Source organism: Magnetovibrio blakemorei (assembly GCF_001746755.1).
Taxonomy (GTDB): Bacteria; Pseudomonadota; Alphaproteobacteria; order Rhodospirillales; family Magnetovibrionaceae; genus Magnetovibrio; species Magnetovibrio blakemorei.
In genome coordinates this window covers 1-115,343 of the sequence record NZ_MCGG01000009.1, presented here as the reverse complement: position 1 = coordinate 115,343, position 115,343 = coordinate 1, and the positions used below count along the sequence as shown (strand labels likewise).

At 54.8% G+C, this 115,343-nt stretch carries 81 protein-coding genes and 3 tRNA genes (1 of these 84 running past the window's edge); 47 read left to right on the top strand and 37 right to left on the bottom strand.

Going from position 1 to position 115,343, the window contains the following annotated elements; all coding sequences use genetic code 11:
- On the top strand, window positions 1-922 hold the 3' portion of the coding sequence (locus BEN30_RS03295; protein WP_069956911.1) for a zinc metalloprotease HtpX. The gene continues 26 nt to the left of window position 1, outside the view; only the last 922 of its 948 coding nucleotides appear in the window; the start codon falls outside the window, past its left edge; its stop codon occupies window positions 920-922.
- A gap of 35 nt (window positions 923-957) precedes the next feature.
- Here the strand turns inward: BEN30_RS03295 and BEN30_RS03290 are convergent, their stop codons facing one another.
- Together BEN30_RS03290 and BEN30_RS03285 are read right to left on the bottom strand one after the other, a co-directional pair.
- Window positions 958-1,353 (bottom strand): bacteriohemerythrin, encoded by a 396-nt coding sequence (locus tag BEN30_RS03290; RefSeq protein ID WP_069956910.1) that lies wholly within the window; start codon window positions 1,351-1,353, stop codon window positions 958-960.
- Between the two features lie 133 nt (window positions 1,354-1,486).
- Complete coding sequence (locus BEN30_RS03285; protein ID WP_245648972.1) at window positions 1,487-2,125, bottom strand: UbiX family flavin prenyltransferase; 639 nt, start codon at window positions 2,123-2,125, stop codon at window positions 1,487-1,489.
- 33 nt (window positions 2,126-2,158) lie between these two features.
- Here BEN30_RS03285 and BEN30_RS03280 point away from each other — a divergent pair, with 33 nt between their 5' ends.
- The 4 genes from BEN30_RS03280 to BEN30_RS03265 all read left to right on the top strand — a co-directional run bounded on the left by BEN30_RS03280 (window position 2,159) and on the right by BEN30_RS03265 (window position 5,814).
- A complete protein-coding gene (locus BEN30_RS03280; RefSeq protein ID WP_069956909.1) occupies window positions 2,159-3,004 on the top strand; it encodes an alpha/beta hydrolase in 846 nt (281 codons plus the stop codon).
- A gap of 388 nt (window positions 3,005-3,392) precedes the next feature.
- Window positions 3,393-3,824 carry a hypothetical protein gene (locus BEN30_RS03275; protein WP_170826943.1) on the top strand — a complete coding sequence of 144 codons (432 nt, stop codon included), beginning with the start codon at window positions 3,393-3,395 and terminating at the stop codon, window positions 3,822-3,824.
- Between the two features lie 106 nt (window positions 3,825-3,930).
- Window positions 3,931-5,169 carry a flagellar hook-basal body complex protein gene (locus BEN30_RS03270; protein WP_069956907.1) on the top strand — a complete coding sequence of 413 codons (1,239 nt, stop codon included), beginning with the start codon at window positions 3,931-3,933 and terminating at the stop codon, window positions 5,167-5,169.
- 99 nt (window positions 5,170-5,268) lie between these two features.
- Entirely contained in the window at window positions 5,269-5,814 is a 546-nt protein-coding gene (locus BEN30_RS03265; protein WP_069956906.1) for a Panacea domain-containing protein, read from the top strand.
- A gap of 21 nt (window positions 5,815-5,835) precedes the next feature.
- Here the strand turns inward: BEN30_RS03265 and BEN30_RS03260 are convergent, their stop codons facing one another.
- Genes BEN30_RS03260 through BEN30_RS03215 form a run of 10 tightly spaced genes read right to left on the bottom strand, consistent with a single transcriptional unit; the run spans window position 5,836 to window position 13,694 of the window.
- The gene (locus tag BEN30_RS03260) at window positions 5,836-7,545 is read right to left on the bottom strand and encodes a Na(+)/H(+) antiporter subunit D (protein WP_069956905.1); all 1,710 of its coding nucleotides are present in this window, start codon (window positions 7,543-7,545) and stop codon (window positions 5,836-5,838) included.
- A complete protein-coding gene (locus BEN30_RS03255) occupies window positions 7,535-7,912 on the bottom strand; it encodes a hypothetical protein (protein WP_069956904.1) in 378 nt (125 codons plus the stop codon). Before BEN30_RS03255 ends, BEN30_RS03260 begins: the two co-directional genes overlap by 11 nt.
- A gap of 2 nt (window positions 7,913-7,914) precedes the next feature.
- Entirely contained in the window at window positions 7,915-9,414 is a 1,500-nt protein-coding gene (locus tag BEN30_RS03250) for a monovalent cation/H+ antiporter subunit D family protein (RefSeq protein ID WP_069956903.1), read from the bottom strand.
- Window positions 9,415-10,908, bottom strand: coding sequence for a monovalent cation/H+ antiporter subunit D family protein (locus BEN30_RS03245; protein WP_069956902.1), 1,494 nt, complete (start codon window positions 10,906-10,908; stop codon window positions 9,415-9,417).
- On the bottom strand, window positions 10,905-11,291 hold the full coding sequence (locus BEN30_RS03240; protein ID WP_069956938.1) for a cation:proton antiporter subunit C: 387 nt from the start codon (window positions 11,289-11,291) through the stop codon (window positions 10,905-10,907). The genes BEN30_RS03245 and BEN30_RS03240 overlap by 4 nt, the downstream gene beginning before the upstream one ends.
- A 1-nt stretch (window position 11,292) precedes the next feature.
- Window positions 11,293-11,775, bottom strand: a complete 483-nt coding sequence (locus BEN30_RS03235; RefSeq protein WP_069956901.1) for a Na(+)/H(+) antiporter subunit B — start codon at window positions 11,773-11,775, stop codon at window positions 11,293-11,295.
- On the bottom strand, window positions 11,772-12,368 hold the full coding sequence (locus BEN30_RS03230; protein WP_069956900.1) for a DUF4040 domain-containing protein: 597 nt from the start codon (window positions 12,366-12,368) through the stop codon (window positions 11,772-11,774). The genes BEN30_RS03235 and BEN30_RS03230 overlap by 4 nt, the downstream gene beginning before the upstream one ends.
- 23 nt (window positions 12,369-12,391) lie before the next feature.
- Window positions 12,392-12,835, bottom strand: a complete 444-nt coding sequence (gene mnhG / locus BEN30_RS03225) for a monovalent cation/H(+) antiporter subunit G (RefSeq protein WP_211563268.1) — start codon at window positions 12,833-12,835, stop codon at window positions 12,392-12,394.
- The gene (locus tag BEN30_RS03220) at window positions 12,832-13,131 is read right to left on the bottom strand and encodes a monovalent cation/H+ antiporter complex subunit F (RefSeq protein ID WP_245648971.1); all 300 of its coding nucleotides are present in this window, start codon (window positions 13,129-13,131) and stop codon (window positions 12,832-12,834) included. The genes mnhG and BEN30_RS03220 overlap by 4 nt, the downstream gene beginning before the upstream one ends.
- A complete protein-coding gene (locus BEN30_RS03215) occupies window positions 13,128-13,694 on the bottom strand; it encodes a Na+/H+ antiporter subunit E (RefSeq protein WP_139134819.1) in 567 nt (188 codons plus the stop codon). Before BEN30_RS03215 ends, BEN30_RS03220 begins: the two co-directional genes overlap by 4 nt.
- A gap of 161 nt (window positions 13,695-13,855) precedes the next feature.
- Here BEN30_RS03215 and BEN30_RS03210 point away from each other — a divergent pair, with 161 nt between their 5' ends.
- From BEN30_RS03210 to BEN30_RS03200, 3 genes are all read left to right on the top strand, one after another.
- Complete coding sequence (locus BEN30_RS03210) at window positions 13,856-14,371, top strand: DUF192 domain-containing protein (protein ID WP_069956898.1); 516 nt, start codon at window positions 13,856-13,858, stop codon at window positions 14,369-14,371.
- An 84-nt stretch (window positions 14,372-14,455) separates the two neighbouring features.
- Window positions 14,456-14,532: transfer RNA gene (locus BEN30_RS03205), tRNA-Pro, on the top strand.
- A 112-nt stretch (window positions 14,533-14,644) separates the two neighbouring features.
- The gene (locus BEN30_RS03200; protein WP_069956897.1) at window positions 14,645-14,848 is read left to right on the top strand and encodes a hypothetical protein; all 204 of its coding nucleotides are present in this window, start codon (window positions 14,645-14,647) and stop codon (window positions 14,846-14,848) included.
- On the opposite strand, the gene BEN30_RS03195 is transcribed toward BEN30_RS03200, so the two are convergent.
- Window positions 14,845-15,030: a hypothetical protein gene (locus tag BEN30_RS03195; RefSeq protein WP_069956896.1), complete on the bottom strand. Its 186-nt coding sequence runs from the start codon at window positions 15,028-15,030 to the stop codon at window positions 14,845-14,847. The genes BEN30_RS03200 and BEN30_RS03195 overlap by 4 nt on opposite strands.
- A gap of 195 nt (window positions 15,031-15,225) precedes the next feature.
- On the opposite strand from BEN30_RS03195, the gene BEN30_RS03190 reads away from it, so the two are divergent.
- Window positions 15,226-15,729 carry a hypothetical protein gene (locus BEN30_RS03190; protein ID WP_069956895.1) on the top strand — a complete coding sequence of 168 codons (504 nt, stop codon included), beginning with the start codon at window positions 15,226-15,228 and terminating at the stop codon, window positions 15,727-15,729.
- Window positions 15,730-16,224: 495 nt separating this feature from the next.
- Here the strand turns inward: BEN30_RS03190 and BEN30_RS03185 are convergent, their stop codons facing one another.
- Window positions 16,225-18,012, bottom strand: a complete 1,788-nt coding sequence (locus BEN30_RS03185; protein WP_069956894.1) for a PAS domain-containing sensor histidine kinase — start codon at window positions 18,010-18,012, stop codon at window positions 16,225-16,227.
- Between the two features lie 174 nt (window positions 18,013-18,186).
- On the opposite strand from BEN30_RS03185, the gene BEN30_RS03180 reads away from it, so the two are divergent.
- The 6 genes from BEN30_RS03180 (at window position 18,187) to BEN30_RS03150 (ending at window position 21,686) form a co-directional block, all read left to right on the top strand.
- Window positions 18,187-18,483, top strand: a complete 297-nt coding sequence (locus BEN30_RS03180) for an ETC complex I subunit (RefSeq protein ID WP_069956893.1) — start codon at window positions 18,187-18,189, stop codon at window positions 18,481-18,483.
- A 31-nt stretch (window positions 18,484-18,514) separates the two neighbouring features.
- Window positions 18,515-18,591, top strand: a tRNA-Arg gene (locus tag BEN30_RS03175).
- 324 nt (window positions 18,592-18,915) lie between these two features.
- Window positions 18,916-19,965 (top strand): ribosome small subunit-dependent GTPase A, encoded by a 1,050-nt coding sequence (gene rsgA, locus BEN30_RS03170; RefSeq protein ID WP_211563266.1) that lies wholly within the window; start codon window positions 18,916-18,918, stop codon window positions 19,963-19,965.
- Window positions 19,966-20,319: 354 nt separating this feature from the next.
- On the top strand, window positions 20,320-20,706 hold the full coding sequence (locus BEN30_RS03160; RefSeq protein WP_139134818.1) for a hypothetical protein: 387 nt from the start codon (window positions 20,320-20,322) through the stop codon (window positions 20,704-20,706).
- Window positions 20,707-20,805: 99 nt separating this feature from the next.
- Window positions 20,806-20,997 (top strand): hypothetical protein, encoded by a 192-nt coding sequence (locus BEN30_RS03155; RefSeq protein ID WP_069956889.1) that lies wholly within the window; start codon window positions 20,806-20,808, stop codon window positions 20,995-20,997.
- Window positions 20,998-21,281: 284 nt separating this feature from the next.
- Complete coding sequence (locus BEN30_RS03150; protein ID WP_069956935.1) at window positions 21,282-21,686, top strand: response regulator; 405 nt, start codon at window positions 21,282-21,284, stop codon at window positions 21,684-21,686.
- A 109-nt stretch (window positions 21,687-21,795) separates the two neighbouring features.
- Here BEN30_RS03150 and BEN30_RS03145 read toward each other — a convergent pair whose 3' ends face one another.
- Window positions 21,796-23,118, bottom strand: coding sequence for a S8 family serine peptidase (locus BEN30_RS03145; protein ID WP_170826942.1), 1,323 nt, complete (start codon window positions 23,116-23,118; stop codon window positions 21,796-21,798).
- Between the two features lie 451 nt (window positions 23,119-23,569).
- On the opposite strand from BEN30_RS03145, the gene BEN30_RS03140 reads away from it, so the two are divergent.
- A complete protein-coding gene (locus BEN30_RS03140; protein WP_069956887.1) occupies window positions 23,570-23,926 on the top strand; it encodes a hypothetical protein in 357 nt (118 codons plus the stop codon).
- Here BEN30_RS03140 and BEN30_RS03135 read toward each other — a convergent pair.
- The 3 genes from BEN30_RS03135 to BEN30_RS03125 are packed head-to-tail and all read right to left on the bottom strand — an operon-like array spanning window position 23,918 to window position 26,368.
- The gene (locus BEN30_RS03135) at window positions 23,918-24,961 is read right to left on the bottom strand and encodes a CobW family GTP-binding protein (protein WP_069956886.1); all 1,044 of its coding nucleotides are present in this window, start codon (window positions 24,959-24,961) and stop codon (window positions 23,918-23,920) included. The two genes, BEN30_RS03140 and BEN30_RS03135, sit on opposite strands and share 9 nt — an antisense overlap.
- Window positions 24,954-25,379, bottom strand: a complete 426-nt coding sequence (hisI, locus tag BEN30_RS03130) for a phosphoribosyl-AMP cyclohydrolase (protein ID WP_069956934.1) — start codon at window positions 25,377-25,379, stop codon at window positions 24,954-24,956. Before hisI ends, BEN30_RS03135 begins: the two co-directional genes overlap by 8 nt.
- 11 nt (window positions 25,380-25,390) lie before the next feature.
- Window positions 25,391-26,368 (bottom strand): zinc ABC transporter substrate-binding protein, encoded by a 978-nt coding sequence (locus BEN30_RS03125; RefSeq protein WP_069956885.1) that lies wholly within the window; start codon window positions 26,366-26,368, stop codon window positions 25,391-25,393.
- Between the two features lie 113 nt (window positions 26,369-26,481).
- Here BEN30_RS03125 and BEN30_RS03120 point away from each other — a divergent pair, with 113 nt between their 5' ends.
- The 3 genes from BEN30_RS03120 to BEN30_RS03110 are packed head-to-tail and all read left to right on the top strand — an operon-like array spanning window position 26,482 to window position 28,610.
- Window positions 26,482-27,006: a transcriptional repressor gene (locus BEN30_RS03120; protein WP_069956884.1), complete on the top strand. Its 525-nt coding sequence runs from the start codon at window positions 26,482-26,484 to the stop codon at window positions 27,004-27,006.
- Entirely contained in the window at window positions 26,999-27,805 is an 807-nt protein-coding gene (gene znuC, locus BEN30_RS03115) for a zinc ABC transporter ATP-binding protein ZnuC (protein WP_069956883.1), read from the top strand. The genes BEN30_RS03120 and znuC overlap by 8 nt, the downstream gene beginning before the upstream one ends.
- Window positions 27,756-28,610, top strand: a complete 855-nt coding sequence (locus tag BEN30_RS03110; RefSeq protein ID WP_322091065.1) for a metal ABC transporter permease — start codon at window positions 27,756-27,758, stop codon at window positions 28,608-28,610. The genes znuC and BEN30_RS03110 overlap by 50 nt, the downstream gene beginning before the upstream one ends.
- Before the next feature lie 5 nt (window positions 28,611-28,615).
- Here the strand turns inward: BEN30_RS03110 and BEN30_RS03105 are convergent, their stop codons facing one another.
- Together BEN30_RS03105 and metC are read right to left on the bottom strand one after the other, a co-directional pair.
- Window positions 28,616-28,939: a hypothetical protein gene (locus BEN30_RS03105; RefSeq protein WP_069956882.1), complete on the bottom strand. Its 324-nt coding sequence runs from the start codon at window positions 28,937-28,939 to the stop codon at window positions 28,616-28,618.
- Window positions 28,940-29,017: 78 nt separating this feature from the next.
- Window positions 29,018-30,232 (bottom strand): cystathionine beta-lyase, encoded by a 1,215-nt coding sequence (metC, locus tag BEN30_RS03100; RefSeq protein WP_069956881.1) that lies wholly within the window; start codon window positions 30,230-30,232, stop codon window positions 29,018-29,020.
- A gap of 405 nt (window positions 30,233-30,637) precedes the next feature.
- On the opposite strand from metC, the gene BEN30_RS03095 reads away from it, so the two are divergent.
- The 5 genes from BEN30_RS03095 to BEN30_RS03075 all read left to right on the top strand — a co-directional run bounded on the left by BEN30_RS03095 (window position 30,638) and on the right by BEN30_RS03075 (window position 35,116).
- Window positions 30,638-31,621 (top strand): amino acid ABC transporter substrate-binding protein, encoded by a 984-nt coding sequence (locus BEN30_RS03095; RefSeq protein WP_069956932.1) that lies wholly within the window; start codon window positions 30,638-30,640, stop codon window positions 31,619-31,621.
- 109 nt (window positions 31,622-31,730) lie between these two features.
- On the top strand, window positions 31,731-32,927 hold the full coding sequence (locus tag BEN30_RS03090) for an amino acid ABC transporter permease (RefSeq protein ID WP_069956880.1): 1,197 nt from the start codon (window positions 31,731-31,733) through the stop codon (window positions 32,925-32,927).
- A gap of 13 nt (window positions 32,928-32,940) precedes the next feature.
- Window positions 32,941-34,041: an amino acid ABC transporter permease gene (locus BEN30_RS03085; RefSeq protein WP_069956879.1), complete on the top strand. Its 1,101-nt coding sequence runs from the start codon at window positions 32,941-32,943 to the stop codon at window positions 34,039-34,041.
- 26 nt (window positions 34,042-34,067) lie between these two features.
- Window positions 34,068-34,823 (top strand): amino acid ABC transporter ATP-binding protein, encoded by a 756-nt coding sequence (locus tag BEN30_RS03080; protein ID WP_211563264.1) that lies wholly within the window; start codon window positions 34,068-34,070, stop codon window positions 34,821-34,823.
- A 17-nt stretch (window positions 34,824-34,840) separates the two neighbouring features.
- Window positions 34,841-35,116 (top strand): hypothetical protein, encoded by a 276-nt coding sequence (locus BEN30_RS03075; protein WP_069956877.1) that lies wholly within the window; start codon window positions 34,841-34,843, stop codon window positions 35,114-35,116.
- Window positions 35,117-35,172: 56 nt separating this feature from the next.
- Here the strand turns inward: BEN30_RS03075 and BEN30_RS03070 are convergent, their stop codons facing one another.
- Window positions 35,173-36,165 carry a PDC sensor domain-containing protein gene (locus tag BEN30_RS03070; protein WP_211563262.1) on the bottom strand — a complete coding sequence of 331 codons (993 nt, stop codon included), beginning with the start codon at window positions 36,163-36,165 and terminating at the stop codon, window positions 35,173-35,175.
- Window positions 36,166-36,381: 216 nt separating this feature from the next.
- Here BEN30_RS03070 and BEN30_RS03065 point away from each other — a divergent pair, with 216 nt between their 5' ends.
- Window positions 36,382-38,607 carry an ATP-binding protein gene (locus BEN30_RS03065; protein WP_069956876.1) on the top strand — a complete coding sequence of 742 codons (2,226 nt, stop codon included), beginning with the start codon at window positions 36,382-36,384 and terminating at the stop codon, window positions 38,605-38,607.
- Between the two features lie 75 nt (window positions 38,608-38,682).
- Here the strand turns inward: BEN30_RS03065 and BEN30_RS03060 are convergent, their stop codons facing one another.
- Entirely contained in the window at window positions 38,683-39,915 is a 1,233-nt protein-coding gene (locus tag BEN30_RS03060) for a 6-phosphofructokinase (protein ID WP_069956875.1), read from the bottom strand.
- Between the two features lie 211 nt (window positions 39,916-40,126).
- Between BEN30_RS03060 and BEN30_RS03055 the strand changes: the two genes are divergently transcribed.
- The 6 genes from BEN30_RS03055 to asnB all read left to right on the top strand — a co-directional run bounded on the left by BEN30_RS03055 (window position 40,127) and on the right by asnB (window position 45,072).
- Window positions 40,127-40,202: transfer RNA gene (locus BEN30_RS03055), tRNA-Glu, on the top strand.
- 164 nt (window positions 40,203-40,366) lie between these two features.
- Window positions 40,367-40,804 carry a cupin domain-containing protein gene (locus tag BEN30_RS03050; RefSeq protein WP_069956874.1) on the top strand — a complete coding sequence of 146 codons (438 nt, stop codon included), beginning with the start codon at window positions 40,367-40,369 and terminating at the stop codon, window positions 40,802-40,804.
- Between the two features lie 31 nt (window positions 40,805-40,835).
- Complete coding sequence (locus BEN30_RS03045; RefSeq protein WP_084004944.1) at window positions 40,836-41,648, top strand: FkbM family methyltransferase; 813 nt, start codon at window positions 40,836-40,838, stop codon at window positions 41,646-41,648.
- Window positions 41,632-42,699 carry an acyltransferase domain-containing protein gene (locus tag BEN30_RS03040; RefSeq protein ID WP_069956872.1) on the top strand — a complete coding sequence of 356 codons (1,068 nt, stop codon included), beginning with the start codon at window positions 41,632-41,634 and terminating at the stop codon, window positions 42,697-42,699. Before BEN30_RS03045 ends, BEN30_RS03040 begins: the two co-directional genes overlap by 17 nt.
- Before the next feature lie 145 nt (window positions 42,700-42,844).
- Window positions 42,845-43,069 carry an acyl carrier protein gene (locus tag BEN30_RS03035; protein ID WP_245648970.1) on the top strand — a complete coding sequence of 75 codons (225 nt, stop codon included), beginning with the start codon at window positions 42,845-42,847 and terminating at the stop codon, window positions 43,067-43,069.
- 20 nt (window positions 43,070-43,089) lie between these two features.
- The gene (asnB, locus tag BEN30_RS03030; RefSeq protein ID WP_069956870.1) at window positions 43,090-45,072 is read left to right on the top strand and encodes an asparagine synthase (glutamine-hydrolyzing); all 1,983 of its coding nucleotides are present in this window, start codon (window positions 43,090-43,092) and stop codon (window positions 45,070-45,072) included.
- Window positions 45,073-45,098: 26 nt separating this feature from the next.
- On the opposite strand, the gene BEN30_RS03025 is transcribed toward asnB, so the two are convergent.
- The 6 genes from BEN30_RS03025 to BEN30_RS03000 form a co-directional block, all read right to left on the bottom strand.
- Window positions 45,099-45,860, bottom strand: coding sequence for an enoyl-CoA hydratase/isomerase (locus BEN30_RS03025; RefSeq protein ID WP_069956869.1), 762 nt, complete (start codon window positions 45,858-45,860; stop codon window positions 45,099-45,101).
- Window positions 45,857-47,101 carry a beta-ketoacyl synthase N-terminal-like domain-containing protein gene (locus BEN30_RS03020; protein WP_069956868.1) on the bottom strand — a complete coding sequence of 415 codons (1,245 nt, stop codon included), beginning with the start codon at window positions 47,099-47,101 and terminating at the stop codon, window positions 45,857-45,859. Before BEN30_RS03020 ends, BEN30_RS03025 begins: the two co-directional genes overlap by 4 nt.
- On the bottom strand, window positions 47,082-47,327 hold the full coding sequence (locus BEN30_RS03015) for an acyl carrier protein (protein ID WP_069956930.1): 246 nt from the start codon (window positions 47,325-47,327) through the stop codon (window positions 47,082-47,084). Before BEN30_RS03015 ends, BEN30_RS03020 begins: the two co-directional genes overlap by 20 nt.
- A gap of 48 nt (window positions 47,328-47,375) precedes the next feature.
- Window positions 47,376-48,635 carry a hydroxymethylglutaryl-CoA synthase family protein gene (locus BEN30_RS03010; RefSeq protein ID WP_069956867.1) on the bottom strand — a complete coding sequence of 420 codons (1,260 nt, stop codon included), beginning with the start codon at window positions 48,633-48,635 and terminating at the stop codon, window positions 47,376-47,378.
- Between the two features lie 2 nt (window positions 48,636-48,637).
- Window positions 48,638-49,885, bottom strand: coding sequence for a cytochrome P450 (locus BEN30_RS03005; protein WP_069956866.1), 1,248 nt, complete (start codon window positions 49,883-49,885; stop codon window positions 48,638-48,640).
- Between the two features lie 67 nt (window positions 49,886-49,952).
- Window positions 49,953-51,044: a linear amide C-N hydrolase gene (locus BEN30_RS03000; RefSeq protein WP_170826940.1), complete on the bottom strand. Its 1,092-nt coding sequence runs from the start codon at window positions 51,042-51,044 to the stop codon at window positions 49,953-49,955.
- A gap of 166 nt (window positions 51,045-51,210) precedes the next feature.
- On the opposite strand from BEN30_RS03000, the gene BEN30_RS02995 reads away from it, so the two are divergent.
- On the top strand, window positions 51,211-52,035 hold the full coding sequence (locus BEN30_RS02995) for a metallophosphoesterase family protein (RefSeq protein ID WP_069956865.1): 825 nt from the start codon (window positions 51,211-51,213) through the stop codon (window positions 52,033-52,035).
- 24 nt (window positions 52,036-52,059) lie between these two features.
- Here the strand turns inward: BEN30_RS02995 and BEN30_RS02990 are convergent, their stop codons facing one another.
- Window positions 52,060-52,836, bottom strand: a complete 777-nt coding sequence (locus BEN30_RS02990; RefSeq protein ID WP_069956864.1) for a 4'-phosphopantetheinyl transferase family protein — start codon at window positions 52,834-52,836, stop codon at window positions 52,060-52,062.
- Window positions 52,837-53,046: 210 nt separating this feature from the next.
- Here BEN30_RS02990 and fabD point away from each other — a divergent pair, with 210 nt between their 5' ends.
- The 7 genes from fabD to BEN30_RS02960 all read left to right on the top strand — a co-directional run bounded on the left by fabD (window position 53,047) and on the right by BEN30_RS02960 (window position 98,994).
- Window positions 53,047-55,356 (top strand): ACP S-malonyltransferase, encoded by a 2,310-nt coding sequence (fabD, locus tag BEN30_RS02985; RefSeq protein ID WP_069956928.1) that lies wholly within the window; start codon window positions 53,047-53,049, stop codon window positions 55,354-55,356.
- Window positions 55,356-76,085, top strand: coding sequence for an SDR family NAD(P)-dependent oxidoreductase (locus BEN30_RS19075; RefSeq protein WP_069956863.1), 20,730 nt, complete (start codon window positions 55,356-55,358; stop codon window positions 76,083-76,085). The genes fabD and BEN30_RS19075 overlap by 1 nt, the downstream gene beginning before the upstream one ends.
- Entirely contained in the window at window positions 76,085-77,413 is a 1,329-nt protein-coding gene (locus BEN30_RS02975; RefSeq protein ID WP_069956862.1) for a flavin-containing monooxygenase, read from the top strand. The genes BEN30_RS19075 and BEN30_RS02975 overlap by 1 nt, the downstream gene beginning before the upstream one ends.
- Entirely contained in the window at window positions 77,410-97,152 is a 19,743-nt protein-coding gene (locus BEN30_RS18235) for a non-ribosomal peptide synthetase (protein WP_139134817.1), read from the top strand. Before BEN30_RS02975 ends, BEN30_RS18235 begins: the two co-directional genes overlap by 4 nt.
- A gap of 105 nt (window positions 97,153-97,257) precedes the next feature.
- Window positions 97,258-97,788: a YcjF family protein gene (locus tag BEN30_RS02965; RefSeq protein ID WP_069956927.1), complete on the top strand. Its 531-nt coding sequence runs from the start codon at window positions 97,258-97,260 to the stop codon at window positions 97,786-97,788.
- Between the two features lie 66 nt (window positions 97,789-97,854).
- On the top strand, window positions 97,855-98,028 hold the full coding sequence (locus tag BEN30_RS18535; RefSeq protein ID WP_170826939.1) for a hypothetical protein: 174 nt from the start codon (window positions 97,855-97,857) through the stop codon (window positions 98,026-98,028).
- 90 nt (window positions 98,029-98,118) lie between these two features.
- The gene (locus BEN30_RS02960) at window positions 98,119-98,994 is read left to right on the top strand and encodes a prohibitin family protein (RefSeq protein ID WP_069956860.1); all 876 of its coding nucleotides are present in this window, start codon (window positions 98,119-98,121) and stop codon (window positions 98,992-98,994) included.
- A 38-nt stretch (window positions 98,995-99,032) separates the two neighbouring features.
- Here the strand turns inward: BEN30_RS02960 and BEN30_RS02955 are convergent, their stop codons facing one another.
- Both BEN30_RS02955 and BEN30_RS02950 read right to left on the bottom strand, forming a co-directional pair.
- Window positions 99,033-100,685 (bottom strand): cyclic peptide export ABC transporter, encoded by a 1,653-nt coding sequence (locus BEN30_RS02955; RefSeq protein ID WP_069956859.1) that lies wholly within the window; start codon window positions 100,683-100,685, stop codon window positions 99,033-99,035.
- Window positions 100,686-100,689: 4 nt separating this feature from the next.
- Complete coding sequence (locus BEN30_RS02950; RefSeq protein ID WP_084004940.1) at window positions 100,690-102,342, bottom strand: cyclic peptide export ABC transporter; 1,653 nt, start codon at window positions 102,340-102,342, stop codon at window positions 100,690-100,692.
- A 520-nt stretch (window positions 102,343-102,862) separates the two neighbouring features.
- Between BEN30_RS02950 and BEN30_RS02940 the strand changes: the two genes are divergently transcribed.
- Window positions 102,863-103,495, top strand: a complete 633-nt coding sequence (locus BEN30_RS02940; RefSeq protein WP_069956856.1) for an SHOCT domain-containing protein — start codon at window positions 102,863-102,865, stop codon at window positions 103,493-103,495.
- A gap of 27 nt (window positions 103,496-103,522) precedes the next feature.
- Here BEN30_RS02940 and BEN30_RS02935 read toward each other — a convergent pair whose 3' ends face one another.
- Window positions 103,523-104,095: a hypothetical protein gene (locus tag BEN30_RS02935; protein WP_139134816.1), complete on the bottom strand. Its 573-nt coding sequence runs from the start codon at window positions 104,093-104,095 to the stop codon at window positions 103,523-103,525.
- Between the two features lie 91 nt (window positions 104,096-104,186).
- Here BEN30_RS02935 and BEN30_RS02930 point away from each other — a divergent pair, with 91 nt between their 5' ends.
- A complete protein-coding gene (locus tag BEN30_RS02930; protein WP_069956854.1) occupies window positions 104,187-104,471 on the top strand; it encodes a hypothetical protein in 285 nt (94 codons plus the stop codon).
- A 99-nt stretch (window positions 104,472-104,570) separates the two neighbouring features.
- Window positions 104,571-104,870 (top strand): hypothetical protein, encoded by a 300-nt coding sequence (locus BEN30_RS02925; RefSeq protein ID WP_139134815.1) that lies wholly within the window; start codon window positions 104,571-104,573, stop codon window positions 104,868-104,870.
- A gap of 6 nt (window positions 104,871-104,876) precedes the next feature.
- Here BEN30_RS02925 and BEN30_RS02920 read toward each other — a convergent pair whose 3' ends face one another.
- From BEN30_RS02920 to BEN30_RS02910, 3 genes are all read right to left on the bottom strand, one after another.
- Window positions 104,877-106,277: a tetratricopeptide repeat protein gene (locus BEN30_RS02920; protein WP_069956852.1), complete on the bottom strand. Its 1,401-nt coding sequence runs from the start codon at window positions 106,275-106,277 to the stop codon at window positions 104,877-104,879.
- Window positions 106,278-106,279: 2 nt separating this feature from the next.
- The gene (locus BEN30_RS02915; RefSeq protein WP_139134814.1) at window positions 106,280-108,133 is read right to left on the bottom strand and encodes an ExeA family protein; all 1,854 of its coding nucleotides are present in this window, start codon (window positions 108,131-108,133) and stop codon (window positions 106,280-106,282) included.
- 112 nt (window positions 108,134-108,245) lie between these two features.
- Window positions 108,246-108,680: a YbjQ family protein gene (locus tag BEN30_RS02910; protein WP_084004939.1), complete on the bottom strand. Its 435-nt coding sequence runs from the start codon at window positions 108,678-108,680 to the stop codon at window positions 108,246-108,248.
- Window positions 108,681-108,899: 219 nt separating this feature from the next.
- Here BEN30_RS02910 and BEN30_RS02905 point away from each other — a divergent pair, with 219 nt between their 5' ends.
- Together BEN30_RS02905 and BEN30_RS02900 are read left to right on the top strand one after the other, a co-directional pair.
- Window positions 108,900-109,979: an HD domain-containing phosphohydrolase gene (locus BEN30_RS02905; protein ID WP_069956850.1), complete on the top strand. Its 1,080-nt coding sequence runs from the start codon at window positions 108,900-108,902 to the stop codon at window positions 109,977-109,979.
- 93 nt (window positions 109,980-110,072) lie between these two features.
- Window positions 110,073-111,239 carry an MFS transporter gene (locus BEN30_RS02900; protein ID WP_170826938.1) on the top strand — a complete coding sequence of 389 codons (1,167 nt, stop codon included), beginning with the start codon at window positions 110,073-110,075 and terminating at the stop codon, window positions 111,237-111,239.
- A 30-nt stretch (window positions 111,240-111,269) separates the two neighbouring features.
- On the opposite strand, the gene BEN30_RS02895 is transcribed toward BEN30_RS02900, so the two are convergent.
- Together BEN30_RS02895 and BEN30_RS02890 are read right to left on the bottom strand one after the other, a co-directional pair.
- Window positions 111,270-111,713: a CoA-binding protein gene (locus BEN30_RS02895; RefSeq protein ID WP_069956848.1), complete on the bottom strand. Its 444-nt coding sequence runs from the start codon at window positions 111,711-111,713 to the stop codon at window positions 111,270-111,272.
- The gene (locus tag BEN30_RS02890) at window positions 111,710-112,531 is read right to left on the bottom strand and encodes an enoyl-CoA hydratase (RefSeq protein ID WP_069956847.1); all 822 of its coding nucleotides are present in this window, start codon (window positions 112,529-112,531) and stop codon (window positions 111,710-111,712) included. Before BEN30_RS02890 ends, BEN30_RS02895 begins: the two co-directional genes overlap by 4 nt.
- A gap of 338 nt (window positions 112,532-112,869) precedes the next feature.
- Here BEN30_RS02890 and rplM point away from each other — a divergent pair, with 338 nt between their 5' ends.
- The 3 genes from rplM to BEN30_RS18780 all read left to right on the top strand — a co-directional run.
- Complete coding sequence (gene rplM / locus BEN30_RS02885) at window positions 112,870-113,334, top strand: 50S ribosomal protein L13 (RefSeq protein WP_069956846.1); 465 nt, start codon at window positions 112,870-112,872, stop codon at window positions 113,332-113,334.
- Window positions 113,335-113,337: 3 nt separating this feature from the next.
- On the top strand, window positions 113,338-113,832 hold the full coding sequence (rpsI, locus tag BEN30_RS02880) for a 30S ribosomal protein S9 (RefSeq protein ID WP_069956845.1): 495 nt from the start codon (window positions 113,338-113,340) through the stop codon (window positions 113,830-113,832).
- A 149-nt stretch (window positions 113,833-113,981) separates the two neighbouring features.
- On the top strand, window positions 113,982-115,343 hold a 1,362-nt coding region (locus BEN30_RS18780), incomplete at its 3' end, for a histidine kinase dimerization/phospho-acceptor domain-containing protein (RefSeq protein ID WP_139134813.1).

The following is a 115,343-nucleotide window of genomic DNA, read 5'->3' as shown; positions in this document are numbered from 1 at the left end:
GGCCTTGATGCTGGGGGCCATGACCGCGCTGTTGGCGTTGATCGGTTACATCTTGGCCGGACGCGAAGGCTTGTTCATTACGGCTATTTTCATCTTTGCCTTTATGAGCTTTGGGCGCGGGGCGTCGAAGACGTGGATGTTGCGGGCCATCCATGCGGTTAAGTTGGAGGCTGGCGACGCGCCCGTTATCCACGCGATGACCGAAGAACTGGCGCGTCGCGCAGAGCTGCCCCGTTCACCGGATATTTATGTGTTGGAAGCCAACTCCATGCTGGGGTTTTCCGTGGGTAACGGTGAAGAAGATAGCGCCATCGTGCTCAGCGGAGCGTTGTTGCAAGGCCTTGCCCCCCGTGAAATCGCGAGCGTTTTGGCGCACGAAATCAGCCACATTGCGGCGGGCGATCTGACCGTCATGGGCTTGGCGGATCTCATCACACGACTGACCCGAACCTTGTCGATGCTGGGGCTGGTGTTGGTGATCTTTAACATTCCCATCGCCGCAACGGGGGGGGCGTATTTGCCCTGGGGGGCGCTGGTGTTGTTGGTTCTGGCCCCATTGTTGAGCTTATTGTTGCAGATGGGATTGTCACGGGTGCGAGAATTTGAAGCCGATGCTGCGGCTGTTGATATCAGCGGTGACCCGGAAGCTTTGGCGTTGGCGTTGGCAAAACTTGAAGTGCGCCAAAACGACGTTCTCCGTCATGTGTATCTGCCCCATGCGCCTGGGACCGTGCCGTCGTTGCTGCGCTCACACCCCATCACCCAGCAGCGGGTGATGCGGATTTTGCAGCAAGTGCCCAAAATGGCCCCGTTGCCCGCTCACTTGACTGACGAACACCATGGCTATCCGTCCGACGATGTGGTTGCCGGAGAATGGCCGCTGGGCATTCCCGTGAAGTGGCTGCTGCGTTGGTGGCGCTAATAGAGGGGCGGACTTAGCTTTCGCCATGCTGGGCTTTATTTTTCGCCGTGCTGACGGGCAAACATGGCCGTCGCGGTGTCCATGGATTCCAAGTGGTTAACAAACCAATCCGGCACGATTTCTTCAACGTACGTGCGCACCGTCTGGATATCACCCGCGTCCAATTTGTCTTTGTATGCCTGCATTTCCGTCAAAACGCGCGCGTGTTCGCCCTTGTGCACGGATGCGGCAAAAAATCCGATGCGATCCATCAGTTCATCTTCACGCGCCAGATGCGCCTTGGTGTGGGCGTGAAGCTCGTCAAATAGCTTCGGCAGTTCAGCATCTGAGCAAGTTTGTAATGCATTCATGACGACAACGGCCTGTTCGTGGTCATCGTCTTGAAAACCAATGCCGCGTTTAAGGGCGTCCGTCCATGTGATGAGGGGCATCAAGGTGTGTCCTTTTATTGATTATTGATGTTTTTTAGGACAATTGACCAAAATCAAGTCGGGTGCCTTGACCGCCGTCAGGTCTCGGATAAAAGACGATGAATTGCGGAGACATACAGGGCGGCTTTTCGCCTTAACCCTGCCAGCGATCAACCCGGTCGTGCTCGATGCTCATGAGATCCAAGGCGCGACCAACGATGTGCCGCACCATGTCGTCGATGCTTTGCGGTTTGGTGTAAAAGGCGGGCATGGGCGGCATGATGTGGCAGCCCAGATCGGCGGCGCGGCTCATCAGGCTTAAGTGACCTTTGTGCAGAGGTGTTTCGCGCACCATCAAGACCACCGGGCGGCGTTCTTTGAGGCACACGTCGGCGGCACGGATCATCAGGTTGTGGGAAAAGGAACCGGCAATTCCGGAAAGCGTTTTGATCGAGCACGGCGCGATGATCATGCCCCGCGCCTTAAACGAACCGCTGGCCACGGCGGCACCAACGTCTTTGTTGGGATAGGTCTGGGCGGCTAAGGCCTTGACGTCGTCAAAGCCCAAATCGGTTTCCAAGGTCAGTGCGCGCAGCCCGGTTTCGGTGATGACCAAGTGGGCGGGCACGCCCAAATCACGGCACGCGCGCAGGGTTTCGACACCCAATGCGGCGCCCGTTGCGCCGGTGATGCCGACGATCAAGGGATCAGAGTTGCTCATGGCGCGGATCATGGCCTTTTCAGCCTTGAGTGTCCAGAGGGCGCGAAAAACATCACCAGATGAAGGCTTCATGTATGGTATAGGCTGGGGAGCAGGAGTGTTTACATGGGTAAGGGTTTTCGGTTCGTCATGATCAGTGTTCTTGTCGGCGTCGTGTTCTTTTATGTGGTGATTGCGGCGTCCATGTACGTGTTTCAGCGCAACTTGCTCTATTTCACATCGGCCCCAAAGCCGACCCGGGAGCAGAGCGGCGTCGCCGATATGAGCGAGCTGACCTTCACCACCGAAGATGGTCTTGAACTGTTTGCCTGGTTTAAGCCCCCAAGCGATCCGGTAAAGCCCGTTGTGGTGATTTTTCACGGCAATGCGGGAACCTTGGGCGGGCGGGGCTTCAAAGCCCGGCTGTTTATGGATCAAGGGTATGGTGCGCTGTTGGTGGAATATCGTGCGTATGCAAACAATCCAGGATCCCCCACCGAACAGGGGCTTTACGCCGACGCCCGCGCCGCCTTGGCCCAGGTGAAAGCGCTGGGGTATAGCGGGCAAAATTTGGTTTTTTACGGCGAATCTTTGGGCACCGGGGTCGCCACCCAGATGGCGTCTGAGGTCCATGAGTATGGCGAATCCGTGGCCGCCGTCATTTTGGAAGCGCCCTTTACGTCCATCACCGACGTTGCGGCGGGGCGGTATCCGTTTTTACCGGTCAATCTGTTGGCCCGCGACCGATTTGAGTCTCTCGCGCGCATCAAAGTCATTGGTGCACCGTTGCTGATCGTTCACGGTGAACGAGACCGCACCGTGCCCATTAAATTGGGCAAACGTCTGTTTGATGCTGCGACTGCCCCCAAAGAACACCTGTGGATGGCAGAGGCCGGACACAACGATTTGTTCGACTTTGGGGTGGGGGAGGCTGTGCTGGCATTTCTGGGTCGGGTGAGGAAACAACCTTAAGCTTATAGCTTAAGTGATATTCAATGACCCTAGATGTCGTTGTCACATTTTTGACTCGCACAACTTGCTGATTTTTTAGTACAATTCTAACCATAAGCCAGCGGTCCTCCGCAGAAGCGGTCGCTCGTCGTTGGTCCAAGAAATGAAAGTTCCCGGTCTTGACCCCAGAAAGGGTAGGCTAGACCGAGGGTTTTTTGCGTCTAGGTCTCTGATTTTTCAGGGCTTTGCTGTGTTTGTCGCGGAGTTTGCGCTCTATTTTTCGGAGTTTTCTGAGCGGCAAAAAACCAGGAACTGAGAACGCGTCGTGCGTGCTTTGAGGCGTATCCGTCCCTGAGGGGTGGAGGCAAATCAAGCATAAAGCGGCGCAGGGATTGAACGAGGAACGGTCATGGCATTATCCGCCAGACCCATTGGAGTGCCCACGGGGCCGAATGTATCTTCCGCGCACATGCCGGCGGGAGGTCGCAATGTTGCGTCTATGGCGTTCTCTCCCATTGAAGAACTTGGCGCCAAGGCCGAAGTCTTTGCCGATCCCAATTTCAGTTTTGACGGGTTTACGTCTTGGTCCAATAACCAAGAGCAAAGGGGGCAGCGTTCGCCTTCTAACCCGACCAGCAATTTTGATATTTCCTCGACAACCTTTGTGCACCTTCTCAATCAAAATCAGCGGGACAGTGACCTGCAAGCTCCGGGTGCGGTCAAAGACGGGCCGGGCTATCACAAGTTTGTGACCAAAGCCATTCGCGCCTACGAAGGCATCGCCGATGTGATTGGCAATGCGCCAAAAACACGGGGCACGTCGCTTTCGGTTTCCATGTAACTTGACCCTGTCGTTTGGAACAGTGATTTTCATCACTTCCCCCAGTGCCGCGTTGTGAGATGATCACTGTCGGGCGCATACTGTTTTGCTGCGTTAGGAGGTTGTTTTGGTCGCAGGTATTCTCAATTCTGCCGTTTCTGGGCTGAGCCTTAACGCTCAGCGCATTGCGGCGGCTGCGGACAATATCGCCAACACTTCGACCCGGGGCTACAAGCGTACCGACGTTCAGGCCTCTACCCTCGCCACCCGACAAAGCACGACGGCATATGCCGCGGGCGGTGTTCAGGCGGTTTCTCGACCCTTGAACGGCGTTCAGGGGCTGCTGGCATCCAGCGGCTCCAGCACCGATTTGGCTTTGTCCGGGGCGGGCTATTTTGCGGTGACGGGTCCGTCTGGCGGTCAAACCTTGTTTACCCGCAACGGATCGTTCGCCCCCAATGCCAATGGTGACTTGGTCAACAGTGACGGATTTGCTTTGTTGGCCGAAAGTGCCAGCGCCAGTTCCAGCGGGGATGGCGGCTTATCGAAAGTGAACATCAATTCCATCAGCGGCACGGCGGATGCCTCAACAAAGGTTTCCATCGACGCCAATCTTCCTGCTCAAGCCAGCGTGGGGCAGACCTTCACCATCACCGCCCAGACCACGGATTCTTTGGGTGGCGGCGTCGACATAGCGTTGAATTTTACGGCCCAAGCGGGCGGCACCTATGATGTCACGGTGGGGGCCATCACAGAATCCGCCACAGGGGCGACAACCGCCATCGCCCGCGAAGGCGACAGTTCTGGTCCGGCTTATGACGTGAACGTCAGCTTTGGGGGCAATGGGTTGGTTTCGAGCTTCGACGGCAATCCAACCCCGGCCCGTTTGAGCATTTCAAACCTGTCCAGTGGCGCGGCGGATTTGTCACTGGAACTTGATTTGGGAGGACTGACGCGCTTTGGTTCCGATTTTGCGCTGGGTGGCGTCAGTGCGGATGGTGCGGGCTACGGTCAAGTGTCCGCCGTTGACGTCAGCACGGGTGGCCGCATTACCGCGCGCTTTGACAATGGCGAACAGCGCCTAATTGCCGACATTCAGGTCGCGACCTTCACCGATCCATCCGGCTTAAGTATGCAAGCAGGCGGTGTTTACGCCGCCACTGATGCGTCCGGAGCGCCCATTTATCAAACGCCCGGGCAGGGCGGCGCAGGCAGTGTGCAAAGCGGCGCGCTTGAGCTGTCCACCACTGACTTGGCTACGGAAATCACCAATCTCATGATCGCCGAGACCTCCTATCGCGCCAGCCTTCAGGTGGTGAAGGCGGCCGATCAGTTGTCTCAAAGCTTGTTGGATGAAATCGCTTAAAGTGCTTTACGCCGTCGCGTTAATGATTTGCAGGGAGGTTTGTGTTAACTTTGAGCTTCTCGCAACGACGAATCCGGCCGCAGGGTTGGGCTTTTTGATATGACATTTGCCGTAAACTCCACATTCGATGTCGCCATCTGGTATGCCGATCAGGCCCTGAATGAAAATGAATACCTGCAGCCGCTGAAAATGCATCGGCTGCTGTATTTGTCGCAGGCCTTTTACGCGATTGCTTACAACGGGCGTAAATTGATGCCTGCGGTGTTTGTCGCCGATGAGCAAGGCCCCATTGAGCCCACCGTCTATCACGCCTTTTCCCGCGGTCGTCCCGATGTGGATGTGGAGCTGTTTTTGCCCACCGAAGTGGAAGTGTTTTTGACCAGCATCTGGCGGCGCTTCGGCCATTTAAAACCCACGCAATTGACCAAGTTGATCACCTCAAACACGGCTTATGCGGTGGCTTTGCGCAAAGGCAATCGCACCGAAATCCCCTTGGAAACCATGGTCCTGGCCTTTAAGGCGGAAGCTGAGAAAAAAGAAACCAGTGTTGCCAAGCAGTTTCGCGGCCTCGATGGGCAGCGCGTCATGCTCACCCAATCGGGTGCTCCGGTGAAAGTCAAATCGTGGATGCCGGGAAGCAAATAAACCCGGCTCTCGATTTCGACCCTAAATAAACAAATACATCACCAGATACGCGAACAGCAAGATCACCACCCAAAAGACCATGACGCCCGCAGGTGTGGTGCGGGCCAAAACGCCGCGCGGGTTGTGGTGGTGAGAGGCCAAATCGATTAAGGCATTGACCAATTTGTCTTGCACCCAGGCGCAGCCGCCCAAGAACTTGGACGTGGTCAGCGTCAGGCTGCGCGCCATTTCAACCGCCAGCTTTCGGTAAAACCAGTCAAAGTCCAGCGCGATGGTGAGCTTGCGCTTGAGCATCGGCAGCAACACAAAAAAGGCCAAACCCGCATACAACAGCAGTTGCAGCATCTCATACACATGGGCGCTGGTGTAGGGCTGGTAATCGGTCGGATAGGGCAGCAAGGCGTATAAGGGGCCGGGTTGCACGCCGATCCAGATACACAGTACGGAAAACAGAATCATCGCCGCGCGCATGTTCCAGGGCGGGTCCTTGGGGCGCAAGCCACTGTCTTTTTGGAAAAACACAAACCACGGAAATTTGATGCCTGCGTGCAAAAACACGCCCGCGCTGGCCGCCAACAAACAAAGCCACACCACCATCATGCCGCCGTCATAGGCGGCTTGGTTGGTCATGGATTTGGACACGAAGCCGCTGGTCCACGGGAACGAGCTGATGGCCAGTGCGCCAACGATTCCGGCGATGGTGGTGAGCGGCATGGACTGGAACAAACCGCCCAAATCGGTGCATTTGCGTTTACCACCCGTCATGTACATGACCGACCCGGCGCTCATCAACAGCAAGGCTTTATAGATGATGTGGGTGAAGGCATGGGCGGCGGCACCATTAATGGCCATCTCCGTGCCGATGCCGGCGCCGACCACCATGAATCCAACCTGGTTGATGATGGAATACGACAAAATGCGGCGCATATCGTTTTCAAGCAGCGCATAGATGATGCCGTAAAAAATCATATAGGTGCCGATCCAAATCAGGATCTGTTCGCCTGCAAAACCAACCAGCAAAACGTAAACCGCCGTCTTGGTGGTGAACGCCGACAAAAACACCGTGCCCGACCAACTGGCCTCGGGGTAGGCATCGGGCAACCACGCACTTAAGGGCGGGGCACCTGTGTTGATGAGGAAGCCGATGAGAATGGCCCAGGTGGCGAAGCTGTTGGCCCCCATGGCGACAAAGTCGATGGAGCCGGTTTCTTGGATGTAGGCGATGACGCCGATCATCAGCACCACACCGCCCAACAGGTGAATAAGTGCATAGCGCATCGCCGCCCGACCGGAGGCTTCCGTGCGTCCCGACCACACAACGATGGTCGAACCGACCGCCATCAGCTCCCAATACATAAACACCGTAATCAAATCGCCCGCCAAGGCCACGCCGATGGCGCTGCCCGCATAGGCAAATGCGGCGGACAGTTCCATCACCCGGGTTTGATTGAGCGCAAACAGACCGCCCGCAAAGGCCATGATGGCAAATATCGTAGCGAACAGGCGCGACAGGTTTGAGCCGTCCACCAATTCCAATTGGTAATCCAGGAAGTTCGCGGTGAGCTGCACACCGTCGCCCACTTGCCAGATGGCCCCCAAGGTCAGCAGGGGCAAGCCCAACAGCAATACGCTGCGCGCCCAGCCGCCGACAACGGGCAACAAAAACGCGCCGAAAATCAAAATGAAGGATGGCGAAACGACGAACGAGGTGTTGAGAAGGTCACTGGTCATAATAGGTGTCCTTCTTGTTCAACATAAATCCCAACAGCTTGGCGAACACCACCATGCCAACACAGGTGGCAAAGCCGTACCACGAATAAAATCCAAGGGTGCCTTCGATGCCAAACTTTTCATGAGGGTGCACAGTCGTGCCCAACCATGTGACGAACGCCAGCAAGACGATGCCGCCCAGCCACAGCATCTTGATGGTGGTCGGACGCACCAACCAGTGCAGGGGGTGGCCGTTCACGTCCAGCAAGGGGGGCTTTGGGGCTTGGGCCATGTCTTGAGGCGCTTGCGACTTTTCAGGTTTAGGGGCCTTTGGCGTTTGAGGGGCCTGTTTGGCGAGGGCCTTTTTCGATTTTTTGCTTTTGCTCATGATCAGCCTCCCACCAAAGCGCGGCCCAGGGCCAAGGGCACATCGGGATAGAAGAACAGCGCGATGGTGCCCAGCGCGGTGAAGCAGAGCGCCAAGACGACGGCAATCGGCGCTTCGCCGTGATTGTCGTATTTGGCGTAAGGATCGCTTTCGGGGCGCGGTTGTTGGTCTTTGAAAAAGGCCCTATAGACGATGGGCAAGAAGTAGCCCGCGTTCAACAGCGTCGAGGCGACGATCACCAAAATGGCGAAGGCCTCACCCGTTTCCAGCGCACCGGTCAGAATGTACCACTTGGATATGAACCCGGCCGTAGGCGGAATGCCGATCATCGACAACGCCCCGATGCCGAACGCCACCATGGTGAAGGGCATGCGTTTGCCGATGCCGTCCAACTGGCTGACCTCGGTCTTGTGCGCGGCGGTGTAGATGGAGCCTGCGGCAAAAAACAGGGTGATTTTGCCAAACGCGTGGGCTGCGATGTGCATCACCGCACCCGCCACTGAAATGGGCGCCAAAATGGCGGTGGCCAAAATAACGTAGCTGAGTTGGCTCACCGTCGAATACGCAAGACGGCGTTTGAGATTGTCTTGGCGAAGCGCAATGATGCTGGCGGCAATGATGGTGAACCCGGCAATGAACAAAAGCCAGTCGACGCTATGGGCTTGGTTCAAGAAGTCCAAACCAAAGATATAAACGATGACTTTCACCACCGAAAACACACCCGCTTTGACCACGGCCACGGCATGCAGCAATGCCGAAACCGGCGTGGGGGCGACCATGGCGGCGGGCAGCCAGCGGTGCACCGGCATCAAGGCCGCCTTGCCGATGCCGAACATGTACAAGAACATCAGCACGGCCAGCTCTGGGCCCTGGATTTGACCCGCCAAGATGCCGCCTTCGACAAAATCCAATGTCCCGGTGATGTTGTAGGTCCACAGCATGGCCAAAAACAGCAAACCGATTGAGGTGCTCATCAAGATGCCCAAATAGACCCGGCCACCGCGAATGGCCAAGGGCGTGCCCGCGTGGGTCACCAAGGGATACGTGGAAATTGTGAGCACTTCATAAAACAAGAACAAGGTTAGCAGGTTGCCCGCATAGGCAATGCCGATCGCGGCCGAAATGGCGATGGTGAAGCACACGTAAAAGCGTGTTTGGTTGCCTTCTTTGTTGGCCCGCATGTAGCCGATGGAATAGACCGTGTTGACGATCCACAGGCCGCTGGCGATCAACGCGAACAGTTGTCCCAAGGGTTCTACGGTTAAGGTGACGGACAGCCCCGGCAACATGGTGAACAGATCGACGGACGGTCTGGCACCGCCCAAAACTTCGCCGGTCAGCGAAGCCACCAAGGCAAAGGTCAGCACGGCGGTGAGCAGCGACGCGGCTTCGCGCAGGTTGCGATTGCGCTCCCCCATCCACATCACCAGCAAGCCGCCGATTAAGGGTAGGAGAACCGCAAGTTTAATGGCTTGAGCTTCGCTTAAAAAGGCAAACAACATTTACAGCCCCCCCATCAATTGAAGGGCTGCGGTGTGCGCCAAATTCAACGTGAAGGTCGCGTTGGAACCGAAATACAACGCTGCCAACACCATTACCCAGATGGGCAACAACATGCTCAGCGGAACCTCTTGAGCGGCGGGCGCTCCCTCCGGGGCGGGGCGCAGGTAGGCCACTTCAAACACCCGCCACACATAAATAACAGCCAGCAAACTGGACAGCAAAATCAGCGCCGCCAAGGGCCACATGTTCAATTCCATCGCCGCGGTGACCAATTGCCACTTGCTGATGAAACCGGGGGTGAGCGGCACGCCGATCAGGCCCAAGCCGGCAATGACAAACGCCGCCATGGTGTAGGGCATGCGCTTGCCGATGCCTTCCATTTGCGTCAGCGTGACGGCGCCCGTCGAGAACACAACCGCGCCGATGGCCATGAACGCCGAGCCCTTGATCAGGGCATGATTGAACATGTGTATAATACCGCCCGTCAATCCGGTTTCCGTCGCCATGGCGATGCCCAGCACGATGTAGCCGATCTGCGCAATGGACGAATACGCCATCATACGCTTGACGTTTTCTTGCCAGATGGCGCTGAGGCTGGCGAGAAACATCGCCGCCAACGCCATGGTGATGAGGATCGGTTGCAGTGGGAAACTGGCGAACAAATCAACGTCGCCAAACAGGGTGAAAATAATCCGCAGTAAGATATAAGCCGACACCTTGGTTGCGGTTGACGCCAAGAATGCGGTGACCGCGCCCGGCGCAAACGTATAGGCGTTGGGCAGCCACATGTGCAGCGGAAACAAGGCCAGCTTTAAGCTGATGCCGACGGTGAGAAACGCCAACGCCGCATGCACCGTGCGGGTGTCGATGACCGCAGGCATGATGGTCTTTAAATCGGCAATGTTGAGCGTTCCGGTGGTTTGGTACAGAAGTCCCACGCCGATGATGTAAAAGGTGGCCCCGAGGGTGCCCATGATCAAATAGCGAAACGCCGCCGTCAGTGCGCGTCGGTCCGTGCCCAACGAAATCAGCACGTAGCTCGACAAACTGGAAATTTCCAAAAACACAAACAAGTTAAAGGCATCGCCCGTCACGGTGATGCCGAGCAAGCCCGTCAGGCACAACAACAGCATGGCGTAAAACAGATAGATACGGTCTTTGCGGATTTCTTTTTCAACGCTGCGTTTGGCGTACGGCAGAATGACGGCCGCAATGGCGGAAACAATCAAGACCACAAACACGCCCACGGAATCGAGTCTGTATTCAATCCCCCAAGGCGCGTCCCAACCGCCGATGCGGTAGCGGACGACACCTTGATCCATGACGGTGTCCAAGAGTTTTAAGGAGATGGCAAATACGGACCAAGCCACCGCCGTCGCCACTGACCACGCGCCAGTGGCGCTGCGCAACAAAACGCATACAGGCGCTGCCAGCAACGGCACGATGACCAACAAGATCAGCCAAGGATCGGACGTCATTTCGGCTCCGCTCATGCGATGTCCTCCTCATCGTGTTCGATGGTTTGGATTTCATCTTCTTCAATGGTGCCGAAGCTGTGATTGATGCGCACCACCAATGCCAATGCCAGCGCCGTGGTCGCAACGCCGACCACAATGGCGGTCAGGATCAGCACATGGGGCAGGGGGTTGGAATACAGTTCGATGCCGTCTTTCAAAATGGGGGCAGAACCGCCCGACACCTTGCCCATGGAGATGTAGAACACAAACACGGCAACTTGAAAGATGTTCAGGCCTACGACTTTTTTAATCAGGTTGTGCTGGGCGATGACGGTGTAAAAGCCCGCCATCATCAACACAATGGCGACCCAATAATTGAGCAGGCCCAAAAGGCTCGATGCGTCGTTCCAATCAAACATGTTAATGCCCATCCCCTTTTTTGCTCGGGGTGACAACGTGGTTGTGCTTGCGGAACGGCAGATTGTCGTTCACGTGGCCGGAAAAGGTGTAAAAAATCGTAATCATCGCGCCCGCAACGGTCGTGCCGACACCGAACTCAACCAAGAAAACACCCAAATGCTGACCGCCGTGCACGGTGGCGGCCAGCACGTTGTAGTCGAGGAATTCTCCGCCCATCAACATCGTGACAACCCCGGTGCCGCCATAAATCAGTACGCCAAATGCCAGCATGCTCCGCGTCGCTGACGCGGGGATGGCTTGACGGGCGACCCGCACACCGTAAATCAGGGAATACAAAATAAACGCCACCGCAAAGATGACGCCCGCTTGAAAACCGCCGCCGGGACCAAAGTCGCCGTGAAATTGTACGTAGAGCGCAAACAGCAAGATCAACGGAATCAGCAGTTTGGCGACAACGCGCAGAAGGGGCTTTTCGGTCATCATGATGAAGAAGCCTCTTCATTTTTGCGTGCCCCATCTTCGGGCTTCACAGGTTCGTCAAGCTCATCTTCCCGACGCCGTCGCGCACGGGTGGAACCGGGCATGTTCTTGTTTTGCGTGCGACCAATGATCACCAAAACGCCCACCGCGGCCGTGAACACAACCGCCGTTTCACCCAAAGTGTCATAGCCGCGGTAGCTGGCCAAAACCGATGTGACGACGTTCGGTGGACCGACTTCATGAGCGGACTTTTCCAAATAGCGGTTTGCCACGTGTTGGTTGATGGGGGCGTTGATGTCGCCGTAACGCGGCATGTCCATGGTGCCGTAGATCAGCACGCCACCGGTGGCCAAGACCAAAATCAGGGCAAAGGGCGACACCTTTTTGTGAACCTTTTCTTGGTCCGTTGTCATCGACAAAGTGCCGAGCATCAACACGGTGGAAATGCCAGCCCCCACGGCGGCTTCGGTAAACGCCACGTCGACGGCGTCCATAACCAGATAAAGGGCGGCGGCAAACAGCGAATAGATTCCCGAAAGCATGATCACGGCAAACAAGTTGCGCAGGCGCACCAGCCAAAAGGCCGTTGCCGTCATAAACAAGAGCAAAGAGATGGCGATTACGTGTTCGATGGTTTCGCCTCCTGTTTCACTTTTGGATCAAACGTCGGCTCAATTTTTGTGTCCAGCTGAGGGTCTTCGATCACTTTGGCCTCGACCAATTCTTCAACCGTCGGTCCAGGATTGACCCCGCCGTGAATGGCGGCTCGCGCCAAGGCGAATGTCGTGGTCGGTGAGGTGAAAAAGATAAACACCAAGATCAAGGCCAGTTTGACGACAACGATCCAGGTATCGGCCTGAAACATCAACCCCGTTAAAATCATCATGATGCCCATTGTGTCGACCATGCCGGCACCGTGCATGCGCGAAAAGATATCCGGCAAACGCACGATGCCAAGCGCACCGACAATGGCAAAAAACGAACCGGTGACAATGAACAGCCAACTGAGCCAATCGGCTAATGGCAGCGGGCCAAGCGGGGTGTGCAACAGGTCAAACATCATACGTCACCCTCGTCCGGGCCTTCCATGGGGTGGCCTAAATCTTGGAACTTGACGTATTTGGTCACTGCAATGGTGCCGATGAAGTTGATCAGGGCATACAACAAACCGATGTCGAGAAAGTCGGGACGTCCATCCAAAAAGCCGTAAACCGAAATCAGCACCACGGTTAAGGTGCCCGACACGTTCACGGCCAGGATGCGGTCAAACACGGTCGGTCCGACAAACGCACGGATCATGCTCAGTGCCATGGAAATCAGCACCGCCAGTGCGGCCACGCCGTACATGGTGATCGTCATGATGCGGGTCCTGACGAGGTTGGGCCTGAAGTTGTGGGGCCAGACGATGTAGGGCCAGGTGTTTTATCCGACTTGTCGTCTGTCTTGCTCATACCTTCCATGGCGGTGCAGCGGCGATCCATATCAAGGGTTTCGATCCCTTCGCGCGCGCCATAGGTCAGGGCGTGAACTTCGAAGATTCCGTCGTCGTCCATGGTGATGGTGACGGTGCCGGGTGTCAACGTGATGGAATTGGCATAAGTGGTTAGGCCCACATCGCTTTTTTGCGACGCCTTGGTTTTAAAAATGTGAGGATGAATGTCCATCTTCGGGCTCAAGATGATTTTGGCCACATCCCAATTGGCTTTGATGATTTCAACAATCAGCCAGGGAAAATAGACCAAAGCGCGGGGGCCTAGGTGGATGGGGTGACCTTCATGATCGACGACATCCATACGGTGCGCGATCCAAACCGTCAGCACCACAGACGCCACTCCAAGCCCCATCAGCAAAGGCTCAGGCATGCCCGACAGCAAACCCCAAACGACCATTAAGGCTGCGCCAAGTGAAAAGGCATGCAACACGTATATGTGCTCCCTCGTTTCATTGTCCCTATGGTGGAGAATAAGAGCCGAACCCAAGCGAAGCAAGCCTCAACACAGGGAATTTTTTGCTTTTGCGAAGAACGGGATAAACTGTACGCTGTCGGGTCACGAAACACGCAACAGACATAAAGAATTTCACCATGTTTGGCTTTGCTCAAAGATCCTTTTTCCTTTTCGCCGCTGTCTTTGCCGTGACTTTTGCGGCGATGGGGTTCGCCCTGCCTGGGGTAAGTTTGGCTTTTGAAGATGAAACTTATGGGGAGAGCGGTGAAAAACAGCTCATGTTTCCCACCATTGCGCTGAACATCGTCAGTCAAAACGGTAAAACCAGCGCGTTTGAGGTGGAACTGGCGATGACCCCCGCCCAGCAGCGCCGGGGGCTGATGTTTCGCGACAGCTTGGCTCCCGATCGGGGGATGCTGTTCGACTACACGCCGCCTCGGCACATCACCATGTGGATGAAAAACACGTTGGTGTCGCTCGATATGCTGTTTTTCGATGCGGATGCTAAGCTGGTGTACATTGCGCCGCGCACAAAACCGTTGTCTCTGGACCTGATCCGGTGCCCGGTTCCGGTGCGCTACGTCTTGGAAGTGCCCGCCGGAACCGCACAAAGACTGGCTTTGCGCCCAGGCGATCGGCTTGAGTTGCCCTGAGAAGCAAATTGGGCCACTTAAGTTCCCTTTTTGATCTTTTAAGGGCTTGCTTAAATCGATCGGAAGCCCTAGAAACGCCGCAGTCGGGGAGTGGCGCAGCCTGGTAGCGCATCTGGTTTGGGACCAGAGGGTCGCAGGTTCGAATCCTGTCTCCCCGACCATTCACTTTAGCCTTATGTTTTTAAACATTTTTTTCGAAGTGTGCGGGTGAGTGTGCGTAAGGTAAACTTACACGCAGAGTGCCATTGAGCGAACAAACCAGAAAGACTGCAGATGACCAATCCCCAAAGCATCGAAAAGACGGCCAAGGCCCTTGTTGCTCATCACGGTGAAGACGGCGCCCAAGGGTATTGCAAGGAACGCATTCAATACCACGACCAAGCGAAAGAGTCCGAGGCGGCGAACCTTTGGCGGGCGATTGGCAAAGCTGTGGGGCAAATTGTTGACGGCGCGCCTGAGGATAAAACGGACGTTTAGTCCGTTATCGTGAACGTCAGTTTATCCGCTTCGTCTTTACTGACCAGTCCATCATCTACGACGTTGCGTTTGGCTTCTTCAAACAGGTCCTCATCGGTGACCAAGGTACCGTATCCAGCCGCGTACATTTCGTAGGTGTGCAACACCTTCCCATCGGCGTCTCTCACTTCAATATTGGCCATCGTACTTCCCTTTGGTTGGTCGTTGAAGCGTATATAAGGTGCCCAGACCTCTCTATACAGCTAATAATTTGGTTTTTGATTGGCCTTGTAACATCCTGTTACAAAATCAGCTGATTTGGGCATATTCGGGTTACATTTCTCACTTATTGTGTCCTCGTTTAGTGGAGCACTTTATTTCAACTCGGGAATTTTCAGATGCAACACCTGCTCAAAACCTACGGCACGACCTTCACCGTCGGGCTTTTTATTGTGTCCACCGTTTCGGGCGTATTTTTGTTTTTTCACATTGCGGCTCCGGCCTTTCACGGTATGCATGAATGGTTGTCGATGGTGCTGATCGTTCCGGTCGCTATCCATATTTGGAAAAACTGGACGGGGTTATTGGGGTACTTTAAGCGCAAGACGATTTATATGCCCCTGGTGGCATCCATCTTCGCCGGTTTTGCGTTTGCCTATCCATCCTTAAGCTCATCGTCTTCTGGCGGTAACCCGTTGCGGGCGACGGTTCATGCGGTTCAGGGCGGAACCATCAACCAGGTTGCGCCGCTGTATAAACTGAGCCCTGAAGCCTTAAAAGCGCGCCTCCAGGCCAAAGGCTATACGGTCGCCTCATTCGACCAACCCATCGTCGACATTGCAAAGGCATCCGGAAAGGACGAAGGCCCCGACTTGATGGCCGCGATCGCGTTTCCCGAGTGAGTGGGGCCGCAAAATGGCAGATGGTAAATAACGCATTCCATTAATGCTGTTCTCACGCACACGGTTTCTTAACGGCACGCACATTAGGATGTGTTAATATACTAAGTGAAGGACGGACCCAGAATGGGAACGAACTCCGTCAGAATGAGGAGAAATGATTATGTTTGAACTCTTTTGGATTATGGTTGTTGTCTTGGTCGGGTTCTTTGGTTTCACGCTTTATGAATCTGCGGAATAACCCGGTGCGATAGCAGACCTTGAGCTGGCGGTTGAAGCGACTTTCAGTTTGATCATCCGATAAAAAGGCCACACAAAACAGGGGGGACGCATATGCTCCCCCTCTTTGTATGTGGAATTGGGGTGACGTTTTGATTTGCCCCGGCTGCGGGCTCACCCGTCATGATCCAGATGCCGTGCATTGCAAGCATTGCGGCATCGTTCTGCGCATCGAAACGGATGGCGAATAAGCGGTCTCTGCAGAGTCGCTCTTAAAGCTCAGGTTTTGGAAAGAACCCGTTTGGCGGGCAGCGTAACGGTCGCCTTGGTGCCTTTGCCCAGTGCACTTTTGATGGTGAAGATTCCCTGATGCATTTCCACCAGCCCCTTGGTCAGCGAGAGCCCAAGACCGGTGCCGTCGTGCTTGCGCGCCAGGGAACTGTCGACTTGGCCAAATTGTTCCATAGCTTTAGCCAGACCTTTTGCGTCCATACCAATGCCGGTGTCGGTCACGGAAATCACCATGGCACCGTTTGCGTCGACAAAGGCATCACAGGACACTTCCCCGTGTTCCGGCGTAAACTTCACCGCATTGCTGAGCAGATTGAGAAAGATTTGTTTTAACCGTCGGGAGTCGGCAAACACATTGGGCAAATCTTTTTGCGTTATTTCCGTTAAGGCGACGCCCCCTAAATCGGCCTTCGGTGCGACCAGGCGGAGCATGCTGTTCATGGCGTCGGCAACGTCTACGTTTTCCTCGTGAAGAACCAGTTTGCCCGCTTCAATGGCGGAGGCATCCAAAATGTCATTGATGATGTCGAGAAGGTGCGTGCCGGACCATTTGATGTCACCGGCATATTCGAGATACTTTTCGTTGCCCAGGGGGCCCAAAAGTTGGCCTTGCATGGCGGATGAAAAGCCAATGATTGCGTTAAGCGGAGTGCGCAGTTCGTGGCTCATATTGGCCATGATTTCAGATTTGGCGCGGTTGGCGATCTCGGCCTGTTCATAGGCTTCTTGGGTGCGTAACTTCTCAAGTTTATGCTCGGTGATGTCTTCGTGAATGGTGACAAAGTGTTTGATTTCGCCATTTTCATCCATCACCGGAGCAGCAACCATGGATGCCCAAAAAACCTCGCCATCTTTGCGCCTGTCTTTGATTTCACCTCGCCACTCACGACCGGCGGTAAGATTTTCCCACATGCTTGCATAAAAATCAGGTGGGGTATCCCCTGATTTGAGCAGGCGCGGTGTTTGGCCAATGGCTTCTTCTGGGGTGTAGCCGGTCATTTTTGTAAAGCAGGGGTTGATGTATTCGATGGTGCCTTTGGTGTCGGTGATGAACATCATGTTTGGACTTTGCTCAAAGACATGCGTGAGAATGCGCAATTCCACCATCGCCGCATCCCGTTCGGCCAAAGGTTTGCTGATGCGTAAAAACACCAATGTGCCGATAATGGTCATTAAAGCGACGCCAATTAAACTGATCAAAGCGGCGCGAATGAACGGTTTGCGGATTTCTTGCAGATCGATTTTAGCGACAATTCCGGCTTTGAGCATGGGCAGGGGTTCATGGGCGGCCAAGACCATTTCGCCGCGGTAATCATAGCCCAATATCGTTCCGCTTATGCCGTTTAGCGCCCGGCGCATGGGCTCGCCCAATTTGGATTCCCATGGGATAGGTATCATTTCGGCAAAATCAAAATGGCGGTGGCTGAGCACGAAAACGATGTTGTCTCCTTTACGAGTGCCCAAGGTGAACTCACCCGTTTCGCCAAACCCCGGATAGTTATTGTGCGCGGCTTTGAGCAGGAAAAATGTCGCAGCCTGTGCGTCATCAGCAAGTTCGCCACTCGGGTGAAGGGCGTTAAACTGTGCCACCGTGTTGATCAAAATCGCCTGCGTTTGCGCCAATTCGGTCAAGCGCACGGTTTCTTCTTGGTAGGCGGCGTTGTATAGCAACCAATTTGAAAGCAAAGCCGATGATAACGAGACACAGGTCAACACCAACACAGCTTTGCCGAGCCAACGTCGATAGTTGATTTTGTGGTTCGGGACCTGGATCACAACGCAAGACCTTATGAAGTCTGGAGAATTAATTTAGACTATCTATTGATGTTACTTTTTCAACGTATTCAATGCATTCATATTTAGCAATATCTTCAAAATCATTGACTGTTCGCCAAGCTTAGCCCAAAAGGTTAGGCATACGAACCATTGACGCTGTATGGGATTAAAACGATGGCGAACGCTCGCATTTACCGCCCGGCCAAAAACGCGATGCAGTCTGGCAAAGCCCGAATGAAAACGTGGATACTTGAATTTGAGCCAAATGAGGCCAAATCCCGCGACCCGTTGATGGGCTGGATTGGCTCCGGCGATATGCGCGCTCAGGTCAAGTTGCGGTTTGACAGCGCAGAAGCGGCTCAAGCCTATGCAGAGCGTGCGGGTTTGGATGCCATCGTCACCCAACCCCACGAACCCAAAATGATTTTAAAATCATACGCCAGCCGCTTTGCGTTCGACAGAACCCGGTAAACACTTCGGCCCTACATTCGTGGGGCCATCCGGCCCCGTAGCTCAGCTGGATAGAGCATCGGATTTCTAATCCGACGGTCACTGGTTCGAATCCAGTCGGGGTCACCAATTTCCCAAAATAAACCATGCATATTGGACCGTTTTCAGGGAAATGGAAAAGAGCCGCTCGACAAATATGTGTCGTTCGGTTATTGAGCGTTTAGGTCAACAATTTCTGAAGGAGGTTTTTTGTTCGTCATTGTCACGCAGCGGGCTGGTTAACGCTCAGGGCTCACGCGAATGCGGTTTGCCGCGGTTTTTCTCGCGTCCCTCGTATGTACAACCAGCCAGCCATGGGTGCGGTTTTGTGAATCGCGCCGATGTTTTTGTGTGACTTCAACGCAGGTGAGTAATCACCTTGCTTAAGCTGGTGAATGAACAATGACTTTCAATATGACCGACCTGGCCGAATTCGGCTGGAATACCTTTTTCACATCCCAACTGGAAATAGATGATTTTGAGTGCGGCGTGCCGGTGCGCGTGATGGCCGTGCATCGTGGTGCGATCAACATTGTCGGGCCGGGGATAGAGGCCTCCATCCCTCCTTACCGAACCGATCCGGATGACGTCGAAACCAGCGCCACCGTGGGCGACTGGCTCATCGTGGACGACAAAACCCATCGTCCCAGACGCCTGTTGAAACGCCGCAGTTTGTTCAAGCGCCGTGCGGCGGGAACGGGACGTGAGGTGCAACTGATCGCGGCCAACGTGGATACGTTGTTGATCGTGACGTCGTGCAATGCAGATTTCAACGTGGCGCGATTGGAACGCTATCTGGCTCTGGCCCTAGAGGCGGAAGTCACACCCGTCATCGTGCTGACCAAGGGCGACCTGTGCGACGATCCCAAAGTGTACGTTGATCAAGCTTTCGCTTTGCCATCGGTGCATATGGTTGAAACCCTCAATGCGCTGGACCCGGCGGAGGTGAAACACCTTATACCTTGGTGCTTAAGCGGCCAGACTGTGGCGCTGGTTGGGTCGTCCGGGGTGGGGAAGTCCACGTTGATCAACACCTTGACGGGCCACGCCGACGTCGCGACCCAGGGCATCCGTGAAGACGATGCCAAAGGGCGCCACACCACCACCGGGCGCGCTTTTCACCGCATGCCGTCCGGCGGGTGGTTGATTGATACGCCGGGCATGCGCGAACTGCAATTGACCGACGTTCAGTCGGGGCTCGATGAAGTGTTTTCCGATATCGTTGAGCTTGCTCAAGCCTGCCGGTTTTCAACCTGTCGACATGATACGGAGCCGGGTTGCGCCGTAACGGCAGCGATAGAGGCTGGCGAACTGGACGTGGAGCGCTTGAAACGATGGCGCAAATTGGTCGCGGAAGAGGCCTACAACACGGGAAGTCTGGCGGAGCGGCGATCGCGTGACAAAGCCTTTGGCAAGATGATCAAGCGCGTCATAAAAGATAAAAAGGATTTCTCAGGATCTTAAGTTCCTCCAGCTTCCGTGCGGCGGCACGCTCATTTGGGCTTGTCGCCGCAAACGGGTTGGGGTGTGGATGAGCCTGTGCCCATCTTTTTGCTCCAATTCCCCATTCATTTCGTCAGTTTATGAAGGTTGGATTGTTTTTGCCCAGGCGGAAGTGTTGAAGTGTGAGTTTTGCTTTGCCCAGGAATACTTTTCGCCTATCTTTGGGATGATTCTAGATAACTCATTGATTGAGGGGACAAATATGAGGTTGTGGGGGAAGGCGATTGCGCTGAGCGTTGGGGTTGGGGTTGGGGTTGGGTTGGGGTGTTGGGTGGATGTGTGAGCCAGGTCCAGGGAATTGAGGTGACGCATACTGTGCCTGATGATCGTGCTCTGGCCTATCTGAGAGATATTGAGGCCACGTTCAATGCGCCCCCTCATGTGATCGGTGCACCACAATGTGATTATTCACAAAGTGGGATGGCAGGCCGAAAGGTTCAATTCCTGTTGGTCGGTTCGACATCAGAACGCCAAGGCCAAGTTGCATATGATCAATGGCGCGTTGATGAGGTCAGGAAGGGAGAGGGGATCGCGGGTCCCTTTTTTACCGTAATTGTCACAAGTCCTGACGGGGCCAAGTGTACGCCGTTGCGATCCAAAGCCGGTACGCCTGAGGCCATTGTCCTGCCCAAAATCAAGGAGACGCTCACCGCATTGGTGTCGCTTGGCGTAACGTATGACGCGAAGAGTTTACGGCCTTAACGCTGTCGAAACGCGAACGGTTCGTGGCCATTGAGAATTTGTTAAGGGAAGCTTGAGAGAATCATAAAAGGTTTTTCAATGGACCAGAAAGGGCCTGTTATGAATTCTTTTCGCTATGAAGTTACTTACCTGTCCGATGCGCCGATCGCAACCTTAAAAAGCCGTCTGGCGGCGGTGTGCGAAGGGGCTTGGGAAGCGCGCCGTATGGGGCTGTCCTTGTTGAGAACGGGCAGCCATCGGTACCGACTGTTCTTTGAACGCGAAAGCGATATCAGGGCATTGTTGCAGTGACGCCTTCTCCCCATTCACAATCCAAATAACGCATAAAACGACTTTTAAAGATATGTGGTCACAGTGTTCATGACCTCTTTGGGAGGCATGAAGCAATTTTTTGTGCCCCGCAATCAAAGTATCTAGGCCTATCATCCATCTGGGTGATACACGCAGTTGTCGAAGACGCCTATGATTCAGGAAGGGTGAGTAGGTTCGCTTTGCGAACAGGACGAATAATTTGACCCATGATAAATGGGGCCTACACGGGGACCTTTATGGACTTTACAATGGGTGGGCAGATCATGAGCCGTATATTGGTTATTGATGATGATAAGTTCGTTCGTGCTTCGATACGCGCCGTTTTGGAAAGTGTGGGACATGAAGTGTTCGATGCCGGAGATGCCGATGTCGGCATTTCTCAACAGCACATAAATCCCTTTGATATCGCTATCGTGGATTTGGTTATGCCCAAAAAAGAAGGGCTGGAAACCATTCATGAACTCAAACAAGATTTCCCCGACCTGCCGATCATCGCCATTTCGGGCGGCGGGGCCATCGTTAAGAAAAACTTCATCCAGGCCGCTGAAGCGTTCGGTGCGACAACCACGTTGGAAAAACCCTTTGGTGGGGATGAACTTCTGAATGCCATCTCCTTTGCGGTGTCGGATGGCGTGAAACCGAATACAAGCACCTCTGCCTCCGCTTAATGGAGGAGCTGTTTATGGTTCGCGGAGGCCTTGCGGGTTTTTGCCGCTATATTGCTTGTCGTGAAAATGCATGCGTCCTTGAAATGGGACGCTGTCGTTTGCCTATCTACTATTTGCAGGCGGGACGGGCGTTCACGTAACCATAACCAAAGATGTCATCCCTGCCAGGTGTTCCTAAGTCGCGGGTTGCGGTGCTGAGCGCTTTGCGCAAATCGTTAGGGGTTGGTGTTTTTCCAGCATTGTTCAAGATGGCGGCCATTGCCGTGATGTAAGGCGTCGCAAATGACGTGCCGCTTTGCGCTTTGCCGCCGCCACCGGGTTGTGCCGTATAGATGGCGACACCAGGGGCCGCAAAATCGACATATTGGCCTTGGTTGGCGTGGCTGTAAATCAGTTCTGATCCTTTGGTTGCCGTGACGGCAACGACAAAGTCATAAGCCGCAGGATAGGCGGGCTTGTCCGCGCGGCCCCAATTGCCCACTGCTGCAACCATCATAAAACCTTCTTTGTTAGCAAGTTCAAAGGCTTGACGTACAACTTTGTTGTCGTTGCCGGCGATGGACAAGTTGACAGCATCGACATGTTTGGTCGCCATCCAGTCAATGGCTTTGAGTAAACCGATTGAAGACCCAACTATTTTGCCGTTTTCGTTGATCTCAAACATATTGGCGGCATATAGCTTTGCGCCGGGCAACAACCCGCCCCAATCGGCTTTGCCCACCAGCATGGCCGCCACGGCGGTGCCGTGGTCGGGAGGACCTGGTTCACGTCCGGGTTTGGTAAAGGCTTGGTGTTCAATGTGTTGACCGACGAGGGCGGGGTGGGTCATGTCGATGCCGCTGTCGATTTGGCCTAAGACGAGACCCCTGCCGCAGGTGGGCGACAAGGTGTCCCAACCCGCCATCTCACGGGCGTTTGAACCGGCAATCGCTGAGCCGCCCGCGCTGGCTTCGTATTGCTGATTGGCATCAATGGTGACGCCCGGCAGCACTATGGACAGTTTTTTGATCGCATCCTCTACGCTCATGCCAGATGGGGTGGAGACCCGCACCAAGGACATGTTGAGGCGCCCCAAACGAATGTGTTCCAAAACACCGAAACCGGCCTCGCGAATTTTATCTTCAAAACCGGCAGGAGGTTCTGCAATAAGAACCTCACCTGGCTCATAGGCCGTGTCGGGATTAAAGTTCGAACGTTTGCCCTCATAGACATTGAATTGAAACATCCGTCTTTGCTGTTCAGCAGAGGAGGCCGTTGCCGCGTTATCGTGTGTACGATCGGCTGATATGGAATCTGATTGTACAGTTACCGCAAGCCGTGATTTTTGAGATTGTTCGAAATATGTGAAAGCAGCCACACCGCCGACGATGACGACCACCATAACGCCCAGTCCGATCAAGATGGTGGTGAGTGTCTTGGTATCGGAATCCATGCGTTTTGGTTTTGCTATGGATTTCGCTTTTTGGGGAGGAGGGGCGGAAGCTATTTTTGCCATGTGTTTTTACTTTATTTTATGCGCAAATCTATCGGGATTTTATGCGCAAATTTATTGGGGACAGACCCTGTCAAAGACAAAACATAGCCAAAAATGCCTACGGCTAATATTGTGTGATAATTATAAGAGTTTGCAGGGTAACAGGGCAATCACCCAAAGAACGTATACGACCCCATGTAGAAGAATGTTTATGGGTAGAGGACATGTGGTGAGTTAAGTTTATAAGTCCACAACAATTGCAGCTATACGTGATAAAATGCTGTGACGTTTATCACACGTTTTTTTGTGTTCTCGCGTAAACTAGGGAGCATCTCCCTGTTAAAAGTGTGGTTAAATGGGGTTAAATGGGGCTCGCGCCTGGCATTGAATTGAGTTGAATTGGTTGTAAATGGAACTGCGTTTTTCAGAAGATCGTCGTAAACATCCGCGCGCAGAGCGGATGTGCTTGAGCGTGCGTTTGCAAAATGAGAGCTTTGAGGTGACAAATTGGAGCATGGGTGGTTTTTTGCTGGAAAACTACCACGGGCATTTGTCGACTGGTGCCTTGGTTAGGGTCGTGGGGCTTGGGTGTCGTGACGGCAAGATTCTTGATGTCGACTTGCCCGCCCGCGTGGTGCGCACGGATGAAAACACCATTGCGGTTAGTTATTTGGGCTTAGACACCAACGCCTACCATTTTTTGACCGATGCGCTGAACAAATGCGGTCAAATGCGCAATTTGGTTCAAGACTCAGCTTTACTTTGATACCAACTGACCGGGGATGTGGGCGCTAAAAGTGTCGCGCACCGCCTGTTCGCTTAAATTCCGGGTGATGAAAACCAACCGAGACCGCTGATCCAGGCCGTGCCAGGATGCCAAGGCGGCAGGGGGATGGAAGACGTGCTGCACGCCGTGAATGGCAATCGGGCGGTCAACATCTTTGACGTTCAACAGACCCTTGACGCGCAACACATTGGCCCCTTGTGTTGCCAACAAGGTTTCCAGCCAGTCTTGAAACGCCATGAAATCAATTGGGCCATCGGCTTCTAAAACAAATGTGCGGATGCCTGGGTCGTGGTTATGGCCATGGTTATGAGCATGGTTTTTGATTTTTTCATCATTCAGCCAATGAGCGGCATGGGCGATGAAATTTCGATCAAACAGTCCCGCTTCGATGAGGGCGCGGGCGGCGACTTGGCCGTGGGCGGCGCAAATTTGCGGCGCGCCCGGATTTAAATCGCCAAGCCGCGCTTGCAGGGCCTTCAGATCTGCGGGGTGGCTCAGATCGCATTTGCTGATGACGATGCGGTCCGCGATGGCGGCTTGTTTGACGGCTTCGTCCTGGCTGTCCAAGGTGGCGTTGCCCAGCAATCCATCCACCATGCACACCAATCCGTCCAGGCGGTATTGTCCGGCGATCAACGGGTCGCTCATCAGCGTGTGCACGATGGGGGCGGGATCGGCCAAGCCTGTGGTTTCGATGATCAGGCGTTCAAACGCGGGGACGCGGCCATCGGCGCGTTTGGCGATGAGGCTGCGCATGGCCTCAACCAAATCGCTGCGCACCGAACAACACACACAGCCGCTTTCCAGCAACACGGTGTTTTCATCAATTTTTTCCACCAGCAAATGATCAATGGATACGTCGCCGAATTCATTGATCAATACGGCCACTTTGCCCAGGTCCGGATCGTTCAGCAGGTGATTGAGCAAGGTGGTCTTGCCGCTGCCGAGAAACCCCGTCAGCACGGTGACGGCCACGGCAGTGGGAAGCGGGTCAGCCTCAGTTGTGTCAGCCATAGAGGTCGTCTAGGGAAACTTCGACCTTGGCGATGGATTTGATTTCGCCGTCGCGCACCGCGTTGTAGAAGCAATTGCGCCGCCCGGTGTGGCACGCCACGCCTTTTTGATCGACCAGCATCAGCACCGTGTCTTGATCGCAGTCCCAGCGAAAATCGACCAGGGTTTGCACTTGGCCGGACGTTTCACCCTTGCGCCATAGCTTGGAACGGGATCGGGAATAATAACACACCCGCCCCGTGGTCAAGGTTTCGACGACGGCGTCTTTGTTCATCCACGCCATCATCAAAACTTCGCCACCGTTCCCATCTTCAAGGTTTTGCTGGGCAATGGCGGGCACCAGTCCATCTGCGGTGTAGGACAACACATCGGCGATTTTTGTGGCGAGTTCCGGTGACGCGGGGACGTAGGGTTTCATCAGAGTATCCATTATTCAGCGCTGGGCTGGAGTCGCGGTTGCATGCACATCTCCATTGACGAGATGATGTCTTGGATGATGCGCAAGTATGTGTCTTCGGACAAGGGCAAATTTGTGCCCATGGGATCAACTTCGCGTAATGCGATGCCCGTTTCCGCCTGAAGGCGCAGGGCCATTTTGGGCGGGAACTGGGGTTCGTGCAGCAAACACTTCACCTCTTTGACTTTGATCAGTTCCATGATGTCGGCAACATGTTTGGCCCCCGGTTCGCGTCCCGGCGTGGTTTGGATGTGGCCGACTTCGTTAAACCCGAACTCAAGCGCCAGATAGCTGAAACCATCGTGTTGAACCAAATAGGGGACGTAGCGCATGGCGGCGACGTACTGCATGGTTTTGCGCGCCAAGATGCCGATTTTCTGGCGGGCTTGATCGGCGTTATGCTCGTATGTATCCGCATTGGCCGGGTCAATTTCACTTAACACATCGGCGATATGACTGATCAAAGCACGGGCGTTGCTGGGGGACAGCCAGATGTGCGGATCGACGCCGGTATGGCCATGCTCATCTTCAGCTTCATTTTCATGATCAGCATCTTCAGGCTCGTAATTCAGCCGCCGTAATCTGGGTGCTTTCAGCAATTCAACGACCTGGGCGGAGGAGGCGAGCTTTTCCAGCGGTCCCGACAGGGCGATTTCCAATTGCGGGCCAATCCAAAAGACAACGTCAGCATCTTCAAGCGTGCGGGCCTGGGACGGCTTCAGCGAGAACTGGTGTGGTGATGCCGTGGCCGGAATGAGCAGAACAGGATCACCCAGTTCGCCCATGACCGCTTTCACCAGCGCCTGAACCGGCTTGATGGACGCAACCACCTTGGGCGGCGCGGCGAACGCTTGAACAGGCCCAAGGGTTAAGAGGGCTGAGGCCAAGATGGCGACAAACAAGACCAAGGGCTTGATCGGGAACGGGGCGAAAAGGTGCAGTGCGCGCATGGTCGGTAATCCTTTGGTCGGCAAATGAGTGTGGTCGGAGTGTTACAATATAACGTTTGTAGGTCAAGCTTGAATGTTATATTGTAACATTTCAAAGCAAAGGGATTTTGATCATGGCCTCAATTGCTGCACCGCTCAAGCTTGGCTCATTTCCAGACGATCATCACGATCACAAAAAATGCGTCACTCAGGCGCTTCGACAAGCTGATGGAATTTGTACGACCCGCGGAGTCCGCCTGACCGATATGCGCAGGCAGGTTTTTGCCCTGGTGTGGCAAAGTCATAATCCGGTCGGAGCCTATGAAGTATTGGAAGGCTTGCGTGCCGGGGCAAAGAAAGTTCAGCCGCCAACGGTGTATCGGGCGCTGGAATTTTTGTTGGCTCAAGGCCTGATCCATCGCATCGAAAGCCTCAATGCCTATATCGGTTGCACCGTTCCGGGCGATGCTCATGCCGGGCAGTTTCTCATTTGTCGAGATTGCGGCCAAGCTGCCGAATTGATTGATCAACGCATTGATGCTGCGATCGATCAAGGGGCGAAGTCGGCTGGATTTTACGTCGAACATCCCACCGTTGAGTTGGAAGGCCTCTGCGCACATTGTCGTTCAACGTCCGAGGCTAACTCACATTATGAATAGCCTGATACCGCTGATTGAAGTGAAGAACGTGGACGTTTCCTATAGCGGTCATTGTGTTTTGTCGGGTGCCAATGTGGTCGTACGCCGCGGCGAAATCGTCACCTTGATCGGCCCCAATGGCGCGGGCAAAACCACGTTGGTGCGGGTGATGCTGGGGCTGTTGCGCCCCACTGTTGGAACCGTGTCGCGCCAACCGGGCTTGTCCATTGGCTATATGCCGCAACGCCTCAGCATCGATCCGGCCTTGCCCATCACGGTGAAGCGGTTTTTGCAATTGGGCTCTCCTCAAGGTTTGCGCAAAGACCAATGCGCTGAGGTGCTTGAAGAAGTGGGGGCGGGCCACGTTATTGCTCAACCCATGCAGGGCATTTCCGGGGGCGAGTTGCAGCGCGTTTTGCTGGCGCGCGCGTTGTTGCGTGAACCCGATGTGTTGGTTTTGGATGAACCCGTACAAGGCGTCGACCTGACGGGGCAGGCGGAACTGTACCGTTTGATCGAAGGCATTCGCGAACACCGGAACGTCGGCGTGGTGATGGTGTCGCACGACTTGCATGTGGTGATGGCGCAGACCGACCACGTTATTTGTCTGAACCAGCATGTGTGCTGCGCGGGACATCCCAGCGCGGTCAGCGTGCATCCCGAGTTCGTTGCCTTGTTCGGCACCGATGTGGCCTCGACCTTGGCAGTTTATGCCCACAAACATGACCATGAACACACGCTTGATGGGCATGTGGAGGAGGGGCATGTGGATGGGCGCGAACATGTCCATGTCCATGGGGAGAGCTGTCATCATGGATGAGTGGGGCTTGGGGCTGAACGTGGATGCCTTTTTGGTGCGCGCCTTGTTGGCAGGGTGCGCGGTGGCGATTGTCGCCGGACCGTTAGGGGCGTTCGTGGTGTGGCGACGCATGGCGTATTTTGGCGGCGCCCTGTCGCATACGGCATTGCTGGGCGTGGCGTTGGGTTTTTTGCTCGGCGTCGAGCCAATTGCCGGGGTGTCTTTTGTGGTTGTTGCCGTGGCGTTGATATTGGGCGGATTGCAGCGTGTGCGCGGGCTTTCGTTGGATACTCTGTTGGGCGTCGTCGCCCATGCGGCGCTGGCGTTGGGCTTGATTGTGGCCTCCACCTTGGAAGGGGTGCGCATTGATTTGATGGGCTATTTGTTTGGCGACATCCTGGCCGTAGGGTGGGCGGATGTGGCGTGGATCTGGCTCAGTATCGCCGTTATCCTGGGCGCATTGAGCTTTTTATGGCGCGATTTGTTGAGTGCCACGGTGCATGCCGACTTGGCCCAGGTGGAGGGCGTCAATGTGCGTCGTACCGACGTCATTTTCATGTTGTTGCTGGCGTGTGTGGTGGCGCTGGCGATGCAGGTGGTGGGGATTTTGCTGGTTACGTCCATGCTGATCATCCCCGCTTCAGCGGTGCGCAGCTTGTCGCGAACGCCGGAAGCCATGGCGGTTCTGGCCGCTGGGACAGGGGTGATTTCCGTATGCGCCGGGTTGTGGGCGTCTTACCTGTTCGACATTCCTGCCGGGCCGGGCATCGTGGCGGCGGCGTCTTTGCTGTTTGTTGGTGGCATGTTGGTCAAATCACGCGCATAGAGACCTTAAGCGCAGGCGCTTTGTCGGGGGAGATCTAGGGGGACTTGTGTCAAGGTCCACGCTTGCAACGCTTTGGCGGCCTTTAAATATTGGCATTCCAGTCCAAGCGGCGGGTGGAGATATAAATTGATCGTTCTCAGCCCGCCTTCCAGACAATGGGCGCAGGTGTTCGGGCATTTTTGCCCACCCAGGCAGCACGCTTCGTTGCAATTGCGCAGATCCTTCATGCCGTGGCACCACATGGTCACGGCATCCGTGAAGTTCTCGCTCAAGATCGTGTGAGAAACAACGTTCAGGAGGTGGATGGTTTGTTTTTTGATGATGAACATTTTGACCTCAACTCATGCGTAAACTCGATGAGTTTCAATACAAAATGTTCATTACATTTGTATGGTGGATTTAAGATCTTATGCGTGCAATCTCTGCAACCCCGCATCTAAATCGCGAATTAAGTCGTCGGAGTCTTCCAAACCCGCATGAATGCGTAGAACCGGCTGTTTGTAGGGCCACGTGACGGTGGTGCGCATGGTGCGGGGATCGGACGGAATGATCAGGCTTTCAAAGCCGCCCCAACTGTAACCCATGGAGAATAACTCCATACCGTCGAGCAAGCGCGCCAGGTCGGCATCGCTGGGGCCATCTTTTAAAACAATGCCGAACAAACCCGATGAGCCGGTGAAGTCACGCTTCCAATTGGCGTGTCCGGGGCAGCTTTCCATGGCGGGGTGGAGCACCGTTTCGACTTCGGGGCGCGCCGCCAACCAGTGGGCCAGTTTCAGCCCGGTCTGCTCGTGGCGGCTCAGGCGCATCGCCAAGGTGCGCAGGCCGCGCAACCCCAGATAACAATCGTCTGGCGCGGTGGAATAGCCGAGGCCCACTTGGGTGATTTTCAGGTGCTCGTACAAATTGCGATCATTGACGCTTATGGCCCCCAACATGGCGTCCGAATGGCCGACGATGTATTTGGTCGCAGCTTGCAAGGAAATATCAACGCCGTGCTCAAACGGCTTGAAGTGGTAGCCCCCCGACCAGGTGTTGTCCATGACCACTTTTGCTCCGCCCGCATGGGCGATTTCAGCAATCATAGCGATGTCTTGGACTTCAAAGGTGATGGAGCCTGGGGCTTCGGTAAAGACGATTTTGGTGTTGGGGCGCATCAAAGCTCTAATCTCGTTGGCGCTGGCCATGGGCGGGAAATAGCTGGTCTCGACGCCGAATTTTTTGAGAAAACCTTCGCAGTATTTGATGGTCGGGAAATAGGCGCTGTCGGTGACCAGGACGTGCTCTCCCGCGTGCAGGGTTGCCGCCAGCGACACAGCAATGGCAGCCATGCCGGACGGCACTGCGACGCAATGGGCGGCCCCTTCCAAGTCGGCCACGGCCTCTTCAAAGGCAAATGTCGTCGGCGTGCCGTAGCGGCCGTAATAGACCCTGTCAAAGCGGTGCTTTTCCGCATCATGAAGCGCCGCAACGGTGGGAAAGGTGACGGTTGAGGCATGATACACAGGGGTGTTAACAATGCCGAAATTTGCCTCTGGATCGCGCCCTTTGAGGCTCAGGCGGGTGTCCGCATGCAGTTTATGATGCCCGGATTTGGCGTTTGAAGAGGTAGAACGCGTCATGTTGAAATGGTATCCTTTTGCGGGAGTACGTCATTTTTTGCTCGTAATGCAGTTGGTCGAAACGCATATGTAAGCGGATGAGTGTGGCGTGAATCGGACTGAAATACCAGTCTTGAGGCTGTGTATGAGAGTGATTTACACTACCTAGTGCAAATTGCGGATATCGCATGTTGATTGTTCCGTTACATTTGTGTCTTGGGTGTTTGAAACAATCGTGTTACGCCTTTGATACATCTGGTGCGAGAGTGACTTCCACGTTAAGTGCGTAAATGGTTGGGGAACCAGGAAGTCAATCTTCAAGTGCATATCGGCGTGTGACGTTCCCACGCCGATGTCGATATAAGAATTAAATTGGGAATTTTGGAGGAAACAACCGTGAAAAAATCCATTACCGTATTCGGCGCCATGGCTGCCACCATGATCGCTACGTCTGCTTTTGCAGGTACTCTTGAAGACGTTACGGCGCGCGGCACGCTTTCGTGCGGCGTGAACACCGGCTTGCCGGGGTTCTCTTTGCAAGATGACAAAGGCAACTGGACCGGTATTGACGTTGACGTTTGCCGCGCTGTTGCTGCTGCCGTGTTGGGCGATGCCACCAAAGTCCGCTTTGTACCGTTGACGGCAAAAGAACGTTTCACCGCATTGCAGTCTGGTGAAATCGATATGTTGTCGCGCAACACCACCTGGACTCACACTCGCGACACCTCGCTGGGTCTGAACTTTGCCGGTGTGAACTACTACGATGGTCAAGGCTTTTTGGTGCAAAAAGCGCTCGGCGTGAAAAGTGCCAAAGAACTCGATGGCGCATCTGTTTGTATCCAGGCCGGTACCACCACCGAATTGAACTTGGCTGATTACTTCCGCCTCAACGGCATGAAGTATTCCGCCGTCGTGTACGACACGTCCGATCAAACCCGTGAAGGTTTTGAAGCGGCACGTTGCGACATTTTGACCTCTGACCAATCTCAGCTCTATGCGATTCGTTCCAAAATGGCAGATCCGACCAGCGCCGTGGTGCTGCCGGAAGTCATTTCGAAAGAGCCGCTTGGCCCCGTGGTTCGTCAAGGCGACGATGCTTGGTTTAACATCGTGAAGTGGACCTTGTACGCACAAGTGAACGCCGAAGAAATGGGCGTGACATCTGCCAATGCAATGGAAATGAAAACCGCTGCCGATCCGAACGTCAAACGTTTGCTGGGCACCGAAGGTGACGCCGGTGCGAAATTGGGCATCAGCGCCGACTGGGCCTACAACGTGGTCTCTCAGGTTGGTAACTACGGTGAAATGTTCGAACGCAATGTGGGTCTGAAAACACCCCTGGCGATTGCCCGCGGTCTGAACGCACTGTGGAACAATGGTGGCCTGCAGTACGCACCGCCGATCCGCTAAGTCTATAACTGATCCGGCCATGTCCTGTTGGGGGGCATGGCCGGTTTGGTTACCCTGTTAAGTTGGCCTAGCTTCACAAGAGCTTATAGGGAACGGGAGAGACGGGCACATGGCGGACCCCATTCAGCAACCAGATGTGGACAGCCACAGTAAAACGGCGATTTGGAACGATCCGACGTTTCGTTCCATCACCTTTCAAGTTTTGGCAGTCGTCGTTCTCGGTTGGTTTTTTTATACCATTTTCAGCAATACGCTGCACAATATGGAAAGCCGTGGAATCACCACGGGCTTTGCTTTTCTCGACAACACTTCCGGTTTTGGCATTTTGATGTCGCTCATCGAATACGATGAGACCCATACCTATGGCGATACCTTTATTGTCGGTCTGTTGAACACCTTGCTTGTGTCTGTTGTCGGTATCATTACGGCGACCATCATCGGCTTTGTCATGGGTGTTGCGCGGCTGTCGAAAAACTGGCTGATCGCCAAGATTGCTACGGTTTATGTCGAATCCCTGCGCAACATTCCCTTGTTGCTGCAAATTTTCTTTTGGTACGCGTTGATGCGCACCTTGCCGCCGCCTCGCGGCAGTATCCAGCTCATTCAAGATGCGGTGTTGCTCAATGGTCGTGGGCTGTATATGCCAGCACCTGTCCCAGCAGATGGATTTGGCTTTGTGAACATCGCGCTGTTGGTGGCGGTTATCGCTTCCATCGTGCTGGTGAAATGGACGAAAAAACGCCAAGAAGCGACTGGACAGTTGTTTCCGGCCTACTGGACTTCTCTGGGGATGATTGTCGGTCTGCCGTTGGGGGTCTTTTTGATCGCAGGCATGCCCATGAGCCTGGATTACCCCGTGCTCAAAGGCTTCAATTTCGTCGGTGGCATGCGCATTATTCCGGAATTTATGGCGCTGTGGTGGGCCTTGTCTCTGTACACGGCTACCTTTATCGCCGAAATCGTTCGCGCCGGTATTTTGGCGGTGAGCCATGGCCAGACCGAGGCCGCGCACGCCTTGGGGATTCCCAATGGGCCGACCTTGCGCTTGGTTGTCATTCCCCAGGCCATGCGGGTGATCATTCCGCCGCTGACCAGCCAGTATCTCAATTTGGCAAAAAACTCTTCGTTGGCGACCGCCATCGGTTACCCCGATTTGGTCGGCGTGTTCATGGGCACAACCTTGAACCAAACCGGTCAAGCGGTGGAAATTGTTGCCATGACCATGATGGTGTATTTGGTCATGAGTTTGTCCATTTCCGCGCTCATGAATTGGTTCAACAAACGTATGGCCATGGTCGAAAGATAGGGGAGCCTAAATTATGAACGAATTTAAACCACTTCCCAGTCTTCCGCCCCCTGCTTCTCTGACGGGCGTGGTTGGGTGGTTGCACAAAAACCTGTTTTCAACGCCGCTTTACACCATTTTGACCCTTGTCGTGGGTTACTTGGTCATCAGTTCTTTGATCCCGGTGTTGGATTGGGCGATTTTTTCGGCCAATTTTACGGGCAATGATCGCAGCGCGTGTGAATCCGGCACCGGGGCGTGTTGGGCGTTCATCGGCAATCGCATCAATATTTTCGCGTATGGAAGTTACCCGGCAGCCGAATATTGGCGGCTGGATATTTGTTTTGCCTTGTTGGTGCTGTCGTTTGGGCCACAGTTTTTTGACAAGTTCCCCTACAAGATGTGGTTGGGCGTCTTCTCCTTAACGGGCTTCCCGGTGATCTGTTTTTATCTCATTTCAGGCGGTGCATTCGGTTTGGAAAGCATCGAAACGGGGAAATGGGGTGGCTTGGCTTTGACGTTGATGCTGGCTTATGTCGGCATCGTTGCAGCCTTGCCGTTTGGTATCGTCCTGGCCTTGGGACGGCGTTCGGAAATGCCCGTGATCCGCACTTTCTGCATCGCTTTTATCGAACTGTGGCGTGGTGTGCCGTTGATTTCGGTGTTGTTCATGTCATCGGTGATGTTGCCGTTGTTCCTGCCCGAGGGCATGAACTTCGACAAGTTGCTGCGCGCCTTGATCGGCATCACCATGTTCCAATCGGCATATATGGCCGAAGTGATCCGCGGTGGCCTGCAAGCCATTCCGCGCGGTCAGTATGAAGCGTCCAAGGCCTTGGGGCTCAGCTATTGGAAAAGCATGGGGCTGATCATTTTACCCCAAGCGTTGAAGCTGGTTATTCCCGGCATCGTCAACACCTTCATCGCCTTGTTCAAGGACACCACCTTGGTCTTGATCATTGGTCTGTTGGATATTTTGGCGACCGTTCAGGCGTCGATCACCGATCCCGAGTGGGGCAGTGTGGCGACCGAAGGCTACGTCTTCGCGGCGCTGTGTTTTTGGGTGTTCTGTTTTGGTATGTCGCGTTACAGCCAATCTCTGGAGCGCAAACTGCACACCGGGCATAAACGATAGGTCCCCAGTTTAGGAAAGTTATGGCTATGGAAAATGCATCTTCAAACGAACTGGCCGTCCAACTGGTGGACGTCAACAAATGGTATGGTGAGTTTCATGTTCTCAAAAACATAAACCTCAATGTTACCCCCGGTGAACGCATTGTCATTTGTGGACCGTCCGGGTCCGGTAAATCGACCATGATCCGCTGCATCAACCGTTTGGAAGAACACCAAAAAGGTAAGATCATCGTTAACGGCATTGAACTCACCGAAGACTTAAAGCGCATTGATGAAGTGCGCCGGGAAGTCGGCATGTGTTTTCAGCACTTTAATTTGTTTCCCCATTTGACGGTTTTGGAAAACTGTACTTTGGCCCCCATTTGGGTGCGCAAAATGCCCAAGTCCGAAGCGGTGAAAATCGCCATGCACTATTTGGAGCGGGTGAAAATTCCCGAACAGGCGGACAAGTATCCGGGCCAGTTGTCGGGTGGCCAGCAGCAACGTGTCGCCATTGCGCGGTCGTTGTGCATGAATCCGAAAATCATGTTGTTTGATGAACCGACCTCGGCGCTTGATCCGGAAATGATCAAAGAAGTGCTCGACGTCATGGTCGAACTGGCTGAAGAGGGCATGACCATGTTGTGCGTCACCCACGAAATGGGCTTCGCCAAGCTGGTGGCCAATCGCGTGATCTTTATGGACGCGGGCCAAGTGGTGGAAGAAAACGAACCGCACGAATTTTTCGACAACCCGCAAAACGATCGTACCAAGCTGTTTCTCAGCCAGATTTTGAACCATTAAGCAGGGGAGGGAAAACGATGCAACCTGTGCCCAAAAGCCTGCGCATGCGTGCTGAAGAAGTTAAGAAGAAAGTCCAAGATATTTTGGATGTGTCGTGTGCTGGTCATGACGAGGAAGTCGTTAAGGCGATTGAGAAAGCCATCATTGAGGCTTTGTTGGAAGAACGTGAACGGTGCGCCGCCGTGGCTTACAATCACGTTTGTGCCGAGGACAGAGACCGCGCCCATAAGCTTTCTGAAGAAATCAAACGCGTACGTGACGCCCTGGCTGCGAACCTCGGCAGTCTGCGTTGAGGCGCTAATAAACAAAGCCCGCTCAGATGTTTTATCATCTGAGCGGGCTTTTTTGTCTACACGCCCAATGTCCCAAACCAAAATTCCATACCGTTTTTGAGAAACTCGTCATAGCGAATGTAGTGCGAGCCATCGCATGAAAAATTCAACGACACCATTCCATTGCACACGTTGATAGACCCGGCGCGCAGATAGATGTTTTCGTCCGCAAAACGCAACTGGCGAAACATGTCGAAGATGGGGGCGATGTCTTTTGCGGGGATGATGGCTTTATCGGTGTAGGGCCTGTGCGGATAAGCGAGACATGTGTTCGGGTCGGTTAAGTCTTCCAAACCGAGCAGGCGATAACAATATGGGTCATCCACCAGCCAGATGGTGGCGCGGTTGCTGGAAAAATGCAGCTTGCCGTGAAACACCCCGTGGTGGGTCATCAATTCCGTCATCAAGGACATGACGTCGTCCAGGCGGGCATCAATCTCGCTTTCAACGCGATGCTGTTGAAACAGGTTGCCGCGAATGGACGGGTCGCCTTTGATTTGCCGCCAGGTTTGGGATTCTTCATAGAGGCCTTGGGTGGCGGGCAATTCCCGCAAATCGTAATCCGCGCCCAAGAAACCGACATGCTTGTTGTTCTTGTCACGGATCACGCGAATGGCGGTTAACGATGGGCGTTTGGAATTGCGGCTGATGTAAGCTTCGGACAAGCGAAAGTTGGTGGAGCCCAAAATCCCTTGCATGTAAGGCCGCTTGGAACGGTCACGGCCAAAGTGGGCAAGGTCGGGTCCTTGGCGGGTGATGTTCGCCACCAACTGCACCCCCTGGGCGTCCATGACGTAGAGATGCTTGCAATCGGGTATTTCCTTCAAAGCCTTGGTCAGGCGCCGTTCCAGGGCTTTGCGGTCCGCCAGCAGGGGGACGCATTTACGCGACAGCTTGCGCATCGCGCGACTGATCATGGATGTCAGCATTTCACGCTGCTTTAAGACCGCCGTCCGCATATCCGCAGGCGGCACGTCTCCATCACTTTTTAGCTCATCTTGTTGGTTCACCAGTAGGGTCCGTTTCGCTTGGGGGAGGCCTTCTTAAGATGACGGATTCGCCTTCTAAATCCTAGCGCCAATCTATGAAGCATTTAAGGAAATGGCCACACAGTTTAGGGCGGGAAGGGACGTTTGTAATACGTATAAATACGAGTAAGTAGTGTGCATTGTAATCTGTATGCAGTACAATGAACGAATCAGGGCATCAGAAGAGTTGAAAACAAAATGCGTGGCGAAACCATACGGGGCCTTCAACGCAAAATTATCGGATTGGCCGTTGCCATTGTATTGGTCACGGGCGGCGCTGTCGCACTTTCCGTATTATTGCCAATGCAGACACAAATGCGCGATGGAGCGAATGCTCACATTCGCCATAGCTTGGCACTTAAGCATCTTGCCGTTGATCAGTATCTGACGCGTTTGACCGATATTGGACGTCAAATTGTCAGTCGCACGCAAATCCGAAAACGCTTGATCAGCTATAATCAAGGGAAAACCACCTTAGAAGATGTGCAGGCTTTTTCCGATCCACGGTTGGCCGATGCTTTGAATGAAGCAGGCGATGCCTTGGGTATGGTGCGCTTGGACAAGCTCAATCGGGCGGTTTCCACCGTCGGTGTCGTTCCGCCTGAAAACATTTGGGAGAAAGCTTCAACGCTAGGCGATCCAACGGTCTTGATCGGCCCTTTGGTTCATCAAGAGCACTTGGTCGTGTACGCCGTGACGGCCATATTCGACGACAAGGGTGAACGTCACGGCACGGATATCGTGATGTTTCATCTGGGTGGACTGGCGTCAATTTTAACCAACAGGACCGCCGATGACGGAGCCGCGCGTATCTCCATAGTGCTGCAATACAGCGGTGCCAATGCGGCGCGCGCGTTTGGCTCCCTCCCTGGTGCGTCGGAGATTGCGTATTTAGGGGAAGTTTTCTCTTGGGCAACCCTTGATCAAGTGCGGTCCAGCACCGATGACGTGGTTGTGGCTTTGGGGCAAGATGGCGTAGAGCGGGCCATCACCTCAACATCATTGAATGTGGCGGAGTGGGTGTTGGTGGAGATGGAAGCCACAGATACCTTGTATGCCAATGCGCGACAGACTTTGCAGAAAGTTGTTGTCGTCATCGTCTTTATGATTGCCTTGGGCTCCTTGTTGGTGCTGAGGCTATTGCACGGTTTGACGGGACAAGTTTTGGTCACGACGGAAGAACTGCACCGCCAAATTGAGGACCGTACTCGGACTCAAAAGCAAATCATTCAGGCAAAGGAAGAGGCCGAAGAAGCCAACCAAGCAAAATCGGATTTCTTGGCCAGTATGAGTCACGAACTGCGCACCCCCTTGAATGCGGTCTTGGGTTTTGGTCAGTTGTTGCAGTTGGACCCCAAGGCGACACTTTCACCGACCCAACACGATCACCTTCAATGCATTTTAGATGGTGGCAAGCATCTCCTTGACCTGGTCAATCAAATTTTGGATTTGGCCAGGATTGAAGCCAATCAGGCTTTATTAAACCTGGAAAATGTTGATGCCGTGGAGGTCGTCTCTGAATGTATCGGTTTTTCATTGCCGCTTGGGGAAACGCGTCACATCACCATCGTTAATGATTTTGCACAAGACACAGTGGTGACGCTGCGCACCGACCCGTTGCGCTTTAAGCAGTTGCTGCTCAACCTTCTGTCCAACGCCATTAAATACAACAAAGATTATGGCGAGGTGCGCATTGGCGGCTGGGAAGTCAAAAATGGGTATTATCATTTTTATGTGAAAGACACGGGCGTCGGGATTGCGGATGAAGACCAACCACACGTCTTTAACATGTTTCATCGTTTGGGGGGGCATCCAGGGATCGCTCGTGAAGGCACGGGGATCGGGCTTACCGTGACAAAGTCTTTGGTTGAGCAAATGGCGGGGCGCATCGGTTTTGATAGTCAAGTCGGGGAGGGAACAACGTTTTGGATTGAACTGCCCTTGTCTTCCAATACGAATGCCGTGATCTGGGAGGACACGTTGCACGTGGGGGTCGTTCATCTTGACGCGGATCATCAAAAAATTGTTTCGGTGATGAATAGGATTAACCATCCCTCCATCAGCCTCGACGAATTGGATCAAGTTATAAGAGAGTTGAGACAAAACACACGTGACCATTTCAAACGCGAAGAGGTGGTGATGGACGTTTGTGGCTACCCAGATTTAGTGAAACACAAGCTCTTGCACCATGATATTTTGGCTCAATTGGGGGCTTTGGAAAAAGAATGGTATGAAGCCAAAGATGTGGCCATCGTCCCAAAGCTTCAAAAGGTGCTGAAAGACTATTGGCTGGTCCACATGATGCAAGAAGACATTAAAATCGTGCAATACACAACGGGCAAAAATACAGAAATCCGTAGGGCCTTGGACGCCCTTCTTCTCGGTGGTCATGACGCTGGACCTCTGGACGACCTCAACGCGTGATGGCCGCGCACAAAAAAAAGGCCGCTCCAACACGTTGGTGTTGAGAGCGGCCGATTTTGCTGAAGTGAACGAAGCTTATTTCTTTTTCTTCGCCAAAATTTTCGGCACCGCATTGGAGCGGTCCAAGCGCGACACCGTCGGCAGACCACCGGAACCCAACAACGGGGTGACGTACTTCATGAACGCGTCGGTGACGTTGTTACCGTCCTTGTTGATCATGTTTTTGGACATGACCTTGGTCTTGGCGGCAACGTCGGAGATCGGCGACAGTTTGTATTCAACCGCGTAGTTGCCGGTGCGGTGAATGGTCACGGTGCCGTGCTTTTTGCCGGAGAAATGCGCAAACTGCACAGCCTTCTCGCCGACTTCGCGGGCTTCGATGGCATCAACATCAGACACGCAGCCCAGGAACGAGCGCTGCAAGTAACCGAAAGTATCGCCGCGCACGCGGGTGATCCCGGATTTTGCTTTGATCTGGTCGCACAGCAAGTCAGCCAATGCGCCGGTGCCCGACAGTTGGATGTTACCGTGAGCGTCTTTTTCGATGTTTTTCATCAGCGATGTGATGATGGGTGTGCCCTTGGCGTCATGGATGCCTTCCGACACCGCAATGATGCAGCGACCGTACTTGTCGTAAACGCTTTTCACGTCTTTGACGAAGTTGGCCATGTTAAACGTGCTTTCGGGCAAATAGATCAGGTGAGGACCGTCACCATCATACAAACGTGCACCCGCAGCCGCAGCGGTCAAGAAGCCCGCATGACGACCCATCACCACGCCAACGTAAACACCCTTAAGGGCGGCGTTGTCTTGGTTGATGCCAGCAAAGGCCGACGCCACAAACTTGGCAGCCGACGGGAAGCCCGGCGTGTGATCGTTGACCATCAAGTCGTTGTCGATGGTTTTGGGAATGTGAATGCAGGTCAGATCATGGCCCGATTTTTCAGCGTGTTCTGCAACGATGCGTGCGGCGTCGGAAGAATCATTGCCGCCGATGTAAAAGAACGTGCCGATGTCGTGTGCCTTCAAAACCTTGGAAATTTCTTGGCAGTATTTCACGTCCGGCTTGTCGCGGGTGGAGCCCAGCGCCGAACAAGGCGTGGCGGCAACCGCTTCAAGATTGGCCGTGGATTCTTTGGTGAGATCGAGGAAATCTTCATTGATGATACCGCTGACGCCATGAAGCGCGCCGTACACATGTTCGATTCCCGGAAATTTACGCGATTCTAAAATCGCGCCGACGAGTGATTGATTGATTACGGCCGTTGGGCCGCCGCCCTGTGCAATCAGGACTTTACCTTTGAGCATGGGTATACTCCCCTTAAATGCTGTGAATTCTCCCGGAGCGCAGTTTAGCGATAAAATCGCCCGCGTACAGCTCCCCAAAGAGGTAGCGTCGAGGCCCCAATGGGAGGTATTTCGGGAAAAATGGGTAGGGTTGCGGAAAAACATAACATTATCTGCTCAAAAGGCTTGATTTTGCCTCTCTGAGCGTTTAGTTAACGCGTGCTTCCAACGAGACCCCTTCGTCTAGAGGCCTAGGACACTGCCCTTTCACGGCGGCAACACGGGTTCGAATCCCGTAGGGGTCACCAAGCCTTTCAATGGCTTAACTATACTCTCCCAAAAACTTAGTTTACATATAGGTCCTTAGCCTGTGCACACGTCTGCGCATAGGGTGGAACTTGATGTGTTATGGGAGATGCAATGCTTCCATCTCTGCCTTAGATCATGAAATAGGGATACCTGGACATTGTATATGAAAAAGACGATTCAAATTTTGAGTTTTGTGGCAACGATTGGCATGCTTGGCAGTCTTCCCGGCCACGCTGAAGATGTCAAAAAAGATTATAAAAGTGTTGAGTCACTTCTTTCCCATCCCAAGTCGGTGGTTGGTGAGGAAATTTTCTATCCTGGCGGTACACCTGCCGAGATCACCTCGGCCATTGTGACGATTTTACCCGGTGAAAAGACCGTTTGGCACAAGCACGGCGTGCCACTCTACGCCTATGTTCTGTCGGGAGAAGCGGTTGTCGATTATGGGGATGCGGGCATTCGCAAGTATCCAGCAGGCACGGATTTTATGGAAGCCATGGATCACTGGCACCAGGGTATTAACCCGGGAACCGAACCTGTTCGGATTCTGGCCGTTTACTTGGGTGCCGCTGGCCTGCCAAATGTGATTAAAAAGCCTTAGTCATGCACGCGGCAACGTATAGGAGGCAACCATGAGCGTTGAAACGACGACACTCCCTGATGGCCGACAGGTCTATTGCGTAAACGACTATGAGGTTGGATTCAGTTGGCATGAGATCGCCTCAGATGACTTGACCCAGTACGGGCTGACCTTGCCCGCTGGCGGGACTTACGTTGATGTCGGCGCCAATATCGGGTTGTTTTGTCTGCGCTTGCGCGACCTGTGTCCGAGCGCTCGGCTTTTTGCATTTGAGCCCATGCCGAGCGCCTTTGAAGCCTTGCAGCAAAATGCCGCCACCATGGGCGGTGACCTTGAGGTTTGCCGCATGGCCCTCGGCGCGACCCCGGGTCAGGTCGTCTTCGACCATTTTCCGGCGATCACGGCCCTGTCGACCGCTGATTCGGCGTCCGGCCAAACGCTGGCCGATGGACTGCGCAATTTGCTTTTCGGTGAAGGGGCAAGCCCGGAAGTCCGCGCCATCATTGATCGGACCGGAGCCCACGAGCGGCTGGATGACGCTGCCTTTATCGATCAGTTGTTTCGCACCGAGACGGTTACAGCCGATGTGGACACGCTCGACAACATCGTGGCGCGCTACGGTGTTGAGACCATTGATCTGCTCAAGATCGACACAGAGGGGCAAGAGCGTGCGGTTTTGGATGGCATCAGTCCGGCGCTCTGGCCTCGCATCCGCCAATTGTTGGTTGAGGTGCACCGCGGCCCGGAGGAGCTGAGTTTGATTTCTTCTGAGCTTGAAGAGCGTGGTTACACCTTGGTGATTAAAAGCCACCCGATGGCCCAGGGTGGTGCACCGGTCTCTCACATCTATGCCCACCGCCCATGATGAACGTGCAGATCTCATGGGGGCGGAGGAGGTGATGCGACCGACAGAGTCCAGCGTACGAACGGGGACGCCTGATGGCGGAAAAAAAGTCTGTTTTCTTTTTTCCGGTCAGGGTTCTCAATATCGCCAAATGGGGCGAGAATTGTATGACGGGGTTGCGGCGTTCAGGGGCTTTATGGATGCCCTGGACCTCATCGTTTGTCAGGAGACAGGGCGCTCTCTTTTGCCAGAGCTTTATGGGGAGCAATGGCGGCGCAGCGATCCATTTGATCAGACGGGCATCACCCATCCGGCGTTGTACATGTTACAGCTTTCTCTGGCACGGACTTTGATGGCCCAAGGGGTGCGCGCCGATGCCGTGCTGGGCAGCAGTTTGGGGGAATATGTTGCCGCCGTCGTGGCGGGGGCTGTGGATGGCGATGCCATGATGCGTGCCATTGTTCGATCCGCTCGTTCCATTGAACAAGACTGTGAACCCGGCGCGATGCTGTCGGTGCTGGCCCCCCGCCAAATTTATGATGATGAGCCTTGGATACGTGATGCGACGAGTTTTGTCAGCAGCTACCAGACCAACCATTTTGTCATTGCGGGGCCGCTGAATTTAATCAAAGCGGCCCGGGATCATTGGGACGGTGCCGACGTTGTGAGCGTGCTGTTGCCGGTTTCTCACGCCTTTCACAGCGAGTCCATGAACCTTTGCGTTGATTCTTTGCAAGATATCTTTGGCAAACTCTCCATTGAAAAGCCGCGCACGCCTTTTTACTCCTCTCTGCTTGGGGGAAGGGTTGACGCGCTCAGCGTAGCCCATTTTTTGCGTGTCGGCAGGGAGCCGATCCGTTTTGTCGAAGCGCTGAACAATCTGATGGGCGAACCGGACTCAGAGTACGATTTCATTGATCTTGGGCCTTCCGGTTCCCTGGCCGGGATCGTGAAACAATATCTACCTGCCGACGAGAAAGACCGCAGTTTTGCGCTGCTCTCTCTCTTTGCAAACCCACGGGATCAGTATGAGCGGTTGATGGCCCGAAATCTGTCTCGCGGTAGATTTTAAACCCTTTTCATTTTTGTGCGGAATTGGTTCTGGTTGGGGCGCGTCATAAGCCTATAATGATGGAACGTCCGGTTTCAAACGGGCTGGGTCACAAGCGATCGTTTTTTTCATTTTGTTGGATGTCATGGATAGAATACGCACATTTATGGAAGAGCAGTTTCTCATTGAGTTCGATGAGACTTTCCCCGAAGAAAGCAACCTGTTCATGGAGGGGGTGATGGACTCCTTCGGTTATGTTCAGCTCTGTCGTTTTTTGGAGCAGGAATATGATATTCAGTTCACCGAAGAAGAAATGACGGGCAACGTCTTGACCAGCCTCGCTCAAATCAAAAAATATGTTGCCGCCAAAGTCGCTGCAAAAACCACTTAAAAGAGAGTTTCGGATCGTTCATGTGTGGCATTGCCGGCTTCGTTAATCCCGATCAACCCGTTGCGCGCTTGCCAGAAACCGTATCGGGCATGTTGATGGCGATCGGTCATCGCGGGCCGGATGGGCTTGGCTATGTGCTCGATGATCATTTTGCCATGGGCACGGTGCGTCTGGCTATTTTGGACCCAGAAGCCGGAATTCAACCGTTGTCCGATCCCAGTGGTCGCTATTGGCTCTGCTACAACGGTGAAATCTACAACTACCAAGAACTGCGCCGTGAATTGGAGGCGGCAGGAATTGCGTTTCAGACCCATTGTGATACCGAAGTGGTGTTGCAAGCATGGTTGCACTGGGGGCCAGAATGTCTCGCGCGCTTTAATGGTGGGTTTGCCTTCGCCCTTTATGATCGGCACGAACGCAGGTTGGTGCTTGCCCGAGACCGCTACGGAAAACGCCCTCTTTTTTATACCCGGTATCAAAACACCTTGCTGTTCGCTTCGGAGATGAAGGCGTTTTTGGCCGTTCCGGGATTTTCCTTCGCCCAAGATCCCGAACAACTGGCGGCCATATATGCGCAGTGGACTCCTCTGCCGGAGCAAACCGGGTTTAAGGGCATCAAGAATTTACCGGTTGGGGCTTGGCTCTCTTTTCAAAATGATAGCCTTGAACAGCACACCTATTATCGTCTGAGCTTTGAAACGGACATTCGCCTCAAGACGGAAGAAGAGGCGCTGGAGAGAATTCGCGACACCGTCTCTCAGAGTGTTGCCTTGCGCTTGCGCAGCGATGTTGAAGTCGGCGTTTATCTTAGCGGTGGTGTTGATTCAGCCATCGTCGCCGCTCTGGCGAACACGCTTTCGTCCCAGCCTCTTTCAACGTTTTCGGTGGCATTTGAAGACAAGGAATTTGACGAGTCCGTTGAACAGCAGTTGGTTGCCCAACAATTAGAGTCTCACCACGTCGTTCAAACCATCCGCCACAGTGACATTGTCGACAGTTGTCCGAACGCGGTTTACCACGCAGAAATTCCAGCCTTTCGCAGTGCGTTCATCCCCATGTTTTTGCTGTCCAAACGGACAAGTGAGGCCGGAATTAAGGTGGTGCTCAGTGGCGAAGGGGCCGATGAGGCGTTTTTGGGCTACGATTTGTTTAAAGAGACCCTGTTGCGCGCAGCCTGGTCGGACTTGTCCGTTGAGGCGAAAAGCGCTCGGCTCAAACAGCTCTATCCCCATTTGTCTCACTATGGCGATCAGGACAACGCCGCCAAGATGGGGCTTTACCAGCAGTTTTCGACGGAACACATGGCGGGGCTTTTTTCTCATGAGTTGCGGTTTCAAAACGGGCGCTTTTCCGCGCGCCTGATTCAACCGGGTCTTGTGGCGGACCCGTTCGCTGAGATAACGGCTCTGGTCGCAGGTGATCCACAATTCCAAGCCATGAGCCCGGTGGAGAAGGCTCAGTGGCTGGAATATAAAACCTTGTTGCCGGGGTATCTGCTGTCGACACAGGGCGAGCGGATGAGTTTGGCGCACGGCGTGGAAAACCGTTGTCCCTTCCTTGATCCGCATGTGATCGAACTGGCGGCAGCGACCAATTTGAAATTTGATGACGGTTTTCGGGAAAAACGTTTGCTGCGGGAAGCCTTTCGCGGCGTAGTGCCGGCTGCGGTGGTTGATAAGCGCAAATTCCCTTACCGCGCTCCGGATGCAGAAGCCTTTGCCGCGGCTCCTCCGGATTATTTGGACCTGATCCGCTCCGACACCGAACTGGCTAAAATTCCTTTTGTGAACCCAACATTCGCCAAACGCTTGACGGAAAAGGTGTTGAATGCACCACCCGGCGGGGTCAGCACCAAGGAGAATCAGACGTTCCTGTTTTTGCTGAGTACGGCGCTGTTACATCACTTTTTTGTTGCCCGTGAGCAGGCGCCGTTTGTGTTGTCGACAGGGGTGCGACCGCCTGTGCAGCGTGTTGTGGATCTGCGCACGGGATCAACAAATTAAGTTTATCCCTTGTCATTTTTCCCCTGTCATTTTTCCCAGGGGAGTTTCATCTCATTCACATAGCGGCTGATGTTGGCCCGGACCTTAGGATCTGAAAACAGCGCGCGGTTGGCGTCGAGGGCCGGGGCTTTGCGCTGGTGAAGAATGTCCGCCGTTTCACTCATATAATTTTTGTATCGGCCAATGGCCGTTTTATCGAGATGGCGAAGACGCAGCAGGTGTTGGCGCAGCCCCGTTTCCACCGGGGATTCCAGAGCATCCGCCAATCCACACGATAGCGCTTCTTCAGCTGTGATCGGTCGTGTCATCAAGGTGAGGTAATGCGCTTTTTGAAATCCGATCCGGCGGATTAAAAAAGGCAAGACGCAGGCCGGGAAAAGTCCGAACAGCAACTCTGACAGGCCGAAGGTCGCGCCTTCATCCGCCAAAACGATATCGGAGGCGGCGACAAAGCCGACACCTCCGGCGTTGGCCCGGCCCTTGACCACGCTGATGGTGATCAGGGGCGCTTGAGTGAGGCGCAGCCACAGATTGTAGAGGGGTTCGGGATCATCGGGTTCGGTGCTAGACGCCGTTGCTTCAAAGTCGCCTCCGGCACAAAACACATCCGGCGCGCCTTCCAGAACCAAAATTGTAATTGGCGGCGAAGTCTGTTCTTCGCAGCGCTGTAAAACGGCAGATATCTCATCAATCATCTTGGCGTTGATGGTGTTGCCCGCTTCAGCGCGATCAAAGCGAACCCGGCAGATGCCGGCATCAAATTCTACGCTCAGGGTTTCTAAGGTCATGGTTGACGTGCTCCTGGGGATGGCGCTTCGACAATCAAGGCTGAGTTGATGCCGTTAAAACCAAACGAGAGTTTCAGGGCCTTTTGTATCTGGTGGGGTTGGGGCGAGCCTCCAACCCAGCGCAAGGTGTCATCAAGAGGCGGAGATAAGTTTCTCGATGGGTGCAAAATTCCATGGCGCATTTGCAACAGCAGCGCCGCCAACTCGATGCTGCCCGCAGAGGATAGTCCGTGCCCAAGGATTGATTTTGTGGTGTTTGTCCAGGCGCCGTTTAAGCCGAGTTGTCGACAACTTTCCAATTCGGTTTCATCGCCCAGGGGAGTGCCTGTGGCATGACCGTTTAGATAATCAATATCCCCACCGCCGAGCCCCGCTTCGTCGAGCGCCATCTGGGCAGCACGCTGTTGTCCGCCACTGTCAGGCTGCGGCCCCCGGTGGCCGTCGACGATGTGTGCACCGCCGGACAAAACACCGTAGTGGGGGCGGTCTGGGGTTACCCGTTCGATGACCAAGGCAGCCGATGATTCACCAAAAATGAATCCATCATGGTTGCGCGACATGGGACGGCAGGCTTCTTCTGGGATGTCCGCAAAACGTTCTGAGCCCATGGCCCCCAGCGCGCGCAAGCGGTGCAGGTCTAAGGCAGAGACGTCTTGCATGCCGCCAAGGGCAATACAGACATCCACACGGCCCGAGCGCACCGCCTCCATCGCCTGAAGGGTCGCGACGGTGCCGCTGGCTGAGGCCGCGTCAACGGTTTGGGAAAACCCACGAATGGGAAACGTAGAAGTGCAGACCCCGCTCAGGTCCGAATCCAAAAACATATGACCGTGGCGGGGGGGGATGAAGGCCGGGCGCTCCAAGTCGGCAGCGCTTGCCAAGGCGGATTCACGCGACGCGAAATGGGAACCGCCAATGACCAATCCAATGCGCTCGGGGGCAACCGAATTTAGGTCGGCTTCCTGCCAGGCTTCGTTGAGGACCGAGACCGCGATCCGCGCGCTTAACCCCACCGTGCGTTCGATGCGCGGGGGTAAAATAGAGGGTGGATCGGGCATCTCAATGCCGATGAAGGGGGGCTGTCCCGCTTGGGACTGGCGGCCGGGGCGTTGCAGAAAGCCAAACAAATTGGGCGCACGGAGCAAGCCATCCCAAAGTGCACGTTTGCCGTGACCCAGCCCACAGGCCACACCAATTCCGGTGATGGCAAGCGGGCAGCGGTTAGGGGGTTTGCTTGGCATGAATTCGATCGGCCAATTCGCCGATGTTTTTTGGACCGTGCAGTTGCACCATAGGCACTTCCAGGCCGATGGTTTCCAAGGTCGCAATGATAATCTCACTGCGTTCAATGGAGTCCACGCCCAAATCTGCCATCGCGTCGTCGCGGCTGATGGGGTGATCTGTCAATTCAGGGACGGTGCGGCGGATCATCTTGATCAATACGTCGGAAATGGCCTGGCTATCCAATGGTTTTCCCTTGCGGTGTTGGAGGTTGGGGCTGAGGGGCAAACGGCGTCAAGCCCACTTGTATTTGCGATGATATCCCTCAACAGCATCGAGGAAAAGCCATTTCCCATCTGCGGATTGGGGCCAGACTTCGGGGATGATGTCGCAGTCCAGTTTGGCGTCCTTGGTACCGAAGCGGACCACTTGGTCTCCCAACAACAAGGCCTCGTACTGTTCGATGGAGAGCGGGTAGCGACGTTCAAGCGCGCCAGAGATGTTCATGTTCTGCAATCGCTTTTGTCCGTCAGGGGTGACGGTGCCACTGAAAAATTCCGAACAACAGCCAGAGCCGTAGGAAAACAGACCGATGCGAACCGGGTCCGTCAGGGGGGGGGTGGTGTTGATGGTGCCCGCCAAGGCAACGTAGAGCGAGCCACCGGCGCTGTTTCCCATACGCTTTCCATAGGCAAGGCTGGGTCTTAGACGATGTTCGAAGTCGGCATCGATCTCGTCGGGGTCGGCCTTAAAGAGTTTGCGCATCAGGTGGCGGTGGGCGCCTCTGACCATGCCGCCGAAGGGGGTATGAAAAGAAAGATAATCAAAGGTTTTGCGAAAGTCGGCCCCTTCGACCCGGCGGGCATAATCTTTGAAGGCACCGTCGCAACAGTCCAGATAAGCCATCAAGGACAGATCGGCATCTCCGGCCTCGGTATCGGGGCCGGGGCGGCAGGTGTCCATGACTTCAAAGGCGTGGTTGCCGTATGCCCCCGTGTCGATGGCAAAAATATGCGGCGTGTCAGAAAGCAACATGGCCACCGCGCCCGCACCGGAACTGGGTTCTGAATAAGCCCATTCCTGAATGGCGTTTGGGTCGGCGAGAGCAAAGCGGGAAATATCCGTCGTCACCACCAACACTTTGGCACCGGGAGAGGTTTGGCCAAGAAGAAAATTGACCGCCATCTGCACGCCGACGGTTCCCGAATAACACGCTTGCTTGACTTCAAACAGGCGACAGTTCGACGGCAGGTTGAGCAGGGGGTGGAGATAGGTGCTCAGGGACTTGCCGAAGTCGATACCTGATTCCGTGCAGGTGATGACCATTTCGACACGGGCTAATTCTTCGAGCGACAGTTGATCGATCAAAGGCCGGGCTGCGTTGACGGCAAAGCTGACCGGGTCTTCGTAGGGCAGGGCGACGGTTTTTTCTTCCATCAGCAGGTTTTCAAAACGGGGCATGTCCAAGCCGCGATGACGGCACAACGCCAGCACATCAAGGCTGGCGATGCCGCCGTAAAGGTTCATGGCTTCGATGCCAACGCGTTTTTGCATGACTATATTTCCAGGCGAACGGGCAGGTTGCTCATGCCGCGCGCGTTCCGCCGGTCAAGACGCCACTGGGGCGTTCCGGCAAGTTCGATGGTTGAAAATTTTTCTAACAGTGCGGAAAAGGCGATGTGGGCTTCCATTCGGGCCAAGGGTGCACCAATACAGATGTGGGCACCGCCGCCAAAGGTGTATTGAGGATTGGGCGAACGGTTCATATCGAATTGATCAGGATTATCAAATTTATTCGGATCGCGATTTACGGCACCGATCATGCCGATCACCATGGCGCCTGCGGGAATGATTGTACCTTCTAGTTCATAATCCTCAAGGGCAATCCGCAAAATCATATTGCCGCCCGGTTCGAAGCGGAGAAACTCTTCGACGGCACTGCGCATGGAGGAATTGTCCTGGCGCAGAGCGTTCATCTGGTCGGAGTTTTTGAGCAACAGAAACATGCCGTTGCCAATCAATGTGACCGTGGTTTCATGCCCGGCAATGAACATTGAGACCAAATTGGTAAGCGTTTCTTCCTCGCTGAGGGTTCCGTCATCCAGGGCACGAATGGCCATATCCATCAAACTGTCGCCAGGGTTTTTGCGGCGCAGGGCAATCTGTTCTGACAAATAGGCTTTCAGCTCATTTTGAGCCGTCAGCGCCTCAAGCTTTTGTTCCGGGGACATCATGATGTCAGCAAGGCGAATGAGGGCGGAGCTCCATTTGCTGATGGCGGAGTCCATAGAAGGCGGGATATCGAACAGGTTGCCCAATACGCGCAACGGCAGCGGTGCCGCATAGGCCTCGATAAAGTTGACCGTTTTGCCGAGGGGAAGTTGCTCAATCAGTCGCGCCGACTCCGCTTTGATCATGGGGGCCAGATCGCTCATCATCTGGGCGCGAAATGCGGGGGCGTAAACCCCACGCATACGGGCGTGATCATCGCCGTCGCAGTTGATCATCTGCGGCTGACTGCCGCTATAGAGTTGATAGCCGATGGGATCTCGGTCCCGATATTCCGGGGAATTCCAGCCACCTTTCCACTTGCGCGTATCGCGCCCCATTTGTGGCGCTTTGACAATGCGGGAAAAGCCATCGTGCCCCAAGACGAAAAAAATATTGGTCTCGGGATCGAAGTGCAGCGTCCCGCGCTTTTGTAAACGCTTGAGGGTTGGATAGGGATCCGTCAGAAATTCCAGATCACTGAGAATGGTCCACCAGTCAATGGGCTGTTCGTGTTCTGTATTGGATTTGGACATCAATCTTCCTCGGCCTTTAATCCTTCAAGTATGACTTGTCTTGAGACTTCATATTCTTAATTCCCAGCTACTGGGCACTGGCGGTAATGGGTTTGAAGTGATCATTGACCAAACCAGAAATGTCGGGGAGGCGTGGGTTAAGCCAGCGTATCCCCGAGCCCTCGGAAAAGTCGATAAAATTCAGATTTACTTTAATCGTATTGGAATTTTCCACCCAGTCATAATAGTAAACACCGTTTTTCAAGTCTGAAATGGAGAACCACCACGTCGGGTAGGTAGCACCATCTTGATAGGGTGCGCCGACGGGTGAGGCGACCGTTCGCATGACCGAGAAGACTTGAGCAACGGCTTTCTCCGGATCCTTGGTTTGGGGGAGATAACGGGAAAAATATTCGAGTCGAGCGAAACGTTCATTAGATCCAATGTTGCCAGGCAGGCCTTTTTGACCGCCGAACGGTTTGTATTGTTTGAGTTCCTGTATCTGCACATCGTAAGGGGGATCGTTGGTCATCACGGTGAAGTTGCGGCCATGATGTATCACCCGCTGGCCGTCAACAAATTCGATGATGGCAGAATCTCCGGATTTATCCTCGATGGCGACGTGAAAATCCATTGGGTTGGAACCGATATGTGATGGAACGATCTGAATTTGATCCATTCCGGCCAAAGCTTCTTCAACCGTGGCAAAATTATCAAGCAGATAACGCACCCAACGCAATGTGCTAACGGCAGGCTTGGCGGGGTTGCGTTTTTCATACTGTGATCCGGACAGAAACAGGAAATGGGCGGCAAAGCCTTTTTCGTTGATTCCGTCCGCTGCGCCGTCGTCTATTGTGAACGGTCCTTGTTTACTCAGCCAGCCCGAAAACGAGCTGGTGACACTGCCGTATTTAACGGTCCACGACAGCGGGTTGGTCTTCGTTCCACCTGTAACGGTGTCACCTCGAGGCATGATGTAGAGGTTATCTTCGAAGGGGTATGCCCAGTCCATGGTCCGGCCGACGATCACTTGATTGTCTGGGCCGTTCCAGAGCAGACGCGAACAGGCAAAGGCAGGGAGCGATGAAAATGTGAACAGCGCAAGAGCGGCGACCAACTGGAGAGGTTGGGGTAAAAAAATCCGAGCAAACTGTCTGTGAAGTTCTGTCCGATCGAGCATGACCACTCCTGCCGTCATAGCGTGTTGAAACGGGTCTGTTTCAAAGCAATTGTATAGATTTAAATCAATACAACCTAATTTAATTGTGTGGGACTCTCAATCGATTGTGAGGGAACCGTCCGGAAACGATTGCGTTAGGTTGTGGGCTTCATGATAAGGTCGCATCATGAAACTTTGGGCAATCAGCGATCTTCATTTGGGCACCCCAGCCAACCTGTCGGCTTTTATGGCGATGGGGCATTATCCCGATGACTGGTTGATCTTGGCCGGAGATATTGGGGAGCGGATAAGTGTGCTCGACCATGCGTTTTGTGAAAGCGTCCGTCGCTTCAAGCAGGTCATCTGGGTGCCTGGAAACCACGAACTTTGGACCGTCCCGGAAATTGGCTCCGATATCCCTGTGCTGGCGGGCGAGGCCCGTTATCGGAAGTTGGTCGAGTTGGCGCGCCAGCACGGCGTCTTGACCCCCGAAGATCCTTATCCCGTGTGGCCTGGGGCGGCTGGTCCGATAGAGATTGTGCCTTTGTTTTTGCTTTACGATTACAGCTTTGGGCCACCCGGCATGTCCACAGAAGAAGTCGTTGCGTGGGCCCGAGAGGAACGAGCGGTGGCCGCAGACGAGATGCTTCTTTCTCTCGAGCCATGGCCGTCGCGGGAGGCTTGGTGTGCTGAGCGCTGCCGTTTGAGTGAGCAGCGCCTTTGTGAACTGGACCCAGAGGTGCCAAAAGTTCTGATCAACCACTTCCCTTTGCGCCGGGACCTGATCGACATCCCCCGGGTGCCCCGATTTGTGCCTTGGTGCGGAACTCAAAAGACCGAAAACTGGCATCGTCGTTTCAATGCCGCCGTGGTGGTTTCCGGGCATTTGCATGTGCGGCGCACCGATTGGCGTGATGGTACGCGGTTTGAAGAGGTTTCTTTGGGGTATCCTCAGCAATGGAATTCGGGCAAAGACCTTCACCACTATCTACGCGAAATTCTCCCAGGTTAAAGGGCCGGGATTAAGGAACTCTGGCTACTTAAGTCGTTCGGCAATCCAATCCAACGGCGCGGCTTCTATCGTGACGTCAAGTCGTGATGGATCGGAGTGGCGTACCGCCAAGGCGAGACGATGAGCGTTTGTGGGGCTGGCGCGCCGAAACCCCCACGTCTGTGGATCGTTTGGAATGTCATCGAGCAGGTTCGTCTTGAACTGGATAGCCAACGGTTCGAGGCTAAAATGAAAGGCGTCCAAAGGTTGGGACAAGCCTTTGCCGATGGCCTTGATGTAGGCTTCTTTCAGCGTCCACAGGGTGAGGAAGATGTCCTGCTTTTTGTCTGCCGGTGTGGTTTGCAGCAACGCGCGTTCTTCGCTGGTGAAGACCCGTTCGGCGAGGCTGTCAATATCGCATTGTCGTTCTAGCCATTCCACATCAACGCCGATGTCGTGATGTTGGGTCAGGGCAACGGCGACTATGCCTCGAGTGTGAGAGAGATTGATCCTCAATCTAGGCAGGTTGAGCGGGGAGACGACCTCCGGTTTTCCGTATGGCCCGATGGTAAAACGCCAAGAAGAGGCTTCATGGCCCGTCCACCGTGTCAAAAGGGCGCGGGCGACGGCGTGAGCGGCGATGTAGGCGTGGCGGTCATGGAGAAAATGAAAACGCTGGGCCCGCTCTCGTTCCTCCACATCAAGAAGGGCTTCCAAAGTTGGCCAGTGGCCGTCTGAAAGCGTGGCCAGGTCAAGCCACCAAACGTCCACCCGATTTTCAGGAATGGGATCGGTTGCGAGCGAGGGGCTATCAATATCCATGGTTTTCCTTGGTGTTCAGACATGATCTCGCCTGCAACTCTATAGGGATGGGGCGTGACTTCAATAAATGACTTTAACTATCTGAAAGATAATATATAATTCTAGATTGATTATATGTTGCGCGAGGCACAAGTGCATCTGAATGTGTTGTGGTGGGTGGTTTTTCCCTTCGGCGACGGTTACTGTGCGGCCCAACTCATAAGGATTGTAATGAGAGCCTATATGTTTCCCGGGCAGGGGGCCCAGAGGACGGGAATGGGAGAAGGGTTGTTTGACCTGTTTCCCGGATTGACGGCTCAGGCAGACGGGGTTTTGGGCTATTCTATCCGTGAGTTGTGCCTTCAAGGCCCCATGGAGCGGCTGACCCAGACCCAGTTTACCCAGCCGGCTCTCTTTGTCGTCAATGCGCTCAGCTACCTGAAAAAAATTGACCAAGGCGCGGGGCGGCCCGACTATCTGTTAGGACACAGCGTTGCTGAATATGTGGCGCTGTTTGCCGCTGGTGTAGTGAGCTTTGAGGATGGGTTGCGGCTGGTCCAAAAGCGTGGCGCGTTGATGGCGTCGGCTCATGGTGGGGGGATGGCGGCCGTTTTGGGGTTGAGCGGTGAAACGGTTGAGGCTTTGATTCAAGATCATGGCCTATCGGACATTTTTGCGGCCAATTACAATACCCCTCAGCAAATCGTGGTGTCGGGCAAACGCGAAGCCGTTGAGGCCGCAGAGCCCATTTTTATGCAGGCCGGGGCATCTCTGTACAAGGTATTGGCGGTCAGTGGCGCGTTTCATACACCCTTCATGGCTGACGCAAAGGCTGAATTTGGTAAATTTGCCGCCGATATTTCGTTTGCTTCTCCTGAAATCCCGGTCGTTTCGAATGTGACCGCCCGTCCTCACTTACCCGAAACCATTCGTAAGCAGATGGTTGAGCAGATCACGTCTCCTGTCCGATGGAGCGACAGCATTCGCTATTTGTTGGCAAAGGGTCTCGCGCCCGAAGACTTCTGCGAGATTGGCCCTGAGGGCGCTGCCATTCTGAAGCCGATGGTCAAACGAACGCTCGCAGAGGCCGGACCTTTGAAGGCCGAGGATCTGCTCGCAGAGGAAGCTTCCCGTGCCGTATCAGAGCCGTCCATGCCCACACCGATAAGGGAAACTGAATCCGTTGTGTTTGGCGTGGAAAATTTGGGCTCTCGGGCCTTTTGTGAGGCGTTTGGTTTACGCCACCCCTATGTCACCGGGGCAATGTATAAAGGCATAGCGTCTGCGGATTTGGTGATCCGCATGGCGGGGGCGGGCATGCTCGGCTTCTTGGGCGCTGGCGGTCTTTCCATGGAAATGGTGGAAAGCGAAATTCAACGCATTCGGGCTGCGCTGTCCAAAGACGCCCCATTTGGCGTCAACTTTATTTCCCACCTTCAGCGACCTCATCTGGAAGAAGCGTTGACCGATTGCCTGTTGCGCAACGCCGTCAAGATCATTGAGGCTTCGGCCTTTATGGAAGTGACCCCCGCTCTGGTTCGCTATCGGGCCAAAGGGCTGTCGCACTCTGGGCGTGGTGTTCAGGCGGCTAACCGCATCATCGCAAAGGTGTCCCGCCCCGATGTGGCGGCGCAATTTTTTGCTCCGGCTTCTGAACGGCTTTTGGAAAAAATGTTGTTGGCTGGACAGATTACATCTGACGAAGCCGAACTGTTGCGCCAAGTGCCTATGGCCGACGCCGTAACGGCGGAATCGGATTCCGGCGGTCACACCGACCAAGGCATGCCCTTCACCTTGATCCCGTCCATTTTAAAAGTGCGCGATGCGGCAGAAGAACGGTTCCCCAATTTTGGACCGCTCTTCGTCGGTGCCGGTGGCGGGATCGGAACCCCGGAAGCGGCGGCGGCGTCGTTTGTTTTGGGTGCAGATTATCTGGTCACCGGGTCCATCAACCAGTGCAGCGTCGAAGCCGGGACCAGCGAAGCGGTCAAGGACATGCTGGCGGAGATGAACGTCTACGATACGGCCTACGCGCCGTCGGGTGCGATGTTCGAATTGGGTTCAAAGGTTCAGGTGTTGAAAAAGGGGCTGTTTTTCCCTTCGCGGGCGGAAAAACTGGTGAACCTTTATCATCAACATGAAAGCCTGGAGACCATAGACTCCAAACTCGCCCAACAGATTCAGGAGCGGTATTTCAAACGCAGTTTTGCGGACATTTTGGTGGGACTTCTAGGCGGCGCGTCGGACGAAGAAAAAGAGCGAATTCAGCGGATGGGCAAATATCGCATGGCCCAAACCTTTCGCTGCTATTTCAACGATGCAACCCGTTGGGCGCTGAGCGGGGACATGGATCACAAAGTGGATTTTCAAATCCATTGCGGCCCGGCCCAGGGGGCATTCAATCAATGGGTGGCCGGATCGGACCTGCAGCCTTGGCGTCAGCGCCACGTTGATGTTATGGCCCAGCGCCTGTTGGATGAGACGGCCTCTCTGCTTTCGCGGCGCGTGACTTCAATGCTGCCCAGGGACGGACGCACCTGATGAGCACAGAAGAAAAAATCATCCCGGAACCTGTGGCCATTATCGGTGTGGGCTTGCGTTTGCCCCAAGCGGATCGGCTGGATCAGTTTTGGCGTCATCTGGACGCGGGAGAGTCGTTGATTTCTCGGGTGTCCCCGCGTCGTTGGGACGCCGAGGCTCTGTTGGGCAATCCGGCCCAGGGCAACCACACCCGCAGCGTCTGGGGTGGGTTTTTGGAAGATGCGGATTGTTTTGACGCCGCATTTTTTGAGATTTCCCCGCGGGAGGCTTCTTGGATGGACCCTCAGCAGCGGTTTGCTCTGGAGATGGCTTGGCACGCCATCGAAGATGCCGGTTTGCGGGCCTCCACCCTGGCGGGAAGCCGGACGGGTGTCTACATGGGGGTGTGCCACTGGGATTATGCCGAGCTGTTGGAAAAACACTTGGCGCACGTTGATGCCTACACCCCCACCGGGATTGCGTTTTCCATCATCGCCAACCGGATTTCGCACTTTTTTGATTTTCAGGGGCCGAGCATCACCAACGACACCGCCTGTGCGTCTTCGATGACGTCGGTTTACGAAGCGGTGCGTGCCCTGCAAGCGGGGGAATGTGAACAGGCCTTGGCGGGTGGAGTCAATCTGATCTGGTCGCCCAACCATTTTGTTGCTTTTTCAAAAGCCGGCATGCTGTCCGAAACGGGCGAAAGTCGTGCGTTTGACGACGGTGCCGACGGCTATGTGCGTGGTGAGGGCGGCGCAGTGCTGTTGCTCAAACCGCTCAGCCGGGCGCTGGCCGATGGCGACCGGGTGCAAGCGATCATTCGCAGTGTCGGCCTCAACCATGGTGGCCGGACCAATTCATTGACCGTGACCAACCCTCAGGCTCAGTCCGATCTGATTCAGTCGGTGTATCGCGCGGCCAACATTCTACCCGACAGTGTCGATTTTATCGAAGCCCACGGACCGGGCACGCCGCTGGGCGATCCGATTGAAATCAGCGGACTGAAACAAGCCTTTGCCGCACTATACGCGGACGCCGGTGGCGAAGCGACGGCGAACACCTGTGGCATCGGTTCGGTCAAGACCAACATCGGCCATCTGGAAGGGGCGGCTGGTGTGGCGGGGATCGTCAAAGTTCTGGCGTCACTGCATTATCAGCAGTTGCCCGCCAACGCAGGCTTTAAGCACCTCAATCGCTTGATCGATTTCTCCGGCTCGCCGTTTTATGTGCAGGACCAAAAGGCGCCGTGGCCGAAGGGCCAACGCCCGCGCCGCGCCGCCGTCAGTTCTTTTGGCTTCGGCGGCAGCAACGCTCACATCTTGTTGGAAGGTTTTGATTCGCTTCCCGCCGAGCAATCGGTCTCAACTGCGGGCCCCGTCGTGATTCCATTGTCCGCAAAAAATGATGAACGGCTCAAAGCTTACGCGGCCGCTCTGCTCGAATTTATCAAAGCAGGTGAAGTCGAAGAGTCCGCACTTTTTGACCTTGCCTATACCTATCAAATTGGCCGTGAAGAGATGGCGGCGCGTGCGGTTTTTGTCGCCGACAATCTGGCTGACCTGATCCATGCACTTGAGGCCTTTTTGCAAGGTGCGTCTGTTAAAGCTGAACAGAGCCCAATGTCCGACCAAATGTCCGAATTGGCAGAGCTTTGGCTCTCGGGAGAGAGTGTCGATTGGCGTGGTCTGCACCAACCGGGGGACACCTTTAAACGGATCGCTGCGCCGGGGTATCCCTTTGCCCGAGATCGGCACTGGATGGATGAGTCCTTGGGCGGAAAGGATAACGCTCCTCTGCTCCATCCGCTGTTGCATCGAAATGTTTCCGGTTTGGATGGGCTTCGTTATCAGACCACCTTAAAAGGTCCGGAGTTCTTTTGGGCTGACCACCATGTTGGGGGCAATCAAATCCTGCCCGGCGTGGCCTGTCTGGAAATGGCCCGGGCGGCGTTGGATGTGAGCGGTGAAAAAACAGCTTCCCCTCATGGTCTTGTGTTTGAAGAGGTGGTCTGGATTCGCCCCATTCAGGCGGGCCCACACCCGGTGAGCGTCTTCACACATCTGAACAGGGACGGCGTGAATAGGGAAGGTGATGACGCTTTTCAGTTTTCCATCAACTTGTCAGGACCCGACGCTAAAACCGTGCCCCACGTTCAGGGCGTTTTGCGGCTGAAGCCAGAAGAAAAACCTCAGGTCTTGGCGTTGGAGACTTTGCGCGGGGCAACATCCGAACAGGTGGCGGTGGCCACGTGTTATGAACGCTTGCAAGCCAGCGGGGTTCGTCACGGTCCTGCGTTTCAGGCGCTTTCAAGCGTGCAGCGCGGGAATGGCGAGGTTTTGGCCCGGTTGAAATTGCCGCGCCGCCTGCACGCGACTCTGCCCACCATGGCGCTGCATCCGGTGATGTTGGATGCCGCCATTCAGGCCTGGGTGGCGCTCAAGGATGACGGCCTCAAAGGGGCCGCCGTGCCGTTTTCCTGTCGCCGGATCGTCGTTCATGGACCCTGTGAAACGGTGATGTGGGCGAGGGTGCGAGCGACGGCAGCAACACGGGCCGGATCAGGCGTCCAACACTTAGACATCAAATTGTGTGACAAGGACGGCAACGTCCGTGTGAGCTTTGATGACTTGGCCTTGCGGATCTTAGAAGCCGACGTGTCGCGGGCAAAGCCGCATCCTCCGGTGCTGGCGGAACGGTCCTGGCAGGAACGCACCATTGCGCAAAACCTTCAACAAGAACAGGCCAACCAAACAATCCTCATATCAGCAGGTGTGGATGAACGTTTGGGGCAGGCGGTTGGTGCGCGTCTGTCTTGTCCGTTGATCCACTTGTCCGACACTCAGGCGTTGGATGAACCTTCCCTCGTTGGTGATTGGTTTGCCGATCTGCACCGCCGCCTTGCCGGGGTGATGGCGGGGCGCCCCAAAGTTTTCCAACGGGTGTTGGTGCTGGTGCCAGAGGCGCTGTCAGCGTGCTACCGCGAACCGCTGGCCGCCTTGTTGAGCACGGCGGCCTTGGAGCATCCAAAAATAGGCGGCGCGGTGATCACCGTTGCCGATGGATTGGATGCAACCCAACTGGGCAAAATGGTTGAGGCGGAATCGCGAAGTCGAGAGAGCTTTGCCCAAATTCGCTATGCTGAAAATGCAACCCGCTGGGTTTTAAAACCCCATCCGGTCTCTCTTGGTGCTGTGGCGGACCAAGCCGTTGCGTTGTCGCTTTCACCGGATGATGTCTATTGGATAACCGGGGGAAGCGGTGGGCTGGGTCTGCTGTTTGCGGATTGGCTGTTGGTCCAAGGGGCTCGGCAGATCGTGTTGAGCGGTCGCAGCTCTGCCCTCAATGCCCAAGGACAAGAAGCCATTGCGGCGCTGATAGACCGGGGCGCGAAGGTTCATTATCGCGCCTGCGATGTTGCGGATGTTGACTCAGTCAAACAGTGCCTCACCTGGATTGTGGATGAGGTCGGACCGTTGAAGGGGATCATCCATGGGGCGGGTCTTTTGCAAGATGGTTACATCCTCACCCAGTCCGAGAGTGCCATCGCCGATGTGTTCGCTCCCAAGGTTGCAGGCAGTTTTAATCTGGACGCCGCAACCGCTGAGATAGAGCTCGACTTTTTTGTCCTGTGTTCATCCATAGCGGCATCGTTTGGCAATCCCGGACAAGCAGTTTATGCCGGGGCCAATGCTTATCTGGATGCTTTTGCCGAGCAACGCCGCCGTCGGGTGCAACAAGGCGAACGACATGGTCGCACCGTTTCCATCGCATGGCCGCTGTGGGCGGAAGGGGGGATGAGTGTTGATGCTCCAACCCTTGAAGCGCTTGAGCAACGTTGGGGAACAACACCTTTGCCAACCGCCCAAGGCCTCGCGGCGCTGGAACAGATCGTGAGCCTTGGTCAGGGTAGCGGCTATACGGTTTTGTACGGAAACGAGTCCCGCATCCATGACTTTTTGAGCACCTATGGTGAGGCTGCAAATGTTGCCGCCGCCAATGATGCCCAAGAGGACATGGGCAAAAGTGCTGGGGAGGACGCCGGGAACTTCGATGATGAGGCCCTGCGCAAAGTGGCGATTGCTTATCTGCGTGAGGTGCTTGCGGACGTTTTATTGATGGAGCCTGAAGGCATACGGGTCAATCAGAAGCTTGAAGCGTATGGTCTCGATTCAATTTCCATCGTTGAGACAACCAACCGACTGGAAAGGCGTTTTGGACCACTCTCCAAAACCTTGTTTTTTGAATATGTGGATTTAAAGGGCATCGCCGGGTATCTGCTGGAAGAGCACAAACCAACATTAGCTCAAATTTTGCTCGAAGACGGTGATGGAGAACTTTCGACTTCATCCGATGAGCGGACGTTGCCTGCTCAGTCTTCACCGTCAGCTCATGTGCGTGAGGACTCGGATCAAGGGACCGCTTCGGACAAACACGCTTCATTGCACGACATCGCTATTGTCGGCTTGTCGTTACGGGTAGCCAAGGCAGCGGACCAGGACGCGTTTTGGAAAATGCTGTCTGAAGGTATCGATGGCTTTGAGCCCTATCCAGAGGCTCGCTGGAACCATAGCGCCATCCTTCATCCGGAACGTGACGTGTTGGGCAAGACGGTGGTACGCACCGGAGCATTCTTGGATGACGTGGATAAATTTGATCCCCGTTATTTTCAAATTTCCCAAGCCGAAGCCGAGCTGATGTCGCCCGAGGTCCGCCTGTTTTTGGAGGCCTCTGTCGAAGCTTTTGAAGATGCCGGTTATTCCCGCGAGCAGATGCAGGCCCGCTATGGTGGGGAGGTGGCGGTCATCGTTGGCTCCATGAGCAACGAGTATGACCTGTTCGGTTTTCAAAACATGTTGGTGCGCGGTTCCAAAGCCAGCGGCAGCTATACCGGAACCGTTCCCAACATGGTTTCGTATTACTACGGCTTTACCGGACCGTCTTACTTTTTAGACACCATGTGCTCTGCGGCATCTGTCTGTGTTCATGAAGCCGTGCATATGCTGCGGGCCGGGCGCTGCAAAATGGCGCTGGCGGGGGGTGTTAATCTGCTGGTGCATCCGCAAAAACTGATTGCCACCTCGCAGGAACATTTCACCAGCAAGACCGCCGACGTTATTCGCGGCTACGGCGTGGGTGCCGACGGTACCATTTTGGGTGAAGGGGTCGGGGCCTTTGTGCTGAAGCCTTTGATAGATGCCCAACAAGATGGCGATCACATCTATGGGGTCATCACCGGCAGCGGCACCAGCAACGCTGGAATTCGAAACGGCTTTACGGTTCCCAATCCCAAGCAGCAAGCGGTGGCCATCGCGCGGGCGCTGGCGGATGCCGATCTTCCCGCATCCGCGATTGATTATGTTGAGGGTCACGGTTCCGGCACCGCCCTGGGCGATCCCATCGAAGTGAAGGCGTTGACCCAGGTCTTCCGCCAAGACAGTGACGACGTGCAGTGGTGTCCCATTGGTACGGTCAAAGGCAATGTCGCGCATCTGTTGGGCGCGTCGGGACTGGCCGGTATGGCCAAGGTGTTGATGCAGTTGCGCCATGACGAATTGGTGCCCTCGCTTCATGCCGAGATTTTGAATCCTGATATTCCTTTTGAGAGCAGTCCTTTTTATGTTCAGCGCCAGCGCGAACCCTGGGTGCATAAACGTGACCGGGACGGACGGGTTTTGCCGCACCGCGCCGGTGTGACTTCGATCGGTGCGGGGGGGATGAACTCGCACATCATTATTGAAGAATACCAAGACACGCGACAGCGTTCAGGTCGCGTAGAAGGTACAGCGGAAATTCTGGTTTTTTCGGCCATGAACGAAGGCCGCTTGATCGAAGTGATCAAGCGCTTTGAGACCTTTTTGAAAACGAGACCACGACACGATCTGGACGATGTTGCTTACACCCTTCAAGTGGGTAAAAACGAGTTGTCCTGCCGACTGGCTTTGGTCGTGGAAAGTGTCGAAGAAGCTTTGTCTAAGTTGGCCGCCTTTGCCGCGGCACCTTCTGCGGGGAACGGCGTTTATTATACCCGCTCCATTTTGGAACAGGACCCACCCGATTGCGCGGAGCGTCTGACGGATTGGCTGGGGCAACGCCATTTGTCCTCCATCGCCGAAGTCTGGAGTCAAGGTGCGGATGTCGATTGGGAGCAATTGCAGCGGAGCCGGGGTGCGCGGCGCGTGTCTCTGCCGGCCTATCCGTTCGAACGGATCAGGTGTTGGTACACGGATGAGCCGGACGTGCCGTCGGTGATCCATCCCTTGGGATCAAAACTCAAGCTGCATCCCTTTATTGGGCGCAACGTTTCGGACCTTTCGGGGGTGAAATACACCACCGAGATACATACTGGTGAGTTGCTGGACTATCTTTGCACCAAAGACCGTAAACAGATGTTGTCACCTCTGGTGGCTGTGGAAACGGTGGCGGCCTTGGCGCGCATTGCCGGAGTTGGTGAAAATGTATCGCTGCATAATCTGACGGTGAACGGGGCGGTGACTTGGTCGTCGTTAAAAACGCTGAACGCTTATGTCGAAGTGGATGCGGGACCGGGTGTTCGGGTGGTGTTGGAAACGGTGAATGCCTCAGGTGAAGTGTGGACTTGGGTCACAGCGGAGGTTGCTGAAATACGTCCCGCCGAAAGTGCTGCGCCGATAGATCTTCATAAGCTTCGGACTGGCGCAACACAACGGTTGGATCATAGAGAATTTTATGACCTTCTCGCGGGCCAAGGTTTTGGATTTGGTCCCTATATGGAATCGGTGTCAGAGGTCTATCGTTTGGCTGATGGCGCCATGCTGTGCACCTTGCGCAACGATTCCCCGCAGCAAGATTTCTTCAAGAACAATCTGCAGCTTTCCGCCCCGGCCTTGGCGGCGGCGTATCAACTGTTGATGTTGGTGGACCCAAGCTGGGCGGAAGATGCTCTTTGGTCCCTGCAAGACGCTGATTTTGCCTTAACCGACGTCACCGATGTCATGATAGCCCCTAGAGGTTCAGGACGGTTTTCAATTACATATTTGGACCGTGACGCCAGACCCGTCAGTCACTGGACCGAAGTGGTTTGCCAATCCCAGTCAATCTCCGTCCCCGCTCAAGCCCGACGGGCTGTGACGCGTGAGGCCATGGCGGATACGGTCCCGGATCAAACCTCAGGCGTGATCGCAGAGTTGCGTCGGGTGGCGGCAGAAATTTTGAAATTTGCGCCGCAAGATATCGGTCAGCGAGAGTTGTTCCATGATTTGGGTTTCGACTCCATCACGCTCACCCGTTATGCCCATGACCTGAGTGCATCGTTTAACATCGAACTGTCTCCGGCGCTCTTTTATGAGTGCGAACATATTCAGGCTTTGAGTGCCCACTTGATCGGAAGGCACGCCCATCTCTCCCAAATGGGGGAGGCCCAAAAACCCGAGCCATGGCCAGCGACACGTTTTGAAGCGCCGTTTAAAGAAACCGTCTCGGGCGATGATGTCGCGATCATCGGCATGGCCGGTCGCTTCCCGGGCTGTGACGATATTGAGGCCTTTATCGACAGCCTGCTCGATGGTCGTGACCTGATCGGTGATCTTCCTTTGGCGCGCTACAGCGATGCCTATCGCCAGCGCATCGAGGCGGCCCCGTTTGTGAAACGCGGTGGGTTCTTAGAGGACGTCGACCGTTTTGATGCAGCCTATTTTAAAATCTCCCCGGTTGAGGCCGAACGGATGGACCCCCAGCAACGCTTGATGCTGGAAACGGTTCGTCATGCTCTGGACCATGCTGGATACCGGGCTGATGAGTTGCCGAGGCAGACCGGAGTGTATGTCGGTGTCAGCACTCTGGATTACGCCGATTTGTTGCGCGCTGAGGGGCTCTCGCGGGACGGATACGTGGCCACCGGAAATTCATTGGCCATGGTCGCCAACCGGATTTCCCATGTCTTGAATCTGCATGGGCCGAGCTTGGCGCTGGACACGGCATGCTCCAGTTCACTGGTCGCCCTGTTGCGTGCGGTGGACGCGGTTCGCAGCAAGACGATTGATGCCGCCATCGTTGGCGGCGTGAATTTGTGTCTCTCCATCGATGGATTTGAGGGCCCGCATGACGCCGGAATGTTGAGCCCCGAGGGGCGGTGCAAAAGTTTCTCGGCGACGGCTGATGGCTACGTGCGCGGCGAGGGGGCTGTCGTCCTGTTGGTCAAACGGTTAAGCGATGCCGAGCGCGACGGAGACCGGATCATTGGCGTGGTGCGAGGCGGTGCGGAAAATCACGGCGGACAGGCCGGATCACTGACGGCACCCAGCGTTAAAGCCCAAGCTGAATTGATTCAACGTGCCATGCAGGGCCTAGATCCTCACACCATTTCTTATATCGAAGCCCATGGCACCGGAACAAACTTAGGAGACCCGGTGGAGGTCAACGGACTCAAGCGCGCTTATGCGGCCCTGCTTGACGGTCAGGTTGGCGCTCAGGCTTTTATCGGTCTTGGCACGGTCAAATCCAACATCGGTCATTTGGAAGCGGCGGCAGGGTTGGCCGGGGTGATCAAGGTGCTTATGGCGATGCAGCGCCAGATGTTGCCGCCCACACTGCACTGTCGCGACATCAACCCCCATATAGACCTGATTGGTAGTCCGTTTCGTTTGCTTCGGGACCGGGAAAGTTGGCCAGTCCGACACTCTGAGCGAGGCATCGAACAGCCCCGACGCGCCGCGGTGAGCAGCTTTGGTTTTGGCGGTACCAACGCGCATGTCGTGCTCGAATCCTATTCACCCAAAGTGCCGCCCCGGCGAAATCCGTTGCCGCCGCACAATTTTGCCTCAACCCGCTTTTGGGTGCCGGGGCAGGGCGGGGAAGGTATCAAAACATCTGACGGAAAAGTTGATACGGTGAGCTTGGTTCCCCATTGGCAGGCGTCTCCTCTTCCCAGTGGAGATGATGGTTCATTTGATCGGCGGATCGTCATTGGTTGCGAGATGGCCGTCGCTGCAGGCTTTGGGGCTGAGGTGTATCCGATTGAGGTGAAGGCCGGGGATTTGGCGCAGCGTTATACTGTGTTAGCGACACAGATTCTGGGCTTGTTGCGTGATCGCTTGTCGACGTTCAACAGCGGCACGGTCAAGGTTCAACTTGTTGTCCCCATGACGGATGAGCGCGAACTGTTTGCTGGGCTCGGTGCAATGCTCGATAGCGCGCATGAAGAAAACCCCGCCATTTCGGGGCAGGTGGTTCTGGTTGAAGGCACCTTGTCACCTGACGTCGTGGCGACGCTTTTGGCGGAAGAGGCAAAGTCCGTTCAAAAACGGGTTCGCTATCGTTTGGGGCAACGTGAAGTCTTGGTGTGGAGCGAACGCACTGGGGACGTTGCCAAGCATCATTGTCGAGATGGCGGCGTGACGCTGATTGCCGGTGGTATGGGCGGATTGGGTCGCCATGTGGCTTTGGATATTGCCCAAACGGCAAAGAACGCGGTCATTATTTTGACGGGACGTTCGCCGTTGAATGAGGAATGCCAAGTCTTTGTGGATCGGTTGCGGGTATTGGGCGCACGTGTCGCGTATCATTGCGTCGAGATCACCGACCAAGAGGCTATGACCGCATTGGTTCAAGGCATCGTCAAAGATTATGGCGCATTGAATGCCGTGATCCACTGCGCTGGATGTTTGCAAGATGCCTACATCTATAACAAGCCCGATCAAGCTTTGGCGCGCGTTCTTGCCCCCAAAGTGGCCGGCGCTTTGGCGCTGCAACACGCTTGCGCGGGCGTCACGTTGGATGCCTTTGTTTTGTTCTCTTCCCTGGCTGGGGTGTTGGGGAATGCGGGACAAGTTGATTATGCGGCGGCCAATGGATTTTTGGATGCCTTTGCCGAACGGCAAGGCGGAAACGTAATCTCTATTAACTGGCCATTGTGGCGTGACGGCGGTATGCGAGTGGATAGCGCTGTCGAAGCGGGGCTTTATCGACAAATGGGCCAACGCCCGCTTTCGACGGAGGCTGGATTGGCGGCGCTGCACGATGCTTTGGCCGCGGGTCTTTCTCGCGCCGCAGTGGTGGGTGGCGAACGGGATCGGATCTTAGCGTTTTTTGCGGATCGCTTTGCAACAAACCTCCGACCCACCGGACAAGAGACGGTGGGCCTTAGTCAGGTAACGTCCGACTTGGTCCAGTTGAAAGACGCGGTCACGGTCGCCATGCGCGAAACGTTTGGCCGCACCGCGGGTCTTTCTCCAGAACATATCGAAGCGAAAACGCCATTGGAAACCTACGGCATTGATTCTTTGATGATCACCCGTCTCAACGCAGCGTTGGAAAAGATTTTTGGTCCGTTACCCAAAACGATCTTTTTCCAGTATCGGACTTTGGCTGAGGTGGTTGAGTATCTTATACGCGAGCAAGAGGAGGGATGTCGAAATTGGGTCAACTTAACAAAGTGCCTAACACAATCCTCTTCGGCCGTGAACCCTTCGCACATGAGGCCGATTGCATCAGCCGTTTCTCCACGCGCGAAAACACAATCGAGCACGACCGTGGAACCCATTGCGGTGATCGGTATCAGTGGCCGTTATCCAGGTGCCGATAATCTGGCTGAGTTTTGGGACGTGTTGCGCGCGGGCCAAAATCGGATCGGCGAAGTGCCTTCTGAACGTTGGCCCTTGGATGGTTTTTTCCATGCGGATGTCGACGAAGCGATTGAACAAGGGATGAGCTACGCCAAATGGGGTGGGTTCTTAGAAAGCTTTGCCGAGTTTGATCCGCTGTTCTTTAAAATCTCTCCCCGCGAGGCCGCCGCCATGGACCCCCAGGAGCGCCTTTTCCTCATGTGTGCTTGGGCGGCCTGTGAAGAAGCCGGATACAGCCGCAGCCGTTTAAAATCAGCGACTGGTGGGGAAGTCGGGGTTTTTGTCGGGGTGACCAAAACGGGCTTTGCCCTGCATGGTCCGTTTAAGGGCGAAGGCGGGGGCTCAATCCGCCCCATGACCTCGTTCGCGGGGATGTCCAATCGCGTCTCCCACGCCTTGAACATTTCCGGTCCGAGCCTCTCCGTCGACACCATGTGCTCTTCTTCGCTGACGGCCATACATGAGGCGTGCCTCTATCTGCGCTCAACACCGAATGCCATGGCTTTGGCTGGCGGGGTGAACCTCTATCTGCACCCGTCCACCTATATTGATTTGAGCGCGTCGCGGATGCTCAGCGCCGAGGGGCACTGCAAAAGTTTTGGTGCGGGCGCAGATGGTTTTGTGCCGGGCGAAGGGGTCGGGTGTGTTGTGCTCAAACCCCTGTCGCGGGCGCTGGCCGATAACGACAAGATCCATGCCGTCATTCGCGGCAGTGCGGTCAACCATGGTGGACGCAGTCATGGCTACACCGTGCCCAGTCCGGTTTCCCAGCGCGACGTTATTCGCACCGCTCTTTCCCAAGCGGGCATCGATGCCGCCCAGATCACCTATGTTGAGGCCCACGGTACCGGCACCGAACTGGGTGACCCCATAGAGGTTGAAGGTCTGAGCCAAGCGTTTGCAGCCGATACGACCAAACGAAACTTTTGTAGCCTCGGTTCGGTCAAATCGAATATTGGTCATTTGGAAGCCGCCGCCGGGATCGCGGGTTTGAGCAAAATTATTTTGCAGATGAAACACGCCACGCTGGCACCAACGCTGCACGCCAACCCCGCCAACCCAAATATCGATTTTTCCGTCACCCCCTTCGTGGTGCAGCACGCCGCCGCGCCTTGGCAGGTGGATGGCACCCGTTATGCGGGGCTCTCTTCGTTTGGTGCGGGCGGGACCAATGCCCACTTGATCATTTCGGATTGGCCCGATGCTGAAGAGGTGATGCCGTCCGGTGTGAACGCTGCCGATATGGGTGGCCTTCAAGCCATTCTTTTGTCTGCGGACGGTGCGGAGCCCTTGCGTGAGCAGGCGGAACGTCTGTTGGCCTTTTTGACGGCTGGCGACATGGAGCAGCCTGTCCGTGTTGACGATTCTGAACGGGCCTCGGCGCTTGTTGAAAAGTTGGCGGCGTTGCTGTCGGTGCGACCTGAAGATATCGACCTGGACGAAACGCTTGAAGCCTTGGGGTTGGAGCCTCATCACATCGTTGCTCTGGAACGCTGGTTGGTGGAAAGCCCAGAGTATCACCTTGATCGCACTTGCACGCCGAACCAACTGTTGGCCGATCTTTCTCCGTCAACACCTGTGACCGGACTCACCAACACGGTCAATTTGTCCGATCTGGCCTTCACCCTCCAAGTCGGTCGCGACGCGATGGGGTGGCGATTGGGATTGGCCGTCGACTCAATCCAATCCTTAATCGACGGGTTGGAGCATTGGCTTCGTGAGGGCAATACGGATTACCTAGGTCTCCATGTGGGGCAGGGCCGTGCGCAGCGCGACACGGTCGCCGAACTGCTTGACGACGACATGGTCGGTGAGGGCATTGTGCGTTGGTGGCGGCAGGGCCGTATGGAGGCCATCGTGAAGCTTTGGGTCGGGGGTGTTGATGTGGATTGGGCGGCGCTGCCAAGACCTAAACCTGCGCGCACGCTCTCTCTGCCCACCTATCCCTTCCGGCGTCAGCGGTTCTGGCTACCTACGTCCGATGCCCGTGATCCCTTTACCGGCGTGGTGGCACAGCTGGCTAAGCCCATGGGTTCTCAAGCATTGGAAGACAGCAACCAAGCTTTGGAACGACACTTGGCGTCTGTTTTGAACGCCGTGTTGGCACAGCACGCGGATGGTATGATTGCACCCGCCCTCACGCGCTGGCATGAGGCGGTGCTCGCCCTTTTGAAACCGTATGGCGCGCCGCGTAAAAGCATGACAGAGGCCTGGGCCGAGTGGGAATCTTACGGACGCTTCAGCGAAAATCACGCTCAATTTTTATTGAGCACAACGGCGTTGCGGGCGCTGCCGGACATTCTTTCTGGGCACAAACAAGCGACCGATGTTTTGTTCCCAGACGGTTCCTTGAAATTGGTCGAAGCGGTGTACAAAGACAACCGGGTTGCCGCGCGTTTCAGCCAGACCTTGGCCCAAGCGGCAAAGGACTATGTTCATGCCCGGTCTCAAACTGAGCCGGGGATTAAACTCAGAATTCTTGAAATCGGTGCCGGAACCGGCGGCACCAGCGAGGCGGTTTTTGCCGCCCTTCAGGGCGACGCTGACGCTATTGGTGAATATTGTTATAGCGATGTCTCCCAATCCTTTTTGATCCATGCTCAGCGCCATTACGTGGGACAGATTCCCAATCTGACCACGGTTCTGTTTGATGTCGAACGTCCCTTGGCAGAGCAGTCGATTGAACGGGGAAGTTATGATCTTGTCATCGCCGCCAACGTGCTGCACGCCACGGCGGACATTGAACATACTCTGGCGACGGTCTTTGAGGTTATGGCCCCCGGTGGTCTGCTTCTGCTCAATGAGACCAGCCAAGCGACCTTGTTTACCCATGTGACCTTTGGCTTGTTGAAAGGCTGGTGGCGTTTCACCGATGGCCAGCGGCGCATTCCCGGCACTCCGTCCCTGACGGCGGAAAACTGGCAACGGGCTGCTGAGGCCGTGGGGTTTGAATGGGTCGCCGGGACGTCGGCGGCCGAGGCGGTTTTGGGCCAGCAGATTTTGGCCGCGCGGCGACCCGGAACAGGGCGGGTGCTTCTTGTACCAGAGGCCGTTGTCGAACAAACATTATCCCAAAAAGCTCCCGAAAAAGCTCCCGAAAAAACTTTGGGGTTGAGGGCACGATTGTTGGATCAGTTGGCTGAAGTTTTGAACATGTCGGCCGCCACCATCGACGTTGAACGGGCCTTTTCTGATTTTGGACTTGATTCGATTTTGGGTGCGGAGTGGGTGCATCGATTGCGCCGTGAACTGGGAATCGAGTTGGACCAGACCCGCTTGTTTGACTTTGCCAATGTGCGACAACTGGAGGCCTTTCTGCGTGAAGCTTATCCAGACGCGATTGCGGCGCTCAATCAGGTTGCGCCAACGGCGGCTCCGCCCCGCGAAGCGCTTGCAGCTACAGTGTCGCCAACACCGAGCTTCTCTTCCGCTTCGACAAAACAAGCGGATGGCGCGCGTGAACCGATTGCCATCGTGGGCATGAGTGGACGATTTGCCGGGTCGGAAACGGTGGCCGATTTGTGGACCCACCTGATGGCCGGGACGGATTTGGTTGAGCCCGTGACACGTTTTGATCTTTCTCCGTTTTATAGCGCCGAAGAAATGTCGAGCGTGGGACGACACGGCAGCTTTATGGACGGTGTTGATCTGTTTGATCCGGTGTTTTTCGGCATCTCGGGCGTTGAGGCAACCTATATGGACCCTCAGCAGCGGCTCTTTTTGGAAGAGGCGTACAAGACCTTGGAACATGCCGGGCACGGGGGTGAGGATATGGTCGGGCGGCGGTGCGGCGTGTTCGTCGGCTGCAGCCATGGGGACTACCAAAACCTGTTTTCCGGAAAGACACCGGGACAGGCGTTCTGGGGCAATACCAGCTCGTTGATTCCGGCGCGCATTGCGTATTGGCTCGATTTAAAAGGTCCAGCCATTGCCGTGGACACGGCGTGTTCCAGTTCTTTGGTCGCCGTTCATCTGGCGTGTCAGAGTCTGTGGAGCGGTGAATCGGAAATGGCCTTGGCGGGAGGCGTGTTTGTGCAAAGCAGCCCACGCTTTTTCCTGTCTGCCAATCAAGCGCAGATGCTTTCGCCCAGTGGAAGATGTGCCGCGTTTGGGGCCGGAGCGGACGGCATCGTGCCCGGTGAAGCGGTGGCGGCGGTGTTGTTGCGCCCACTCTCCGAAGCCCTGGCCGACGGTGATACCATTCACGGCGTCATTCTTGGCAGTGGGATCAATCAAGACGGTGCTTCCAACGGCATCACCGCGCCCAGCGCGCGCTCTCAGGAACAGCTGATCCATCAGGTCCATGATACGTTTGCCATCGATCCAAACAGCATTGGAATGATCGAGGCCCACGGCACCGGAACGCCCCTGGGCGATCCCATCGAATACGCGGCCTTAAAACGGGTTTTTCAATCGTCTGAACGATCTGGACCGTCTTGCTACTTAGGCTCGATCAAATCCAATATCGGCCACGCCACCACCGCGGCTGGAATATCTGGGTTGATTCGGGTGCTGTTGAGTTTGCACCATCGCCAAGTGCCGCCCACGTTGCATTTTGCGGGTGGTAACCCGGCCATTCCCTTTGCCGAGGACCTGTTCTGTGTCAACACGGAGGTCAAGTCTTGGGAGGCCCGCAAAGGTGGACGGCGTCGTGCGGGAATCAATGCCTTTGGGTTTAGCGGCACCAACGCGCATGTGGTTGTGGAAGAAGCGCCAGAACCTGTTGCGACGATGGCACAGCCAGGACCATTTATGTTTGTGCTGTCGGCCCGTTCCGATGAGAGCTTAAAACGTCAAGCGCAGAACCTTGTGGCTCACTTGGACGTTAACGCAGACCTGAACGCACAAGACCTGGCCTTTACCCTTTTGATGGGACGGCGTCATTTTCATCATCGGTTGGCGGTGGTGGCCGACAGTGTGGCTGAGCTGACGAAGCGGTTGCGTGATTGGTTGGCGAGCCCGACCTGCACGGGCGTTCATGTGCGCGAAATTGATGCCCAAGTTGAACGCGAAAACGCTGCACAGATCCAAACCGGAACGGTGTTGCTCGATCGTTTGAGTGATTTGGAGCAAGCAGACAGTGCGGGTCGTGAGACAGCATTGCAGGCCTTGATCGAGCTGTATCTGGCAGGTGTGCGTCTTCCTTTTGAACGCCTGTTTGCCGACATGTGTCGCCGTTTGCCCCTGCCGACTTATCCGTTTGCTCGGGGTCGTTACTGGGTTGATGCACCTCTTGCTGAGCCAACAGTCGTCCCAATAGGTGTTGAGGTGCAAGCGCGTTCTGGAAAAGTTACGCTTTGCGATCTGAGGGCAGCGAACGGGGTTGACAGTATCCCAGATCCCTTATCGTCGCCGCGTATACGTTTGGTGCCGCTGAGCAGCATGCAGATGAAAAACGCTGTTGAAACGCCAGCCGTCAAACGCAGGTCGGACAGTCCCGACGGGGTCTGTGTCTTGGAGCTGTTGAAACCTTTCGGTCGCCAAAGTGGTCGTGATTTACACCAAGCGTTGGCGCTTGCCGAAGCGGATCAGGGGTGTCGCGCCGTCGTAATTTTCGGCTCAACTGGATGGCAGGGCGGTGAGACTGAAAATATCGAAGCTGAGATCACCCGTGTGGCGTGGACGTGTCGCCTTCCGGTGATCGCCGCCCTCGACGGTTCTGCGACGGGGCCCGGCGTGGCCTTGGCCCTGATGGCTGATTTTTTAGTCCTGGCTGAGGACGCTGTTCTCGGTGTCGGTAGGGCTGAGAAATCCGAAGCGGATGCCATGGAGATTTATACCCGTCGCATGGGTCGAGCCCGTGCGGAGGATGTGTTCCACTCAGGCAAATCGTTGAAAGCCAGTGAATTGAAAGCTCAACACAGCGGTCTTCAGTTTGCACCTGTAGGGCGGGTCTATGCGACCGCCTTAACAATGGCAGCGCGGATCGCCGAAGCTCCGCGTGACGCGGCGGAACTGTTGAAGCGTCATATGCGCCATGATCTGTCCGTGTTTAACACTGATGACGGCGAAAGAACTCAGGTGTTCTCTGTGACAGACGATCGACAAACCGATTGGTCGTCGATGGAGGCACCCGTACGGATCAAATTGAACACGTCGGTGATGACGCTCGATCTGTTCAGCGATGGCGTCGTGCTGTTGCAGATGGTCGAAAAAGCTGGTCACAACACATTTACGCCAGCCTATATGGATGGCATTGAAGAAGCCTTTGCGACCATCGCCACTGAGCCGCGTGCAAAAGTGGTGGTTCTGACCGGGTACGATGGATACTTTGCCTGCGGCGGTACGGCGGACGGTTTGAATCTGCTTCAGGCGGGTGCCACCCGATTTACCGACCGAAAAATTTACAGCCTTCCTCTGGCGTGTGAGCTGCCCGTGATTGCCGCTATGCAGGGTCACGCCATTGGGGCTGGCTGGTCGCTGGGGATGTACGCAGATCACGCCCTGTTTGCGGCCGAAGGAGTCTATCATAGCAATTACATGTGGTACGGATTTACCCCCGGTGCCGGGGCGACCTTGATTTTCCCGTTCCGATTGGGTGACGATCTGGGCCGCGAAGCTTTGTTTACGGCGCAGGAATATCGGGGTGTCGATCTGGCTGGACGTGGACCGACGTTGACGGTGTTGCCCGCAGTTGAGGTGTTGCCCAAGGCCTTGGCCATGGCACACGCCTTGGCACAGCAATCTAAGGCCCATTTACAGTCCATCAAATCCCAAGCGGTTAAACCGATTGCCTCCCGCCTCGATCAAGTTCTGGACAAGGAACTGGCGATGCATGCCAAAACGTTCGTGGGTAACGAACGGGTGCGCAACCGTATTGCCGAAAAATTTGCAGGTGAGCAAGCCCAGCCGTCTGCTCATCAAGCAACAGAGTCCGGGTTTGATACAGACGTTCGAGGTCGACTGGTTGCGACTTTGGCGGAAGACCTGATGATCGATCCGGTGGAAATTCGCGACGAGGCTGGCTTCCTGGATTTGGGTTTGGATTCCATTTTGGCGGTGACGTGGATTAGACACCTGAACAGCGAGTTTGGCACCGCGTTGCCGGCAACGGTCATCTATGCTCACCCAACGGTGGGAGATTTGCTGAAACATGTGACCCGTCAATTGCCGGATGGCGGAAAGGCTGAAAGCAAGACGTCTTGCGCTCCGTGCGTTACAACGTCTGAACCGATTGTGGCCCAGCAACCAGCCCCTGACACGACAAACGTTCGGGCGCAATTGATTGCGACCCTGGCGGAAGACTTGATGATTCGTCCAGAGGAAATCCGTGACGATGGGGCCTTCCTCGACTTAGGTCTGGATTCCATTTTGGCGGTGACGTGGATACGGCGTCTCAACACCTTGTTTGGGACCGCGTTACCGGCAACGGTGGTTTATGCTCACCCAACGGTTGGGGCCCTGGTTTCTCATGTGGCTGAGGTGATGCCGAAAGTCGTCTCTGTGGTCCGGGAAAATGTCGTTACCCCAGCGGTTGATGAGAAGCCCAAGGCTCAGGTTTCTGAAGAGCGTTCCACACCGGACGCCATCGCGATCATCGGTGCGTCAGGGGCTTTTCCCCAAGCGAACGATCTGGATGCCTTTTGGCTCAATATTCAGGGCGGGCGCGACTGCATTGAAGAGGTGCCTGCGGATCGTTGGGACGTTGATCGTTTTTATCATCCTGATCCCAACCATCCAGACACCTCTTACTGCAAATGGATGGGGCGTATTGAGCAGGCAGATTGTTTTGATCCACAGTTTTTCAATATTACGCCCCGTGAGGCGGAACTGATGGATCCGCAGCAACGGCTCTTTTTACAGCACGCCTGGCATGCCATAGAAGACGCGGCCTATGATCCCTTTAGTCTCTCCGGCGGACGCTGCGGTGTGTATATGTCGTCAGGTTCAAGCGGCTATGCAGATCTTATCGATGAGCAAAATGCCTACACCTTGTCCGGTAATTCGGGATCTATTTTGGCGGCGCGGATTTCGTATTTCCTCGATCTTCACGGTCCCAGCCTGTCCATTGATACGGCTTGTTCCAGCTCTTTGGTCGGCATTGTTGAGGCCTGTGATGCCCTGTTAGCCGATCGCTGCGACATGGCATTGGCGGGCGGGGTCAGTCTGTTGATTGGGCCGAAGATGTTTGTCGATACCAGCAAGGTCGGCATGCTTTCCAAATCGGGCCGCTGCTATACCTTTGACCAACGCGCAGACGGTTTTGTGCCGGGCGAAGGCGTCGGCGTGGTGGTGTTGAAACGTCTGGATGCGGCCCTGCGCGACGGTGATCCCATTCGCGCGGTGATCCGCGGGTGGGGGGCAAATCAAGACGGGCGCACCAACGGCATTACCGCTCCCAATCCACGGGCGCAAACTCAATTGATGCAAGATGTCTACCGTCGCTTCAACATTGATCCGTCCAGCATTGATTTGGTGGAATGTCATGGTACCGGCACCCCCTTGGGCGATCCCATCGAAATCGAAGGGCTAACGGATGCGTTTGCCAACGCCCAACAGCGAACGTCTCCCTGCGTTTTGGGTTCGGTCAAAAGCAATGTCGGCCATCTTCTGGCGGCGGCGGGTGTGGCGGGGGCCATAAAGGCCATGTTGACGCTTGAAAAACAACAACTGCCGCCTGCGGTTCATTTCCAGCAGTGCAATGAAAACATTAACCTCGCAGCAACGCCCTTTACGGTGAACACGTCCCTGCAAGATTGGCCGCAGCCTGCTCAGGGGCCGCGACGGGTCGCGGTGAGTGCGTTTGGTTTTAGCGGCACCAATGCGCATCTGGTTTTGGAAGGTGCAGCGAATGCGTCGGATGTGAAATCATCTCCCGGCCCGTGGTTGTTCATCCTGTCGGCCCGTACCCCCGATCAATTGCAGGCGTATGCAGCGCGGATGGAGCGTTTTGTCACCGAACGTGCGGATTTAGATTTGGCCGGGCTGGCCCATACGTTGCAGATCGGGCGCAGCGATTTCTCTCAGCGCTTGGCTTTTGTTTATGAAAACCGCGCGGGCTTGTTGAAGACCTTGGCATCGGTGACGGCTGGCAAGCATGACGGCACGGTTCATCATTCCCAGCCTGATGCTTTCCAGACTTCCGGGCAGGGCGCGGATGAGGATATGGACCTTTTGACGACCAAATGGCTGGCCTCAGGTCAGCGTGATAAACTCGATAAACTGGCGGCGTTGTGGGTGAAAGGGATTGCTGTGAATTGGTCAAATGCCCAGTCCGCAACACGCCTGCACATTCCCGGTTATCCGTTTGCCCAGGAACGCTTTTGGTTAACCCCCACTTATCCTTTGCAGGGCCATGTGGATGCCACTCGACCGATCGTGTTGGACGGCGAGAATAAGCACGGGCTCTTGGCGCGCCAATCCTTTGAGGTGCCCAGCAACAGTGCCTCGCTTGAAGGCGGCGTCCATGGTGGAGACAGGCTGTTGACGGGATTGTTTTTGCCCGAATTGGCCCGTACCGCTGTGGAACGTTTGAGCGGCCAGTCCGTCCGTGGATTGGCGCACTTGCTGTGGGGCGTACCCATTCGCTTGAACGGAAAGGCGCGCAGTTTGGATATCCGCATGTCTTCAGATGCCGAGGGGCTTTTGTATCAGGTCGCCGCAGAAGGGGAGGACGTCAGCCCCTATCATTTGGGTGAGGTGCTGAGCGAAGCCGAAGTCGACAAAACATTCCGTCCCGACGATCTTTCGTCCGATCGTTTTGGAAAGGGGGAGACCATCGCTGGTGATTTTGTGATACCGTCCGGCTCTTCTCTCGAGTTGCTGGATGTGCGCCATGACGGCGCGGAACTTTCAGCCCGAATACGGCGGACGGGTGGGGGTGACGGTTCGGGGAAAGGCGCTCTGTTCGATGCAGATTATTTGGAAATTGCGCGCGTGCTGACGGCGTTTTGGCAACACATGGGGCAAAAGACGAAGAGTGATAGCCCCGCTATGGCGCCCTTGGCGATTAAGAGTTTGGTCGCCTATGGCCCGCCTGCCGATATTGATCGGTTGCGCATTTGGAACCGCTTTGATGATGATCAGAAACCATCAACAGTGGTTGCCTTTTATGCAGCGGATGGAACTGTGCGTTTGGTGCTGGATGATATTCGATTGGTGCAACTGGAACGATGTGACACCATCCATTTGAATACGGAGTATTTATAATGAATAAACCATTGGGGAAAATTGCGATTATCGGTGGCGGCCCAACAGGAATAGGTGTTGGTCGTGAGCTTATCGAAGCCGGTTTCGAAATCGATGTGTATGAGGCGGAATCCGATTTTGGCGGGGTCTGGAATGCAGAGGCCTCGTGTGGTCGAACCTATCGATCTTTGCATCTGATTTCACCCAAGTTCAATACCCAGGTGCCTTACTTCCCCATGCCCGATGACTATCCGGTCTATCCGAGCCATAAGCAGATGCTGGATTATATTCGCTCCTATGCCAAGGCTTATGGTCTGTATGATCGGGCTATCTTCAATGCACCGATCAAGAGTCTGACACCTGAAGGGGATCAATGGCGATTGGTGACGGAAAGCGGTCAGGAAGCGCTGTATCCGCTGGTGGTCGTTTGTACCGGCCTCCAACGTGTGCCCACCTATGGCGATTACCCCGGTTATTTTTCTGGGCAAGTGCTTCACGCGTGTGATTATAAATCGGCCCAACAACTGGTGGACAAGCGCGTATTGGTCATCGGTGGGGGGAATTCAGGCTGCGACATCGCTGCCGATCTGGTGCACAGCGCCAGTGAAGTTTATCACAGCACCCGGCGGGGATATTATTATCAGCCCAAATTTATCGACGGCAAACCGACGCCGCAATGGCTGATGCAACTTGGCAATAAGTTCGACACCAAGGAAGAAACCCTCGCCTATGTTCAAGAGGTCTTTCGTCTCGCAGGTTTCGATGGAGATGATTATGGCTTGCCGCACCCGGACTATCCCTTAGATGGTGCTCATTCGGTGATGAACTCTCAGATTCTTTATTATATTGGTCACGGAAACATTGTCCCGAAGGGCGACGTCGCATCATTTGCCGGAAACCGGGTGCGGTTTGTCGACAATTCCGAGGTGGAGGTTGACGTGGTGCTTCATGCTACCGGTTACAAACGGGACTTCCCGTTCCTTGCCGATGACCTGTTGGAATGGAAAAAAGGAATACCGGACCTCTTTCTCCATGCGGCTCCGCGCAATCACGACAATCTCTTGTTTATGGGCTTTATCAACACCTCGGCGGGGTTGGGGGATGGCTTAAAAACGCAAGGCTTGTTCGTGCGCAATTATGCCCGCGCTTTGTTTGAACACTTGCCAGGACTGGAACGTTTTTTGGCCGCCAAGAAAGTCGATACGCCGGATTTGGGGCAGTCCTATTTCGTCGATTCCTATCGCCATTTGTGGGAAGCGGATTTGTGGAAATTACTGGGGCATTCCAGGCATTACCGGGAGATGTTGGTGGAAGGCGCGCCTGAGGACGAGGAGAAGGCGAGAGCATGACGTCGCGACCACCCAGTGACCCGCGTGCCGCCATAGGGGCGCGACTGGAGCAGGAGATGATCCTCCGTGCGCAAAAACGCACCGGTGGGGCCAGTGCTGTGGCCAGTGCTGGTACGACGACTGTTGTGAAAAAGAGTGAAGAAAAAATTGCAGAGACGGCTGCGGTGGCACCGGATCGCCGTTTGGAAGAGGACGTTCTGCGTCTGGCTGGCGAAGCCTTGCGGATACCTCAAGAGCGTTTGAACCCGACAGAAAACCTATCCAACTTCGGAGTGGATTCCATTGCGATCACTGAGGTGATGGTCAAAATCTCCCGTTGTTTCGGTATATCCGTGGCACCAACCACCTTTTTTGAAGCCAAACATCTGGACGATCTTGCTGCCATTTTACGGGCACGATATGGCGCGGCCATCAACGCATACTATGCCAAGTCAGAGCCGTCGCCCCAGGCCTCTCCTTCTCCTGTGAAAACACCGTCGTCTTCGAGCCCAGGTATAGACCCATCGTGGCTGCGCCGTCATCGGGCCGTGGTTAAAGGGCCAGCAGAGAATCCGTCGGTTCCAGCCGCGAAACCTGTCGTATCTGGTTCTGTCAGCGACGCCAGCGCGACGCCCATTCCGATTGCCGTCATCTCTATGGAGGGCATGTTTGCCCAGAGCCCCGATCTGGTCTCGCTTGAGGCTCACCTCGCGAACGGTGATGATTGTATCGAGGACGTGCCTTGGGATCGGTGGGATTGGCAACAGCTTCAGCAAGACCCCAAAAACCGTTCGCAGACGGCGCTCAAATATGGCGGCTTTGTCCCCGGTCATGATCAGTTCGATGCGGCATTCTTTAATCTTTCCCCACGCGAAGCGGAATTGATGGACCCCCAGCATCGCTTGTTCATGATGTGTGTGTGGAAATTGATCGAAAAGGCGGGGTATGCGCCGGGATCTCTCGCGGGACGAAAGATCGGAATTTTTCTTGGCATTAATCTGCTTGATTATGTGGATTTGGCCAACCGTGCGGAGATTGCGGACCCACAAAAAATGACGGGTTTGGGGCATGTGTTTTGTCCCAATCGGTTGTCGTTTTTGCTCGATGTTCATGGTCCAAGTCAGGTGGTGGATACCGCGTGTTCCAGCTCGTTGGTGGCCATTCACCGGGCGGTGATGAGCATTCGCCACGAAGGATGCGAGATGGCCATCGCTGGTGGTTCAAACCTGATGCTGACACCAACACAGCATATTCTGTTCTCTAAAATCGGCATGTTGGCCCCGGACGGGCGCAGCAAGAGTTTTTCCGCTCACGCCGATGGCTATGGACGGTCCGATGGGGTCGGGGCGGTGTTGCTGAAACGATTGGATCGGGCCGAGGCTGACGGCGACACAATCCTGGGTGTGATCACCGCTTCGGTGGAACATCATGGCGGCCAGGGGAGTTCTCTAACGGCCCCTAATCCCAAAGCTCAGGCTGCGCTGATTGTGGAGGCCCACCAACAAGCCAACATCGATCCGCGCAGTATCGGTTATGTTGAGTGTCACGGCACCGGCACGCCCTTGGGTGACCCCATCGAGGCACAGGGATTGAAGGCCGCTTTTGATCAACGTTATCAAGAGCTGGGAATCACCCCGCCACAAAACCCGCATGTCGGGCTTGGCTCCATCAAATCCAATATCGGTCATGCGGAAACGGCAGCCGGGGTGGCCGGATTGATCAAGGTTCTGCTTTCCATGGAGTCTGGCACGCTTTACCAGAGCCTCCATTGCGAAGACCCCAATCCTTTGCTGGAACTGACGGGTACGCCGTTCTATTTGCTTGAGGCCGCGCGCCCCTGGTCCCAACCCATTGTCGACGGTGTCCAGATGCCAAGGCGCGCGGGTCTGAGCTCTTTTGGGGCGGGTGGTTCCAACGTTCATGTGATCGTCGAAGAATATCTCTCACCTACATCAACCCGTCGGTCCGAGCCGCCATCCAACACGCCCATGCTGTTTCCCATTTCGGCCAAAAACGATACTGCTTTGAAGGACGCGGTTGCGCAGTTGCGTTCCCATGTGGGGGCGGTGTCGGTTGCCGACTTGGCCTATACGTTACAGGTGGGCCGAGACGCCATGCGCCACCGCCTTATGTTTGTCGCCGCCAATGGCGAAGCATTGCTGCGTCAAATGGATGCCTTCCTGCAAGGTGATGAGACGCAGGCGGTGCGGGGGACTGTTGCGCGTGGACGGCATATTGATTTGACGTCCTTCAATCCGGTTGGTGTGGATGCGCTATCGATTGCTCAGCGTTGGGTGGACGGCGAAACGATTGCGTGGGCCAGCCTTTATCCATCAGATTCAGGGCGCATCCGTTTGCCCTTGCCAACCTATCCGTTCCAATGCAAACGCTTCTGGTTGCCCTGTGATGAGCCCGCTCAGAAAACGGTTGCCCGTCCGCTGACGCCACGTGCTGACGGCGAAGGGCGTTTTGTGCTGACGTTGACGGGCGCTGAGTTTTTCCTGAGGGATCATCGCGTGATGGGCCGCCCGGTTTTGCCGGGGGTTGGCTATTTGGAGATTGCCCGCGCGGTGGCAAAACAGTTGGGCTTTGAACCGGGCCGCATTGAGCAGGTGGTGTGGCTGCAACCGCTTTTTGTCGAATGCCCCGTGAACTTGGAAATAGTGCTCGACCAATGGACGGAACAACAGGCACGGCTGCGGATCTATCGCATTGTCGACGGGGATGGCCGTGAAGAGCATGCGCAAATGCGCGTCGCCAAAGCCGCTGCCGCTGTCGCCGAAGTGGATTTGTCTCGTTTGCAGGCGACGCATTCTTCACGCGTTGAGGCGTCACGGGTCTACCAAATTTTCGATCAGATGGGGCTGAACTATGGACCCAGCCATCGGGCGGTGCAGTGGTTGGCGGCCGGGCAGGATGAAGGGGGCAATCCATCGGTGTTGGCCCGTCTTGCGCTGCCAACCGAGGGGATTGGGGATGCTGTCCGTTTTGATCTTCACCCCAGTTTGATGGACGGTGCGTTTCAGGCGGCTGTGGGGATGGCGCTGCCCGAAGACGGTACGGATTCTGTCGGTGCGGCGTTGCCGTTTGCGTTGGCCTCCGTTGAACAATTGGGCGCGTGTGAGCAGAACATGTGGGCTTATGTTCGCACGGCTGCGGATCAAAGGGCGGGGACCCGCGTTCTCAAAACCGACATTGACTTGATCGCTGACGATGGCAGCGTGCGCGTGCGCTTGAGAGGGTTCGCTGCCCGCACGGCGATTGCAAAACAGACCTCATCGGATATTTCCGTTCAGACCTTTACACCCCGTTGGCAATCGTTTGATCCGCACGTGGGCAAGGATCAAAAATACGCTCAGCGGGTGGTTCTGGTGGCTGATGGGCTGGTCGAGCAACAGGCCTTGGCCGTTGCCTTTGAGGGGGAAAACGTTCAGACCCTTGCCGATGAAACGACGATGCCTCTGGCCGAACGTTACACGCGTCTTGCCGAACAAGTGTTGAGCGCACTGCAAGGCTTGGCCAAAAGCTGCGGGACAACCACGATCCAGGTTCAGTTGGTGCTGCCGGACGGGGAAGGTCTGGCCCCCTTGAGTGGGTTGATTGGTATGCTGCGAAGCGCCGGTTTTGAATATCCCAATCTGAGTGGGCAGGTGATCTTAGTGCAGCCGGGTGTCGATCCACTTGTGCTGGCGAGTCGTCTTGCCGCGGCGTCATCAGCACCGGGTGGAGCGCTGTTGCGCGTCGACCCCCTATCCGGTGCGCTCCAAGTTGAAGGGTGGGGGCTGGTAGCCCCATCGAACAATCCGACGCAGGGCTTCTCCTGGCGGCCAAAGGGCATCTATCTGATTACCGGCGGAAGCGGTGGCCTTGGTCGTTTGCTGACCCAGGCGATTTTGCACGTGGCCCCAGAAGCCACAGTTGTGCTGGCCAGCCGTTCCCGACCCCAAGGGGAGGGCGCTGCATGGTTGGCTCGCCAAAACCCGGAACGTGTTCACCATATGTGTGTCGATCTTGCTGATGACACAGCGGTGATGGATATGATGAAGACCATTCGTCAGCATCATCATCACCTTCACGGCGTCTTCCATGCCGCCGGGGTGTTGAATGATTCAGCGCTTGCGAACAAACAGGCGTCGGATCTTCGCAAAGTCTTGTCACCGAAAGTGGTGGGTACATGCAATCTTGATCAGGCGATCGGTGACGAACCGCTGGACTTCTTGGTTTTGTTTTCGTCCATAGCCGCGTCCCTGGGCAGTCCCGGTCAGAGCGATTATGCCGCCGCCAACGGATTTTTGGATGGCTATGCGGTGATGCGTGAAGCGCGTCGCAAGGCTGGTCTGTGTCAGGGCCGCACTCACACCATCGCGTGGCCTTTCTGGCGTGACGGCGGCATGGCTATGGACTCTTTGGCTCAAGCCAAAATGACCAAACAAACCGGCTTGGTGGCGTTGGAAAGCGCAGACGGTATCGCCGCTTTGACCCAAGCCTTAAGCGGTGACGCGCCGCGTCTTCTGGTGGTTGCCGGGCAAAGTCAGCGGGTCCGGCATTTGATTGAAGGACTGGAATATGTCCCCAATTTGCCCTTGGAGCGTGAAGCGAAACCAACGCCTAACTCTGTGACGGTCGAGCGGGCAACGTCAAACGAAAACCTTCCGAAGCGTGTTTTGTCGGCCTTGGAACGGATTGTTAGCGATCTGCTCAAAGTGGATCGCGATGAGTTGGACCCGGATGTTGAACTGCCTGAATATGGTTTTGATTCCATCAGCTTTACGCAGTTTGCAGCGGCCTTAAATGATCAGTTTGATCTGGACATCACGCCGACGATCTTTTTTGAGTGTCCGACATTGGCACTGCTTTCAGCCCATCTTTGTGATTACGATGAAACGGCACTCAGAGCTGTGCTGGGTGGTGGTGAAAAACAAACGATTTCGCCAATTGCCGCCAACGTGGGTCCGCGCCCGCCCGCCGTGAAGTCGTATGTGCCCCCCCTCAACTCTTCGCGTCATTCAGACGATGACGCCATCGCCATCATTGGCATGAGTGGACAGTTTCCTCAGGCCCCGGACCTTGACACCTTTTGGCGTCATTTGGCGACAGGGCATGACGCGATTTCGGAAATCCCATCCAGTCGCTGGAACTGGCGCGATTATTGGGGAGACCCATCGAGCGAGCCCGGGCGCTGTAAAATCAAGTGGGGCGGGTTTTTGGACAATATTGCCGCTTTTGATCCCGACTTTTTTGGCATCTCCCGACCGGAAGCCCGCTATATCGACCCTCAGCAACGTCTGTTGCTGACCCAGGTCTGGCGCTTGATGGAAGATGCGGGGTATGCCCCCAGCACCCTTTCGGGATCGGATACCGGATTGTTTATCGGTACGGGTGATTCCGGTTATGGCCGATTGGTGATGGAGTCCACAGATCACATCGAAGGTTATGCGATGACCGGATTGGCCCCGTCTTTAGGGCCCAACCGGGTGAGTTATTTTTACAATTTGCACGGCCCCAGCATGGCTGTCGAAACCGCGTGCTCCAGCGCTCTGGTCGCGGTGCACCGGGCTGTGGAAGCCATCCAGTCGGGGCACTGTCGTGCTGCCTTTGCAGGCGGTATCAATACGCTGTTGGTGCCGGATACTTATATCGGTTTTGCCAAGGCAGGGATGTTGTCGCCGACAGGACGTTGTCACACGTTTTCAGCCGAGGCCGACGGTTATGTCCGCGGTGAGGGTGTTGGACTGGTGTTCTTGAAACGCTTGTCCGATGCCGAACGGGATGGGGACCGCATTTTGGCGTTGATCCGCGCCAGTGGAGAAAATCATGGGGGCCGCGCCAGTTCCCTGACGGCACCCAATCCAAATGCCCAGGCCGATCTGTTGCGCACGGTCTATCGACGGGCCGGGTTTGATCCCCGAACGGTCGGCTACATTGAGGCCCACGGCACCGGCACGCCCTTGGGCGATCCCATCGAAACAGAAGCGTTGAAAGCCGCGTTTGCTGATCTTAGCCGGGAGGCCGAAGAACAATTTGGTCCGGCTGACCCTATCCACTGTGGCTTGGGTTCGGTTAAATCAAACATTGGTCATCTTGAGTTGGCGGCTGGTATTGCCGGGTTGATCAAAACCGTGTTGCAGATGCGTCATGCCATCTTGGTCGAATCCCTGCACGCCAAACCGCTCAATCCTTATCTCAAACTGGACGGCAGCGGTTTTGAGGTGGTGGGGCAATCGCGTCCGTGGCCGCGACGTCAGGATGGGGCCGGCCAGACCCTGCCGTACCGAGCCGGAGTCAGCAGTTTCGGCTTTGGTGGCAGCAATGCGCATGTGGTGGTGGAAGAATATATCGCGCCAGCAGCGGAGCAGAGAGCCGTGGTCGTGCCCCCGCAGACACACATCATCATCCTTTCGGCGCGGACCGAAGCGCAACTGCGTGAAGCGGCGAGCCAACTCAGCGACGCGGTGGCAAAATCCAATATCGCACTGGCTGATCTGGCCTATACCTTGCAGTTTGCCCGCGACGCCATGGAGCATCGCTTGGCCTTTACCTGTGCTTCACGCGACGAAGTCTTAAGCCGCTTAGGCGCGTTCTTGGATAAAAGGGACATGGTGGAACTTCACCTCGGTCAGGTGAAGACAAATCGCAATGCTGTCGCGGTATTGCAAAAGGATGAAACCCTCAGCCAAGCGGTGGCCGGATTGGCGGATCGGGGCCACCATGATGATCTGTTGGAATTGTGGGTGCGGGGCTTCAATATCAATTGGCGTGATTTGCAACAGGGCAGCAGGGCGAAAAAAGTATCCTTGCCGGGCTATCCGTTTTCCATGGCGACCTATTGGGGCCGGGCCCAAGGTGGGGGGATGGGAACGGGAACGGAACCAACTTCCGTAACCGCGCCAATGCCTCAGCCTTCGACACGTCCTCCTGCCATCCGTGAGGTGAACGCCGAATACGCCCCTGAAAAGACCGCTTTGTCCATCTTGTTGCCCCTTGCGGCCCAGGTGTTGGAAGTGGATGCGTCGGAACTCGATGTTGATGTGGAGCTGGGTGAGTTTGGATTTGATTCCATCGTCATGACGACGTTTGCCAACCGGGTCAATGACGCGTTGAAACTGACGCTTTCACCAGCCGACTTTTTTGAATATGCCACTCTCAATCGACTGGCCGCGCATGTGTCCGCGCAGGGCTCTCCGGTTTTGCTTCAAGACACGCCGCAGCCGACGCTACCAGTTGAAACGCCGATAAGGGCAACGGCACCCCTCCGGGATCAAGAGCCTGACCCATTGGTGATCGTTGGCTACAGTTGCCATTTTCCAGGCGCTCGGGATGCCGATGCGTTCTGGCAAAACCTCATTGAGGGCAAAGAGAGCCTAAGCCGGATTCCTCTCGAGCGCTGGGATTGGCATGCCTATGACGGCGATCCAAAAACCACTGCGGGCAAGACCAATGTCCACTGGGGCGGCTTCATTGACGGTGTCTTTGAATTTGATCCTTTGTTTTTCAATATCTCGCCCCGCGAAGCGTTGTTCATGGACCCTCAACAACGTTTGTTGATGATGCATGCGTGGAACGCCATCGAAAGTGCGGGGCATGCCCCAACCTCTTTGGCCGGAAAAAAGGTTGGTGTTTTCATCGGCACGGCGGCCAGTGGTTATCGGGACCTCATCGGTGAAAATGCAGGTGACGAAGGTTATGTGGCGACAGGGTCCGTCGCCTCTGTGGGTCCCAATCGATTGAGTTATTTTCTGGACCTGCACGGGCCCAGCGAACCGGTCGAGACCGCGTGTTCAAGTTCTTTGGTGGCGTTGCATCGGGCGGTGCAATCCATACGCAACGGCGAATGCGATATGGCCCTAGTCGGCGGCATCAACACCATCCTCACACCAGAAGCCCACATACAGTTTTCCAAAGCCGGAATGCTGTCCCTTGATGGTCGCTGCAAAACGTTCTCCAACCAAGCCGATGGGTATGGGCGTGGGGAAGGGGCGGGAGTCCTGTTTATCAAACGTCGTTCTGCGGCTGAGCGCGATGGTGACCCGATCCGCGCGATCATTCGTGGCAGTGGCATCAATCATGGTGGCCGCGCCAACTCGCTGACGGCCCCCAATACCGTGGCCCAAGCCGATCTGTTGCGTGGTGTCTACGCGGATGCAGGGATCAATCCGCGCCATATTGGGTATGTCGAAGCCCACGGCACCGGCACCGCCTTGGGCGACCCGGTCGAAATCAACGCTTTAAAATCGGCCTTTGGACTGTCACAGCCAGGCTCCTTCCAAGCTGAAGACTCCTTGTGTTCGATTGGATCGGTGAAGACCAACATCGGTCATCTGGAATTGGCTGCCGGTGTCGCCGGGATCATCAAGGTGCTGTTGCAACTGGAACACCGCACCTTGGTGCCCTCTTTGCACTGTGATGAAATCAACCCCCATATCCAACTGGCCGGAACGCCATTTGAAATTGTTCGCACCGCCCAGCCGTGGCAATCGCTTCGCAATGATGAAGGGCAAGACCTTCCCAGGTTGGCTGGCATCAGCAGTTTTGGGTTTGGCGGTGTGAATGCCCATGTGGTGTTGGAAGAGTACAGGCCTTCTCAGGAGGCACAAACCCCGGAACCTCTTTTGGACAGACCGGGTGTGTTTGTTCTGTCCGGTCGGGATGCTCAACGCCTGAAGGACCGGGCCGCAGCGCTTTTCGCCGTCTTAGGTTTGGGTCGGATTCGGGAATCGGACCGAGATGACTTGTCTTATACCCTGCAAGTTGGCCGCACTGAGATGTCGAGCCGACTGGCAATTGTCGCATCGACATTGGAAGCGTTGCGCGATGGTTTGAAGGCGTTTCTTTCGGGCCAAGCCGCTCCGGGTTTGTTTGTCGCTGAGGGTGAGCGGCGCACGTCATCGCTCAGTGCCGACGACGATCCCTCCATTGTCGCACAAACTTGGGTCAACGGTGCAGAAATCGACTGGTCCATTTTGCACACGAGGTCCCGCCGCCGTCTGGTTTTGCCGGTCTACCCGTTTGCGCGGGACACCTACCGTGTGTCTTCAAGGTTACCCTCACCACACAATCCGTCAGACACCACCTTGGCGCGTGACGGTTCTAAGACGGTTTGCGTGGACGCGGATGCCTTTTACATGCGTGATCACCGGGTTCGTGGACAGCGCGTTTTGCCGGGAGCCATGAGCCTGGAGCTGGTTCGGGCGGCGTTTGTCGGCGCAGGGGTCTCGACTCCCATTTCCATGCATAGGATTGCTTGGCGACGTCCATTGACGCTGGATGTGGGGCATCAGGATGTGGTTGTCGATTTGGGCCCAGCCACAGAAGACGGAACTTCATTTTCGCTGCTGAACAAAGTCGACGGAGATCTTGAATACGTGCGCGGTGTCATTTCCCGCTTGGACGACGATCAAACGCCGCCCGCGTTTGATCTGGGCCAAATCCGTTCGCAGTGTCCCCGATCGATCCAGCCTGAATGGCTCTACGACCGTTATGCGGCTCTGGGATTGGAGTATGGTCCGGCTTTTCGTGTGGTTGAAGAAATTTGGACCGGAGACGGCCAAATCCTTGCCCGACTGCGTTTGCCAGATGCCGCCAAAGAGGGCTCTCTTATTCTGCACCCCAGTCTGCTGGACGGGGCATTCCATGTCGCCTTGGGTTTGTTTGAACAAGAAGAACGGCTCACGGCGGCCCTGCCTGTTGGTTTGGATAGCCTGCAGATGTTTGCCCCGACAACGGACAGCATGTGGGTGTGGCTGCGGCTCCAGCCACAACAGCACGGCGTTTACAAATTCGATCTTGATTTAGCCGATGAAGATGGTCAGGCCCATGTGGCCGCACGTGGGTTCACGTTGCGCCCCCTGGCTGGTGAACACACAGATGTGACAATCGCCGCAGATGTCTTGCAACACGCTGCCGAGCGATATTTCAAATCGCTGCTGGCGCGTCTCACCGATATTGCTGAGGACCAGATTGAGCTAGGTGAACCTCTGGAACGTTATGGTATCGACTCCTTGTTGATCAATCGTCTCACCGATGCTTTGGAAAAGGATTTCGGTCCGCTTTCCAGCACGCTCTTTTTTGAGTACCGAACGCTGCAAGCCGTGATCGACTACTTTATGGCAGACCATGCCCAGACGTTAGCCGTCGTAACAGGGGTGAGGGAGGATGCAACGCCTTTTCCCTCACGCGAACAAACGGCCGTCACTGGAAGGAATGCAACCGCTTCCCCAACGGATCAGCCCATTGCCATCATTGGCATGGCGGGGCGATATCCCGGAGCAGACTCGCTAGAAGCCTTCTGGAAAAACTTAGCCGCAGGGCGTGATGGCATCACCGACATCCCTGTTGAACGGTGGGACCACGCCAAGCTGTTGAGCGGCCAAATCGGTCGCGGTGGTTTCGTCGACGGTTTTGATTGTTTTGATCCACTCTTTTTCAATATTTCGCCCGCAGAAGCCGAATACATGGACCCCCAAGAACGCCTGTTTTTACAGTGCGCCTGGGAGACCCTGGAAGATGCAGGCTATACCCGCTCGACCTTGGCACCAGCACGTCAACCGCTGACGGGGGGAGATGTCGGCGTTTTTGTCGGTGTGATGTGGCAGGAGTATCAGCTCTATGGCGCGGAGCGTTCGGCGCAAGGCCAGTCGCTGGGTTTGACGGGCAACCCCGCGTCCATCGCCAACCGGGTGTCTTATTTTTGCGATTTCCATGGCCCCAGCCTTGCCGTAGACAGCATGTGTTCGTCGTCGTTGACGGCGATCCATTTGGCCTGTGAAAGTCTGCGCAGCGGCAGCTGTCAGGTCGCCCTGGCTGGGGGCGTCAATCTGAGCCTGCACCCCAATAAATATATTGTCCTGGGTCAAGGGAACTTTCTGTCCGACACGGGGCGTTGCGAGAGCTTTGGTCAGGGCGGGAATGGTTATGTTCCCGGCGAAGGGGTCGGTGCGGTTCTGTTGAAACCGTTGGATCAAGCCATAACGGATGGGGATCGGATTCAAGGTGTTATTCGGGCGACGGCCCTCAATCACGGGGGTATGACCAACGGCTACACGGTTCCCAATCCTGACGCTCAAGCCGCAGTGATTGGCCGGGCCATGGACCAGGCCTCCGTTTCGCCAGAATCCGTGAGTTATGTCGAGGCCCATGGAACCGGAACCTCTTTGGGTGATCCTATCGAGATTCGGGCTTTGAGCAAAGCCTATCGCGGGCAAACGGACAAACGGGCATTTTGCGCCATCGGTTCGGTCAAATCCAATATTGGCCATCTCGAAAGCGCTTCTGGGATTGCCGGATTGACCAAGGTTCTTTTGCAGTTCAAACATGGCCAGTTGGCGCCGTCGCTCCATTCCGAGACTTTAAATCCCCACATTGATTTTGCATCCTCACCCTTCACCGTACAGCAGCGCCTTGCACCCTGGCCTCAGCAGGTTCAGGGCGGTCAGCCATCTCCTCGGATCGCGGGGCTCTCTTCGTTTGGCGCGGGCGGTTCCAACGCCCATGTGATTTTGCAAGAGTATATCCCCGCGTCCCCTGAGGTGCGGACGTCCGAGCAAGTTTCGCAGCCAATGCTGTTTCCCGTGTCGGCACAGGATCCGGAACGCCTCATGGACCTGCTGAAACGACTTCAGTCGAATGTGCGTGAACGCTCCATGAACGATCTTGAAGATGTGGCTTATACGCTGCAGGTGGGACGCGAAGCGTTCGATGAGCGATTGGTTTTTCTGGCTTCGACAAAAGACGAACTGCTTGCTGGTCTCGATCAGGTTTTGGCGGGAGAGACAAGGGGGAACAGCCTCTTCAGAGGACGCGCCGGGCGTGGTCAAAAAGCTGATGTTCCATTGAGTGCGAGCCTGAGCGACATCGCACAGGCCTGGGTGAACGGTGCGACGGTCAATTGGCGTCGTTTGTGGCAAGGCGTGACGCCCCGACGTATTGCCTTGCCAAGCTATCCCTTTGCCCGAGATCGTTACTGGGTGCCGGAAGCTCAACAAGGTGTAGCTCACTCAAACGTTAGGGCGGATCAGTCTTCTTTACCGTTGTTCTTTGTGCCGGACTGGCGCACCGAAGATGCGTGGGCCATGTCAGCCGATGAGGCACATGAGCGCGACGAACAATCGTGGTTGGTGTTGTGTGAATTGCCGGACAGTTTGGCTGATAAACTCGCCGAGACGGCATCTCCGGCCCACGTGGTGCGGCTTCAAAGCGATGAAACACGTGATATTGCAGATCGTTTTGTCAGCCATGCCAGCCGCCTGATGGAGCTGTTTCAGAGCCTCATGAAAGCGGGACAAGGCCGCGCGGTTGTGCAGGTGGTGGTGACCGAGGATAATGACGGCCGTCTTCTTGCCGGACTGGGTGGCATGCTGCGCACGGCCAGCCAGGAAGCCCCGTCATTGAGCTGTCAGTTGGTGGTGTTGACTGGTGCGTATCCGGATCATCTTGGTGAACGTCTGCGGGCGGACCGCATGGGGACGGATGGTGATGGCGATATTCGCTATCAGGCTAACCAACGCATGGTTCGGCGCTGGCGGGAAGTGTCTGCGCCAAGAACGGCTCTGGTCCCAGCTTGGAAAAAATCGGGTGTCTATCTCATCACCGGCGGGGCGGGTGGTGTGGGGCTGGAGGTTGCCGCCCAGATGGCTGCGGATAACCGCAATCCGTCACTCTGGCTGCTGGGGCGCTCAACCCTTTCTTCCCAGCAACAAACGCAATTGGATGCGTTGCCAGCTCGGGTCCATTACCGCCGGGTTGATGTGAGCGATGCGGCAGCGGTCAACAAAGTGGTGGCCGAGATCCGCCAAACAGAAGGCCACCTTGATGGCGTCATCCATGCGGCTGGGGTGATCCGGGATGGCTTGCTGCGTCATAAAAGCCAGACGGACCTCTCCGCCGTCCTGGCCCCCAAAGTGGCGGGGCTGATGAACCTGGATGCCGCCATCGGTGGCGAACCGCTGGACTTTATGGTGTTGTTCTCTTCACTTTCGGGGGCATTGGGAAATGTCGGCCAAGGCGATTATGCGACCGCCAATGCATTTTTGGATGGCTTTGCCAGCCACCGCAATCGGCTCACTGCCCAGGGACAGCGGTGCGGCCATACCTTGTCGATTGATTGGCCGTACCTGCGCGATGGCGGTATGCAACTGGATGCAGCCGTTGTTCATGCAATGGAAAAAAATACGGGGCTAACCCCGCTGGAGCCATCCGCCGTTATATCGGCGATGAGGGCAGCCATGGGTTTTCCTGACGTGGATCAACTGTTGATCATGGATGGAGATCGTCCAAGGTTGAGACGCCTGATGGGGATCACAAGTAGTGCGCCCGCAGCACCATTAAAAAGTGCGGCTCCCACATCTGCTGAACGTCTCCCCGCACGCCCAATGGTCTCGACCCGCCAGCACCGCATGCTGGCGTGGGTTTCGGATGCTTTTTCTCAGGTTCTCAAAATTCCGGCTGAGCGTTTGGATGCGGATGCGACGATTGATCGTTTTGGCGTGGATTCCATTTCGGCACTGCACATCCTCGAAGTGTTGGAAGGGGAATTGGGGCCGCTGCCGCAGACTTTGTTGTTTGAGCATCCCACCATCAACGCATTGGTTGACCATCTGCTCGCCGAATACCCGGATGCTATGCTTGACGTTGCTCAATCGCCCAAGGATGAGCGCGTTGACGAGCATATTGACGAAAAGTCAGTAAGTCCTCTTCAGACGAAGGCGCGTTCAGGAGATGTTGCGATCATCGCGGTGGCGGGACGTTACCCCGGTGCGGGCGATGTTGAGGCCCTTTGGCAGATGCTTGTGGCGGGGCGCGACGGCATCACCGAGGTCCCCAAATCGCGTTGGAATGCGGATGCACATTATTCGGCCCGAAAAGGCAAGGCGGGACATAGCCACTGTAAGTGGGGTGGTTTTATCGACGACGTGGATTGTTTCGATGCCAACTTCTTCGATTATACACCGCGTGAAGCGAGCCTTCTTGATCCCCAGGAACGTCTTTTTTTAGAGACCACGTGGCATTTGCTGGAACGGGCGGGGCATACCAGGGCCGCCCTCCAAGATCGTTACCAAGGCAGGGTCGGCGTGTTTGTCGGTGCCATGTACCAGCAGTACAATGCCATGGAGACGGACCGCGACAGTCAATCTCTCTTACGGCTTTCGTCTTATGCCGCCATCGCCAACCGGACCTCGTTTTTCTTTGATCTGCAAGGGCCGAGCGTGGCCGTGGACTCTATGTGTTCGTCCGGGCTTCAGGCTGTCCATCAGGCTTGCCAAAGCCTGCAAACGGGCGAGTGCCAGTTGGCGATTGCGGGTGGCGTGAACCTGTCCATCCATCCAGATAAGTATATTGGTTTGAGCCGTCTTGGTCTGATTGGTAGCCATGCTGATAGCCGTGCTTTCGCCGTTGATGGTGACGGCTATCTGCCTGCCGAAGGGGTTGGGGCGGTGTTGCTGAAGCCCTTGGACGAAGCCCTGTCCGATCAGGACCCGATCCTCGCGGTGATCAAAGGCAGCATTGCCAATCACAGTGGTCATTCCGCCGGCTTTGCCGTTCCCAATATTAAGGCCCAGGCGCGCCTGATGGAGGAAAACTTCCACCGTTCCGGCATCGACCCGCGCTCCATCGGTTACGTTGAATCCTCCGCAAACGGGTCTCCGGTTGGTGACGCCATAGAACGGCGCGCCCTTAGCCGTGCGTTTCGCAGCTTTACCAAAGACGATGGCTTTTGCACCATTGGCTCGGTCAAAAGCTTTATCGGCCATGCCGAGGCGGCTTCGGGGTTGGCCCAACTCACCAAGGTGCTGTTGCAGTTTCAACACCGCAGCTTGTTGCCATCCTTTAATGATCATACCGCCGCGGAAGTTTCCCAGCTTTTTGCCGGGTCGCCGTTTGTGCTGCAAAATGCGCTTGCGCCGTGGGCAAGACCTTGGATTGACGGCCAGGAACAGCCGCGCCGGGCTACGGTCAGTTCGTTCGGTGCCGGGGGCGCAAATGTCCATGTGATTGTTCAAGAGCCACCGGAGCCATTCGCAACGGCGGAAAATGTGCCCGAGACCAACCCGCTGCGACAGTATCCGCTGTTTGCCAAAACGCCAGAACAGTTGAGGGCAGTGGCTGAACGTCTAGAGGACTATGTGTTGGTAAATCCTCACGTATCAATGGCGCGTCTCTCTTACACTTTGCGTGTTGGGCGAGAGCCGATGGCGTGTGGCGTGCTGTTGATGGCCCATGATGTCGAGGACCTTCTCAAGCGTTTGGCCGAGGTCAGGGACGGACAGATCAAAACCTTGGAAACCAATTTTCAACTGCGCCATGACACTGCGGAAACCCCGCTAACACCTTTGCCATTGCCCGGTTATCCGTTTGCCCGAGACCATCACTGGATCGGTTCAAATGAGTCTGAACACGTTTTTGAAACACGCGCTCCCAAAGCACCTGTAAAACAGGGTGCTGCCTTGTTGACGGTATTGGTTAATGTGCTCGCCACAGAGCAGGGCGTTAAACCGGGACGCATCGATCCCACAGCAAGCCTTCGCGCCATCGGGGTCGATTCCATGATTGGCCTTCAGTTGATCTACGCCATTGAGGAGGCGACGGGGATCGTCGTCAGTCATCGTGAACTTGATCAATCGAAGTCGTTGCAACATCTGGCTGAACTGGTCGGCGCGCATACGGGTCAAGAGAGACTTGCGTCACCTCAAACCGTTCACTGGGATGCAGATGGAGGCCCTTGGCAATCCGTCATGGGGGAGGGCCAAAAAGGCATATGGGTCGCCCAGATGCTTCAACCGCGCAGCAGCGTTTACAATGTGCCCATGGCATTTCGGGTCAAGCACATCGACCTTGAGGTTTTGCAGGCCGCTTGTCGCTGGTTGTTGGATCGCTATCCGATTTTGACGGTTCGGGTGGCGGACAAAGAAGGTGAACCCCATTTGGTCGCCAGCACCGTTGAAGAGACCGTACACTCCCTGTCCGTTCCAAAGGGTGTCGACGTGCTCGCGTTTGCCCGTCAACGGGTGGTGCGCCCGTTTGATATGGGCGAAGAAGCCAAGATTCGTTTTGAACTGATTTCGGGGGATTCTTTAGACGCCAAAGAACAGCTCTTTTTAATCGTTGTGCATCATTTGGTCACCGACGGTGTTTCCATGGCGGTTATGGCGCGAGAATTCTGGAACGCCTACGAGAGGATGCTAACCGGGGAAGCGCCAGCCCTTTTGTCAGATGCCGCTCAACACGCAGATTATGCCGACTTCATCGCTTGGGAACGGGCGATCATGGACAGTCCCGAAGGGGCGCGCCAGCGGGCATTTTGGCAAAACCAATTGGCGGGCGTGCTGCCAGTGCTTGAACTGCCATGTGATCGCAAGCCAGATTCCGAGGGACTTGTCGACGGCCGGACCTGCGAAATGCGCCTGTCGAAAAAAGTGACAAAAACGGTCTCGGCTGCGGCGGATCGACTGGGGATCAGTCGCGCCTCATTTTATCTTGGGGTGTTCACAATCTTGCTCTATCGCTACAGCGGTCAAAACCGGATGATCGTTGGCGTGCCAACCGTGCGACGACCGAAACGTCGTTTTGAAGAGACCGTCGGGTATTGCACCAACATGATGGCTCTGCCGCTGGACGTTAAGGGGAGCATGCGGACCAAAACGCTGTTGTCACAGGTCCACCAAGCTATGATGACGGGGATGGACCACGGCGATTACCCCTTTGCCAGCATCGCGCGGGCGTTGGGTGATACGGCGCGGGGTGAGCCGCCGTATCAGGTGAGCTATGGCTATCAAAACTTCTCCGGCAGTTCCGCAGAAATGCCCGTGCTGAGCACAGGCGAGGTGAGCTATGTGCCTCAATTGCGTCAGGGGGGGGATGGTCTGTTCGGCCTGGATCTATTCGATGAGGCGTCAGGTTTAACGGTGGTAGCGGCCTTTGATGGGGCCCGCTTCGATCCCAAAACCGTCAACCGCATGCTGGAACATTTTAAGGCATTGGTGGTCGCGGTGGCTGATAAACCAAGACGCCGAGTTGCCAGCTTATCGATGTTGAGCAACGCCGAACAAAAATCTTTGTTGCGAGACTGGAGCGGCAACACGCGTTCGGCACATGCACCTCGGTTGATCGCGGACTCATTTCGACGTCAGGTCCAAAAACATCCCCAAGCCGTCGCCATTGTGTCGAAGGGCAAAACGGTAACCTATGGACAGTTGCAGAAACAAGTTAACCGTCTGGCCCGCATGCTTTGCCAACGCGGATTGCAGCCCGGAGATCGCGTTGCCGTTTTGCTGAAGCGCGAGCCCGCCAGCATCGCGGCGCTGCTGGCGGTGTTGGTGGCGGGGGGCGTCTGGGTCCCGTTGGATGCGAATTATCCAGACCAGAGATTGGCTTTGATTCTCAAAGACGCCAAAGTCAGTCTTGTGTTGAGCCAAGGCAAACTAACAGCGCGTGCCGTGGCCTTGGGGGTGACACGCAAAGGGATTATCGATCTGAAAACAGATGGCAAAACCATCCGTGAAATGTCGGCTAAATCCCCTAAGGACAAAGTTCACGGGGCTGATCCGGCTTACATCATTTATACGTCCGGTTCGACGGGCGTGCCCAAAGGGGTGGTGGTGTCTCACGGTGCCATTGCCGAACAGTGCCATGTGATTGGGGCTTATTACGGGCTTGGGCGAAAAGATGTGGTGCTGCAGTTCGCCTCACACAGTGTTGACACCGCGTTGGAACAGATTCTCCCGACCCTTGTTTTCGGCGCACGATTGGTGTTGGAAGATGAGGAAATGTGGATGCCGGAAGACTTTCATCGGCGGCTTCACAAACTGCGCATTACCGTTGTCGACCTGCCCCCGGTCTATCTTCGCGAACTGTTGATCGCGTGGTCGGACGGCCCCACGGACAGACCTGCTTTGGTCTTGCGTCTGTGCATCGTGGGTGGTGAGACGCTTGCCCCGGACGTTGTTGAGCTTTGGCAAAATAGTCTTCTCTCCAAGGTTCGCCTGCTCAACGCCTATGGCCCGACTGAGGCGACGGTGACGGCCCTTGTTCACCCCGTTGAGCCGCAGTCTTCAGTTGCCAGCATTCCCATCGGACAGCCTTTGGCAGGTGTGGAAGTCTATATTCTTGATGAGGACCAAAATGTGGTGCCGGAAGGGGTGGTCGGAGAGCTTTATCTGAGCGGCAGCCGCTTGGCATTGGGGTATCACGGCAATTCAAAATTGACCGCTGAGCGGTTTGTGACCAAGACACTTGATCCGCGCAGGGGGGCGATGCGCCTTTATCGTACCGGAGACCGCGCCTCTTTCATTCCCGACAGTCAAGGGACGGTTGCCTTCCATGGTCGTATGGATGATCAGACAAGCATTCGCGGCTTCCGGGTTGAATTGGGAGAGATCGAGTCAGCCTTGATGGCCTTTGGTGGCTGTGAGGCCGTCGTGCTGCCCAAAAGCCTTGCGGATGGAAAAATGGCGATTGAGGCCTTTGTGGTGGCCATGGCCCCTGATTTTGATCGTCTAGGGTTGGACGATTTTTTACGGGCTCGGTTGCCTGCACATATGATTCCCAGACGGGTGCGATACCTCGATGTGTTGCCCCTGACGTCTGGCGGTAAGGTGGATCGGACCGCTTTGCTGGCGTTGCCGGACGAGTTTTACCAAGTCAGCGCGGGGCGGTCGAAGCCGAGTGACGAGGTAGAGCAGCGGCTGTTGCAGGTCTGGGAAGAGGTCTTGTCCGTTGAAGGGGAAACATGCCCAATTGGTGTGGATGATTCTTTTGAGCGATGCGGTGGCAACAGTCTGTCGGCGGTGCGGCTCTTGCGGGAGATCGAGCGTCGTTTTGAATATCCCTTTTCCTTCGCTGAGTTTGCCAAGGCGCCGACCATTGCCGCACAAGCGCGAGTGCTGCGGTTGCGACGGGCAGAGTGCAAAACGATGATTGGTGAAGCACGGGAAAGCTTGTTGGTGCCCCTGCGGTTGCCAGACAAGCGCGCGGATGGCCGCCATCCGTTGTTCCTGATTCATCCCGTATCGGGTTCCGTCACCTGTTACCAAGCGTTGGCGGACCGACTGAACCCCAAGCGCCCGGTTTACGGTGTACGGGCGGCGGAGGTTGAGAAGAGGTCTGATTCCAATGATTACGGTATCTCCGCCATGGCCCAAGACTACGTGGCCGCAATACAAGAGATCCAGGCGCAAGGACCTTATTTATTGGCGGGGTGGTCATTTGGCGGGGTGGTCGCTTTTGAGATGGCATGTCAGTTGCGCAATAAGGGCGAAAAGGTTGCTTTCCTGGGTTTGTTGGACAGTTATCCCCCTGAAATGGTGCGTCAGATGGAAGAGAGCCTGCGCCGTAAAAAAGAATTCCCAGGTGAAACCGCATACTGGGTCCAGGCATTCGCTCAAGATCTGTTGGGGATAGAGAATTTTATGCCGAAGCGAAGTGGTAGTCCCCTGAAATCACTTCTGGAGCGTGCAGAGACTGTGCAGCTGCTCCCAGGGGTGAATGCGGCGCAATTCCAAAATCTTTTTGAGCTGTTCTGCCATAATCGGGAGGCGTTGGTGAGGCACACTTTAACGTCGTGTGATTTTCCCCTGACCCTTATTCACGCCAGCGCCGAGCGTGGGGACGATCTTGGCCAAGAATGGCGCAGGATTGCCGGCGAAAATATAACTGTTTCGGCGGTTTCTGGGGATCACTACAGTTTTTTACGCATACCCTTTCTCGATAATTGGGTGAATGCTTTTTCTGAACAGATCGAACGGATCGAACAGATTCATATAGAATGAATGGGGCTAAAGCGTTTAGACCTTGAAAAACAAACAAATTTTCTTTAGCATCTTGAAACTGTTGTTTCAGATTTAATCGAGATTTATCAAAGATAGGGGATGGCCATGTCAACGGAAGCTGTTGCGGAAGCTGTAGAAGTGCAAGACTCTGAAAATAAAGCCGAAGTTGCGATGGATATCGTGAAAAGGAATATGCTCTGGTCAGCGGGTGCCGGAATTCTGCCGATCCCGTTGGTTGAGTTTGTTGCCATTACGGGCGTTCAGGTCAAGTTGATCAAAGAACTTTCCGAGCATTACGATGTTCCCTTCCGTAAAGATCTTGCAAAATCGAGCGTTATCGCCTTGCTGGGTAGTTTGGGCAGCGTGACCATCGGTAAGGTTTTGGCAACCAGCTCCTTGCGGGCGATCCCTGTGGTTGGACCTTTGGTTGCCGCTTTGTCGCTGCCAGCCATTTCCGCTGGGGTGTCGTATGCGATCGGTCGCGTTTTCATCTCTCACTACGAAATGGGCGGGACGTTGTTGGACTTTGATCCCAGCGAAGTTCGGGATTACTTTAAGTCGATGTTCGATGAAGGGGTGAAAAAGGCCTCCAATATGGGCGCAGCTGGCGGCAAAGGGAAAGCGGCCAACGCTTAATTGTCTGAACAAGGCTCTGACAAGCCGTTTAATCACCTTAATTCAAGCTAAGGGTTCTGCGTTCAGATGATCCAGTTGTTTATCTTGTACTTTATCGCTGCGGTGTTTGTCAGCTATATCGGTCGCAATAGCCGTTTGGGCTTTTGGGGCGTTTTGGTGGTGAGCTTTTTTATTACCCCTGTTCTGACCCTCATCATCCTGATCCTCTTTGGCCGGACGCGGGCGCTTCGCAGTGAGTGACGGACAAGTTAAACCTGCCCCTGGTAATGGTGAAGCGACCGCAAGCTGGGTAGCTGCGGTCGGCATTTCCCGTTGGAGTGTGACCCCATCATGAATCAGACGAGCGACTCATTAGCAAACAACGCAGGTGACAACGAAGGTAAATCGCCGGTCTTGGCTGTGTTGCGCCAATTTCGGACGGGCATCGTCCTTGCCATACTGACGCTTTTGTTTTTGGTCGTGCTGTTCTGGCAGACGATCCTCGTCTTCAATCATGCCGGCGAACAAGGGGTTTATTGGAGCCGGTTTTTTGGCGGGACGTCTCCCCGGATACTCGGTGAGGGGGCTCACTTGAAACTCCCTTGGGACGAAATTTTTATTTATGATGTACGCCTCTCGGCCATACATGAGGAGACCATGCTGCTCACCAAGGACGGCATGGAATTGGATATCGAATGGTCGGTTCGCTATCGCCCGATCCCTGAGGACCTACCGTTCCTTCATCAAAGAATAGGGCCCGATTACGCGCAAAAAGTTGTTGTCCCGGGTATCATTTCCTCGCTGCGTCAGGTTTTGGGCAATTATACGGCAGAAGAAATTTATGCCTATGATGAACAGGCCCTTCTGGCAGAGATGGAGGCTCTGATTGATAAACACTTCTTGGTCTATCCGGTCTCGATTAAAAACCTTCTTATCATTCGCATCAAATTGCCCGATAAGATGTCTGCTGGGATCGTTGATAAATTGCTCTACAAGCAACAAATGCTTGCCTACGATTTTCGTTTGAAAGCCGCTGAGTTGGAAAAGTCACGGTTAATCATCGAAGCGGAGGGGGTGAAACAGTTTGAAACAATCAGCAACGTTTCCATCCTCAAATGGCGTGGTATTGATGCGACCGTTCAGATCGCCAAATCGCCAAATTCGAAAATCGTTGTCATCGGCACCAACTCTCAGAGCTTACCGTTACTGCTGAACACAGATAAATAGTGCTGGGTTAAGGCTGTTGCTCTTAGAGAGGGGCGGCGTTACTCAGCCAGTTCGGTGCCGGGACGGTCCCACTTGATGGTGCCCAAATCAAACTTTATGACACGATCCGCCAGATGCCAGAAGCGTTCGTCGTGGGTGACCGCGACAACGGTTTTCCCCTGTGCTTTTAAGTCCGGGAGGATTTTAGTGTAAAAGACTTCGCGGAAATGAATGTCTTGTTCGGCGGCCCACTCATCAAACAGATAGATCGGACGGTCTTCCAGTAAAGTGGCAATGAGGGCGAGGCGTTTGCGTTGCCCCGTGGAAAGATTGAGTTGGCTAAAGCAGCCATCTACAAACTTCACTTTGCCTGTTAACTCCATCATTTCGATCAGCCGATCAACCTCTTCCTGTTTGACATGCTCCAACCCATAAAGCCGATCAAAGAGATGGAAGTCGCCAAAAACAGCCGCATAAAGCTCTCTGATTCCGGCGACCCGGACATCGTCCAAGGGGGCGCCATCGTCAACGGAGATATGTCCTGAATCACGATGATAGAGCCCCGCAATCAGTCTTAAGGCGGTTGATTTGCCGCTGCCGTTGCCGCCAACAAGAAACAATATCTCTCCTCGCTGCAGGGTCAGGTCCCAGGGACCGGACGTAAACAGGGATGCGCCGTCTTGGTCCCGGTGGTGATATGTGATTTCAGAAAAGTTGATGTGCTTAAAGTTTTGAACCGACTCAGATGCCTTGCGGGCGTATGTGGGGGCAATGCCACCTGCGGCTTCAAGTTCCTTTTGCATGCTGAGAATTTCTTGCAGACCGACGTCCGCGCGCAGGAACAGAGGCGATTCAGCGACAATCTTCGTGAGCGGCGTCAAACAGAACATCATCGTCGGTACGAGCTGAAAAATAATGGTGCTGTGGGCTGCTATATAATTGGGAAAAACGAAGACAACGATCCCCAACATCGCAAACATGACAATAGCACCAAGTAAAATGAGATAAGTCCACCGTCCGCCAGCCACCGTTAGCAATTCTTCGGTGGCGCGCGATTGCTGGTTAAAAACTTGAAAAACCGCTTTGCTGCGGGACCTGTTGAGGCGCAACTCCTTGCTGCCATGGATGATGTCTCCAAACCGATCTAACAGTTTGGCTTGTTGTTCAGCTACTTTTTGAAGGATGTCTCGATAGCTGGTGTTGATGTGCAGGTAGCCGTATATCCCCAGCAACACAGCCAGCATGAAGACGACCAAAGCGGCCCAGGACAGATAGGCCAGATAAAACAGCGCGATCACCAACAAGATGGCTTGCTGAAAACCTTCCACAAGGATGGGGAAGGTGATCGATAGGTGGTTGGTTTCATGGGACAGCAGCGAATAGAGCTTTCCGCGCCCTAAATGATTGACTGTCTTTAATTCAGAACGCCTGAGTTTGTCCGCGACATCAACGCGAAGGTTCATCAACAGCCTCTCAATGACGCGATTGGCTTGTAACAGCGCCATTTTATTGCACTGGAAATAAAGCGCAAAACCAGCCGCAAAAACAAGCCAGCCGATGAGACCCGGCCTCTCGCCCTGAGCCACCAGAATGGCGACTTCGTTTACGACTACGATCAACAAAGCATTGGCGATGCCGGCAATGGTCGTAAACACTGCGATTTTGGTCAGTTCGCCCCGACGCGCTTGTTTTAAAAATGGGATAATTGCCACGATGTTAGCCTTTATCCGAGCGAGGATGGGGCGGGGTAACAGGACCCATGGCACCGATCTCTAAGTTGAGGGTGCGGTCACTCAGATGCCAGTAACGATCGTCATGGGTGACCACCAGGACCGTTTTGCCCTGTTCCTTGAGTTGGGCGAGAATCTCGGTGTAGAAAATTTCACGGAAATGCGCATCTTGATCTGCGGCCCATTCGTCGAACAGGTAAATTTCCCGATCTTCCAACAGACTGACGATCATGGCCAGCCGTTTGCGTTGTCCTGTGGAAAGTTCGAGGGTCGAGAAACGGCCGTTGGTGAATTCAACTTTATCCTCCAACTCCATCCAGCGAATCAGCTCATTCACCCGGGATGGGCTGACGCCTTCCAATCCGTAGAGTCTGTCAAAGAGGTGAAAGTCGGTGAAAATGCAGGAGAAAAGCGCGCGATAATTCTGTCGCGTTGCGTCTGTAATGGGGACGCTATCAACAAGGATCTGACCGCCGTCGCTTTCATAAAGGTTGGCAATCAATTTAAGGGCTGTCGATTTTCCGCTGCCGTTTCCACCCAGCACAAAAAGACGCTCACCGCGATGAATGTCCAACGTCCACGGACCGGTGGTGAAAATCGCGTTGTGACCGGCGTCCCGATAGCTGAATTGAATGCCTTCCAGTGTAATGGTTTTGAAGGACAGAAAAGGGTTGGTTTCATCGCCGGGCACGGTGACAGGCACGTCATCCCTGTTCAGTCGCTGTTCCAGTTCAAACACATGGCCCAATCCGATATTGGCTTTGGCAAACAGGGGAGCCGCAGAGGTGACCGCAGCCACAGGTCCGACCAAAAAGATAGACGCCGCGACAATTTTGTAAATCGTGTCGGTATAGCCTTGGAAAAATATCGGCAAGACGAATACTACGACGCCGACGAGGGCATAGAGAAAGGCGTTGCTGAACAACAGCAGCACGGCCCACTTGCCGCCAATGCCAACAACAACCCGCTCCAAATCGTTGAGCACGCGTTTAAACCGTTTGTGCAGGGCGTCGTTTTTGTCGGCGTTCAGGCGGATTTCCTGGAAACCATCTGTGTAGTGCTGCAATGAGTCCAAAAACTGGGACTCATGGGCGTGAACCTCGACCATGGCTTGGTTCATGGCCAAACGGCGCCGCCAAAAAAAATACAAAGCAAAGGCCGTGGATGAGGCCACCACGATGAAGGCAATTTTTGAGAGAAGGGCGATGTAGATCAAACAAAAAAACAGCAGCATCAAGCTTTGAGATGCGCTGGCCAGCAATGCAAAAGTATGGCTGAGGTGGTTCGTTTCCTGGGCCAAAGTGGAAAAGATGTCGCCATGGCCGATTTTTTCCAGAGTTCTCAAGTCAGCCTGAAGAATCTTGTCGGCGATACGCAAACGCAATGCGCTCAAACGTTTTTGCAAAAAACCATTGGCCTCTTGCAGCGAGGTCCGATTGGCAATGAGGTAGATACAAAAGGCAATGAGGTAAAGCAGCAGCGTTTGCGTTTCGACGGGTACATCCAGCACACTTTGTTCAGCGGCAATGTTAATCAGGGCAATCAAAATCGCGTTGGCCATCCCAGCCAATGCCGTAATAAAAATGACGCTTCGCGAGGGGAGTGTGCCGCCCAACCTGAGGAGGTGAAATATATGCATGGTTTCCTATGTGGTGGAGTTGCGTTAGATAGTCCCGTCGAACATCAGAACGTCGCCAATAGCACCTTTGCGATAACTAATGTGGTGGGCGCGTCAATCACGTAAGACACTATGCCCGAATGTGAATTGGAATTCCAGTCGGCATTGTTTGGCAAAACTCTAATTGCAATCAAACCATTTACCCAGCCTCATGTCCGGAAACGGTTTACGGATTGTGACGCGGATGTAATTCGTCGTTATACCTTTATGACTCGCGACGAGTTTCAGTCTCGCGTTGGGGCTTTCAATCTTGGCGTTGTCCTTGCCCAACACACACGCCTGGGTGCGATCCTATTGTGGCTGTGGGCTTGGGTTGAGGTGTCCTTCATTGTTTTCCTGGGTGAATAAGCGTTAGTTCAATTTGTGTGTGATGGGTTGACGAATACCGAAAATCCCCTATACATTTCAGCGCTACCTATAAGGTAAATGTTAATTTTAAATCAATCATGAAATTATTTTCAAAAGTGTTTTAGGGGGGAAGATGAATATTAAATCCATTCGCGTGTTTGCTGCAGGTGTGGTCGCCTTACCAATTTTAACGACCGGATGCTCATCAGTTACAGGAACTGTAAATCAAAGTGTTTCCGTAGAAACTCATGGGCAAACCGGCACAGAAGTTGTTGGCGCATCTTGCGAGCTGACAAACAACAAAGGTAAATGGTTTATTCAAACGCCCGGATCTACGACCATCCATAGGTCAAACGATGATATGCAGGTCTTATGCAAAAAAGAAAGTATGGAGAATGGACGGGCAGCAGTGGTATCAGACGTGAAAGGTTCAATGTTTGGCAATATCGTTTTTGGGGGAGGTGTTGGCGCTATCATTGACCATAGCAATGGGTCTGCATATGAATACCCACCTGTCATAGACGTTGTTATGGGAAGCTTTTCAAAAATTGAAACTCCCAAGAACCCATCTGCCCAACAAGACAATGACAAGCCTGCTGAAATGCAATCTTTAACGGCTTCGACAAAGACGGAAGCAGACAATCAAACGCCAACAAAGGATTCCACTTCCCAAAAATTACGTGACCTGCTTGCCCTAAGAAATGACAACGTAATTACCGAAGATGAGTTCCAACAAAAAAAGAAAGCATTGCTTGAAAGTCTATAAAACAGCACGAAAAACAATCATCATTTTTCACCGTTTCGCCCCGTAATAAATGTCCGTTGCCGTGATGTTTAAATGGATGTCGGCGCCTTGTTGTGTGGCTTTGATGACCAGCAACGTAAACGGCAAAAAGAAGGTGTAAACGCAATTGACCTTGTCATAACAATCGACGGAGGTTGGCAGACCATAAGTAAAGGCGAGATGCTCTTCCAATCCGGCCGGGGACATGTTTTTAAGATTGTTTGCGTAGCTGATCTGCCAGACTTTTTCACCGTACTCGGGGGTGTTGAAGCGCAGCGTGTAGAGCACGCCGTTCTGATTGATTTTGCTGACCTTGTCGCCTTGGACCACGATCGTTTGCAATGTGGGCAGCTTCGCGCGCATCTCGTCATAGGGCACGCCAAGGCGTATCCCTTCGGCAATCTCTGGGGGTCTGTTTATGTCGAAATGAAAGAAATATCCGCCGAACACGATGGAGGCGTAAGCCGACGCGCATACGATCACGGCGGTTATGGTGATGTATACGAGGACGTGGAAACTCCAAAGGTTTCGCGTATCTTTTTTGCGCCGACCGGGACTTCGTTTATGGTTTTCATTTTGCACGGTGAGCCTCATATGTTCAGCAGATAGATGGTCTGTTCATCAGTTTGTACCATACGCCTCTATAGGTCAGGTCTTTTTGCCGGGAAAAGAAATGAAAAAAAACTGGAAAGGGATTTTGATCATTGCTGCCCTGGTGGTGATGGTGCCTTGGTTCTTAGCAGGTTTTAAGGCTGATGCCTTGGGTTATTGGCTGCAGGTGGCCTTTGCTTTGGTGTTGAGCGCCCTTATTGTGAGTCCTGTTGTGGGGCTTGTTGAGCGCCGTTTTGGCGAAGGGGCGGCAGGCTTGGTGGCGTTTATGCTGTTGCCAGAAATGGTGTTGTTTTTTCATTTTATTTTATTTCCCCGCGTTGAGGCATGGCTGTTTGCGTTGGGGTAGGCGGCAATTGAGAATTGCACGCATTGATAATTGTGTTACGATTGAATCGTTCTATGTTATTTCCTGGTCTTAATTGGGCTCGGAATGGGGGAAATGGTTATGGGATCACATGATGATAAAACCTGTGCGGCGTTTGAAGCGGCATTGCGTGCTATGGGCGGGTCTCATCTGCGTTTAGATCAGGTGGTGGAGGCGTTTCAGGTGGCGTTTCCTGCCGCGACCATGCAGGCTGATATGCGTCAGCAATTGCATGACGCCATTTTGCACTTAAGCCAGTCGGGCGTGCTGACCCTTTCCGCGGAAATGCATGATGACAATCACCCCATTTCCTTGCCTTCATTCGTCGAGATGTCGGCCAACATTTATTATCACGATCCAGTCTCCAATTCGGTGAATTGACGGACCCTAGAGATTCAGGCGGTCAAGTTCGCGCTTGGCAGCATCGTATTGGCGAAACTGGACGGCACCGGTGGCGAGGACCTTTTCAAAGGCGCGGCGTGCCGATGCCTTATCGCCATTCAGCAACGCGTTTATACCCAAAAAGAAATAGCCCGTGCAGCGGCGCTCTTGTTGGCTGGGATGTTGATCGGCCTTGCCGGTATCGCTTTCCATAGCGGCAATGAGCGCTGCTTCATCGATTTGACCTAGAACGTGGCGCACCAACGGTCCCGGCCAGGGCGTTAAATCTTCTTTGGCAGCGTCTTTACCCAACTGTGCCAAGCCGTCTTGCTGGGCGCGGGTGCGGCTGAGATATAGCCACAAGTGACTGTACAGCCTAAAACTTGGGTCTTTGGCGACACCTTGGGCGCGCACAAAGTCGGTCACCGCATGGCGCGCGTCACCGATATAGAGGTTTAAGTATCCCCGGCTGAACAAGGCAAAGGCATGGTCAGGCTTGGCGGCGATGGCGCGGGCGTAATCCCCGATGGCGGAGAGTTCCTTGCCGGATTTTTCATTGGCCCAGCCGCGCGCAAACCAAGCCTCGGCTAGATTGGGCTCAATCTTCACCGCCTGATCAAGATCGCGCAGGGCCTGATTGTAAAATCCCTTATCGATGGCGCTCCAAGCCTTTTCCACAAAGACCTTGGCGACTTCGGCCTGGGGTTTGGGGGGAATTGGCGCTTGGGGTACGACGATCAAACTGGGCTTGGGCAGAGGTTTGGGCATGGCCGCAACGTGTGTTTCAGCTTGAGGCGCATCTCCATCTGTATTGACCTCCGCTTCACCCGTTTCCTGGTTTTGAACCGTGTCCGGTTTTGGATCGGCAGTCGGGGCCTGCGGTGCAGGTTCGGGGGCGCTTTCTATAATGGGCGCGGGTGCGGGCGCGGATATGGGGGTGGGCGAGGGCATGGGTTTGTGGACGGTGATGGAGGAGACTTGAGGTTCAGGCAGTGGCAGAGGTTCTGCAACCGCGCTCTCTTGCACGTGTTCCTGAACGGTGTCTTGAAGGGGGGGGGGAAGCGTAGGGGGCGGCGCCGGGGTTTGGGCCGGGGTCGGGGTCGGGTCCGGGGCCGGTGTGGCTACGTCCAGCGTCCGTTGAGGGGCAGCAGTCGCAGCGTTGGGCTGTGGGCTGGAATGTGGTGCGTTTTCAGAGTTTGCGGATTCCAACATATCGGGACGGTAATAGATAACGTTGGCCAGAATGAGGACGGCGAGGCCAAGGGCTCCCGCCAAAATCCAGGGCACGGGGTTGGGGGCATGGGCGCTGAGGGTCGGAGAAAACGGGGAGGCGTGACCCAACGTCGGGATTTCCCCACGCTTTCGTTCGGCATCCGATTTTTTCAGAGCTTCGAGGATATAAGACATGCTTACATATCCCCAAGAATAATCGTTTTGCCGAATGTTTCTCCGGCCACGCCCGTGATGTGCAGGAGCGTCTGGGGGGTGACGACGCCGTCAGAGTCCAGATTGTGGTCAAGCTGGAACAGGCGGATTTTGTCACGCAGGCTGGGGCCAAAAAAGACGCTGCCTTGGCCCGATGCATCCGCCGCATTGTCAGGGTATCCGGCTTTCGCCAACAAACGGCGCAGTTCGACCACGTCTTGGCCTTGGTCGCCAAACGCCAACGGACGCTGAATGATGTCGTTGGCCTTCCACAAAATCAAATAATCCCCCGGCCAACGCAGTCCAAAGGCCAACGTCTGCATGGCAATGGCGCGATCACCGAAATCAATGGTGATGCTTTCGCCCACCAGATCTTTTTCAATGGTCGATACAACACCGTAAAGAAGCTCGCCATCGGGCATGGTGAATGACACCACCTGGGGGCGATTCATCGCCTTGATCCCGGTGATATTGGTTTGACCTTGTTCGCACATTAAGCCCGCAGAGCGGGCCTTCTGGCAAGGCGTCAAGCCATCCAGAGCAAGGTAGTCCTGGCCCCATTGTTTGAACAACGTCACCAAGGCGCTGTCCAAGGAGCCGACCTTGCCAAGGTCCCCAATCAAGGTCGATTCCGCCTTGGATATATCTACTATTTCCGGTGTATCGGATTCCGCTGTGGGGCTGTTGAGTTCAGGCTCTGCCTCAATTGTGGACGGTTGAGGGGGGAGTGCATCGGGCAAAATCGCATCGGAGATCTGCCCCGGTTCTGAGAGGGGCTGAGAAGGGGAAGGGGAGACAACTTCCGGTGCGGCTTCGGGTGCCATTTCTGGTACATTTTGTGGCTCATCGCTCTCAATCACGTCTGTAACGGGGGACGGAAGGACGAGGGCTAAGGTGCGGCCTAGTTTTTCGTGCAGACTCCAGTGGTATGGATCGAACACGCCCAGAAACAGCACGCCCGTGAGGGTAAGAGCCAAGGCCAAGGAGGTCCAGGCGCTTTTGCCGCTGACTTGACCGTAGGTGCCCAGCACTTCACCACTGGCGCGTTTGGCCAGTTTGCTGTCAATTTCGCGTTTGCCTTCCACGTAAGCGGCCAGCAGGGCGCGGTCGCAGATGGAATTGATCAGGCGCGGAACCCCGTGGGAGGCTTTATGGACGGCGGCAACACCTCCTCGGGTGAACACGCGGGTGTCCAGTCCGGCCACTTTCAAGCGGTGTTCGATGTACGCGCGGCTTTCGCTTAAGGTCAAAGGGCTCAGGTGGTAGCGCGCCGTGATGCGTTGCGAGGTTTGGCGCATTTTCGCCAACGCCAAGGTGTGGCTGAGCTCCGGCTGCCCCACCAAGATGATTTGCAGCAGCTTCTTTTCAGACGTTTCCAAGTTGGTCAGCAGTCGCACCAATTCGAGCACTTCGGGGCTGAGACACTGCGCTTCATCGATCATCAACACCGGATTGCGGCCCATGGCATGGGCGCGCAACAGATGGTGATTCATGAAATCGAAGTAATCTTTGAGGCTTTTGGTGCCCAGCGGGTAGGGGATGCGCATTTCGTCGCAAATGGTGGCCAGCAACTCGGCTTCGGTCAATTTGGGATTGAGAATCAACGCGACATCGGTGTTTTCGGGCAACTGTTCCAGCAACGCCCGGCACAAGGTGGTCTTGCCGGTGCCGACTTCGCCTGTGAGCAAAACAAACCCGCCGCTGTCGCTGACGCCATACAACAAGTGCGCCAGCGCTTCTTGATGGCGCTGGCTCATGAACAAGTAGTGCGGATCAGGAATGATGGAAAACGGATTTTCCGAAATTCCAAAATAGTCCTGGTACATGGACTGGGTCATAAATCAGCGCGGTTCCATTATGCGTGTTGATGTATTGGGTTCATGGCACGCGCATGTTAGCACGCGCTTTAACATCATTTGAAGCGATGAACGTCACACAACAAGTGCTTGTTTAAATGGCTTGAAGCTTGACTGCAGTGCCGCTGGCAACCACCATGAGCATCGATTTGCCATCACCGGAAACTTCGGAATAATCCAAATCCACGCCAATCACGGCGTCCGCACCGGCGATCAAGGCTTCTCTGCGCAGTTCCGTCAAACAGGTCTTGCGGGCATCGCGCAGCACCTTTTGTGAAGCGCTCGAACGACCGCCGACAATGTCGCGGATCGAGGCAAACATATCGCGAAACATGTTCATGCCGAACACGCATTCGGCCGTAATGATTTCAAGGCGTTGGGTGATTTTATATTCGGGCATGGCAAATTCGGTGGTGAGAATCAAGTTTTTGGCAATTTCGTCGATCACCGAAGTGGATAGCTCATCGTACTGCTTGTTGGCGATAAGCTCTTCAATTTCTTTTTCATTTTTACCGAACAATCCAAACATCGTATTATTTCCTCACAAGGGGGTATGGTATTGACATATACGGGTATTATAAACATGCTCTGGGTGTCTTGAATACGCCTTGTCGTGGATAGACCGTACAGTATATGCTGGAATTATTATAAATTTTGCATTTTGAGCACTCATTTCTACCCTGCCGCACAATTTATTGTTTGCCCGGAACGGGTTGGTGAATTGCTTAAGTAACAAACAAGGCTGCGCATGCCCGACGTCGACACTTATATTCGCAATGCCCGCATCTTGGTGGTGGACGATAATTTCACCAATGTGACGCTGTTGACCAACTTGCTTGAGGCCGAAGGTTACGTGCATGTCATTGGAGTTACGGACCCCCGTGAAGCCGTGGCGCTTTACCAAGCGGAGCCTTTTGATTTGGTTTTGCTCGACATTCGCATGCCGCATATGAACGGCTATGAAGTCATACAGACCTTGAAATCTATGGCGAACGGCAATATTGCACCGATTATGGTGCTCACGGCGCAGACCGACATGGATACCAAGTTGAAGGCCCTGGAAGCGGGTGCACAGGACTTTTTGCACAAACCGTTTGAACGGGTTGAAGCGTTGATCCGCATCCGCAATATGCTCGAAGTGCGCTTGTTGCACAATCAGGTTCGTCAGCAAAACGAAGACCTGGAACATAAGGTCCAAGAACGCACCCACGAATTGGAAGAAACCCGCTTGGAAGTGGTGCGCCGTTTGGGCCGCGCGGCGGAATATAAAGATAACGAAACCGGCATGCATGTTGTGCGGATGAGCAAAATCGCCGAACTTCTGGGGCGCGCCATCGGCATGAGTGAAGAGGATGTGAAGCTGTTGCTTCATGCCAGTCCGATGCACGACATCGGTAAAATCGGCATTCCCGATAGCGTTTTGCTCAAACCCGGAAAGTTGGACCCCGCCGAATGGGAAGTGATGAAAACCCACGCCCAAATTGGCATTGAGATTCTCGGCGATCATGTTTCGCCCTTGATGCAAATGGCGCGTATGGTGGCCTATTCGCATCACGAAAAGTGGGATGGTTCGGGCTATCCTCGGGCATTGAAGGGTGACGCAATCCCGTTGGTTGGGCGCATCACCGCCGTAGCAGACGTGTTTGATGCGTTAACGTCTGAGCGTCCCTATAAAAAAGCCTGGATAATTGAAGATGCCGCCCAATTTATCAAGGATCAGTCGGGGATTCATTTTGACCCGGCCATCGTTGAACAATTTTGCAAACATTTTGAGGCCATCGCAGCGATCAGCAAATCCTATCGGGATACGTTTGAAGTGAACGACTGATCGTCCCGACTGCCTTTTTAACTTTCGGAGACCGCTCCCGTGGAGCCTGTTCCTTTCCCCCCCGCACCAACGCCAAGGACGGCACGTTGGTCGTTGGCCTTTTCGTGCGTGGGGCACACGTATTCACATCTGTTTGCGCCGATCTTTTTTGTCGTCGCCTTGTTGTTGGAATCTGAGTTCAATCTGACCCATGGCGAAGTCGTCAGCTTGATCGTGGCCGGCAACGTGATGTTTGGCGTGTGTGCGCCGTTGTCTGGCTGGCTGAGTGATAAGTGGTCGGCCAGCGCCATGATTGGTGTGTATTTCTTTGGCTTGGGCGCAGGCATGGTGCTGTGCGGGCTGGCGCAAACGCCGGTTCAACTGATGATTTTCCTCACTCTGACAGGCGTGTTCGGCTCCATATATCATCCCGTCGGTTTCGCGTGGTTGGTGTCGCAGGTGGAAAAACGTGGTACCGCCTTGGGCATCAACGGCGTGTTTGGCACCTTGGGGCCGTCTGTCGCCGCCCTGTCCGCTGGTGTGCTTTCCGCAGCTTTTACCTGGCGCGCCGCCTTCATCGTGCCGGGGGCGGTGGTGTTTGCCACGGGCATTGCGTTTTGGGTGCTCCGCCAGCGCGGTATCATCCATGACGCTGCCATAGAACGGGTGGGGGAACCCACGCCCCCCAAGCATGAAGTGGTGCGCACCATTATCGTGTTGGCCGTAACCATGCTGTGCACCGGATTGATTTATCAGACCTCTTCACCAGCTCTGCCCAAGCTCTTTTCCGAGCGTCTTGCATCTTTTGCCGATGATAGCGTGTTGGGCATCGGCGCCATGGTGGCGTTGGTGTATGTGGTGGCCGGGGCGGTGCAGTTGGTGGCTGGACGCCTGAGCGACACGTATTCGCTCAAAGTTCTCTATATGCTGGCGTTTGTGTCGCAAATTCCCTTTTTGATCCTAGCGGCGCAGTGGACCGGTGGTGGATTGATGATCGCCGCCTTGGTGATGGTTTCGGCCAATCAAGCCGCACTTCCGGTGGAAAACACCCTGATCGCGCGCTACGCGCCCAAGGATTGGCGCGCCTTGGCGTTTGGCCTTAAGTTTATCTTGGCGTTTGGGGTGAGCAGCTTGGGGGTCTTGCTGGAAGGCTCGCTGTATGATCTGACCGGCGGGTTTTCGATCATCTTCATCGTGCTGGCGTGCATCGCCACCGTGGGCTTGGCGGTCAGTTGGCTGTTGCCATCGCAAAGCAAACCACAGCCTGTTTTGGCTGAGTAATTAACGATTACATAGTATTGGTTATGTTTCTTAATGTTCAGCGAGAAGTCCAAGGCGCTTGATTTCAATTTTCGGGCAGCGGTTTTGCACCACCACAAGGCCCGCCGCTTCGGCTTCTCCTTTGGCTTTGTCGTTGGTGACGCCAAGCTGCATCCACACCACCGTCACGCCCTTATCATCGCTGAGCGTTATGGCTTCGCGCACCGTTTCGCCCGCTGCGTCTGAGGCGCGAAAGATGTCAACCATATCAAAGGGGCCGGGGGCCTCTTGCAGGGATGCATAAACGGTTTCGCCTAGGATCGTTCCGCCCGCAAGGCCGGGGTTGATGGGGATGATCTTGTAGCCCTGGCCCTGCATGAATTCCATCACTTGATAAGAGGGCCGCTCGGTTTTGTTGGAGGCGCCCACCAGGGCGATGGTGTTGATGGTTTCTAAGATTCCAACCAGCATATCGTCAGTGTCGGTTTTGCTCATTCTTTACGGTCTCTCCATTGGGGCATCGGCTGTTTGTCGATAAAGGCGCGCACACCGTGGCGGGTATCGGGGTGTTGCATATTTTGGGCCATGGTTTCAGCCGCGATGACATAGGCCTCTTCAATGGGCAGGTCGAGTTGGTTGAGCAACAGGCGTTTGCCAAATTCAATGGCAGCAGGGGATTTAGAAGCGATTTCCAGCGCCAGGTTTTCCACTTCTGCTTCCAAGACTTCCGCGCCTACTGCACGATTGAGCAGGCCCAGCCGCTCGGCTTCCTCAGCAGAGATGAATTTGCCCGTATAAAGCATCTCCGCCGCCGCTTTGCGGCCAATGGCGCGGCTGAGCGGCACCGACGGGGTGGCGCAAAACAGACCCAGATTGATGCCCGATGTGGCGAATTTGGACTGGGTGGACGCAATTGCCAAATCGCACTGCGCCACCAATTGACAGCCTGCTGCTGCAGCGATGCCATCGACCATGGCGACGACCGGTTGCGGCAGATGGTGGATTTTCAGCATCATTTTGGCGCAGGCGTTAAACAACGTGGCACACGGCTCCAGTTCGGGACGGCTCATCATTTCTTTGAGATCATGGCCCGCCGAAAAGGCCTTGCCCGCACCTTTGATAACCACCACACGCACGCTGGCATCGTCGGCCAAGGCATCAAGTACGTCGCTTAAGGCCTGAATGGTGGCCTCTGACAAGGCGTTGAGCTTGGTTGGGCGGTTCAGCGTCAACCACGCCACCTGGTCCTTGTTTTCGCGCAGAATCAAAGCATCTTCTGGGGTGGAGGTGGTGGCAGGTGCAGGGGAGGTCATGGTCAACGGCCCATTTTCTATTTTTGACGTCTGTTCACTTTATATACTTGCTATATTCGACTTTTGCAGTTGGTGTGTCTAGGTCCTGACACGCGTATCGCGGCAAAAATCATCATTTTAGCAAGGTATCCTAATACCTCAAAAATAAGCCTTTGTTTTTATTGACTTATTTGACGAGTGATCAAAACAAAATGTTTGACAGGGGCGTGGGACTGGCTTAAAACGCGGCTTCTTCGTGATTTTGCGCTTTTGGGCGATTTCATGAAACCAGTTTTAACACCCGTGCGGCTTTTCCCAAGGGAAAACAACCCGCACACATCCGCGAAACGGAGCTGAATATGAAAACCTATTCCGCTACACCCGCTGACGTCGTGAGAAAATGGTATGTCATCGATGCTGAGGACCTGGTCCTTGGTCGTATGGCCAGCCAGATTGCACTGCGTTTGCGCGGTAAGCACAAACCGATGTTCACCGCACACATTGATTGCGGCGACAACATCATCGTCATCAACGCCGAAAAGGTGAAGTTGACGGGTCGCAAGCGCGAAAACGAAAAATTCTATTGGCACACCGGACATCCGGGCGGCATCAAAGAACGCACCTTGGGCGCGATCTTGGATGGCAACTATCCCGAACGTGTGGTCATTAAGGCTGTTGAACGCATGATTTCTCGTACGCCCATGGGCCGCACGCAGATGAAAAAATTGCATGTTTATGCCGGTTCCGATCACCCCCATGCTGCGCAGAATCCTGAAGTTTGGGATATTGCCGCCATGAACACGAAAAACAAGAGGAGCGCGTAAGCCATGGCTGATCTTGGAGACCTTAAGGATCTGGTCGCTGGTGGCGAAGTCTCGACGGCTGGTGCCGTTGCGGGTGGAGCTCCGGCGGTTGTAGAACCGAAAATCGATGCTCAGGGCCGTTCTTACGCCACGGGCAAACGTAAAAACGCCATTGCGCGCGTGTGGATCAAGCCGGGTAAGGGCAAGATCACCGTCAACGGCCGCGAAGTCGAAACTTATTTCGCGCGTCCTGTGTTGCGCATGTTGATCAATCAGCCGTTTTCCGTGGCTGCTCGTGAAGGCCAGTACGATGTGGTCTGCACGGTCACCGGTGGCGGCCTGTCGGGTCAAGCCGGTGCGGTGCGTCACGGCATTTCCAAAGCCCTGACCTACTTCGAGCCAGGCCTTCGTCCCGCGCTCAAAGCCGGTGGCTTCCTGACCCGCGATTCACGTGTTGTTGAACGTAAAAAGTACGGCAAAGCCAAAGCCCGTCGCAGCTTCCAGTTCTCCAAACGTTAATTCGGAAACTGTTTTATGGGATCAAGGGGCTGCAAGAGATTGCAGCCCCTTTTCCTATGGTTTTTTTGACCCAAACCAAGTCAGAACAGTGATATAATCTAAACGGATCATCCAACCTTTTATGTGCGGGCTAAGCATTGCTGAAATTCATGGTCAATCACCCGCGCAGTTCCATCTGGGCGCTCTTGTTGATTTTTACCTTGGCGTTGCCGTATCCGGTGAACGCTTCGAACGGCTTTGAAGAGGTCTTTGAAAAGCACAACGATGCGATGCTTTTGATTGATCCTGGCGATGGCCGCATCGTCGATGCCAATCTGGCGGCAGCGCAGTTTTACGGTTATACCCGCGACCAGTTGCGGGCCATGAAGATTCAAGACATCAATCAGCTGACCGCCGCACAAGTCGAGCAAGAACGGAGACTGGCAAAGACCGAGGGGCGCAGTTATTTCATTTTCCGTCACCAGCTTGCGGACGGCACAATTCGCACGGTTCAGGTATACTCAATCCCCGTTAATTATAACGGTCGGATCGTCTTGTATTCCACCATTCACGACATTTCCAACGAACGGGTCCTAGAGGACGATTTGTGGCATTACCAGACGCAACTGGAAGAGATGGTTGATCGCCAGACCAAAGACATTCAAAAAGACAGTCGCAGGTCTATATTGGGTCTCAGCATCGGGGCAGGATTGTTGCTTTTGCTGGCGCTTTATCTGTTGCTGACCTTGCGCAAACACAGAAAAGCCGAAAAAGCCCTGGCTGTGAACCACCAGTCTGTTCTGCGTTTGCAGCGTCTCTCGTCAGCTGCTGACAGGGACTTTGAGAGCAAGGTGAACGAGCTGTTGGAAATGGGCTGCGATGTGTTTGGCATGCCGTTGGGGATTGTAAGCCGGATCGAAGGCGATACTTATACGGTCATGTATGCGTGCAGTCCGAACGGAGCGCTGATTCCTGGTACCGTTTATGACCTGAACAACACGTACTGCATCCACACCTTGAATTCAGATGCGCCGACCGCGTTCGTCAACGTTGGCAAAAGCGAAATTGCCGAACATCCCTGTTACAAGGGGTTCGGCCTTGAATCGTACATCGGCATTCAATTGATGGTGGGCGGTCAACGCTATGGCACACTCAACTTTTCAAGTCTTGAGCCCCATTCAGAGCCTTTTAGCACCTCAGAATACACGCTGATCCGGCTCTTCGCGGATTGGGTCGAGAATGAATTAACCCGCAAAGACTATGAAACCGACATCATTCTTGCCAAATCCGAAGCCGATCTGGCAAGTCGCGCAAAATCAGAGTTTTTGGCTTCCATGAGCCATGAGCTGCGCACGCCGTTGAATTCGATTATTGGTTTTGCCGAAATGATGAAGTACGAAATCAAAGGCCCGTTGCCGAGTGTATATATTGAGTATACGGGGTTCATCACCAAAAGCGGAAAACTGCTGTTGGAAACCGTCAACAGCATCCTGGATTTGGCAAAGATTGAGGCTGACAAATTTGAGCTCTAC

Coding starts and splice junctions, on each gene's coding strand:
- BEN30_RS03290 (WP_069956910.1), bottom strand. CDS start 1,353: ATGCCCCTCATCACATGGACGGACGCCCTTAAACGCGGCATTGGTTTT.
- BEN30_RS03285 (WP_245648972.1), bottom strand. CDS start 2,125: ATGAAGCCTTCATCTGGTGATGTTTTTCGCGCCCTCTGGACACTCAAG.
- BEN30_RS03280 (WP_069956909.1), top strand. CDS start 2,159: ATGGGTAAGGGTTTTCGGTTCGTCATGATCAGTGTTCTTGTCGGCGTC.
- BEN30_RS03275 (WP_170826943.1), top strand. CDS start 3,393: ATGGCATTATCCGCCAGACCCATTGGAGTGCCCACGGGGCCGAATGTA.
- BEN30_RS03265 (WP_069956906.1), top strand. CDS start 5,269: ATGACATTTGCCGTAAACTCCACATTCGATGTCGCCATCTGGTATGCC.
- BEN30_RS03260 (WP_069956905.1), bottom strand. CDS start 7,545: ATGACCAGTGACCTTCTCAACACCTCGTTCGTCGTTTCGCCATCCTTC.
- BEN30_RS03255 (WP_069956904.1), bottom strand. CDS start 7,912: ATGAGCAAAAGCAAAAAATCGAAAAAGGCCCTCGCCAAACAGGCCCCT.
- BEN30_RS03250 (WP_069956903.1), bottom strand. CDS start 9,414: ATGTTGTTTGCCTTTTTAAGCGAAGCTCAAGCCATTAAACTTGCGGTT.
- BEN30_RS03245 (WP_069956902.1), bottom strand. CDS start 10,908: ATGAGCGGAGCCGAAATGACGTCCGATCCTTGGCTGATCTTGTTGGTC.
- BEN30_RS03240 (WP_069956938.1), bottom strand. CDS start 11,291: ATGTTTGATTGGAACGACGCATCGAGCCTTTTGGGCCTGCTCAATTAT.
- BEN30_RS03235 (WP_069956901.1), bottom strand. CDS start 11,775: ATGATGACCGAAAAGCCCCTTCTGCGCGTTGTCGCCAAACTGCTGATT.
- BEN30_RS03230 (WP_069956900.1), bottom strand. CDS start 12,368: ATGACGGCAACGGCCTTTTGGCTGGTGCGCCTGCGCAACTTGTTTGCC.
- mnhG (WP_211563268.1), bottom strand. CDS start 12,835: ATGATGTTTGACCTGTTGCACACCCCGCTTGGCCCGCTGCCATTAGCC.
- BEN30_RS03220 (WP_245648971.1), bottom strand. CDS start 13,131: ATGACGATCACCATGTACGGCGTGGCCGCACTGGCGGTGCTGATTTCC.
- BEN30_RS03210 (WP_069956898.1), top strand. CDS start 13,856: ATGTTTGGCTTTGCTCAAAGATCCTTTTTCCTTTTCGCCGCTGTCTTT.
- BEN30_RS03200 (WP_069956897.1), top strand. CDS start 14,645: ATGACCAATCCCCAAAGCATCGAAAAGACGGCCAAGGCCCTTGTTGCT.
- BEN30_RS03195 (WP_069956896.1), bottom strand. CDS start 15,030: ATGGCCAATATTGAAGTGAGAGACGCCGATGGGAAGGTGTTGCACACC.
- BEN30_RS03190 (WP_069956895.1), top strand. CDS start 15,226: ATGCAACACCTGCTCAAAACCTACGGCACGACCTTCACCGTCGGGCTT.
- BEN30_RS03180 (WP_069956893.1), top strand. CDS start 18,187: ATGGCGAACGCTCGCATTTACCGCCCGGCCAAAAACGCGATGCAGTCT.
- rsgA (WP_211563266.1), top strand. CDS start 18,916: ATGACCGACCTGGCCGAATTCGGCTGGAATACCTTTTTCACATCCCAA.
- BEN30_RS03155 (WP_069956889.1), top strand. CDS start 20,806: ATGAATTCTTTTCGCTATGAAGTTACTTACCTGTCCGATGCGCCGATC.
- BEN30_RS03150 (WP_069956935.1), top strand. CDS start 21,282: ATGAGCCGTATATTGGTTATTGATGATGATAAGTTCGTTCGTGCTTCG.
- BEN30_RS03145 (WP_170826942.1), bottom strand. CDS start 23,118: ATGGATTCCGATACCAAGACACTCACCACCATCTTGATCGGACTGGGC.
- BEN30_RS03140 (WP_069956887.1), top strand. CDS start 23,570: ATGGAACTGCGTTTTTCAGAAGATCGTCGTAAACATCCGCGCGCAGAG.
- BEN30_RS03135 (WP_069956886.1), bottom strand. CDS start 24,961: ATGGCTGACACAACTGAGGCTGACCCGCTTCCCACTGCCGTGGCCGTC.
- hisI (WP_069956934.1), bottom strand. CDS start 25,379: ATGAAACCCTACGTCCCCGCGTCACCGGAACTCGCCACAAAAATCGCC.
- BEN30_RS03125 (WP_069956885.1), bottom strand. CDS start 26,368: ATGCGCGCACTGCACCTTTTCGCCCCGTTCCCGATCAAGCCCTTGGTC.
- BEN30_RS03120 (WP_069956884.1), top strand. CDS start 26,482: ATGGCCTCAATTGCTGCACCGCTCAAGCTTGGCTCATTTCCAGACGAT.
- znuC (WP_069956883.1), top strand. CDS start 26,999: ATGAATAGCCTGATACCGCTGATTGAAGTGAAGAACGTGGACGTTTCC.
- BEN30_RS03110 (WP_322091065.1), top strand. CDS start 27,756: ATGGGCGCGAACATGTCCATGTCCATGGGGAGAGCTGTCATCATGGAT.
- BEN30_RS03105 (WP_069956882.1), bottom strand. CDS start 28,939: ATGTTCATCATCAAAAAACAAACCATCCACCTCCTGAACGTTGTTTCT.
- metC (WP_069956881.1), bottom strand. CDS start 30,232: ATGACGCGTTCTACCTCTTCAAACGCCAAATCCGGGCATCATAAACTG.
- BEN30_RS03095 (WP_069956932.1), top strand. CDS start 30,638: ATGGCTGCCACCATGATCGCTACGTCTGCTTTTGCAGGTACTCTTGAA.
- BEN30_RS03090 (WP_069956880.1), top strand. CDS start 31,731: ATGGCGGACCCCATTCAGCAACCAGATGTGGACAGCCACAGTAAAACG.
- BEN30_RS03085 (WP_069956879.1), top strand. CDS start 32,941: ATGAACGAATTTAAACCACTTCCCAGTCTTCCGCCCCCTGCTTCTCTG.
- BEN30_RS03080 (WP_211563264.1), top strand. CDS start 34,068: ATGGAAAATGCATCTTCAAACGAACTGGCCGTCCAACTGGTGGACGTC.
- BEN30_RS03075 (WP_069956877.1), top strand. CDS start 34,841: ATGCAACCTGTGCCCAAAAGCCTGCGCATGCGTGCTGAAGAAGTTAAG.
- BEN30_RS03065 (WP_069956876.1), top strand. CDS start 36,382: ATGCGTGGCGAAACCATACGGGGCCTTCAACGCAAAATTATCGGATTG.
- BEN30_RS03060 (WP_069956875.1), bottom strand. CDS start 39,915: ATGCTCAAAGGTAAAGTCCTGATTGCACAGGGCGGCGGCCCAACGGCC.
- BEN30_RS03050 (WP_069956874.1), top strand. CDS start 40,367: ATGAAAAAGACGATTCAAATTTTGAGTTTTGTGGCAACGATTGGCATG.
- BEN30_RS03045 (WP_084004944.1), top strand. CDS start 40,836: ATGAGCGTTGAAACGACGACACTCCCTGATGGCCGACAGGTCTATTGC.
- BEN30_RS03040 (WP_069956872.1), top strand. CDS start 41,632: ATGCCCACCGCCCATGATGAACGTGCAGATCTCATGGGGGCGGAGGAG.
- BEN30_RS03035 (WP_245648970.1), top strand. CDS start 42,845: ATGGAAGAGCAGTTTCTCATTGAGTTCGATGAGACTTTCCCCGAAGAA.
- asnB (WP_069956870.1), top strand. CDS start 43,090: ATGTGTGGCATTGCCGGCTTCGTTAATCCCGATCAACCCGTTGCGCGC.
- BEN30_RS03025 (WP_069956869.1), bottom strand. CDS start 45,860: ATGACCTTAGAAACCCTGAGCGTAGAATTTGATGCCGGCATCTGCCGG.
- BEN30_RS03020 (WP_069956868.1), bottom strand. CDS start 47,101: ATGCCAAGCAAACCCCCTAACCGCTGCCCGCTTGCCATCACCGGAATT.
- BEN30_RS03010 (WP_069956867.1), bottom strand. CDS start 48,635: ATGCAAAAACGCGTTGGCATCGAAGCCATGAACCTTTACGGCGGCATC.
- BEN30_RS03005 (WP_069956866.1), bottom strand. CDS start 49,885: ATGTCCAAATCCAATACAGAACACGAACAGCCCATTGACTGGTGGACC.
- BEN30_RS03000 (WP_170826940.1), bottom strand. CDS start 51,044: ATGCTCGATCGGACAGAACTTCACAGACAGTTTGCTCGGATTTTTTTA.
- BEN30_RS02995 (WP_069956865.1), top strand. CDS start 51,211: ATGAAACTTTGGGCAATCAGCGATCTTCATTTGGGCACCCCAGCCAAC.
- BEN30_RS02990 (WP_069956864.1), bottom strand. CDS start 52,836: ATGGATATTGATAGCCCCTCGCTCGCAACCGATCCCATTCCTGAAAAT.
- fabD (WP_069956928.1), top strand. CDS start 53,047: ATGAGAGCCTATATGTTTCCCGGGCAGGGGGCCCAGAGGACGGGAATG.
- BEN30_RS19075 (WP_069956863.1), top strand. CDS start 55,356: ATGAGCACAGAAGAAAAAATCATCCCGGAACCTGTGGCCATTATCGGT.
- BEN30_RS02975 (WP_069956862.1), top strand. CDS start 76,085: ATGAATAAACCATTGGGGAAAATTGCGATTATCGGTGGCGGCCCAACA.
- BEN30_RS18235 (WP_139134817.1), top strand. CDS start 77,410: ATGACGTCGCGACCACCCAGTGACCCGCGTGCCGCCATAGGGGCGCGA.
- BEN30_RS02965 (WP_069956927.1), top strand. CDS start 97,258: ATGTCAACGGAAGCTGTTGCGGAAGCTGTAGAAGTGCAAGACTCTGAA.
- BEN30_RS18535 (WP_170826939.1), top strand. CDS start 97,855: ATGATCCAGTTGTTTATCTTGTACTTTATCGCTGCGGTGTTTGTCAGC.
- BEN30_RS02960 (WP_069956860.1), top strand. CDS start 98,119: ATGAATCAGACGAGCGACTCATTAGCAAACAACGCAGGTGACAACGAA.
- BEN30_RS02950 (WP_084004940.1), bottom strand. CDS start 102,342: ATGCATATATTTCACCTCCTCAGGTTGGGCGGCACACTCCCCTCGCGA.
- BEN30_RS02940 (WP_069956856.1), top strand. CDS start 102,863: ATGAATATTAAATCCATTCGCGTGTTTGCTGCAGGTGTGGTCGCCTTA.
- BEN30_RS02930 (WP_069956854.1), top strand. CDS start 104,187: ATGAAAAAAAACTGGAAAGGGATTTTGATCATTGCTGCCCTGGTGGTG.
- BEN30_RS02925 (WP_139134815.1), top strand. CDS start 104,571: ATGGGATCACATGATGATAAAACCTGTGCGGCGTTTGAAGCGGCATTG.
- BEN30_RS02920 (WP_069956852.1), bottom strand. CDS start 106,277: ATGTCTTATATCCTCGAAGCTCTGAAAAAATCGGATGCCGAACGAAAG.
- BEN30_RS02915 (WP_139134814.1), bottom strand. CDS start 108,133: ATGACCCAGTCCATGTACCAGGACTATTTTGGAATTTCGGAAAATCCG.
- BEN30_RS02910 (WP_084004939.1), bottom strand. CDS start 108,680: ATGTTTGGATTGTTCGGTAAAAATGAAAAAGAAATTGAAGAGCTTATC.
- BEN30_RS02905 (WP_069956850.1), top strand. CDS start 108,900: ATGCCCGACGTCGACACTTATATTCGCAATGCCCGCATCTTGGTGGTG.
- BEN30_RS02895 (WP_069956848.1), bottom strand. CDS start 111,713: ATGAGCAAAACCGACACTGACGATATGCTGGTTGGAATCTTAGAAACC.
- BEN30_RS02890 (WP_069956847.1), bottom strand. CDS start 112,531: ATGACCTCCCCTGCACCTGCCACCACCTCCACCCCAGAAGATGCTTTG.
- rplM (WP_069956846.1), top strand. CDS start 112,870: ATGAAAACCTATTCCGCTACACCCGCTGACGTCGTGAGAAAATGGTAT.
- rpsI (WP_069956845.1), top strand. CDS start 113,338: ATGGCTGATCTTGGAGACCTTAAGGATCTGGTCGCTGGTGGCGAAGTC.